Consider the following 114561-nt stretch of genomic DNA (forward strand, 5'->3'; position numbering starts at 1 on the left):
TGCTCGCCGAGGCCAACCCGCGGCTGGTGGTCACCCGGGTCACGGCGTTCGGCCAGGACGGGCCCTACCGGAGCAAACCGGGATTCGGCACGCTCGCCGAGGCGATGAGCGGCTATGCGGCCATGTCCGGTGAGCCGGACGGACCGCCCCTGCTCCCGCCGTTTCCGCTGGGTGACGCCGTCGCCGGCCTGCACGCGGCCTGCGCCACCCTGATCGCACTGCACGCCGCCGACCGGCTGGGCCACGGCCAGACCGCCGACATCGCGATCACCGAGACGCTGATCAGCTCCCTGGGCGCCCAGCTCACCGAGTACGACCAGCTCGGTGTCAAGCCCGCCCGGCTGGGCAACCGCTCCAACAACAACGCCCCGCGGGGTGTCTACCGGTGCCGGGACGGCCGGTGGGTGGCGGTGTCGGCGCCGGCGCTGTCGGTGGCCGAGCGGGTCATGCGGCTGGTGGGGCGGCCCGAGTTGTGCGACGAGCCGTGGTTCGCCCAGAGCGCCGGCCGCGCACGGCACCGGGAGATCATCGACGAGGCGGTCCGGTGCTGGGTCTCGGCGTACGACCGCGACACCGTGCTGGCCGAGTTCGAGCGGGCCGAGGCGGCGGTGGCGCCGATCTACGAGGTCGACGACATCGCGGAGGACCCGCAGTTCAGGGCGCGTTCGCTGCTCGCCCGGGTGCCCGACGCCGACTTGGGCACGGTGACCATGCCGACGGTGCCCTTCCGGCTGTCACGCACGCCCGGCAGCATCCGGTGGGCCGGCCCGCGCCTCGGCGAACACACCGAGGAGTTGCTCGCCCGCTCACGGAAGGAGGCGGGCGCGTGAGCGAATCCCAGGTGGAGTACCCCGTCTACCGGAGCTGTCTGTACGTACCGGGCCACCACCCCGACCGGATCAGGCGGGCGTACGAGTCCGAGGCGGACGCCGTGATCATCGACCTCGAGGACGCCGTTCCGGTGTCGCACAAGCCGCTGGCCCGGGAGACGGCCGCCGCGTTCACCTCGGGGCACACTCCCAAACCGACCTTCGTCCGCCTGAACTCGATGCGTTCGACGCTGTGCGAGCAGGACGTGGCGGAGGTCGCGGGCGTCGGTCTCGCCGGCGTGCGGCTGGCGAAGACCGAGTGGCCCGGGGAGGTCCAGCGGGTGGCGGAGCTGCTGCACCAGGCGGGCAGCCCGGCCGTCATCCATGTGCTCATCGAGACGGCCTGCGGTCTGGAGAACGCCTTCCAGCTCGCCACCGCCTCCCCCTCGGTCGGCATGCTGGGGCTCGGCGAGTCCGATCTGCGGGCCGATCTGTACGCCGACATGGACGGCGCCACCATGGACGCCACCCGGACCCGGGTGATCATCGCCTCCCGGGCCGCCGGCCTGCCGAACCCGCTGCAGAGCGTGTTCCCCGACCCGCGGAACCCGGAGGGACTGCTCACCACGAGCATCCACGGCAAACGGCTCGGCTTCATCGGACGTATGGCCATTCACCCGTCGCAGGTGCCGGTCATCCACCGCGTCTACACCCCGCAACCGCACGAGATCGAGGAGGCGATGGAGATCTGCGCAGCAGCCGCGCTCGCCAAGGAACAGAACCGGTCAATCGTGATCAACAGCAAGGGAAAGATGGTCGGACCGCCCGCGGTCGCCAACGCACAGCAGACCCTTCGGCTGGCCAACGCCCTGGACCTGGTGGGAAACGCGACGTGACACGGATTTCGGATGTGACCGAGGCGGCGGACGCGGCAGGCGAGTCGCGGCGGACCGGCGACCCGCTCCTGGCGGCGGTGGCGGCCGGCGTCGAGACGATCGACCTCGCCCAGCCGCTCGCGGTTGGAATGCCCTGCTCGCCGAACCATCCGGGCTTTCGCATGGTGCTCTCGCGCCGCCACGGGGACATGATCCGCGAGGACGGCGGATCCGCGGCCAACGAGGTGATCGTGACCGGCGGCCACGTCGGCACCCACATCGACGCGCTCGCCCATGTGTCCCAGGACGGCCTGCTGCACGGGGGCCTGGACGCGGCGCAGGCCCAGACCGGCGGCGCCTTCACGGTCCACGGCATCGACGCCCTCCGGCCACGGCTGTGCCACGGCGTTCTCCTGGACGTGGCGAAGCTGCACGGTGTGGAGCGCCTCCCGGGCGGCTACGGGATCACCGCCGAGGACCTGGCCGCGGCCGCGGAACAGTCGGGGACACGCCCGCGGCCGGGCGGGGTCTGCCTGGTCAACACCGGCTGGAGCACGCTCTGGTCGGATCCGCGGCGCTATCTCGGCCATGACTCCGGGGTGCCCGGTGTCACCCCGGACGGGGCCCGCTGGCTGGCCCGGCACGAGATCGTCGCGGCCGGCGCGGACACCTCCGCGTTCGAACAGGTGCATCCGGGCCGCGGCCACGCCACGCTGCCGGTGCACCGGATCCTGCTCGTCGAACACGGCACGCACATCATCGAGCACCTGCGGCTCGGTGAACTCGCCGCCCGCGGCCTGGCGGAGTTCGCCTTCGTCCTGGCACCGCTGAACATCGTCGGCGCGACCGGCTCACCGCTGCGCCCGCTCGCTCTCGTGAGCGGTGACCGATGAGCGGCGACAACCGGGGCCTCATCGAGGAGGTGGCCGACTTCGCCGGGCACGCGGCGCGGCACGGCCTGCCGGCGCAGCGGCGGGAGACGGCCGTGCGCGCCGTGCTCGACACCGTCGGCGTCATGGCGCTGGGCTCGGCGCAGCCCGTCCTCCAGACCGTGCTCGCCGTGACCCGCCAGTGGGGAGCGCTGCCCGAGGCCACCGCGCTCGGCCACCAGGAGCGCCTGCCCGGGGCATCGGCCGCCTTCGTCAACGGCACCCTCGCGCACTGCATGGACTACGACGACACGCATCTGCCGTCGGTGCTGCACCCCAGTGCCTCGGTCGTGCCCACCGCGCTGGCCGTCGCCGAGGCCGCCGGTACCGACGGCCCCCGCCTGCTGGACGCCGTCGCGGTGGGCACCGAGGTGAGCATCCGGCTGGGCATGGCCGGATACGACGAGGACCGACGCAACTCGATCTTCTTCGACCGCGGCCAGCACGCGACGAGCATCTGCGGCGCCGTGGGATCGGCCGTGACGGCGGCGATGGTGCTGTCCGGCGACGCGGCCACGATCGCCGCCGCCGGGAGCATCGCGGCCAGCATGTCCAGCGGGCTGATCGAGGCCAACCGGACCGGTGGCACGGTCAAGCGGATCCAGACCGGATGGGCGGCTCACTGCGGAGTGACCGCGGCCCAGCTTGCGGTCGCCGGACTCACCGGGCCGCCCACCGTGCTCGAAGGACGCTTCGGCTTCTTCCGGGCGTTCTGCGGCGAGCGCGCCCGGCCGGAGCGGGTCACCGCAGGGCTCGGCGACCACTGGCACTCCGACCAGCTGCATGTCAAGCCGTACCCGTGCAACCACTTCACGCACACCGTCATCGACGCCGCGGTCGAGCTGCGGCGCCGGGGCGTACGGCCCGCCGAGGTGCTCAGCGTCGAACTGGGCGTCGCGGAACCGGTGTTGCGGACCATCGCCGAACCCGCCGCCGACAAGGCCGCCCCCACGACCGGGTACGCGGCGGCGTTCTCCGGCCCCTACGCCTTCGCGGCCGCCCTGGTCGGCGGCGGCGGTCTCGGCGCCCATGTCGAGGACTTCACCGACGCCGCGGTCCGCCGTACCGAGGTGCTCGACCTGGCCGGCAAGGTGCGGTGCCACGCCGACCCCGAATGCACCAGGATCTTCCCCGACCAGCTTCCGTCCAGGGTCACCGCGCACCTCGCGGACGGCCGGACGGAACAGGTGTCCTGCCTCAGCAACAGGGGCGGACCGGGCCGGCCGCTGACCGACGCCGAGCTGGACCTGAAGTTCTCGCTCAACGCCCGGACCTGCTACGACCCCGCGACCGCGGCCTCGATCAGTCAGGAGATCCGCCGCCTGATCACGGCCCCGGACGTCCGACCGACCATGAAACTGCTCAGAACGCATCACTCCGGAGGTATCTCGTGACCGGCCTCAGCGCGGACCCGAAATGGGCGGTACTGGACCCCGCCGTCCATCCGACCGACCCCGACGCCTACCTCAAGGCTGCCCTCGAATGGCACTTCGGCGCCGAGACCGGGTCCCCCTTCTGGCTGCGCCGGGCCGAGAAGCTCGACTTCGACCCACTGCGTGACGTGCGCGGATACGCGGATCTGGCGCTGTTCCCCAACGTCGTCGACGAACTGCGGCACGTGGCCGTGGAGGACCTGATCCCTCGCGGGTACGGGCCCAACCCCCCGATGCCGAAGGTCTTCGAGACCGGCGGCACCACCGGCGCGCCGAAGCGGGTCATCCTGATGCCGGACTGGATCGACGCCGCGCTGGACCGGATGCTCACCGGCCCGGTGTTCGCCGGACGGGAACCGGCCAACATCCTGGTGGCAGCGCCGACCGGGCCGCACAAGATCGGCTCTCAGTACGACTGGGTCGTCGCGCGGCAGAACACGGTCAAGTTCGCCATCGACATCGACCCGCGCTGGGTCAAGAAGCTGATCAGCAAGGGCAAGGACGACGAGGTCAAGGCGTACGTCGAGCATGTCCTGGACCAGATCGAGCATGTGCTGGAGAGCCAGCACGTGGGCATGCTGGTGACCACCCCTCCGCTGCTGCGCGCCTGCGCGGGCCGCCCGCGGCTCGTCGAGCTGATCAACTCCAAGATCGAGGTGGTCTTCTGGGGCGGGGCGCACATGACGGTGGACGAGCGGTTCCAGCTCGCCTACGAGCACTTCCCGAACGTCCGGATGATCAGCAGGTACAACAGCGCGCTGATCCTGGAGGGCGCGCGGGAACGCGAAGGGCTCAGCCCCGACACCGACATCACCTACGACCCGCGCAGCCCAGTGGTGACCTTCCGGGTGGTCGACCCGGAGACAGGGCAGCCCGTCGCGTACGGCGAGCGCGGGCAGGTCGTGATGAACCACATCAGCAAGGGCATGTTCCTGCCCAACAACCTGGAACGGGACAGCGCCGTCCGGGTCGAGGGCCGCCCGGGTCAGATCGGTGACTCGGTGGCCGGTCCGAAGCCCGTCGACACATTCGGCGGCGAACGCGTCATCGAGGGCATCTACTGAGCCACGGCCTGCTCCAACGCCCCGTCGGGGCGAAGGCGTTCACGCCCTCGCCCCGACGGGGCCCTCTCACGGCTCGATCCGGTGCACGGTGGGCTGCGCGGGCGACCAGGGCGCCCAGCCCGGCCGCCCGTCCCTCGCCAGCCCCATCAGCGCGGCCTGCTGCTGGGCGCCCACCGCGCGGTCGACCTCGGTGCCCTCCGTGCCCTGCGGGTCGATGAACAGGGTCGGCTGGTCGACCCCGTGCACCGCCTTTCCGGCGAACAGCGGGTTCTGGGCGATCGGCGAGACGGTGGGGCTGTAGTCGTACATCTGCCACCAGCCCGGGCCGCCGGCCTGGTGCGCCGCGGTGAGCAGGCGTTCGGCCGGCTCGTAGTAGAGCTTCTCGGTGAGGAACTCCACCTTCTTGTCGTGGTCCGCGTCGGGATCCGGACCGCGGTGCTGTGCGTACATCGTGTCGACCGTGTCCGGGGAGAAGATGTCGTACGCCCGTGCCTCGTCCGCGGTGACCGACAGCAGCAGGGGCACGTCCGCCATGAGCCCGGCGCCGACGGACTCCAGCGGCGGCCGCGGCACGACCGTACCGTCGACGAACGGCTCGTAGTGCACGCGTCCGTCCTTCTTGAGGAGCTTGCGGTGGATGTGCCGGATCCCCACGTTCGGTACGGCGGCGAGCGCCGACGGAGTACCCGCCAGCGAGCCCGCAGCGTCCATGAACCGCTCCGCCCGGCGCTTCACCTCGTCACCGGTCACCAGGGCTTCGGCGTTTCCGCTGTAGAGGGCCGCCTTGTGGAACAGGCCGCGGGCCGCCGGCGTGCCCAGCAGCGTGCCCACGTCGGAGCCTCCCGAGGACACACCGAAGACGCACACATTGCCCGGATCCCCGCCGAACCGGGCGACGTTCTCCCGGATCCAGCGCAGCAGCAGGATCTGGTCGAGGACGGGCAGGTTGGCACTGTCGGAGAAGTCCGGGTCGAGGTCGCCGAGATACAGCCAACCCCAGGGACCGAGGCGGTAGTTGGCGGTGACAATGACTGCATCATGTCGGGCGGCGTAGACCCAGGCGTCCATGGAGGGCGAGCTGCCGCTGCCGTATACATGGGCACCGGGGTGCAGCCAGACCAGGACCGGCCGGGAGCCTCCGTCGGCGGCCGGTGACCAGATGTTGAGGTTGAGGCAGTCCTCCTGCTCGACCGCGTCGTCGTGCACCACCTGCCACGACATCCCGGAGTAGATGGGCACCTGCCAGCTGATCGGCCCCCACCGGGTCGCCTCCACACGGGAACCGGGCTCGGCCCGGACCGCGGGGCGGAACCGCCGCTCGATCCGTCCGTACGGCACACCGCGCCAGTTCGGCACATCACGGTCCAGGAAACCCCGGACCGGTCCCGACGTCGTCTCAACCACCAAGTCGTTCATCGTCCGGTGCTCCTCAGGATCGACTGTGCCGGCTGGGCACGGCTGCCCGGCAGATGCTCACAGGGCACCCTCGACTCCCGCTCAAGAGCTCACCCCACCGCCGTACGAGCGCTGCCGACAGGGGACGGAAAGCCCGGGTTCACCGCACGGAAACGCTGCTCGGACCGGCTTCCAAGCCGCCGGCCACCAAGCATCCACCTGGCCGCGCACACGAGCGACCGGTTCACGCCATCCTGCCCGGCCCGGCCGTACTGCCCCCGTTGAAGTGTGGACGGACGGCTCCTAAGCTCGTGCTCAGTGCAACACTGACGGGGCTGACGGGGGCATAACGGGTGTTAGGGGTACGTCGCGAGGCAACAGGGTGGCTGTACTGGATCCTCGGCATGGCCACGGTCCAGTGCGGTATCGGGCTCATCGGCCTGTTCGTCATGCTGGACGTCGAGTCGAGACCGCACGTCGTCCCATGGTTCGTGTTCCTGCCCGTGATCGTCGCTCTGCAGACGCTGCACAGCTCGCCCGTCGGCCAGCGGCTCGGGCCTCGCCGGGGCGTGTGGACCATCGGGCTCCAGGCGCTGCTGACCTATCTGCCGCCGCTCGCCTTCGGTGTGCAGTGGCCCGGCATGGCCGGCTTCGTCGCGGCCTGCGCGCTCGTCGTCCTGCGCGGCCCGCTCGGCAACGTTGTCTTCGCCGCCAACGTGGCGGGCGCCTGGGCGCTGGGCCGGGCCAGCGGCCTGTCGTACGGCGAGACCACGTGTGTCACCGCCGTCACCGTGGTCATCGGGCTCGGCGTCGCGGCCCTGATCCGGCTGACCTGGCGGCAGGTCCGGATCAGCCGCATGGAGTCCGGCATCGTACGTGGAGCGGCGCAGGACGAGAGGGTGCGTATCGCGCGCGACCTGCACGACCTCCTGGCCTCTCGCCTCACCACCGTCACCCTCCGCGCGGAGATGGTCGACCGGTACGTCGGTGTGCAGGACGACCGCGCGCGTACCGAGCTGCGGCAGATGATGGGGCTGACCCGCGAAGTGCTCCGCGACGTACGGTCGTTGGCTCATGAGTGCTGGGATCTGAGCCTGAGGGAGGAGCTGGACAACGTCTGCCGCGTCCTGGACGGCGTCGGCATCGAGGTCTCGGTGGTGGGCGACACGGATGTCGCCGACGGCGAGGCCGGGCTCCTGCTGGCGGTGACGCTCCGCGAGGCCATGGCCAACCTGCTACGGCACAGCGAGGCGACCCACTGCCGCATCACCTTCCGCGCCGACGACGAGCGGATCGAGCTCTGCGTCCGCAACGACGGAGTGGGCAAGGCCGCCCGACGCATCGGCAAGGTCAGCGGCCTCGGTCTCGGCAACCTGGCCATCCGCGCCGCCGCGCTGGGCGGTTCGTGCACCGCATCGGTCTCCCGCGACGGTTGGTTCTCGCTCACCGTCGCGTGTCCGACAGATGCGACGCGGAAGCGGACGAGCCCAGCAGCCACCCCGCTTCACGGGCAATGCGGACCGCGTCCAGCCGACCGCGTGCCCCGAGCTTCATGACACAACGGCTCAGGTAGTTGCGGACCGTTCCGTGCGACAGCTGTGTCGCCTCCGCGACGCCGGCGACGTCCATTCCCTCCGAGGCCCGGGCGAGGACCTCGGTCTCCCGCGGCGTGAGCGGGTTGCTGCGGGCCTGCCATGCGGCGAGCAGCAGCTCCGGCGCGATGACCCGCTGTGCCGCCGCCACCCTGCGGATCGCCGTGGCCAGGGCCCCGGGTGGGGCGTCCTTCAGCAGATAGCCGGCGACTCCCTGATCCAGGGCCTGGCGCACCGTGCCCGGATGGTCGAGGCTGGTGAGGAGCAGGGAACGGCACTGCGGAAGGCATTCCTGCAGCCGCCCGGCCACCTCGAGTCCGTTGATGTCGGGCAGGTTGACGTCCAACACCGCCACGTCCGGCCGGTGTTCACGCGCAAGCGCTACCACCTGGTGCCCCTCACCGGTGTCAGCGACGACCTGGATGCCCTTCTCAGCGCTCAGCAGGGAGATGAGAGCTCCCCGTATTAAGTGTTCGTCCTCGGCGATCAGAACGCGTATCACTGTTTCCCCCTTTGCCAGGCCGTTCGTGGATCTCATGAGAACGACTGGTGATGATCCGCGGCGGCGCCAGGATAGTACGGGGGGAATGAGTCACCGGATGATTCCGGCCCCCTCCCGGCAGCGTGCGACGGGTGCGCTCGATGATGCCGACGACGAGTTCGTCCAAGGTGGCACCGGCCAGTGGGTCGGTCCAGATCGTCGGGTATGCCGCATCCGCCACGTCGCGTCACCGCCACTCCAGGGCGCCGGGTGTGTCCCGGCTGCTGCCGGAACTGTGAGCGCGGGAACTGGAGTGCGGCTGGACCAGTACTCGGTGCCCGCTCGCACGTTCGACCGGTTCTGTAGGCCGTGGCTCTACCGTCGGCGCCTTCGACGGTGATGAGAGGGGAGCGAGCGATGAGCCGACTGTCCTGCGGCGCGTTCCGCGCGCCGGCTCTGGCCGTACTCGGCCTGACGACGGCGATGGGCATGACGATACCGGCAGGCGCGGCCGACGCCACCGGGCACTCCTCGCCGGTCGGTGTGTGGGAGGGCACGGTCCGGCACGGCGCGGGGACGGATGACCTGGTGCTGGCGTTCCACGCCGACGGTTCGGTGTGCCTCGCCGTGACCGGCGTACCGGACGGAGGCAGGGCCGGGGGCGAGGGGAGCTGGCGGGCCGCGGGGCCGGACATGTTCTCGTATGTGGTGAAGGAGTGGCTGTACGACGCGACCGGCGCCGTCACGGGCTCCGTCGACATCGACCAGCGCGCCGTCCAGCGCGCCGGGACGTTCGACAGCACGGGGGTCTCGAAGATCTACGACGCGCAGGGCGCCTACGTGGGCTCGACCGAGGCCGAGGTCTCGGCCCGGCGCGGCGGTGCGCAGCCGAAGTGCCCCTGAACCGGCCTCGTCCGGTTCCGCAACGACCAGCCCATGACGACCCCAGGGAGTGTTGTGTCCCGTTGCCTGTGCACCTCGGACTCCGTGACCGAGGGCCACCCCGACAAGATCGCTGACCGGATCGGCCTTACCGTTCCCGCGTTCACCCGGGAGAAGAGGGACCGCGTGGACGTGCTGCGGAAGGCGGCGCGGGCCTGACATGCGCATCGCCGTCACCGGTTCCATCGCCACCGACCACCTGATGACCTTCCCCGGGCGCATCGCCGACCAGCTGCTGGCCGACCGCCTGGACCGCGTCTCGCTGTCCTTTCTGGTCGACACCCTGGACATCCGCAACGGCGGAGTGGCCGCCAACATCGCCTACGGACTGGCCCGCCTGGGACACCGGCCCGTGCTCGTGGGAGCGGTGGGCGCGGACTTCCACGACCACGGCGCCCGGCTGGCAGGCCTCGGCGTCGACACCTGCGGCGTCCATGTCTCCGCAGGCCGCCACACCGCCCGGTTCCTCTGCACGACCGACCCGCACGGCAACCAGCTCGCCTCCTTCTACCCGGGCGCGATGACCGAGGCGTCCGCCATCGACCTCGCGGAGGTCCTCCGTCGCTGCGGCGGGGTCGATCTGGTGCTGGTCGGTGCCGACGACCCCTCGGCGATGCTCCGGCACACCCGGACCTGCCGCGACCGCCGCGTCCCCTTCCTCGCCGACCCGTCCCAGCAACTGGCCCGGCTCGACGGCACGGACATCGGCGAACTGGTCGACGGCGCCGACCACTTGTTCACCAACGAGTACGAACGCGAGCTCCTGCTCAGCAAGACCGGCTGGACCGAGAACGAGGTGCTGCGCCGGACCGGCACCTGGGTGACCACCCTCGGCGAGAAGGGCTGCCGCATCGACCGGGCCGGCTGGCCGACCGTGCGTGTTCCTGCCGTGACGGCGATCCCGGTGGCGGACCCCACCGGGGCGGGAGACGCCTTCCGCGCGGGTTACCTGGCGTCCCTGGCCGAGGGCCGGGACACAGTGCGATGTGCGCAGAACGGCGCGGCCCTGGCCGCGCTCGCCCTGTCGGCCCTCGGCACCCAGACGTACGACGTTGCCCCCGGTGACCTGCCCGCGTTGCTCACGGCGGCCTACGGCCCGGGTGCGGCCACCCCCGCCGGCCCGCTGTCCGAGGCGCGCCGCTCATGAACCGCGCCGCTCATGAACCGCGCCGGAGAAGTGTCTCCGTCGTCGCCTCCAGGCACCGCGCGAACTCCTCCCCGAAGCCCAGCTCGGCGAAGAGGCCCGTCAGGTAGTCGATCCCCGGCACGGCCCGACCATCGGGACGCGTGTGGCATGGAGCTGCGGCCCGGGATGCCGCGTGATCCGGCCGCCTGGACGGGCATCCTGCGTGACGCGTCCGCACCCATCGCCGGCTTACCCTCGCCGCCCGGAGCGACGTCACCTAGGCAGCCGCACAGACCATCACTTCGGCAGTCGGCCCGCCACGTACTCCTCCCGGAGCGTGTTCTTGCGGATCTTGCCGGAGCCCGTCAGCGGGAACCCCTCGACGAACACCCAGGTGCGGGGAGTCTTGTGCGGGGCCAGATGGGCGCGGACGTGGTCGAAGAGGTCCTTCTCCAGCACAGTCTCATCCACCGTCTCGCCCGCCGTGTGGCCCGAGTTGAGGCGGATGAAGGCCGCGACCCGTTCGCCCCAGACCGGGTCGGGGACGCCCACGACCGCGGCCTCGGCGACGGCGGGGTGTTCGGCCAGTACCTGCTCGATCTCGCGCGGGTAGATGTTCTCGCCGCCCCGGATGATCATGTCCTTCAGACGGCCCTCGATACGGCAGTAGCCGCGCTCGTCCATCGAGGCGAGGTCGCCGGTGTGCAGCCAGCCGTCGGTGTCGATGGCGGCGGCGGTCGCGTCCGGGGCGTCGAGGTAGCCGGTCATGACGTGGTAGCCGCGGGTGCAGAGTTCGCCGGTGATGCCTGGCGGTACGACCGTTCCTGTCGCGTCCACGATCTTCACCTCCGCCAGGGGGAGGGGCCTGCCCACCGTGCGGGCGCGGTCGTCCGCGGTGTCGTCGAGGCGGGTGATCGTGATGCCCGGGGACGCCTCGGTCTGGGCGTAGATGATGGCCATCGGGACACCGAAGACCTCCTCGATCCGGCGCACCAGTTCGGGTGGGACCGAGGCGCCGCCGGACAGCATGAACCGTAGGGACGAGAGGTCGGTGCGGGGGAGGGCCGGGTGTTCGAGCATGGCGATCATAATCGTCGGCACGCCTCCCAGCATCACGCAGCGTTCGGACTCGGTGAGTTCGAGCATCAGACCCGGCTCGAAGTGCGGCGGCAGGACATGGGTGCCGAGGCTGGTGATCGAGGCGAGGGTGGCCAGTACGCAGCCCGCCGTGTGGAACAGCGGCATCGGGTTGAGCGCGGCCTCGCCCGGCTGCAGCCCGAAGGTGCGGACGTAGGCCAGCCGCGCGTTGTTGGTGATGCCGCGATGGTGCAGGATCACGCCCTTCGGGATGCCGGTCGTGCCCGAGGTGTACTGGATCTGGGCCGGTGCCGAGGCGTCGACCTCGGGTAGCGCGCGGTCGGTCGAGCCCTCGGCGCAGAATTCCGCCCAGTCCTCGAACAGCACGCTCGTGCGCAGGTCGGGGAGGTCCGCGCGGATGTCGGCCAGGGTGCGGGCCATCGGGTTGCCGCGGTACTCGCGGCGCAGGAAGACGCCGGCCGCGCGGGAATGGCCGAGTACGTGGCGCAACTCCGCCTCGCGCAAGGCCGGGTTGATCGTGACGAGCGTGATCCCTGCGAGAGCGGCGGCGAGTTCGAGGATCACCCACTCCGGGATGTTGTTCGCCCACACCGCCACGCGCTCGCCCGGCGAGAAACGGCCGAGCAGGGCCCTCGCCGCACGCTCGGACTCGTCGAGCAGCTCGGCGTACGTCCACCGGCGGCGCTCGGCGGGATCCGGCACACCCTCGACCAGGGCGGTGGTATCCGGCGCCAGTCGGGCCGCGCGGCGCAGCAGTGATCCGACGGTCTCGTCCAGGATTTCCTCGTCGGACTCGCCCGCCCAGTACGACGTTGCCACCATGCCAGCCCCCCCGGATGCCGTGTGCCGTGCGTGTCGGATACGGCGTCAGTATCCGGACCGGGGCCCGCGGCACGCCACCCCGCCGGCCCCATCCACCTGCCGGACGGCCGAGTTGCGCCCCTGCGCTACGCGGACGGGCCGAGGGAGCGCGCGGTCACCTTCGCCAGGTGCCGGGTGAACACCTCCCGGGTGTCCGGCGTCAGCGTGCGCAGGGCCACGAGAGCCGTGATGACGACATCGCAGAGCTCGCCCTGGACGTCCTCCCAGGTGTGGGTGATCCCCTTGCGCGGGTTCTGGCCGGTCGCGCCGATCACCGCCTCCGCGACCTCGCCGACCTCCTCCGACAGCTTGAGCATGCGCAGGAGCATGCCCTCCTGGCCACCGTGCGGACGGTTCGCGTCGAGCCAGGTCCACAGGTCGTCGACGGCCTGCCAGATGTCGGGGGAGGCCGAGGTCTCGGGAGGCAGGGGCTGATCAGTCATGGGCCCAGCCTGCCCGACCGGGTCACTCCCTGAACAGCGCCTCCTCCTCCGCGAACAGTGCCTCCTGCTCGTCCGGCTGCTTCTTGTCCCGCAGGCGCTTGTTCCGCGCCCCCACGACCAGCGCCGTGGCCGCCGCCGTCACGCCGAGTGCCGTCGGGACCATCCAGCCGCGGTCGAAGACATGGCCGAGCGCGTGGTCCAGGGAGAGACGGCCGGGGCCGGCGACCGCGAGGCCGGTGGCGGCCAGGGCGAGGGTCGCCGCGTACTCGTAGCCGCCCTCCGCGTTGAAGAAGCCGTTCGGGGCGTGCACCGCGGACGCCCCGGCCATCGCGCCGGCCGCCGCCGCACCCGCCGCCGGGGTCGCCAGGCCCAGCGCCAGCAGTGTGCCGCCGCCGGCCTCCGCGAGGCCCGCCGCCGTGGCGCTCGCCTTGCCGGGTGCGTAGCCGACTGACTCCATGAACTGGCCGGTCCCCTCGATGCCGTGTCCGCCGAACCAGCCGAACAGCTTCTGCGCGCCGTGCGCCGCCAGCACGCCGCCGGCACCCAGCCGGAGCAGCAGCAGGCCCAGATCACGCCGGTCGTAAGAGCTCATGATTTCTCCCGGGACAGACAACAGGGACAGACAACGGGGACGGGGACGGACAACGGGGGCGGGGACGAACAACGAGGACGGAGACGGGCAACGGGGGCGGAGACGGACAACGGGGACGGGCAACGGGGACGGGCAACGGGTTCCGGCGAACAGGAACACTCCCCTCCGCGTGTCCACCGTCCCACTCCTCACACCTCGCGGACCCCTCCACGCAGCCGTTCGGGTGGCGGGTCCCGGCGGGCGGTGTGACTCTGCTGGCATGACGATTCAGCCAGCCAAACTCAGCGACCCGGCCGTCCGCGCGTTCGTCACCGCCGTCAACGCCCACGACCGGGACGCCTTCATGGCCCTCCTCACGGAGGACGCGACCATGGCGGACGACGGCTCCGACCGGGACCTCGCCGACTGGATCGACCGGGAGATCTTCTCCTCCAACGGTCACCTGGACGTCGACAACGAGTCCCAGGGCGGCCGCGCCCTCCTCGCCCACTACCGCAACGACGCCTGGGGCGAGATGCGCACCCGCTGGAACTTCACCATCGAGGACGACGGCCGGATCTCCCGCTTCGAGACCGGGCAGGCGTAAGTCACACGGACACACGCACGTACACGCGTACGACCCCTTGCCTTCGTGCGCGCTCCAACTCCTACCGTTCTCGGTCATGGAGACGAACAGGACCCTCGGTCGCAGCGGCATCGAAGTAAGCGCTCTCGGCTTCGGCTGCTGGGCCATCGGAGGCGAGTGGCACAACGCCGAGGGACAGCCGCTCGGCTGGGGCAAGGTCGACGACGACGAGTCCGTACGGGCGATCCGCCGCGCCCTCGACCTCGGCGTGACCTTCTTCGACACCGCGGACACCTACGGCACCGGACACAGCGAGCGCATCCTCGGCCGGGCGCTGGGCAAGCGCCGAGCCGACGTCGTCCTCGCCACCAAGTGGGGCAACGTCTTCGACGAGGAGACCCGCACCCTCATCGGCCGCGACGACTCCCGGCGCACGCCCGCCGTGCGCTGACCGCGTCGCTGAAGCGGCTGGGGACCGACTACGTCGACCTCTACCAGCTGCACATCTCCGACGCCGACCCCGAGCGTGCCGCCGAACTCCGGGACCTGTGCGAGGAGTTCGTACAGGAAGGGCTGATCCGCGCCTACGCCTGGAGCACCGACGACCCCGCCCGCGCCGCCGTGTTCGCCGAGGGGGAGCACTGCGCGGCCGTGCAGCATGCGGCCAACGTGCTGCAGGACGCGCCCGAGATGTTCGCGCTGTGCGAGGAGTCGGGGCTCGCGAGCATCAACCGCAGCCCGCTGGCCATGGGGCTGCTGGCGGGCAGGCGTCAAGGCGCCCTGGAGGCGGGCGACATCCGCAGCAGGCCGCCGGCCTGGCTCGAGGGCTTCAGCGAGGGCTCCGGAGCCGACGCGGACTGGGTCGCCCGGATCGACGCGCTCCGCGAGATCCTCACCAGCGGCGGCCGTACCCTCGCCCAGGGCGCCCTCGCCTGGCTGTGGGCGCGCAGTCCCCGCGCTGTCCCGATCCCCGGCTTCCGTTCGGTCGCGCAGGCCGAGCAGAACGCCGGCGCGATCGCGAAGGGGCCGCTCACCGACCGGCAGCTGGCCGAGGTCGACCGGACCCTCGGACGGTGAGCGGCGGCCCTGTCAGGAGCGCAGGCCCCGTTCCGTCTGCGTGATCCGCCCCGCCTTCTTGAGACAGATGCCAAAACACCCCGTTCCTCGAAGGTTCTTGGAGCCCACTGTGTGCGCTGCCACAAGCCAGGGAGAAACCTTTGAGCCGGACCGAGTAAAAGATGTGTCAGGCCGAGAAAGTCGGATGCCGGGTCAGAATTCCGTAAGACAGGCAATTCCTATGCCGTAGACGGCGTACTGGCAGGAAACTGCTGTTGAGTGGGTGTTACGGTCCCGGGATGCACGGTTCTTCTCCGCTGTCCCGGCGTGCCGCTCTCGGCCTTGCCGCAGCCGCCATTCCGCTTGCCTCGGCGACTCCCGCATCCGCTGCCGGCACCGTCGTCGGCGGTGAGCGACTCGCCCGTGACGGAATTCAGGTGAGCGGCGCCACAGGTCTGCCCGGGAAAATCACCGCAAGTGCCTGGATCGTCGCCGACTGCGAGAGCGGGGAGGTGCTCGCCTCGTTCGCCGCGCACCGGCGCCTGCCGCCCGCGTCCACACTGAAGATGCTGTTCGCCGACACCGTCCTGAAGAAGTTCCAGCGCGGTCAGCGGTACAAGGTGACCGACGCCGACCTGGCCGACATCCCGGCCGGTTCCAGCCTGGTCGGGGTCAAGCCCGGGATCACGTACACCGTCGAGCAGCTGTGGCAGGGCGTCTTCCTTCGCTCCGGCAACGACGCCGTGCATGTGCTCGCCCATATGAACGGGGGAGTGGCCAAGACGGTCGCCGAGATGCAGGCCAAGGCCGAGGACCTGCAGGCCCTGGACACCCATGTGGTGAGCCCCGACGGCTTCGACCACAAGGGGCAGCTGTCCTCCGCCTACGACCTCACCCTGTTCGCCCGGCACGGACTGAAGAACGCCGACTTCCGCGAGTACTGCCACACCAAGATCGCCGACTTCCCGGCCGGCGGCAAGAAGACCTTCCAGATCCAGAACACCGACCGTCTGCTCACGGGCGCGTGGGGCTTGAAGACGTACGACGGGCTGATCGGCGTCAAGAACGGTTACACCAGCCACGCCGGCAACACCTTCACCGGTGCCGCCACTCGCGGCGGCAGGACCCTGCTGGCCACCGTGATGCACCCCAAGGCCGGCTCCAACGCCGTCTACGAGGAGACGGCCGCGCTGCTCGACTGGGGCTTCACGCACGGTGGTTCGGCCCAGCCGGTGGGCACACTGGTCGAGCCGCTCAGCGAGGGCGGGGCCAGGGCCACGCCCACCCGCAAGACGGCCCAGGCGGCGGCAGGCGCCCCGGGCGCGGGGTCCGGGGACCCTTCGACCTGGCGGCTGCTGGAGGGCGCGGGTGGCACGATCGCCCTGCTCGCGGGCGGTGTCTGGGCGCTGCGCAGACGCGGCAAGAGCGGCGGCAGACACGCCAACTGACGTATGTGGCAGCCGTTCCACGCACCGGTGCGTACCTCGCGGTCCCACGCGAGATCCACCCCCACCCGGTGCGGTGGAACGGCTGCCATCCCCCCTCGGCATGGACTGTCGGCCTACGGAACCTCACTCCCTCAAGTGTGAAGTTCTTGTGTAGGAGATTTGAGCATAGGTCCACGACCGGCCGCAATGGTGCGGATGCTCAAATTCCGGTTGTGCAAGTTGATGAGTTGAGGACCTGCCGCGGCGGTCAACCGCGGCCCACGTACGGCATCGCGGTCGCCAGAACCGTCGCGAACTGCACGTTCGCCTCCAGTGGCAGCTCGGCCATGTGCCGCACCGTGCGCGCCACATCGGCGACATCCATCACCGGCTCGGGCGCGATCTCGCCGTTGGCCTGCAGCGCGCCGGTCTGCATCCGGGCCGTCATGTCGGTGGCCGCGTTGCCGATGTCGATCTGCCCGACCGCGATGTTGTACGGCCGCCCGTCCAGCGAGAGCGACTTGGTGAGGCCGGTCAGCGCGTGCTTGGTCGCCGTGTAGGCGACGGAGTGCGGTCGAGGCGTATGGGCGGAGATCGAACCGTTGTTGATGATCCGCCCGCCCTGCGGGTCCTGCTGCTTCATCTGCCGGTACGCCGCCTGGGCGCACAGGAACGCCCCGTTGAGGTTGGTGTCCACCACATGCCGCCAGGCCTCGTACTCCAGCTCCTCGACCGGCACCCCGCCGGGACCGAACGTCCCCGCGTTGTTGAACAGCAGATCCACCCGCCCGAACCGCTCGACCGCGGCGGCGAACAGTCCGGCCACGTCGTCGGGCCGCGAGACGTCGGTCCGTACGGTGAGACATACGCTGCCCGGCACCAGCGCCGCCGTCTCCTCCAGCGTCCCGGGGCGCCGCCCGGCCAGCGCCACCGACCAGCCCGCACGCAGCAGCTCCACGGCAACCGCCCGCCCGATGCCGGAGCCGGCACCGGTCACCACCGCGATCCTCGACTGCCCGCTGGTCCCCTGCTTCTCCGTCTCCATGGCATTCATGGGCCCGCAGCGTAGGCGAGGGTCCGGCATACGGGACGAGACCGTCCGCCATCCGGGTCAGGGCGGCCCGACGGGCACGTGACATTCGGCACTGTGTGCGAGCTGAGACCATAGGGGGCGCATCACTCGGAGAATCCGGAGAGATTCGGAGAGGGAGGGGCACATGCCCGAGCAGGGGGCGTCGACACCGCGCGTGTCGACACCGCACATACCGCAGACGGCCGGACCGGATACGGAACCGGCCGTCGCCCGTACCGTTCCCCGCACCGGACTGCTCGTCACCCTGATCCTCGGCGGCCTCACCGCGACGCCCCCGCTGGCGATGGACATGTATCTCCCCTCGCTCCCGGAGGTCACGAACTCCCTGCACGCCCCCGCGGCCACCGTCCAGCTCACGCTCACCGCCTGCCTGCTCGGGATGGCGCTGGGACAACTGGTGGCCGGCCCGATGAGCGACCGGTGGGGCCGTCGGCGCCCCCTGCTGACCGGCATGGTCGCCTACGTCGTCTCGACCGTCCTGTGCGCCGTCGCGCCGACCGTCGAGTCGCTGGTCGCGTTCCGCCTCGCGCAGGGGCTGGCGGGCGCGGCGGGAATCGTCATCGCGCGCGCCGTGGTCCGCGACCTGTACGACGGCGAGGCGATGGCCCGCTTCTTCTCCACCCTCATGCTGATCGGCGGGGTCGCCCCGATCGTCGCGCCACTGATCGGCGGGCAGATCCTGCGGGTGACGGACTGGCGGGGCGTGTTCGTGGTGCTCACGGTGGTGGGCACGGTGCTGACCGCCTTCGTCTGGACGAAACTGCCCGAGACCCTCCCCGTAGCCGAGCGGCACGGCGGGGGAGTCGGCGAGGCCCTGCACTCGATGCGCCGCCTCCTCGCCGACCTGCCCTTCACCGGTTTCATGCTCGCGGGCGGGTTCGCCTTCGCCGCGCTCTTCGCCTACGTATCGGCCTCGCCGTACGTGATCCAGGAGATCTACGGCGCCTCCCCGCAGACGTTCAGCCTGCTGTTCGGCCTGAACTCGGTGGGGCTGGTGGCCGTCGGTCAGATCAATGGAAAGCTGCTGGTCGGAAGGGTCCGCCTGGACCGGGCGCTCGGCGCGGGTCTGCTCGTCGTCATCGCCGCCGCGACCGCACTCCTCCTCATGTCCACCGGAGTCCTCGGCAAGGTCGGCCTGGCGCCCGTGGCCGCGGCCCTCTTCGTGCTGATGTCCGCGATGGGGGTGACCCTGCCCAACGCCCAGGCGCTCGCCCTGATGCGCACCAAGCACGCGGCCGGGTCGGCGTCCGCACTGCTCGGCACCTCCTCGTTCCTCATCGGCGCCGTCGCCTCCCCGCTCGTCGGGATCGCCGGAGAGCACACCGCCGTCCCGATGGCCGTCGTCCAACTGGCCGCGGCGCTGGTGGCACTGGGCTGCTTCGTGGGAATGTGCCGATCCCACAGCGGCCGTACGAGCGTGGAAGGAGCGGGGAGCTGAGCGCACCGAGACTGCGCAGGGACAGTCCCGAGCGGGCCGGACTCGACCCCGGCGAACTCCGCCACCTCGTCCAGGAGGTCCACGACCTCACGACCGGGGACCACCCCTGGGCCGCGGGCACCGTCGTCGTCGCCGGGCGCGGGCCGGTGATCGCCGTCGAGGAGGCGGCGGGCTGGGCCGTCAGATACTCGGCCTACGACCCCGACACGGACCGCGGCGTCGAACTCCCGCCCTCGGACCGGGTCCCGATGACCGTCGACACGCCCGTCGACCTGGCCTCTCTCACCAAGCTGTTCACCGCGGTCGCCGCCGTGCAGCAGATCGAGCGGGGCACGCTCGGGATCGATGCGCGGGTCGGCGCGTATCTGCCCGAGTTCCGTGCGGCGGTCCGGCACGGGATCACCGTGCGGGAGCTGCTCACTCACACCTCCGGGCTGCGGCCCGAACTTCCGCTGTACGACTGTGCCGACGACGCGGAGCGGCTGGAGAGGCTGCGGGCGGAGGTGCCGATCGGGGTGCCCGGGACGTACACGTACTCCGACCTCAACTTCCTCCTGCTGCAGTTCGTTCTGGAACGGGTTTCCGGGCGGACCCTGGACGTCCTGATCCATGACGGGATCACCCGTCCGCTGGGGATGCTGTCGACCGATTTCGGGCCCTGTCCGGGGGCGGCGGCGACGGAGGATCAGCGGCGGCCGTGGGCCAAGGCCGACCGGGGCATGGTGCGCGGTGTCGTACACGACGAGAACGCATGGGCGCTGGGCGGCATCGCGGGCCATGCGGGACTCTTCTCGACGGGGCGTGACCTGGCTGTCTTCTGCCGGACTCTTCTGGCGGGGGGTTCCTACGGGCCCGCCCGCATCCTCGGCACCGACTTCGTGGAACTGCTGCTGGCCCCGCCGGGGCTCGGCTTCGCCGTCGACCAGGCGTGGTTCATGGGGGAGCTGGCAGGGCGGGGAGCGGCGGGGCACACGGGGTTCACGGGGACGTCGGTGGTGCTGGATCCGGCGACGGACACGTTCTTGGTGCTGCTGGCGAATGCGGTGCATCCGCGGCGGCGGGGGCCCGACAGCCGCCCCCGCGCGGCAGCGGCGACCCGCCTGGCACGGGCGGTGTATCGCAGCCCGTCCAGGGCCTGATTCCTTTGTCGCCGGCCGGGGCTTGATCTTTCAGCCCGTCCGGCGTTTGAGGACGAGGCCGTTCAGGCCGAAAGCGGGGGGCTGGGGGCGCAGCCCTCAGGGACGGGACGGGTAGGGGCGGCGGGGGCGAAATAGAATCGGCGGGTGAACGACCCCGTAGCCCCGGCCGAAGTCCTGCGCCGCAGTCTTGCCGGCCTCCTCGGCGGGCTCCCGCCCAAGCAGGCCGCCCAGGCCGTCGACCGCCTCATCGCCAACTACCGCGGAGCCACCCCCACCGACGCCCCCATCCTCCGCGACCGCGCAGACGTGGCCGCCTACGCCGCCTACCGCATGCCCGCGACCTTCGAGGCGGTGCACGCCGCGCTGGAGGCGTTCGCCGACGCCGTGCCGGACTTCACACCCGGCAGCCACACCGACCTCGGCGGCGGCACCGGCGCCGCCACCTGGGCCGTCACCGCCACCTGGGACGGCACCCGTCCCGTCACCGTCCTCGACTGGTCGGAACCCGCCCTCGCCCTCGGTGAGGAAATCGCCGCCGCCAACCCCGCCCTGGGACAGGCCAGTTGGCGACGCGCCCGCATCGGCGCCGCCCTCACCCTCGACGACACGGACCTCCTCACCGTCTCCTACGTCCTCAACGAACTCTCCGAACCCGACCGCACCGCCCTCGTCGACGCCGCCGCGGCCGCCGCCCGGGCCGTCGTGATCGTCGAGGCCGGCACCCCCGCGGGGTACACCCGCGTCATCGAGGCCCGCGACCGCCTGATCGCCGCCGGGTTCCATGTCGCTGCACCCTGCCCGCACAGCGCCGGCTGCCCGATCGTCCCCGGCGAGGACTGGTGCCACTTCGCGGCCCGGGTCAGCCGTTCCTCCCTGCACCGCCAGGTCAAGGGCGGCTCCCTGCCGTACGAGGACGAGAAGTTCAGCTATGTCGCCGCCGCCCGCTTCCCCGTGGCCCCCGCGCCCAACCGTGTCGTACGCAAGCCCCAGATCCGCAAGGGCCAGGTGCTCCTGGACCTGTGCGAGACCGAACCGTCCCTCGGCCGCACCACGGTCACCAAACGCCACGGCGACCTCTACAAGGCGGCCCGGGACGCGGACTGGGGCGACCCCTGGCCGCCGTACCTCCAGGAGTCGTAGAACCACAAGCCGTAGCAGCATGAGCCAGTACCGTCGGTCCATGGTCAAGAGGCCCGCCCCCGACGCCGCCCGCCGCAGTGAGAGGTCCCGTCGCGCGATCTAGGACGCCGCTCTCGCGCTGGTCGGTGAGATCGGCTACCCCGAGGACGACCATCGAGGGCATCGCAGCCCGGGCCGGCGTCGGCAAGCAGACGATCTACCGCTGGTGAGGGTCGAAGGCCGACGTCCTGCTGGAGGCCTTCCTCGACCTCAGCGCGCCGGCGGCGCGGGACGCGGGCCAGGAGCCGTACGTCATCCCGGACACTGGCGACCTCGCCGCCGACCTCAAGGCCGTGCTCCGGGTCACCGTCGACCAGCTGAAGGACCCCCGGTTCGAGGCGCCCTCCCGGGCGCTGGCCGCCGAGGGCCTCGTCAACGAGGAACTCGGCCGGGAGTTCGTGACCAAGCTCCTCGAACCCTCGCTCCAGCTGTACGTCGACCGGCTGCGTTCCGCGCAGGAAGCCGGTCAGGTCCGCCCCGAGATCGACCCGCGCATCGCCCTGGAACTGTTCGTCTCACCCCTCGCCCAGCGCTGGCTGCAGCACACGGGACCGATCTCGTACGCCTACACGGACACACTCGTCGAGTACGCCCTGCACGGTCTTGCCCCTCGTACCCCGGATGTCCCTTCTGGCACCCCGGAGCACGGCCCGGTGGGACCATAGGGCATGCTGTTGCGCACGACAGCGAGGCGAGGGTGATAGATGAGCGCGGAGTTGGGCGGCCGGACCGGCCGGCAGGGCAAACTCTCCCAGTGGCTGCGTGGCCGCCGCCCGAAGGAGACCGGCGCCGACGACGCCGGACGTGAGGCCCTGCTGCTCGCCGCCGCCTCAGCGGGTCTGCCGCTCGCCCCCGCCGCGTATCCCGCCCCCGGCTACCGCTGTTCCTGCGACCGCGTGGGCTGTCCCACGCCGGCCCGGCACCCGGTGTCGTTCGCCTGGCAGACGCAGTCCACCACCGACCGCGCCCAGATCGAGCGCTGGGCCCGCCACCAGCCGCAGGCCAACTTCATCACAGCGACCGGCATGGTGCACGACGTCCTCGACCTGCCCCTGGAGGCCGGCCGGGAAGCCTTGGAGCGGCTGCTCGCCTCCGGCATCGAGGTCGGGCCCGTCGCCGAGAGCGACGACGGACGCCTGCTGTTCTTCACCCTCACCAGGGGCACCCCCGAGGACGAGGACGAGTGGTGGCCGTGCGAGCTGGACTGCCATCCGGAGACGATGGACGAGCATCCGGGGCTGCGGTGGCACTGCCGTGGCTCGTACGTCCTCGTGCCGCCGGCAAGGCTGCCCGGTGAGCAGAGTGTGCACTGGGTACGGGGGCTTGAGCATCCGCTGCCGGATCCTCTGAGCCTGCTGGAGATCCTCACGGATGCCTGCGCCCGCTATGCGGGTGAGGAGCCCGACCACGCGGGTGCGGGCTGGCCCCTCCGGCACTAGGCGCCACCTGAACCGCAGCTGCCTACGACCCCTGCGCCGACGTCAGTCCCTCCAGCCGGGACAGGACCGACACCTGCCCGCCGCCGGCGCCCTGCTGCGGGTCCAGAGCCACCCCGTTCGACATGTACTCCAGCGTCAGTGACTGCTTGACCTCGCCGGTGGTCAGGGCCTTCACGCTCGCCGTCTGTGCGGGGATCGAGGTGCCCTCGGCGGCGGTCTGCTTCTCGTAGCGGCGGTTGGTGAAGAACACCAGCGCACCGCCGTCCGCCGTGCGCAGCGCCAGGGGGGCGTAGCTGCCGCTGATGAGCGGCTCGTCGATGAACTGCGTGACCAGGCCCGGCTTCTTGGACAGCTTCTTGCGCTGGGCGCGCCACTGGTCGGTGTGCGGACCCGGGGCGAAGACCTTCCCGCCGTTCTTCAGGTAGGTCGCGTAGTCCTTGCTCAAGTCCCCGGGCGGGACGGCGAATTCGGTCGAGTTCACCGGTACGGTCTCGGCCCAGCCGGCCGCGTCCTTCTTCACCTTCGGCAGCGTGCCCGGGCGGATGAGCGTCAGATACGCCACCTTCCACGGCCGGCCGAGACCATCGCGGTGGAACACCAGCAGCCAGTGCAGATTGCCGCCCTTGTTGCCCTGGGCCTCCGCGACGAACCAGCGGGGCCAGCCCGCCTTCTTCGGGATCGTGTACGTCACGTCGGTCAGCTGCAGCGGTGTGTGCGCCGGATTGCCGGACGGGCTGAGCGTGTGACCGGCCTTGAGGCGGGCCGCGTCGATGTCGCCCAGGGCGCCGGTGACATGGTCGGCGTCGAGCGAACTGTCGTACGCCTTGTCCGCCTTGTTGTACGCGGACGTGAACTGTTCGAGCGCCTTGGCCGCCTCGGCGCGGGTGGAGGAGGGGAGCACCTCGCGCTCCCCGTGCACCACCACACAACCGCTCGCCGTCAACGACAAAGCGGTCGCCGAGGCCGCAATCAGTGCGCTTCGCTCAAGCCTGCGGAGCCTTCGAGGGCCGCGATCCCTGCTCATCAGGTGTCTTCACCTTCCCCTTCCCGGAGGCGAACCCTACCGGGGCGAAGAACAGCGCGAGCGTCGGGATCAGGTACAGCAGCCACACCGTGACCTGAAGGACGGTCGGGTCCGGCTGGAAGTTGAAGACGCCCTTGAGGAGGGTGCCGTACCAGCTGTCCGGCGGGATGGTGTCGCTTATGTCGAACGCCAGGTGCGTCAGGCCCGGGATCCAGTCGGCCTCCTGAAGGTCGTGGAAGCCGTACGCGAGCACGCCCGCGGCCACGACGACCAGCATGCCGCCGGTCCAGGTGAAGAACTTCGCGAGGTTGATCTTCAGGGCGCCGCGGTAGAACAGCCAGCCCAGGAAGACCGCGGTCGCCAGGCCCAGCGCCACGCCGATCAGGGGGCGCGGCGTGCCGTCGCTGGCCGCGTGGACCGAGGCCCACACGAACAGGGCGGTCTCCAGGCCCTCCCGGCCCACGGCGAGGAACGCGGTGGCGACCAGGGCGCCCGTGCCCATGGCGAGGGCCGCGTCCAGCTTGCCGTGCAGCTCGGACTTCAGGTGCCGGGCGGTGCGCCGCATCCAGAACACCATCCAGGTCACCAGGCCGACGGCGACGACGGAGAGGGAGCCGCCGAGCGCCTCCTGTGCCTCGAACGTCAGCTCCTGGGAACCGAATTCGAGGACGCAGCCGAAGCCCATCGCGATCAGGACGGCGATGGAGATGCCGATCCAGATGGGCCGGATGGCGTCCCGGCGGCCCGTCTTGACCAGGTAGGCGATCAGGATGCAGACGACCAGGCTGGCTTCGAGCCCCTCGCGCAGACCGATCAGATAGTTGGAGAACACGGCTCACGCCTCCTTGGAGAACAGCGTGCTGCCCCACCAGTCGTCCTTGTCGCGGACGCCGGGCGGAACGGCGAACACCGCCGAACCCACGTGCTGGATGTACTCGTTGAGGGCGTCGGTCGCCGACAGCCTGCGCTGAAGCGGGATGAACCCGTTGCGCACGTCCCGCTGGTAGGCCAGGAAGAACAGGCCCGCGTCCAGCCGGCCCAGGCCGTCGGTGCCGTCGGTGAAGGAGTAGCCGCGGCGCAGGATCGTGATCCCGTTGTTGGAGTCGGGGTGCGCGAGCCGCACGTGCGCGGTGGGCTTCATGGCCTTCAGGAACGGCTTGTCGTGCTCCTTGGCCTTGCCGACCGGGGCGCCCTCGCCCTTGTCCCGGCCGAAGACGTCCTCCTGCTCCTGCAGCGAGGTGCGGTCCCAGGTCTCGATGTGCATCCGGATGCGCCGCGCGACGAGATACGAGCCGCCGGTCATCCAGTCGGGGCCGTCCTTCTCGCCGACCCACACGAACTTCTTCAGACGGTCCGTCTCCGTGCCCGCGATGTTGCGGGTGCCGTCCTTGAAGCCCATCAGGTTGCGCGGGGTCTGCGCGTCCGGGGTCGTCGAGGAGGTCTTGCCGAAGCCGAGCTGCGACCAGCGGATGTTGACCTTGCCGAAGCCGATGCGGGCCAGGTTGCGGATCGCGTGCACGGCGACCTGGGGGTCGTCCGCGCAGGCCTGGATGCACAGGTCGCCGCCGGTGCGGTTCCTGTCGAGGTTCTCGCCGGGGAACTGCGGCAGGTCCACCAGCGCCTCGGGCCGGTGGTCCTTCAGCCCGAACTTGTCGAACAGCGAAGGGCCGAAGCCGATCGTCAGCGTCAGCCGCGAAGGCTTGAGGCCCAGCGCCTCACCGGTGTCGTCCGGCGGCGCCTCGGCGAGACCGCCGTACGCGCCCTCCCCGACGGTCTTCCCGCCGGTCATCCGGCGCGCTGCCGCCGTCCAGTCCTTCAGCATCTGCACGAACTCGGCGCGGTCGTCCGTCTGCACGTCGAACGCGGCGAAGTGCAGCCTGTCCTGTACGGGCGTGGCGATGCCGGCCTGGTGGGCGCCGTGGAAGGCGACCGCGGCTCCGGCCTCGGCGGCCGTCGGGTCCGCGTCGCTGCCGGCGCGGGTCATCGCGACCGCACCGCCGGCCGCGGCGGCACCGAGCGCGAGCCCCGCCCCGCCCCAGCCGATCAGCGAACGCCGGGAGGGGGTCTTGGAGGTGCCGGCCTCGGTGGTGGCGGCTTCCTGGGTGTCCGTCATGGTGTTGTCGGTCCCCTACTTGACGACGGCGGCGGCGAGCTTGGACAGCGGCTCCGCGAGCGCGTTCACCGCGTCCGAGAGCTCCTTGCGCTGGTCCTCGGTGACCTTGTCGTACGACACGAAGCCGTCGGAGGTCTTGTCCGTGCGGTACTTGTCGAGCAGCGTGTTCAGCGCGGCGAACTGCTTGTCGAGCTCGGTGGTCAGCGCCTTGTCGTTGGTCTGCGCGACCGGCTTGAGCAGCTCGTACGCCTGCTGCGCGCCCTCGACGTTGGCCTTGAAGTCGCTCAGGTCGGTGTGCGAGTAGCGGTCCTCCTCGCCGGTGACCTTGCCGGTGGCGACCTCGTCGAGGAGTTCCTTGGCGCCGTTGGCCATGGAGGTCGGGGTGATCACGGCCTTGCCGACCCGCTGCTGCCAGTCCTTCAGATCGGTGACCAGCTGGTCGGCGAGGGTCTTCTGCTCGGCGCCGATCTTCTTGTCCTGCCACAGCGCCTTCTCCAGCGCGTGCCAGCCGGTCCACTTCTGGCCCTTCTCCAGGCCGTCGGCGCGGGTGTCGGTCTTCGGGTCGATGTCGCCGAAGGACTCGGCGATCGGCTCCGTGCGCTCCCAGCCGACGCGGGAGGGGGCGTAGGCGTCCTGGGCGGCCTTGAGGTCGCCGGCCTTGATGGCCTTGGCGAAGACCTCCACCTTCGGGAGGGTCGCGTCGGCCTGCTCCTGCGCCCACTCGCGGTAGTCGGCAACGGCCTTGTCCAGCTTGGGGTTCCGCTTGGCGGCGGCGCCGGACCCGGTGACGGTCAGCTTCTGCCGGACGCCGTGGCCCTTCATGCCGGGCCGGCAGGCGATCTCGTACTCGCCCGCCTTCACCTCGGCGGTCAGCGTGTACTTCGTACCGGACCCGATGTTCTCCTTCTCGGAGACGATCCGGTCGTCCGGGAAGAGGATCTCGACCTCGGTCGCCTGGGAGCCCTTGTTCTCGATCTTCAGCGTGACCTGACCGGCCGGCACCGACTTGGTGGAGGTGTCGCACTTGGAGTCGGCCGCGGTCACCTGGATCGCGGCGTCACCGTCGCCCTTGCTCTTCTCCGTGCACCCGGTCACGGCGGTCAGCGCCGCCGCGGTGGCGACGGCGGTGACGACGGAGAGTCTGGCGGCTCGCATGCAGGCTCCTGAGGCTGGCGAAAAATCGCGTGTCGAGGCCCACCCAGGGATGGTGAGGCTCGCCTAACTTATCTAAGGCTTGCCTGGGTAGTGCCCACTCATGCGGTGATTCAGCTCTCATGGACGCCGTATGGGCACGGTGCGATCACGGTGACTCAAAACACAACCCAAGGAATAGTCAAAGAAAGGTCAAGGGATCTGCTTCGGTGCCTGCTCAGCGCAGCCCCTCGGTCGGCCGAGGGGCTGCCGCGACACGAGCGGCGCACGGAATCGCGCTCCGGTGCGCACCGGCGCAACCGAGCCCCGGACCGTGCAACGCAGCCGCGAGTGCATCCTGTTGACACGCTCAGTGTTTCAATTCCCCCGTGACCGACTACGACGTGCTGCGCGTCTTCTGCGCCCCGAACGGCGGCTACGGCAACGAACTCGGTGTCGTCCGCGAGGGATCCGTCATGCCCGACCGGGCGGAGCGGCAGGCGTTCGCCGCGAAGCTCGGGTTCAGCGAGACCGTGTTCGTCGACGACCCCGAGCGCGGAGTCATCGACATCTACACCCCGACCCTGCGCCTGCCCTTCGCCGGCCATCCCTGCGTCGGCGCCGCCTGGCTCCTCGACGTGGACGAGCTGGTCACCCCGGCCGGGCCGGTCGGGGCGCGCCAGGACGGGGAGTTCAGCTGGATCGAGGCCCGCGCGGAGTGGGCCCCGCCGCGCACATTGCTCCAGTACGCCACGGCCGCCGAGGTCGACGACCTGCCCGTCCCGCCGAAGGGGGAGTGGATCTACGCCTGGGCCTGGGAGGACGAGCCGGCGGGGCGGGTCCGCGCGCGTGGTTTCCCCGGCCGGGACGACGGCATCGACGAGGACGAGGCCACCGGGGCGGCCGCCCTGCTGCTCACCGACCAGCTCGGCCGGGCGCTCAACATCACCCAAGGGGCCGGGTCGCAGATCCTCACGGCTCCGCAGCCGTACGGGTGGGTCGAGATCGGCGGGCGTGTGTATCTGGAACGCCAGCCCGAACGCTAGGGCCCGGTCCTTATGCGCTCAGCGGGAACTCCTCGCCCAGTGCCCGGAACACCGCCGTGTTCAAGGCGAACGCCCGCTTGCACTCCGCGACGATCCGCTGCTTCTCCAGGTCGTCCGCCCGGATCTCGTCCAGCAGTTCCCGGTACGCGCGCTTGAAGGCGGCCGGGTTGCCGACCCCCTCGAACACGTAGAACCGCACCCCGTCACCCTTCCGGGCGAACCCCCATGTCTTCTCCGCCTTGTCCCGGATGATCTGTCCGCCGGAGAGGTCACCGAGGTAGCGGGTGTAGTGGTGGGCGATGTAGCCGCCGGGCCACTGTTCGGCGCACTCGCGTACCCGCGCCGCGTACGCCCCCGTCGCCGGCAGTGCGCGCAGTCCCGCGCGCCATTCGGGGCCCCGCAGATGTGCCAGGTCCCGCTCCAGCGCCGCCAGCCGGAACAGCTCCGGCCGGATGAAGGGCCCCGCCACCGGGTCGGAAGCCAGCCGGTCCGCTCCGGTTTCCAGGGCCTCGTAGACGAACCACAACTGCTCGGTGTAGCGCGCGTACGCCTCCACGCCCAGCCGCCCGCCCAGCAGGTCGCTCATGAACGTCGAGGTCTCCGCCTCCGTGTGCTGCTCGTGGGACGCGGTGCGGATGACGGTCGAGAAGGAGTCCATGGGCCCCGTCTTCCAAGGTTGCCGACATGTTGTCGGTAAAAGCGTACAAGAAAAGACCCACCCCGGCAGCAGGGCGGGTCTTCGAAGAGGCCGGCTACGAGGGGTCGCTACGGCAGGGTGAGGATCTCCGCCCCCGACTCCGTCACCACCAGCGTGTGCTCGAACTGGGCGGTCCGCTTGCGGTCCTTCGTGACGACCGTCCAGCCGTCGTCCCACATGTCGTACTCGTGTGTCCCGAGGGTCAGCATCGGCTCGATCGTGAACGTCATGCCGGGCTGGATGACGGTCGTCGCGTGCGGGCTGTCGTAGTGCGGGATGATCAGGCCGGAGTGGAAGGACGAGTTGATGCCGTGGCCGGTGAAGTCGCGGACCACCCCGTAGCCGAACCGCTTGGCGTACGACTCGATGACCCGGCCGATGATGTTGATCTGGCGGCCCGGCTTGACCGCCTTGATCGCGCGGTTCAACGACTCCCGGGTCCGCTCCACCAGCAGCCGCGACTCCTCGTCGACGTCCCCGACCAGGTAGGTCGCGTTGTTGTCGCCGTGCACACCGCCGATGTACGCCGTCACGTCGAGGTTGACGATGTCGCCGTCGCGCAGCACCGTCGAGTCCGGAATGCCGTGACAGATCACCTCGTTGACCGAGGTGCACAGGGACTTGGGGAAGCCGCGGTAGCCGAGCGTCGACGGGTAGGCGCCGTGGTCGCACATGTAGTCGTGCGCCACCTTGTCCAGTTCGTCGGTGGTGACACCCGGCGCGATGAGCTTCGCCGCTTCCTCCATCGCCTGCGCGGCGATCCGGCCGGCGACCCGCATCGCCTCGATCGTCTCGGGCGTCTGCACCTCCGGCCCGGTGTACGGCGTCGGAGCGGGCTTGCCGACGTACTCGGGACGGCGGATGTTTCCGGGTACGGAACGGGTGGGGGACAGTTCCCCTGGTACGAGCAGCGACTGGCCAGACATGCCAGTGAGTCTAACGAGCGGGCGTGCGGGAACATGTTCGTGGCGAGAGGAGCAGGTCATGCCCTTGTTCAAGAAGCGCACGGTCGGCAAGCCGGGCGAGTGGTACTACTGCCTGGAGCACAAGAAGGTCGAGGAGGGGCCGGAGTGCCCCGCCAAGGACCGATTCGGGCCGTACGCCTCCCGTCAGGAGGCCGAGCACGCGATGCAGACGGCGCGCGAGCGCAACCTCGAGTGGGAGAACGACCCCAAGTGGCACGACGCCCCTGCCGGAACCCCTGACGACGACTGATCAGGCCTGCGCCGCAGCCTGAGCCGGTGCGGCTGCCGTCCGCTGGTCGCGCAGCCGCAGCGCGTGCTCGTTCGTACGCACGTCGTATGTCATCAGCTTCGGCAGGCACAGGGCGAGCAGCCCCACCGCGCCCGCGCACAGCAGCCCGCCCGACCAGACGGACGTCCGCACGCCCCACCACGCGGCGAAACCGCCGGAGCGGACCTGGCCGACGGTCGGCCCGACCGAGTACGACAGCAGCTCGATCCCGGCGAGCCGGCCGCGCAGCTCGTCCGGGATCGTCTGGTTCCACATGGCCCCGCGGAAGATCCCGCTGACCATGTCGCAGCCGCCGGCCACGGTCAGGAACAGCAGCACCAGCCATACGTTGCCGACGACGCCGGCGGCCGCGATCGCCAGGCCCCACAGCGCGGCCGACAGCACCACCATCCGCCCGTGCCGGTGCACCCGTGACGTCCAGCCGCCGGTCAGCCCCACCAGCATCGACCCGAACGGGACCGCCGCGTACATCAGGCCGAGCGCCCAGTTCGCGTCCAACTCGTCGGCGAGGAAGGGCAGTACGGCGAGGGGCATCGCGAGGAACATCGCGGCGAGGTCGACGGCGTAGGTGCCGAGGAGTTCCTTGCGGCTCCAGGCGTAGCGGGCGCCCTCCGCGATCGCCCTGAGCGACGGCTTCGCGGCCTCGTGGGCGGCGGGGGAGGCGGCGATGCGGACGATGAGGACCACGGAGACGACGAAGGTCGCGAGGTCCGCGCCGTACGCCCAGCCGAGCCCGGCGTACGCCACGACCACGCCCGCCAGGGCCGGGCCGGCGACGCCGCCGACCGTCCAGCGCAGGGAGTTCAGGGCCGAGGCGGCGGGCATGTGCTCGTGGGCCACGATGCGGGGCCAGAGCGAGTCGATGGCAGGTCGCTGTACGGAGACGAGGGCGGAGGACAGGGCGGCGACGACGTAGAGCGGCCAGACGGCGGGGTGCGGGAGCAGGGCGTTGGCGAGCAGCGCCGCGCTGAGCAGGCCCTGGCCGGCCTCGGCCCACACGATCAGCTTCCGCTTGTCGAGGGCGTCGGCGAGGGCGCCTCCGTACAGGCCGAACACGAGCAGCGGCAGCAGCTCTACGGCTCCGATCGCGCCGACCGCTGCCGCGGACCCGGTGAGCTCCTTGAGTTGCACCGGCAGTGCGACGAACGTCAGGAAGCTCCCGAAGTTCGAGATCGTTCCCGAGACCCACAGCCGCCGGAAGTCGCGGGAGTTCCGCCAGGGGGTGAGGTCGGGGAGGAGCGCGCGCAGGCCGTCGGTGGTCACGAAGGGCCATGCTCGGCGGGGCCGCCACCCCAGGCAACCGCTTTTCGCCCCCGCCGCCCCTACCCGTCCCGTCCCTGGGGGCTGCGCCCCCAGACCCCCGCTTTCGGCCTGAACGGCCTCGTCCTCAAACGCCGGACGGGCTGAAATCAGCCCCTCCGGCGTTTGAGGAGCGGGGGTTCGGGGGCTGGCCCCCGGGTCGGGACGGGAAGGGGCGGCGGGGGCGAAATCCTCGGGCGCGGTCACCAGCGGGCCGGTGGCGGAGCCGTCAGTTGTTCCGCCAAGCGGTACAGGCGGTCCCGAAGGCGGCGGTTGCCCCGCGGCGCCGGCAGCGCGTTCTCACCGGCCGCCGCACTCACCAGGTGCTGCACCGTGTCCAGGTCCAGCTCGGAACCCTCCGGCACAGCCAGCGACTCGTGAGCCAGAGAGGCAAGTTCACCCTCCCCCGCCCCGAGCGCCAACACCGTCGCCCCGGCCCGCCGCACGTCAGACACCCGCTCCAGCAGCGAACCCTCCGGCCCGGCGGCCGAAACCACCAGCAGCGTCTCCCCCCGCCGAGCAGCCGCCAACCGACCGAGCCCCACCGCCAGATGCGCCGGATCCGACGGACGCGCCCGGTGCCGTACGAGCGTCGGCGTCAGCTCAGGCGTCCCCGACCACGCGGCCTCGTCCACCAGATGCGCCGCCAGATGCCACGGCTCGTACTCCTCGGTGCCCACCAGCAGCAGCCCCCCGCCGTGCGACACCACCGACCCGCGCAGCACCCCCGCGAACCGCCGCGCGGCCCCCAGCCACTCGGTCCCGGCCAGCACTTCACGCAGCAACGCGACACGTACGGCGTCCATGCCTGCGCATCCTGCACCAGTCGGCGACCCGTGACCGGGCGTTCACCCCGAATTCGCCCGACCTGGCGACAGGGCGCCGACGCCCGCGTCTCGACGAGTGCGACGGCTGCCCGTGACGCGGCTCACCTGACCGGCAGGGCCGGTCGGGGCGGACGTAAAGTCGGCCCATGACCTCTACCGACAGTGCTGCACAGACTCCCGCGAAGGCCCCCGCCAAGGACCCCTGGGACCTGCCCGACGTCTCCGGGCTCGTCGTCGGCGTCCTCGGCGGGACCGGGCCGCAGGGCAAGGGCCTCGCCTACCGGCTGGCCAGGGCCGGCCAGAAGGTGATCATCGGCTCGCGTGCGTCGGAGCGTGCGCAGGCCGCTGCCGACGAGCTCGGGCACGGCGTCGAGGGCGCGGACAACGCCGAGACCGCGCGGCGCAGCGACATCGTGATCGTCGCCGTGCCCTGGGACGGCCACGGCAAGACCCTGGAGTCGCTGCGCGAGGAACTGGCCGGCAAGCTCGTCGTCGACTGCGTCAACCCGCTCGGCTTCGACAAGAAGGGCGCCTACGCGATCAAGCCGGAGGAGGGCAGCGCGGCCGAACAGGCCGCCGCCCTGCTGCCGGACTCCCGGGTCACCGCCGCCTTCCACCACCTGTCGGCGGTCCTCCTCCAGGACCCCGAGATCGCCGAGATCGACACCGATGTGATGGTGCTGGGGGAGGAGCGGGCCGACGTCGAGATCGTGCAGGCGCTGGCCGGACGCATCCCGGGCATGCGCGGCATCTTCGCCGGCCGGCTGCGCAACGCCCACCAGGTCGAGTCGTTGGTCGCCAACCTGATCTCCGTGAACCGCCGCTACAAGGCGCACGCCGGGCTCCGCGTCACGGACGTATGAGGCGATGGGGGACACTGGACGCCGTAACGGTGTCCCCCCAGCCCGCCCACAGGAGTCGAACGACATGCCCCGCCTTGGCCTCTATGCCCTGATCGTCTTTGTGCTCGCCGTGGCCGCGGCCGTGGTCTCCTTCGCGCAGGGCAGCTGGCTGGGGATCGTGTGGATCCTGCTCGCGGGGCTGTCCAGCAACATGTGCTGGTACTACTGGAAGCGGGGCCGGGCCGGGCGCCGGTCCTCCGTCACTGGCTGACCGAGCAGAACTCGTTCGTGCCCTGCCAGAAGCGGTAGAGCTCCTGGCCGCAGTACGTGCCGAAGTCGCTGATCCCGAGGCTGCGCAGGATCGAGTCGATCACGTCGAAGAACGCGGTGTTGATCGACGGCACCCACAGCAGCGCGAACACGAACAGCAGGCCGAACGGCGCGAAGGGCTCCACCTGCCGCTTGATCTTGTACGACAGCCAGGGTTCGATGACGCCGTAGCCGTCCAGGCCGGGCACCGGCAGGAAGTTCAGGATGGCGGCCGTGACCTGGAGCAGGGCGAGGAAGGCCAGCGCGAACTGGAAGTCGCGCGGCACGCCGTCCAGCGCGTGCAGCCAGAACGGAGCGGTGCACACGGCCGCGAACAGGACGTTCGTCAGCGGTCCTGCCGCCGAGATGAGGCTGTGCCGCCAGCGGCCGCGGATGCGGTTGCGCTCAATGAAGACGGCACCACCGGGCAGACCGATCCCGCCCATGATCACAAAGAGGACCGGGAGCACGATGCTCAGCAGCGCATGCGTGTACTTCATCGGGTTCAGCGTGAGATAGCCTTTCGCGCCGACCGAGATGTCACCGCTGTGCAGGGCGGTACGCGCGTGTGCGTACTCGTGCAGACACAGGGAGACGATCCAGGCCGCCGTCACGAACAGGAACACGGCCACGCCCGGCTGCTCGGCGAACCCGGTCCAGGTGGCCCAGCCCGTGACCGCCGTGACGGCCGCGATCCCCACGAAGACGGGGCTGATCCGGCGGTCGCTGCGGCTGGTGGTGGCGGTGGTCATGGGACTCCCTGGACTGTGCGTGCACGCGGTGGGACTGCCCGACGGTACCGGGCGTAGGTGAAAACGTCTCGCGGTGGGCCGGGGGTTCCGTGGAAGGGTGGGGACATGGGGGGATCGGCATGTGTTCTGCGCGGGTCGGCAGAGAGCACGGTTGCGCTGCCCCCGTGACCGCGCCGCCCACCCGAACCGCATGACCGCCCCCGACGTCAACGGAGACAATGGACCCCGTGCGCTATCGCATCCTCGGCACCACTCAGGCGCTCCGCCCCGACGGCACCCTTGTCCCGGTCGGCGGAGCGCGGCTGCGTGCTCTGTTGACCGTGCTGGCCCTGCGCACCGGGCGTACCGTGCCGGCGGGCGTCCTGGTCGACGAGGTGTGGGGCGGTGCCCCGCCCGCCGACGCGACGGGTGCGCTGCAGGCGCTGGTCGGCCGGCTGCGGCGGGCGCTCGGCGCGGACGCCGTCGCCTCCGCGGAGGGCGGCTACCGGCTCGCCGCCCGGCCCGACGACATCGACCTGCACCGTTTCGAGCGGCTGACCGGCGAGGGCACCCGTGCGCTCGCCGACGGCGACCCCGCCAAGGCGGCCGTGGTCCTTGACGACGCCCTCGGCCTGTGGCGCGGGCCCGCCCTGGCCGACCTCCCCGACCGCACCGCCGAGGCGGCCCGCTGGGACACCCGCCGCCTCGATGCCCTACGCACCCGCCACACCGCCGCCCTCGCCCTCGGCCACGCCGAGCAGTCCCTGCCCGAACTGACCGCGCTGTGCGACACCCACCCCCTCGACGAACCCCTCCAGGCCCTGCGCCTGCGCGCCTTGCGCGACGCGGGCCGCACTGCGGAGGCCCTGGCCGCCTTCGAGGACGTACGACGCCTCCTGGCAGACCGCTTGGGAGCGGACCCGGGCAGCGAACTGAGGGCGCTGTACGGGGAGTTGCTGCGGCCGGATGAGCGGGAGCGCGGGCCTGGTGCCGACGCTGCGTCGGGTGGACCCGGGCGGAACTCCGGCAAGGAGTCGGGGGCGCGGGAGCCTGGTGGCGCCGGTGCCGGTGCCTCGTGGGGCGGCCCCGGGCGGAATGCCGGTGGGGGGTCGCAGGAGTGGCCGTCAGCGGAGGATCCGGACCCGTGGGCGCGCGGCCGCGCAACCGGCGCTCCGGCGGGTGGTCCCGGGCGGGAGGTCGGTGAGGGGCCAGGGGAGTGGTCGCGGTCGGAGGCACCGTATACGCGGGTGCGTGGCCGCGGTGCCGGTGCGTCGTCCGGTGGTGTGGGGCGGGACGGCGGTGAGCGGTCGCAGGAGGGGGATTCCCGGGCGCGGGGGTTTGGTGCCGACGCTGGATCCGGTGGTTCCGGGCGAGAGGTCGGTGAGGGGCCAGGGGAGTGGTCGCGGTCGGAGGCGCCGGAGGCGCGGGTGCGCGGGCATGGTGTCGGCGCACCGGCTGGTTCCGGGCGGGACGGTCGTGAGCGGTCGGAAGAGCGGGACGCGCGGGGGCGCGGGAGTGTCACCGGCGACCGGTCGGACGGCCACGGGGGGAACAGCGGTGGGCCGGCGGCCGGTTGGCCGGGTGCTGTCGGCGGAGGTCCGGAGGGTGCGGGGGCCGGGCCCGCGGTCGGCGGTCTCCTGGGGCAAGGGCCCGTCGCCCACGGGGCGGCGGCTGCCGCCCCCGCAGCCGATGCCCCCCGGCCCCCCGGCAACCTCCGCGCCCGCCTCACCTCCTTCGTCGGCCGGGAGGCCGACATCGAGGCCATCCGGGGCGACCTCGCGGCGGCCCGGCTCGTCACGTTGCTCGGGCCCGGTGGGGCGGGCAAGACGCGGCTGTCGCAGGAGGCCGCCGAGGCCGTGCGGTATGCGGCGCGGGACGGGGTGTGGCTGGCCGAGCTGGCGCCCGTCGACGACCCGGACGCCGTACCGGAGGCCGTGCTGACCGCCGTCGGCGCCCGCGAGACCGTGCTGTACGGCGCCGGTGCCGAGGCGATGCGGGCAGCAGGGGCCGAGCGGCATGACGACCCCGTCGAGCGGCTCGCCGAGCACTGTGGCCGGCGGAGCATGCTGATCGTCCTCGACAACTGCGAGCATGTCGTCGAGGCCGCCGCCCGGCTGGTGGAGGAGCTGCTCCAACGGTGCCCGCAGCTGACGGTGCTCGCCACCAGCCGTGAACCCCTGGGCGTACCGGGGGAGTTGCTGCGGCCCGTGGAGCCGTTGCCCGAGCCGGTCGCGCTGCGGCTGCTCGCCGACCGGGGCGCGGCCGCCAGGCCCGGCTTCCGCGTCGACGAGGACCCGGAGGCATGCGCCGAGATCTGCCGGCGGCTCGACGGGCTGCCCCTGGCCATCGAGCTGGCCGCCGCCCGGCTCCGCATGTTGACGCCACGTCAGATCGCCGACCGGCTCGACGACCGCTTCCGGCTGCTCACCTCCGGCAGCCGCACCGTCCTGCCCCGCCAGCAGACCCTGCGGGCGGTCGTCGACTGGTCCTGGGACCTGCTCGACGAGGAGGAGAAGGAGGTGCTGCGGCGGCTCTCCGTCTTCGCGGGCGGCTGCGATCTCGCCGCCGCCGAGGCCGTCTGCGGACCCGCGGCGCTGGGAGCCCTCGGGTCGCTCGTCGACAAGTCCCTCGTCGTGGCCGCCCCTTCGGGTGACGGAGGCATGCGCTACCGGCTCCTTGAGACCGTCGCCGAGTACGCCGGCGAGCGCCTGGACGAGGCCGGGCGGCGCCCGGAGACCGAGCGCGCGCATCTGACGTACTATCGCGAACTCGCCCGCACCACCGACCCGTTGCTGCGCGGCCCCGGCCAGCTCGCCGCCATCCAGTTGCTGGAGCGCGAGTACGAGAACCTGCGCACCGCCCTGCGCCACGCCGTCACCGAGCGCGACGAACAGGAAGCCCTCTGCCTCATCCTGTCGCTGTCCTGGTACTGGCAGATGCGTGACGCCCGCATCGAGGCCCGCAACTGGTGCGCCGAGGTCATGGCACTCGGCCCCGACCCCTTCACCGCCCCCGCCCAGCCCGCCGAACCGGTCTGGGAGCGCTGCACCGACGTCCCGCCCCCGCTGTCGGGCGAACTCCTCGCCGAGGCCCGGCGTGGCGTCCACCTCGCCCATCTCGCCTGCATGGACACCGAGTTGGAGGCCTGGGAGTCACCGCAGGCGAAGGAGAAGCTGCGCACCATAACCGAGGTCTACCGGCCCGGCCTCCCACAGAACTGCCGTACCCCCGGCATCCTCTGGTTCTACGCCGTGATGCTGACCGGCAACGTGGAGCGGCTGCCGGGCATCCTCGACGCGAGCGTCGACACCTGCCGCGCCACCCCTGGCATGGAGTGGGAACTCGCCGCCACCCTGCAGATGCGCGCCAACCTCCTCGCCAACCGCAGCGACTGGGTGGGTAACGCGCGGCGCGACGCCGACGAGTCGCTGGAGATCTACCGCCGGATCGGTGACCTGTGGGGCACCGCGGAGGCGTTGTCCGCTCGTGGCGAGGCGCATGAACGCATCGGTGAGTACGCGGCGGCCGCCGCCGACTACGAGGCGGCGATGGAACAGGCCGAACGCCTCGGCGCCCGCGCCCAGATGGCCGTGCTGGGCGCCCGGCTCGGCAGCGCGCTGCTGGAGGCGGGCGACATGGAGCGGGGCGAACAACTGCTGCGCGAGGTGATCGAACGCAAGGACGGCGCGGTCAACGAGGCCATGCCCGCCGCCCGGATGTTCCTCGCCGGGCGGCTCGCCATGACCGGCCGGATGCCGGAGGCGCGCGAGCAACTGCGGCTGCTGCGTGAGGAGTTCAGGATCGCCCACTTCATCGTCTTCGACGCGTTCATCCTCGGCTCGGAGGCCTTCGTGGAGGCGGTCGACGGCAACTACGAACTCTCCCTGGACAAGGCACGGGAGGCACTGCAACGGGCCCGCGACCCGCTGTCCGAGGCCATCGCCCCGCACATGCACCCCCTGCACCTGGCCCTCGCCGCGATCGGCCTCGCGGGTGTCGACGGCGGCAGCCGAGCCCGGGACGCCGCCCGCTGCGTCGGGGCCGCACGGACACTGCTGCCGGCCGGCCATGTCGCCACCTCCATGGAGCGCGAGGTGTACGCCCGAGCCGAACGGATCGCCCGCGCGGCCCTCGGCGACGAGGCCTACGAGGCCGCCCACGCGGAGGGCGGCGGCCTCTCCGCGGAGGAGGCCGCCGCCCTGGTCTGACGCGGACCGAGGTGCCGTGAGGCCGACGTCAGCTCTTGGTGCGGAACTTGTGGATCGCGTACGGCGCCGCCACCGCGGTGATCGCCACGGACCAGCCGAGCGTCACCCACAGGTCGTGCGCGACCGGGCCGCCCACCATCAGTCCGCGCGCCGCGTCGGCGAGCGTGGACAGCGGGTTGTAGTCGGTGAAGGCCCGCAGCCAGCCCGGCATCGTCTTCGTCGGCGCGAAGATCGACGAGCCGAACTGCAGCGGGAAGAGCACCAGGAACCCCATCGCCTGCACGGACTGCGCGTTCTTCAGGATCACGCCCAGGGTGAGGAACACCCACATGATCGACGAGGCGAACACCGTGGCGAGTCCGACGGCCGCGAACAGCCCGACCCAGTTGTTGATGTCGAACCCGACCAGCACGGCCACGATCATCAGCACGGTCGTGGCGAACAGCATCCGCGCCACCTCGACCGCGATCTTCGCGAACAGCACCGAGCCGCGCCCGATCGGCAGGGACCGGAAGCGGTCCATGACACCGGAGTTGAAGTCCTGGCTGAAGCCGGTGCCGACGCCCTGGGACAGCGACATGCTCATCATCGCGATCATGCCGGGGATGACGTACTGCACGTACCCGTGCTGACCGCCGCCCAGCGCCTGCCCGATCGAGCCACCGAAGACGTACACGAACAGCAGGGTGAAGATGACCGGCATCAGCAGCGCGTCGAACATCGACTCGGGGTCCTGCTTGATCCACAGCAGGTTCCGGCGGATCAGGGCGCCGGTGTGGCGCAGATGGCCGCGCAGCGGGATGTGCGCATCGGTGGCCGGAGCGGTGGCGGTTGCCGCGCTCATACGGCGACCTCCTCGAGGGTGTCGGTGGGTACGGCGTCCTGCGGGGCACTGGCGCGGTGGCCGGTGAGGGACAGGAACACCTCGTCCAGGCTGGGCAGTTCGGTGGTGATGGAGCTGATCGTGATGCCCTCCGCGAGGACCACGCCGGCCACCGCGGTCAGCTGTTCGTCGCTGAGGATCGGGACGAGCACCGAACCGCTCTCGGTGTCGACGGTCGTGGTGGCGAGCCCGGTGATGCCGAGGCCGTCGAGGGTGGCGGCGAGCGGCCGCAGCTGCTGCGGATCGGCGGGCCGCACCCGCAGCGTCCGTCCGCCCACCTTGGCCTTCAGCTCGTCGATCGCACCGCCCGCGATGACCTTGCCGCGGTCCACGACGGTCAGCTCGGTGGCGAGCTGCTCGGCCTCCTCCATGTACTGGGTGGTGAGCAGCACGGTCACGCCCTCGCCGACCATGGTCTTGACCTCGTCCCACACCTCGTTGCGGGTGCGCGGGTCGAGCCCGGTGGTCGGCTCGTCGAGGAACAGCACCTCGGGCCGCCCGATCATCGAGGCCGCGAGGTCGAGGCGCCGCCGCATACCGCCGGAGTAGGTGCTCGCGGGCCGCCTGGCGGCCTCGGTCAGCGAGAACCGCTCCAGCAGCTCGTCAGCACGCGCACGTGCCTCCTTGCGGGGCAGGTCGAGCAGCCGCCCGATCATGTAGAGGTTCTCCCAGCCGGGCAGCTTCTCGTCGACCGAGGCGTACTGTCCGGTCAGGCCTATCACCCGGCGCAGCTGCCGGGGCTGGCGCAGCACGTCGTATCCGGCGACGGTCGCCTGCCCCGAGGTGGGGGCGAGCAGGGTGGAGAGGATCCGCACGAGGGTGGTCTTGCCGGCGCCGTTCGGCCCGAGCACACCCATCACGGTGCCCTCGCGTACATCCAGGTCCACGCCGTCCAGCGCCTTGGTCTCGCCGTAGTGCTTGACCAGCCCCCGCACGGTGACGGCGGCGTTTCCGCCGCTGGGGTTGTTGTCGATTCGCGTCATGACAACGAAGGTGACAGGGCCGACCGACAAACGACCGACAGGTCACCGACACGACCTCGTCGGCACCTACAGACCGCCGACACTCCAGCCCACCCGGCACCTTTCAGCCCGTCCGGCGTTTGAGGACGAGGCCGTTCAGGCCGAAAGCGGGGGTCTGGGGGCGCAGCCCCCGGGGACGGGACGGGTAGGGGCGGCGGGGGCGAGAAAAAAACGGCAGCCCGTCGACGGGGGAAGATCGACGGGCTGCCTCTGTGCCGCTGTGGCTCTAGTGGACGGAGTTCTCCTCCGACGGGAACACCCCGCCGACCACGTCCTCCGCGAACTCCTTCACCGCGTTCCCCATGACCTCACGCAGGTCGGCGTACTTCTTGACGAACTTCGGCACCCGACCGGAGGTCAGCCCCAGCATGTCCGTCCACACCAGCACCTGCGCATCCGTCTCGGGCCCGGCCCCGATCCCGACCGTCGGAATGTGCAGCACCCGCGTCACCTCGGCCGCCAGCTCCGCCGGCACCAGCTCCAGCACCACCGCGAACGCACCCGCGTCCTGCACGGCCTTCGCGTCCCGCAGCAGCTGCTGCGCCGCCTCCTCGCCGCGCCCCTGCACCCGGTAGCCCATCGCGTTCACGGACTGCGGGGTCAGCCCGATGTGGGCCATGACCGGGATACCGGACTCGACCAGCAGCCGGATCTGTTCGTGCGACCGCTCCCCGCCCTCCAGCTTCACGGCACCCACCCCGGCGTCCTTGACCAGCCGGGTCGCCGAGCGCAGCGCCTGCACCGGACCCTCCTGGTAGGAGCCGAAGGGGAGGTCGCCGACGATCAGGGCGCGCTGCGTACCGCGTACGACCGCGGCCGACAGCATGGTCATCTCGTCCATGGTGACGGGCACGGTCGTCTCGTACCCGAGGTGGCAGTTGCCCGCCGAGTCGCCGACGAGGATCACCGGAATGCCGGCCTCGTCGAAGACGGACGCGGTCATCGCGTCGTAGGCGGTGAGCATGGGCCACTTCTCGCCGCGTTCCTTGGCGAGGGCGATGTCGCGAACGGTGATACGGCGTGTGCCCTTGCCCCCGTACAGCGCCTTACTGCCGTCGGAAGGCCTGTTCTGGACAGTCTGGGCAGCCGAAAGCTGCGTCATTGCAACGGCTCCTTCAGTCATCTCGAGGCGCCCTGACGGCGTCCCCGGATCACCCCCATGGTGGCACTTCGTGCCAGCCAGGGCCAGAGGGAACTCCGTCACGTCACGTGGGCACGGAGGCACGGATGCCGCACGCGGGGGCGGGCGTAAGGTCCAGGTAAAAGATTTACGATACGGCACCGTCTCGTATCGGAATTCGCCTAGCCTGGACGGCATGACGACTCCACCCGTTCCCGCACCCCGGATACCCGAGGCGGTGCACCGGCGCCGCTGGGCCATCCTCGGCGTCCTGATGCTCAGCCTGCTGATCGTCGTGCTCGACAACTCGATCCTGAACGTCGCCATCAAGACGATCTCCACCCCGGCCCCGACCGGGCTGGGCGCCACGCAGAGCGAGCTGGAGTGGGCGATCAACGCCTACACGCTCGTCTTCGCGGGGCTGCTGTTCACCTCGGGCCTCATCGGTGACCGGGTGGGCCGCAAGAAGGTGCTGCTCGGCGGTCTCGTCGTGTTCGGCGTCGGCTCCGCGCTCGCCGCCGAGTCCGGCTCGCCCGGCCAGCTGATCGCCTACCGCGCCCTGATGGCCCTCGGCGCGGCCTTCGTCATGCCGGCCACCCTCGCCGTCCTCATGAACGTCTTCGAGCGCGAGGAGCAGCCCAAGGCCATCGGGATCTGGGCCGGCGGCGTCGGCCTCGCCATCGCCATCGGCCCGATCACCGGCGGTGTGCTCCTCGACCACTTCTGGTGGGGCTCGGTCTTCCTGATCAACGTGCCGATCGTGCTCCTCGCGCTCGCCCTGATGATCTGGCTCGTCCCCGACTCCCGCGACCCGCGCCCCGGCCGGCTCGACCCCATCGGCGTCGTGCTGTCCGTCGTGGGCCTGGTCCTGCTCGTCTACGGCATCATCAAGGGCGGCCAGCTCGCCGACTTCACGGACGCCCAGGTGCTGTCGACCATCGCCGCCGGTCTCGCCGTACTCACCGCGTTCGTCGTCTTCGAGAAGCGCAGCGACCACCCCTCGCTCGACGTGACGTACTTCAAGAACAAGGTGTTCTCGGCCGCCATGGCCGCCATCGCGCTGGTCTTCTTCGCGCTGATGGGCGTCACGTTCTTCGCCGTGTTCTACACCCAGAGCGTGCGCGGCTACTCGCCGCTCCAGTCCGGTCTGCTGATGCTGCCGCTGGCCGCCGCGCAGATGATCTTCGCGCCGCGGGCCCGGCTGATCGTCGACCGGTTCGGCTACAAGGTCACCACCGGGGTCGGACTGCTGCTGCTCGCCGGGATGCTCGCCGCGTTCGCGGGCTTCGAGGCGGACACCCCGATCTGGGTCCTGGAGGTCGTGTTCTTCCTCATGGGCACCGGCATGGCCCACGTCATGACCCCGACCAGCGTCGTCATCATGCAGTCCCTGCCGCGCGAGAAGGCCGGCTCCGCGTCCGCGCTGAGCAACACCTTCCGCCAGGTCGGCGGTGCCCTCGGCATCGCGGTCCTCGGCTCGGTGCTGTCGACGGCGTACCGCACCGGCATCGAGGGCAAGCTCGGGCACCTTCCGGCCGGGCTGCGGGAGACGGCCGGCGAGTCCATCGAGGCCACCCTGGGCGTCGCGGCGAAGCTCGGCCCGCAGGGCAGGGCCCTGGTCGCCCCGGCCAACGACGCCTTCCTGCACGCCATGCACGTCACCGCGCTGTGCGGCACGGTCGTCGCGATCCTCGGCGCGCTCGTGGCCTTCGTGTTCCTGCCCGGGAAGCCGTCGGCCCGTCAGGAAGGCGAGGAGGAGCAGCAGTTGGTGGCAGCGGCGGACTAGCGTCTTCCACCGCACTGGGGGGCAACGGGGAGAATTGCTCCAGCTCAACGAAGGGACGCAGAAGTGAGCCTCGCCGACAGTCCGGCCCCTCCCGGGGTGCCCGCACGGGGACGCCCCCGCAGCGAGGCGGTCGAACGCGCCGTCATAGAGGGCGTGCTGAAGCTCCTGGAGGACGGCGTTCCGCTCGCCGAACTCTCCATCGAGCGCATCGCCCGCACGGCGGGCGTCGGCAAGGCCACCATCTACCGGCGCTGGACCGGCAAGGAGGAGCTCTTCGTCGACGTCGTACGCGCCGCCGAGCCCCCGGACCCCGAACTCCCCGGCACGTCGATGCGCGACGACCTGGTGGCCCTCCTGGAGCACTTGCGGCAGCGCGGCGTCATGACCCGCACCTCGGTGCTCCTGCACAACGTGTTCGCCCAGATGAAGAGCAGCCCGAAGGTCTGGGCCGCCTACCACGCCTCCGTCGTCCGGCCGCGGCGCATACAGCAGATCGAGATCCTGCGCCGCGGTCAGGAGAACGGCGAACTCCGCGAGGACGTCGACATCGAGCTGGTGAACGACCTGTTCGTCGGCCCGATGCTGGTGCGCACCGTCATGCGTCCTGAGGTGGACGCGGAGATCGATCTCTCCGAGGGCCTGTCGGAACGGATCGTGGACACGCTCCTCGAAGGGCTACGACCCGTCAAATCCTCAACCACCTAGCCCGAATGTGCGCGTTGCGTCACAGAGGGCGCTTTCCGGGGCGGCGGACGGAACTCCCCGCACCGGGTTCACCGTCCTCGTGCCCGTACGGCCGTCATGCGACGGCAGGGACGGGCTCGGTCATCCCCTAGGGTTTCAGATACGGGGGACGGACGGGTTGCACGGCAGGCAGTGAGGCGACGCGGTATGGCGCAGCAGGCGTATGTGACGGAGACGGACAACGGCGGCTCGGGGCCCGAGCACCGGGGAGACCGGTTCCGGCGCCTGCTCAACCGCCTGGTCTCCGGATGGCGGGGCGACCCGAGAATCTGGCGCCGTGGCATCGTTGTCGCCGCGCTCGCGGTGGCCCTCGCCCTGGTGATGCTGCTGCACGCACGCATCCCCAACCGCATCGGCAACCTGGGCAGCCTCACCGAAACCTTCCTGCCCTGGCTGGGTCTCCTGGTCCCGCTGCTGCTCCTGCTCGCGCTGGTGCGCAGGTCGGCGACCGCACTGATCGCGGTGGTGCTGCCCGCGGCCGTATGGCTGAATCTCTTCGGCGGGCTGCTGACGGACAAGACCGTCGGCGGCGGCGACCTGACCGTCGCCACGCACAACGTCAACGCCGACAACCCCGACCCCTCGGGCACGGCCCGTGAAGTGGCCGCGTCCGGCGCGGACGTACTGGCCCTGGAGGAGCTGAACGCCTCGGCGGTGCCGGTGTACGAGAAGGCGCTGGCGTCGACGTACAAGTACCACTCGGTGCAGGGCACCGTCGGACTGTGGAGCAAGTACCCCATGACCGGGGTCAGGGCCGTCGACATCAAGCTGGGCTGGACGCGCGCCATGCGTGCCACCGTGACCACGCCCGAGGGGCAGGTCGCGTTCTACGTCGCCCACCTGCCGTCCGTGCGGGTGAAACTGGAGGCCGGGTTCACGGCCCGGCAGCGCGACAAGAGCGCCAACGCGCTGGGTGAGGCCATCGCCCAGGAGCCGCTGAAGCGGAAGGTGCTGCTCGGCGACCTGAACGGCACGATGAACGACCGCTCCCTCAACGGCGTGACCGCCCAGATGCGCTCCACCCAGGGCGCGGCGGGCAGCGGGTTCGGGTTCAGCTGGCCGGCCTCGTTCCCGATGGCGCGGATCGACCAGATCATGGTCCAGGGCATCGAGCCGGTGACCTCGTGGACGCTGCCCAGGACCGGGAGCGACCACCTCCCGATCGCGGCCCGTGTGAGCCTCGCCACCGGCTCGTAACCTCCCGGAATACTGGGCCCGAGAGACTTTGTTCCGTAACTGAACTTAAACTTGGTACGGACTCCGCTCTCCCTTTGACCTTGAAAGGAACAGGCCCCTTCATGCCCCTGGCCCTGCTCGCTCTGGCCGTCGGCGCTTTCGGAATAGGCACCACCGAGTTCGTGATGATGGGCCTGCTGCCCGACGTCGCGGACGACCTGCACATCTCCGTCCCCACCGCCGGGCACCTGGTCTCGGCGTACGCGCTGGGCGTCGTCATCGGCGCCCCGCTGCTGGCCGCGGTCACCGCGCGGATGTCCCGCCGCACGGTGCTGATCGGCCTGATGGCCCTGTTCGTGGCGGGCAACGCGCTGTCGGCGTTCGCCCCCGGCTACGACTCGCTCCTGGCCGCCCGCTTCCTGAGCGGTCTGCCGCACGGCGCCTTCTTCGGCGTCGGCGCGGTCGTCGCCACGAACCTGGTCGCCCCCGAACGCAAGGCCCGCTCCGTCTCGCTGATGTTCCTCGGCCTGACGGTCGCCAACGTCGCGGGCGTGCCGGTCGCCACGCTGATGGGCCAGCACCTGGGCTGGCGGGCCACGTTCCTCGGCGTCAGCACGATCGGCCTCGCGGCGATCGCCTCCCTGGGGGCGCTGATCCCGCACGACCACACCCACGCGGCCCCGGCGACGGGCCTGCGCGGCGAACTGGCGGCCCTGCGCTCCGTGCCGGTCTGGCTGGCGCTCGGCACGACGGTCGCCGGCTTCGCCGCACTCTTCGCCGCGTACAGCTACATCACGCCGATGCTGACGGACTCCGCCGGGTACGGCGAGTCCAGCGTGACACTGCTGCTGGCGCTGTTCGGCGTCGGCGCGACGGTGGGCAACCTGGCGGGCGGCCGCCTGGCGGACCACTCGCTGCGGGGGACGCTGTTCGGCGGCCTGGTCTCCCTGGCGGGCGTCCTGGCCCTGTTCCCGCTGTTGATGTCGACGCAGTGGACGGCGCCCCTGGCGGTGGTCCTGCTGGGCGCGGCGGCCTTCATCACCGGGTCGCCGCTCCAGCTGATGGTGATGGAGAAGGCGTCGGCGGCTCCGTCGCTGGCGTCCTCGGCGAACCAGGCGGCGTTCAATCTGGCGAACGCCGGGGGAGCGTGGATCGGGGGGTTGGCGCTGGCGGCGGGCTTCGGGGTTACGTCGCCTGCGGTTGCCGGGGCGGCACTGGCTTCGCTCGGCCTGGCGGTGGCGGGGCTGGCGTACACGGTGGACCGGCGCCGGGTCCCTGTGGCGGGACGTCAGCGCGTGGTTGCCTCCCACGTCCCGCAGGAGGCGGGGGCGCTGCGCCACTGAGGGCGGCGCCCGGCGTAGACGGGTCGCGGCCGATGGTCGGATCTCTTGGACGGCTGGTCGCCGCTCAGTCGCCGTCCTGGATCTCAGTGGCTGGGGCCTGCAGCGCGGTGACCACCCCTGTCCCCCGACCGCTGAGCGAGGCGTCGAAGGTCTCCTGGGCTGGGCGCCTCGCCTCGGCGTACTTCGGCTCAGACATTCGCTACCAGACCAGGTCTGGTGCGATGTGCTCGACCCGGCTCATCACTCACCAATGGGATGCAGAGGCCTCCGGCGTACACACCCAGTGCGAAATCGACCACCGGCGGTCCCGGCGTGCGCAGGCAGAGAGTCACCCCGTGGTCGACGAAGCGCAGGTCCGCCTTGAATAAGTCGATGGAGAAGTCCGCGCCGGTCAGTTCCGGGTGCTCCGGCCGATCAGCGCGGCCTCGATCGCTTCACCGGTCATGTCGATCAGTACGGCTTCTTGTCGCATGTCCGCGGGAAGGTGCGCATGTGCTTCGGAGCCGCAGAAGAACGTCCCCTGGCTCGGATCGAAGATCACCGCTGTCAGCCGTGCCGTGAGTTCCGCCACGATGGCGAACACACCGGGACCGGAGTGCGGACGCTCCACCAGGATGCCGGTCCGGTCGACGAAGATCTCGGCCTCACTGCCGTCCGCGGCCCGGACCCAGTACTGCAGACGTCCGTCGTCCAGCACGGTGAGGTCCGGGTCGCCCACGTCGTAGGGGCTGAGGACGGCTTGGACCACGCGCATGTCCAAGGGGACGGGCTCGTCACTGCCTTCCACGAATTTGTAGATCGAAGGGCTGTAGCTCACACAAAATCGCTTTCGTCACTGAGGTGATAGCCCTGGGGGCCGACTCGGTAGATGACCATGATGCCCTTGATGTCGTTGTCGATCATCGCGTGCTACGTCGCTGGTCTGAGGGTGAAGTGTGCAGAGGCCGAGGGGATCCGCACAGTCGGTGTGCGGACCCCTGTCCAGGTTGGCTCGTGACGGAGGATCAGCCCAGCTTCTGACGGCACTCGGCGAGCGTGAACTCTCCGAAATTATCCGAGACCTTCTCCGTGAGCCCGCCCTCCAGAACCCCGGGGTTCCACGCGTAAACCGGGTACTCGCCTGCCTGGTCCGGCTGCGAGGTATCGAGGACGACAACTTCCCAGACGTCGTCATGCATGACGACCAAGAAGTGGTGCGGCAGTCCCAGTACCTCGCGGTCCTCCACGGTGTACGCAGGAGAGCCCAACAACTTCTCTCCCAGGGGCGGAGTTTTATATACGCCAGGGAACTCGGTGGGGGGAATCTCCCACGTTCCGAACTCTTCGATCAAGCGCCGGTATGAGGGAGGGAAAACAAGACCCATCTCAGCCTCGGCTCTGGCGATCACCTCTGCTGGGCAGCCGTCACCATGTTGCACAATATCCTCGTGGGCACGCAACAGCCTGATCGCCTGTTCGGCTGCCTGTAGACCGCTCGTCATCCGAAATCCTTCGCTCTGTTCTGCCAGTACGCTTTCTGTCACTTCTCGAACTCGGTCCGGTCGATTCCGCTGGGAATCTTGGTGCCCGACTTCCAGTGAAGTTTGCCCTAGTTGTCGAAGTACATGGCAGCCGTCGCCTCGGCGATCGGCCAGGCAGAGTTCGTCGGGAAGTTCCAGCAGCGACTCGTTTGCCTCCCTTGTGCGCCATGTCCTGGCTGCGCATAGCTTCGGCGAGCCTACGGACGCACGCGCCGACCTGGTTGGGCGGCGAGGGTGTTGAGGCGTCATGTTGGGGGAGCCCCCCGTGCACGGGCGGATGCTGCGGCCCCATCGGTGTTCGTCCAGTGGCAGGGGGGCGTCGTCGAGTGGTCCGACTGACAGGTGCCCTGGACGGTGAAGCCCGCCCTCCGGCATTTCACTTTGAAGTCGGGCGGTACGACGCCGAGGTAGCCCAAGCGTCGGCCGATCGGTCTTGGCGTGTCGCCACGGAATGATGAGGCTGACCGACTCTCACAGGCCCGAGTGCCTGGTCGCTGACGACGACAGCTGTGGCAGAGCTGCCGGTCGTCACGGGGCCACCGCCTGCGGTTCGCGCCGGGTGGCTCCTTCGCGGTCTGCTCGAGTCAAGCATCTTCCCTGTCGGCTGCATCGGCGTGAACGTACACATCACCCTCGGCGATGTCGTCGACTTCCTCGGCTCGCACGACGGAGAAGCCGGCCAGCCGCAGGATCCCGATCAATGCCGTCTGCATGAGTAGAACGACCTCGGCGTAGCGCCTCCACTCCGGCGCCGCCGGGTCCTGTTGTTCTGCCACTGCCCGCATTCCGTCCTCTGCCAGTTCTGGGGCGCTCCAGCGGACGTAGAGGCCTCCGGCGTACTCACCCTGGCTGTTGACTTCCACCCAGACGCCGGGCTGTTTCGACGCTCCCGGACGCTCGACATACGCGGGAAGACCGGCCCGGTGGAGTTCTCGGCAGACCCGGTCTGCCAGGCTGTAAGCAGCGGCGATGCGTTCCTCCGAAGCATACGGGTGACCCTCTGCCTTAGCCTGGGCTCGACTCTCGGGGTCTATGTACGTCACTGGGTATCTCCTGGGTGAGGTCATCTCTGATGATACGGCTGTCGGAGGTAACAGTTCCTCCGGTCGGTCATGAACGTAGTTCCCTGGCCGACAGCGATGCGTTTTCGTACGGATAAAGGGGGGCGCCGCCAAGGTTCAGCTCTCCGGCGCCCCCTTCGTGTGTCACTCAGACAGATCTCGTTGATTGGAGCGCGCAAATCTTCCACGCTCGAACGTGTCGAGCATGTACTTGATCATTTGGGCTGAGCCAGGTCCGTCGGGAGTTGAGTAGGTTACGGGGATGCCTTCCATAAGAGGAGAGCACTTGTCCTGGCAGGGGCTGCGTTCGCTGTAGAGTTCGGAGATCTGGTTCTTGTTGAATCCCTTTTCTTCCAGCTTTTGTATGATCAATTCCTCGGAGTGAAGCCCCAGGGGGATATTCGCAAATGTGACGAAGTCGTCCTTTGCGCCGGTGGCCTTAGCCCATCCTGGAACCCTTGCAACGGCGATGTTCCGTCCGAACTTGTACCTGAGTCCGCTAGATACCCGGAACTTATAGGCAACGACGGCCAACTCCGAACCGGCGTACGGGATAATCTTCGCGCACGCGCCGCCTGCAGAGCTTGCGAATGCCGCCTTGCTGCGCTTCGTGCACGTCTCGTAGAACAGTTTGAGGGCCCTGGCGCCGATTCCTTCCTTTGCCAGCGGCGACAGACCGTCCAGGCTGCGTAGTGCCTTGAAGGCGTCGTCGAAGGCAATGCCTGTCCTGGCGGCGGCGTCCAGAGCCTTGGTCGCATCGGCGATCGCGGCTAGAGGCTTCTCAAGCGGGAGGTATACGGCGATGCTCCAGGCGCAGGCGGTCTTGTTGCCGTGCCAGCAGTCCATCAGGTCTTCGGCGAAGAAGGAGAAGAGGATCGCTCCGGGCACATCGCCGAAGAGGCTCTGCCATCCGGCGCGGACGATGTCCTTGCCGGAGAAGTGGTGCTGCCAGTTGTCGATCTTGACGTCCTTCAGCGTCGTCCGCTGAAGGAACTGCCACGCCGACTTCGGGCATCCGTCGGCCGTGGCCTGGGCCTGGTCGTCGGTGCACAGGTAAAAGTCAGCCTCGTAGGTGACGACCAGGTCGTATGTCGCGTTGCAGCCCTGGAAGGCGGCTTCCGGCATGCCCGGGCAGGTGCCGATCTGCTTGGAGCTGACGATCTGGACGGTGGACTCGTCCGGGACGGCGAAGACACCGGGGATTCCGGTAGCGGACCCCTTGGACGCCTCCGTGTTGGCCTCCTCTCTTTCCGTCCTGTCGGCCGCGTCTTGGGCTTCCTTGGCGTATTTGGCGGCTTCCTTGGCGGCCTGTTCGGCTTCGGTGGCGGCTGCGTCGGCGCGGTCGGCTGCTGCGCGGGCGTCTTTGGCGTCCTGTTCGGCCTGGCTGGCTGCGGTGCGGGCGGCTTCGGCGTCGAGTGCGGCGGCGTCGGCTGAGTCGCGGGCGTCCTTGGCGTAGCCCTCGGCGTTGCCGGCGGCGGTGTCGGCTGCTGCCGCGTCGTCGGCGGCCTGTTTGTCGTAGTCGATGGTGCGGGCCAGGGAGGCCTGCGCCGCTGCTGCGGCCGTAGCGGCGTCGGCCGCGTAGCCCAGGGCTTCCTTGGAGTAGGTGCGGGCGTCGGCGGCGTACTGGGCGGCGTTGGCCGCGTGCTGGTAGGCCTCCTTGGCGTCGCCCTTGGCCTGGTCGGCGAGGTTCTTGGCGGCCTGGGCCTCGGCGGCGGCGTTCTTGGCGTGCGCGTCGGCGACGGCCTGCTGCTGGTCGGCGATGGACTTGGATGCCTGTCCGGTCAGGACGACCAGGCCGGCGGCCGAGTCGGTGTCGACGTAGGCCGAACCGAGTTGGATGGCGTCGTTGGCCGGGTTGGCGACCTGCTGGGCCGCCTTGCCCGCGTCCACGGCGGCCTGAGCGGTGACATGCGCATACCCGGCGGCCTTGGCGGAGGCTTCTAGTGCCTTGCCGGCCTCCGTGTTGGCCGCGTCGGCCTGGGTTTTGGCGTCCTTGGCGTGCTGTTCGGCCTCGTCGGCGAGCTTGACCGCGGTCTTGGCCTCGGTGGCTGCGTCCTGGGATGCCTTGATGGCGTCGGCTGCGGCGCTGGTGGCGGTTTTCACCGCCGCGTCGGCCTTCAGCTTGTCGGCCTGGGCGGCGTCCGCGTCGGAGCGGGCGCGTTTGGCGGCCGCCTCGGCGCGGGTGGCCGCTGCGTCGGCGTCGGCGGCTGCCTGGGTGGCTGCGTCGGCGTCCGCGCGGGCGCTCTTCGCGGCGGTCTCGGCGTCGTCGGCGGCCTTGTCGGCGTCGTTGGCGGCGGCGCGAGCGGCGGTCGCGTCGTCCCCTGCGTCGAGGGAGTCGGCGTAGGCGTCCTTGGCATCGGCCTTGGCCCGGGCGGCCGCAGCTTTCTGCTCGGCGTCCCAGGCGTCGTCGCGTTTGGCCTTGGCGTTGTCGCGGGCCGTGTTCGCGTCGTCGCGCTTGCCTTCGGCGGTCTTCTCGGCGGCGTCGGCCTTGTCCTTGGCGTCCTTGGCCGCCGTTGCCTGATTCTGTGCGGCGGTCTTGTCGGCCGCGGCCTCGGCCTGTTTGGCCGCGGCGGTCTCCTTCTCCGCCTTGGCGGTCTTCTCCTGGGCCTCGGCGTCGAGCCGCTTGGCGTGGGCGTCGGCGGCGGCCGCCTTCGCATCACCCTCGGCCTTCAGTGCGACACCGAGCTTGGCCTCGGCCGTTTCCTTGTCGGCCTTGGCGTTGTCACGGTGGACCTTGGCGGCGTCGGCGGCGGCCTTGGCCTGCTCCTCGGCGGCCTTGGCGGCCTCCTTGCGGAACTCCGCCTTGGCCTGCGCGGCCTGGGCGAGCGCCCGCTGGGCGATGGTCGCGCTGTCACCGGCCGAGGCGCGGGTGGCGGCCTCAGCGGTCTCGCCGGCCTTCTCCATCGCCTGGAGGGCTGCCACCGCGCCCCGGGTCACCTGTGTCTTCTGCTGGCCCACCAGCAGACCACGGCCGCGCGGCGCACCAGCCGCGTCCGCGATGCCGTAGGCGGCCTGAAGCGCGGTGTCCGAGGTGGTACCGGCCTTCTGCGCAGCCGCCAACTGCGCCTGGAGCACGGCGAGCTGCTTCTTCGCGCCCGTCTGGGCGGCCGAGATGCCGGCGGTGGCCTTGGTGAACTGGGCCTTGTCGGGGTAGTCGAGCTTCTCGGTGCCGTCGTGTCCCTTGGGAACGATGCGGATCTTCTGCGCGTCGGTGCCGTTGCACGTGTACAGCTTGGCGTCGTTGCCGTTGGTGAAGGTGTGCAGGTCCAGGCACTTGTCGGTGGCGGCGTTGCGCAGTTCACCGGCGGCGCGGACGTCGAACTGCCACTGCTGCGGCGCGCTGCCGTTGCAGGTCCAGAGCCGGATCTTCGTGCCGTTGGCGGCGTTGCCGTTCTGTACGTCCAGGCACTTGCGCGCGTTGGTGTTGTACAGGGAGTAGCCGCCGTCGTACAGGCCCCCGAACTTCCACTCCTGGGCGGCGCTGTTGTTGCAGGTGTAGATCTGCACCGGGGTGCCGTTGGCCGTCCCGCTGCCCTGGACGTCCAGGCACTTGCCCTGGGCCGCCTCGACCCGCATGACCAGGGAGGAGTCGCCGATCCAGCCGATGCCGCCCGGGGACCAGTAGTCCTGCCAGCGGGTGAGGTGGTCGGCGACCCAGGAGTGCCCCAGCATGTCGCTCAGCGCCTTCGCACCCTTGGCCAGGGCGTCGACGGCACTCTTGTTGGCGTCCAGGATCTGGTTGCGCTGGGTGGCCTGGGAGGAGACCTCCTGCTGCCACTCGCCGGCCGCGGTGGAGGTGATGTCGCCCAGCACGTTGTCCGGGTCGAGGGGGTCACGCCAGCCACAGGCCGCGAACCGGGACTTCACGTCCTCGACCGCGATGCGGTACTCCGGCGTGCCGGGCTGCGGGGCGGTATGCGGGAAGCCACCCGAGGACAGGAAGATACGCGCGTCGTCGGCGCCCGCGTTCGTGGCCGGGCCGCCATGCATCCACTGGAAGGCGCTGTGCTCGGCCAGCGCCCGGTTCCACTCCTGCTGGGTCGTCCCGGCCGGGTCCGGGTCCTTGCCGTAGAGCGGGTTGCCGACGGCGTCGACGGCCTTGAGGGTCGCGTCGTCGGCCTTTGGAGTGTCGTCCTCGTAGAAGTCGGAGTCGTTCATCCAGAACCGGTCGGCGACCCACTTGCCCAGACCCGTCTGGTTGTCAAAGCTCTGCTCGCCGTCGGGCGGCCAGTGGAACGCGGCGTCCGTGAACCCGCCGGGGGTCACCAGGCCGTCGAGAGGCTTCTTCCAGCCATCCCGCTGAGCAGCCAGATCGTCCATCTGCTTGCTCGCCGCGTCCCGGTCCTTCTGGTAGGCCACGGCCAGCGGCGTCTTGTCCCAGTGCTCGCGGTTCGCCAGGACATGCAGCTTGTCGGCGGGCTGGTTCAGGCCGTCCTGCGCGGTCGCGGCCATCGACGGCCCGCCCAGCCTCAGCACGTGCGACATCAGGCACTGGTCCTGCCGCAACTGCTCGGCGGAGGTGTCCTGATACCAGGGGTAGGAATCGCCCGCTGGTTCGGCGTGCAGGCCGGCCAGGCCGGGCTGAACCGCCACACCCGCCAGAACGGCCAGCGCGGCTACGGACGTGACAGCGGACGTGAGTTTTCGTGATCTTCGAGTTCCGGGCAGCCGGAACCAGGGTCTGGGGTGCAAGGAAGCATTCCGTTCTGCGTTCAGCCAGGGGTGCAGGCCGGAAAGGCGTATGACGGCATGGCGACGCGACCCCTCCCCGTGAGCGACGGCGTTCCCCCGGTCGCTGACTGATGTGCGCCTACGGAGTGGTCAGGCTCCGCCGATGCGCGGCATCACTGTAGACATACACAGAAGTGTTCGTACAGGTGATTCTTTGTGGTTTCTGTGTGCGGACGGCTGACCGACTACCGCCCCGGTGTGGCCAGCTCGCACCAGACCGTCTTGCGGTCCCTTCCCTGGTCAACGCCCCAACACCTGGCGAGTATGTCGACCAGGGCCAGGCCCCGGCCCGACTCGGCCGTGCCGGTGGCGGACAGGAGGACCGGCAGGGCGCGCGGGTCGGGATCGGTGACCTCGATGCGGGTGTGGCCGCCGGGTGTGCCGGTGACACGGATCGTCACCGGGGTGCCCTCGCCGAGGTGGTCGATCACGTTCGTCAGCAACTCCGTTACGCACAGGCGGACTTCGAAGTCGTGGCTGCGGAGGTGGTGGCGCAACTCCGGTACGGCCTTCGGGGTGGCGAGCAGGTCGATTTCGAACGTCACTGCTCGACTGCCGTCTTCCGGAGAGCGGTAGCCAGTGCGTGGGCCGTTGCGGTGTTGCAGTTCCCGAGTGCGATGAGGGCGGCGGGCGGTGTGTGCGTACCGGCGAAGCTCGGGAGATCCACGCGCAGGGAGGGCAACGTGATGCCGTGCAGGGCGAGCGCGGCGCGGAGTTCCTCCACGCAGAGGGTCACGTCGTAGGCCGAGGCCGTGGGGGAGTGGTCGGGCATGGGGGGCCTTCCTCTTCCTGTGCGTTGTGTGACGAACTCCTCACAGAGTGTCGCTGAGATCGCTACCGTGAAAGGGGTTTCGCGTTCGCGAGCGGGACGGCGGAAGGTGAACGATGGCACGACGCAAGGACATTGACGGCTCGATGAGCGTCCCGACGTTCTACGGCAAGGAGTTGCGGTGGAAGAGGGAGGCGGCGGGGCTGTCGTTGGAGGCGTTCCTTGGGGGCAGCTTCTACGGCAAGACGTACTTGAGCGACATCGAGCACGGGGAACGGCGGATGCCGATCGATCTGGCCCGGCATGCGGATCGGATGCTGGGAACTGACGGGTTTTTCGAACGGCATTGCGAGGATGTGCGGAGGGCGCGCAAGGGGGCCCACGCCGAGTACTTCGTCGACGTCGTGGAGATGGAGAAGCGTGCGCAGGAGATTGAGGAGTGGGACCCATCCCTGATCCCCGGGCCCCTCCAACTGGAGCCGTATATCAGGGCCGTTGTCCTGGCAGCCCACCCCACGCACTCAGAGGAGGAGGTGGCAGCAAAGGTCGCGGCTCGACGTGAGCGAGCATGGCTCTTCGAGGACCAGCGGGCGCCGGAGACTTGGCTCGTGCTGCACGAGTCGCTTCTGCGGAACCCGATCATTCCGCCCGGCGATATGGCCGACCAGCTTGCCCACATCGCGGACGTCGCGCGCAGGCGCAGGTCATTTCCGCAGATCCTTCCGCGGAACTCGGGCGCGTACCCCTTCATGATGGGCACCGCAAGGTTCATGACCTTTGCTGATGCCCCGCCGGTCATGTACACCGAGGGCATGTACAGCGGTCAACTGATCGATGACCCCGGTCTCGTGAGGCAGTATGCGAAGGCGTATGGACGGCTCAGGGCTGCCGCGCTGCCGCCCGAGGCATCCCTGAAGCTCATCGAGCAAGCGGCAGAGGACTATCGAAATGGCAAGCAACCTGAGTGACTTGAGCCCTGCGACGTGGCGTAAGAGCAGCTACAGCAACGGCGACGGCGGACACTGTCTCGAAGTTGCCGAGGGCTTTCCGGGCGCCGCCCTCTGGCGCAAGTCGAGCTACAGCAACGAAGACGGCGGCAACTGCGTCGAAGTCGCCCACAACATCCCCGGACTCGTCCCCGTCCGAGACTCCAAGACCCCCCACGGCCCCGCCCTCATCCTCACCGCCGCCGCCTGGGCGCCCTTCGTCGCCTCGCTCAAGGGGTGAACTGGGCCCGGGGGGCAATATTCAGCCCGTCCGGCGTCTGAGGACGAGGCCGAAGGCCAATGGGGGTCTGGGGGCGCAGCCCCGGCGCCGACCGATCACGCAGCCGCAGCCGACGTGCCCAGGTAAGGAGCGAACTGCTCGGCGACCGCTGCCGCCACCGCCGCCACGTCGAGCGTGCCGTCGACCTCGATGACGCGGATGCCGAGCCGGAGGGCGTTCCGTACCGCGTCCTCAGCGACCAGACGGTCACGGGCGATGCGGTTGGCCTGGGCGCGGGCAGGGTCGCTGACAGGTGCGTGGAGAGCGCCCGCGCGCGGGACGGTGCGGAGCTGGTGTTGCCGGAAGTCCTCGGTGGGTACGAGGACGACCATCCGCCGGGGTGAGTCGATCAGCGGTGCGACCAGTTCCGGTCGCAGCCCCCACCCCTCGGCGATCGCCGGCCGACCGGTGAACAGGGCGCGCAGGTCGTCCAACGCCCACTCGAAGCGGATCGGGAAGCCGGCCAGCGTCTCGGCGGCCATCTCCTCCGGGCTCCGGTCCACCCAGACCTGGTCGGGGGTCGGGTCAGCCATCGGCTCGCGCAGGGCGATCCGACGCGCGATCCGGCGATCCTGGTGGCCGCGTGCGTCGTGGTAGTCGTAGTGATAGACGGTCAGTCCGTGCTGCTCGGCAATGGCTTCGGCCACGGTCGTCTTCCCGGACCACTGCGCGCCGCCGATCCACAGCATGCGGCGCAGGCTGCCGTGCGGATCCCAGATGTCTGGCATGAAGGTCCTCTCCCTTGGAGAGCAGAGCAGGTCATCGCGCCAAGTAATTGTCTGGGTTGGACCGTAAAAATTGCAGTCTTGTCTTCACCGGTTGATTGACAGAGAGTGGAAGAAAGGGGGGCCGGAAGTACTACTGGTCGAACCGCGAAAGATCCCGCAGCCAAACCGTCGCCGAACTGTCCGACGGCGCCCGCCAATCCCCCCGCGGCGACAGCGAACCCCCCGCCGACACCTTCGGCCCGTTCGGCATCGCCGAGCGCTTGAACTGGGCGAACGCGAAGAACCGGCGGCAGAAGACCTCCAGCCAGCGCCGGATCTCCGGCAGGTCGTACGCCACCCGCTTGGCCTCGGGGAACCCCGGAGGCCAGGCACCGCTCTCCACGTCCTGCCAGGCATGCCACGCCAGGAAGGCGATCTTCGACGGCCGGAAGCCGTATCGCAGCACGTGGAAGAGCGTGAAGTCGTGCAGCGCGTACGGCCCGATCTTCGACTCCGTCGACTGCATCTCCTCACCCGGCACCAGCTCCGGGCTGATCTCGGTGTCGAGGATCGCGGCCAGGATCTTCCCCGTCTCCTCGTCGAACTGCTCGCTGCTGATGACCCATCGGATCAGGTGCTGGATCAGCGTCTTCGGCACGCCGGAGTTGACGTTGTAGTGGCTCATCTGGTCGCCCACGCCGTACGTGGACCAGCCGAGCGCCAGCTCCGACAGATCGCCCGTGCCCAGCACGATGCCGCCGCGCTGGTTGGCCAGCCGGAACAGGTAGTCCGTCCGCAGCCCCGCCTGCACGTTCTCGAAGGTGACGTCGTACACCGGCTCACCCGAGGCGAAGGGATGCCCCATCTCCTGCAGCATCAGCCGTGCCGTCGGAGTGATGTCCAACTCGGCCGCGGTGACACCGAGCGAGCGCATCAGCGCGTGCGCGTTGTCCTTGGTGTGGTCGCTGGTGGCGAAACCGGGCAGCGTCCAGGCGAGGATGTCGCTGCGTGGCCGCCCCGCCCGGTCCATCGCCCGGGCGGCGACGATCAGCGCATGCGTGGAGTCGAGGCCGCCGGACACCCCGATGACCACCTTCGGGCCGCCGATCGAAGCCAGCCGCTGCTGAAGGCCTTCGACCTGGATGTTGTACGCCTCGAAGCAGTCCAGGGCGAGCCGATCGGCGTCCGCCGGCACGAACGGGAAGCGCTCCAGCCGACGGCGCAGCCCCAGGTCGGTCAGAGGCGGGTCCAGCTCGAATCCGACCGTGCGGAAGTCGCTCGTCCGCGCCCGGTGCGTACGCCGGTTGTCGTCGAAGGTGCCCATCCGCGCCCGCTCCTGCCGCAGCAGGTCGAGGTCCACGTCGGCCACCGCGTACTCGTCGCCGAGCGGGAAGCGCTCGGTCTCCGCCAGCAGCGCGCCGTTCTCGTAGACCATGGCCTGGCCGTCCCAGGACAGGTCGGTGGTCGACTCGCCGAGGCCGGCGGCCGCGTAGACGTACGCGGCGAGGCAGCGGGAGGACGCCGAGCGGCACAGCAGCTTGCGGTCCTCGGCCCGCCCGACCGTGATCGGGCTGCCCGACAGATTCACCAAAAGAGTCGCGCCTGCCAGTGCCGCCTCCGCGCTGGGCGGCACCGGCACCCACATGTCCTCGCAGATCTCCGCGTGCAGCACGAGCCCGGGGACGTCCTCCGCCGCGAACAGCAGATCCACGCCGAACGGGACCGTCTCGCCGCCGACCCGGATCGAACCGCCGCGCTCGTCGGCCCCGTCGGCGATCTGCCGACGCTCGTAGAACTCACGGTAGTTCGGCGGGTACGACTTCGGTACGACACCGAGGACGCGGCCGCGGTGCACGAGTACCGCGCAGTTGTAGATCCGGTTGCGGTGCCGCAGCGGGGCGCCGACGACCAGCACCGGCAGCAGATCCGCCGAGCCGGCCACCACCTCACCGAGCGCCTCCGCGACCTGGTCGAGCAGGGCGTCCTGCAGCAGCAGGTCCTCGATGGAGTAGCCGCAGAGCACCATCTCCGGGAAGACGGCGACGGCGACCCCCTCCTCGGCGCACCGGCGGGCATGGCGCAGGACCGCTTCGGCATTGGCATGCGGGTCCGCGATGACGGTGTGGCCCGTACACGCGGCGACGCGTGCGAAGCCGTGCTGATAGATCGACCAGAAGTTCAAGGCAGGCACGAGCGCCAGTGTAATCGTCAGAGCGACGCGATGGGTGGTGCGGGGGGTGATGGGCGCCCCGGACACGCCCCCGGCACGCCCCAGGCGCGCTCCAGATGGGCCCCAGGTACGCCGAAGGGGCGCGGGATGAACAACATCCCGCGCCCCTCAGGTGCCGTTACCGGCGGTGCGGTGCCTCAGTGGCCCTTGTACGACTCCACGTAGCCGGTCGAGGGCGAGCCCACGCCGGTGACGTCGTCGTAGCCCTTGACCGCGGACAGCGAGCTGTCCTTGCCGAGGCTGCGGACCGAGGTGGCCAGGCCACCGGTGGCGTCATGGCCGTTGACGAAGTCGACGCGCGCGACGGCAAGGTCCTTGCCCGTCGGCTTGTCGACGACGTCGTGGTAGACACCCTTGCCGTACCGGGCGTAGATCTCCGGGTTGGCGAAGCCGAGGGCCTTGCCGCCGTGTGCCTCCTGGGCCAGTGCCTGGACGGCCGCGATGACCGGAGCGGCGAGCGAGGTGCCGCCGATGCGGTACTCGTCGTACGCCTGGGTCTTCCCGTCCGGCAGGGTCTGGGTCTGGCCGACCAGGAAGCCGGTGTTCGGGTCGGCGATCGCCGAGATGTCCGGAACGACGCGGTTGCCGTCGGCGCTGTTGGCCGTGGCGAGCGCGTTCGGGACGATGCCCTGCTGGTAGTACGGCTCGGCGACCGTCTTGCTCGTGCCGCCGCCCGCACCGGAGGTGAACGCGCCGGGGAAGTTGGTCCAGCTCTTGCCGTCCGCGGACAGCAGAGCCTTCTCGGTGCCCCAGCCGGTCTCCCACTGGTACGTGTCGTTCTTGCCGACCGCCAGCGAGGTACCGCCGACCGCCGTCACCCACGCCGAGTTGGCCGGGGTGTCGACCTGCTTCGTACCGGTGTTGGCGACCTCGTCGCCGTTGTCACCGGAGGAGAAGTAGAAGCCGATGCCCTCGACCGCGCCGAACTGGAACACCTGGTCGTACGCGGCGGCGAGGTCCGGGGTCTGGTTGGCCTCGATGTCGCCCCACGAGTTGGACACGATGTCGGCGAGGTGGTTGTCGACCACCTTGCTCAGCGAGTCCAGCAGATCGTTGTCCAGGCAGGACGCGGAGCCCACGTACGTGACGTCCGCGGCCGGCGCGACCGCGTGCACGGCCTCGACGTCCAGGGTCTCCTCGCCGTACCAGCCGGCGGCGGAGCAGTCCTTGACGTTCGTGTACTTCTTCGGCAGGACCTGGTGCAGCTGCCCGGTCGACCACTTGGCGTCGCCGTGCTTGCCGGCGTACGTCTGCGCGTCGAAGGCGATCGACGGCGAGGCGTACGCGTCCGTGATGGCGACCTTGACGCCCTTGCCGGTGTAGCTGCCCGCACCGTAGGCGGCGCGCAGCTGCTTGCCGGTGTAGCCCTGGATCGCGTACGGGATCTTCGAACCGTAGGCGTCGGGCAGCGTGCTCGCGATGTTCGAGCCGAAGTACGAGGAGAACGGCCCGGAGTTGCGGAACACGGTCTCCGGCGGCGGCAGCTGGTCGTCGTGGGTCGCCTTGTGCGGCGCGTTGTCCAGGCCGGTGACGGTCAGGACGGCGCCCTTGAGACTGTCCGGGACGGTGGCGGCCTTGGCCGGCGCCCGGTAGGTCTTCGAACCCTTGGTGAAGTTGTGCAGCTCGGTGCCGAACGCCTTCTCGGCGGCGGCCACGTCACCGGTGACGGAGACGTAGTGCTGCGTGACGCCCGTGACCTTCAGGCCCGCGGACTTCAGCCAGGACTTGACCGCGGCCACCTGGGCCTTGGTCGCGCCGTAGCGGGCCTTGGCCTGCTTGGCGCTGAGGTACTTGCCGTACGAGGCCGAGCTCGGGTCGGACACGGCCTTCGCGTACTTGGCGAGGCCGGCGGCGTCCTTGCCGGCGAGGTACACCCGGAGGTTGACCTGTGCGCCGTTCGAGGTGTCGCCCTTGTCCGCCCTGGCCGTCGCCCACGCGGGCTTGGTGCCCGCGAGTGCGTCCCGGCCGGGGTTGTCCGCGGCATGCGCCGCGGGTATGCCGAGCGCCAGCGCACCCGCGACCATGGGCAGAGTTGCTGCCATGCTCACGGCGCGCAGTTTGGCGCGGTTGGATCTCATAGAACCCCCTGCGATGCGGTTCTTCGCATGTGTGGTCGGTCGTCGCTGTGATCCGCGTAGACAACCCGCTCCGCGGCGGAGGCGCGGGCATTGGATCAAGCGATGGGGGCCACTCTTTCGATGAACCGTTCATGCCAGGGGAATGCTAAAGCCAAGAGAAACCCAAGGAACCGTCATCTAGGGCGATTTGGGGCTTTCGTTCCCGCTGGAGGGTTATGAACGCGCTTTCGCCCCGCGCTCCTTGAGCATGTCCGCCATCAGCTTGATCTCCGACTGCTGAGCGTCGACCATGCCCTGCGCGAGACTCTTCTCCACTCCGACTTTGCACTTGGCCACACAGCCCTCGGCCATGTGGATACCGCCCTTGTGGTGGTCCGTCATGAGCTGCAGATAGAAGACCTCGGCCTGCTTGCCGTTGAGCGTGCCGAGCTTCTTCAGCTCCGTGTCCGTCGCCATCCCGGGCATCAGCGAGCCGTCGCCGCGCTCGGGCATGTCGCCCATGCCCATCCACGACATCGGCGGCTTCGCCGACACCTTCGGCAGCCCCCACAGATCCAGCCAGCCCAGCAGCATGCCGCGCTGGTTGGCCTGGGTCTGCGCGATGTCGTAGGCGAGCCGCCGCACCTCCGCGTTCTTCGTACGGTCGCGCACGATGTACGACATCTCGACGGCCTGCTGGTGATGCACCGCCATGTCCCGCGCGAACCCCGCGTCCGCGGAGTCGGCGGTGGGCGTGCTCGCGCCCGTGTCCGGCCCGACGTCCTCGGCGACCGCGTAGGTGATCGCGCCCGCGGCGACGAGCGCGGCCGCCGCCGTCCCCGCGATCCAGCCGATGTGCTTCTTCACGTCACATCGTCCCGCCGGTGCAGGAGGCACCCGGCTCCGGGGTCTGCTTGCCCTGCACATACGTCTCGAAGAACTTGGCGACCTTCGGGTCGTCGGCGCTCGTCACGCTCAGCTGGTGCCCCCACGCCGACAGCTCGATCGGGGAGCTCTGGTTGGTGTACGGGCTCATCAGCGAGTACGGCGTCTGCTTCACCTTCGCCGCCAGCTTGTCCACGTCGGACTTCTTCGCCTTGTCGGTGTACGTCACCCAGACCGCGCCGTGCTCCAGGGCGTGCACGGCGTTCTCGTCGTGCACGGCCTTGGTGTAGACGTCGCCGTTGCAGTTGAGCCACACCTGGTTGTGGTTGCCGCCGACCGGCGGGTGCATCGGGTAGTTGACGGTCCCCGCGACGTGGTTGCGGGCGAGCTTGCCCGTCCAGGTCCGCACCCCGTCCGCGCCGGTGACGAAGTGCCCCTTGCCGTCGCCCGAGGACGTCGTGTCGCTCGCCGTGTCGTTCTTCTTGCCGTCCTGCGACTTCACGATGAAGACACCGCCGACCACCAGAGCGGCGACGACCAGCACGCTCGCGCCGATCGTCAGGATCCGGTTGCGCCGCTCGCGGGCCTGCTCGGCGCGCCGCATCTCCTCTATTCGCGCCTTGCGTGCCGCGCTGCTGCTCTTCTTGGCGGTGGCCATCGCAGTGTCCTTCTGGGGGATTCGGGTGGGGAGTGCAAAAAAATGTCGGTCGGGTCGCCTGATCGTAGTGGGAGACCGGTGATGTTTTGCAGACGGGGCAAGGGAAAGCCGGGTCCCGCAGAGGCGCTCGTTACCTTCTGCCGGGCCTCCCATTACGGATGTCGGTCCGAGCAGGCAAGATGGGCGGTGAGCAGTACACCCGCCGTTGGTGAGGCGTTCAGCCCGCGGCCAGCCGGCCGATCATGGTCGGCAACGCGGACGAAATGCTGTTGTGGTGTGATGCTCAGGTGCCCGACCGCCTCCTCTGGGACAAGGAGACAGGCGGCCTGACCAGCAAGGATGGGGAAGCGGAAGATGGACAAGCAGCAGGAGTTCGTGCTCCGGACACTGGAGGAGCGCGACATCCGGTTCGTACGGCTGTGGTTCACGGACGTGCTGGGCTTCCTCAAGTCCGTCGCCGTGGCCCCCGCCGAGCTCGAGCAGGCCTTCGACGAGGGCATCGGCTTCGACGGCTCGGCCATCGAGGGCTTCGCCCGGGTCTACGAGTCCGACATGATCGCCAAGCCGGACCCGTCGACCTTCCAGATCCTGCCCTGGCGGGCCGAGGCCCCCGGCACCGCCCGCATGTTCTGCGACATCCTCATGCCGGACGGCTCGCCGTCCTTCGCCGACCCGCGCTACGTCCTCAAGCGCGCCCTGACGCGCGGCTCCGACCTGGGCTTCACCTTCTACACCCACCCGGAGATCGAGTTCTTCCTGCTGAAGGACCGCCCGCTGGACGGCACGCGCCCGACGCCCGCCGACAACTCCGGATACTTCGACCACACCCCGCAGAACATCGGCATGGACTTCCGCCGCCAGGCGATCACCATGCTGGAGTCGATGGGCATCTCCGTCGAGTTCTCCCACCACGAGGGCGCCCCCGGCCAGCAGGAGATCGACCTGCGCTACGCCGACGCGCTCTCCACGGCGGACAACATCATGACGTTCCGCCTGGTCATGAAGCAGGTGGCGCTGGAGCAGGGGGTCCAGGCGACCTTCATGCCGAAGCCGTTCTCGGAGCACCCGGGCTCCGGCATGCACACGCACCTCTCCCTCTTCGAGGGCGACCGGAACGCGTTCTACGAGTCCGGCTCGGAGTACCAGCTCTCCAAGGTCGGCCGCTCCTTCATCGCGGGCCTGCTCAAGCACGCGGCGGAGATCTCCGCGGTCACCAACCAGTGGGTGAACTCCTACAAGCGCATCTGGGGCGGCTCGGAGCGCACCGCCGGCGCCGGCGGCGAGGCCCCCTCCTACATCTGCTGGGGCCACAACAACCGCTCGGCCCTGGTCCGCGTCCCGATGTACAAGCCCGGCAAGACGGGCTCCGCGCGCGTGGAGGTCCGCTCCCTCGACTCCGGCGCCAACCCGTACCTGGCGTACGCGGTCCTCCTGGCGGCCGGCCTGAAGGGCATCGAGGAGGGCTACGAGCTCCCGCCGGGCGCCGAGGACGACGTCTGGGCCCTCTCGGACGCCGAGCGCCGCGCGATGGGCATCGAGCCGCTCCCGCAGAACCTCGGCGAGGCGCTGACGCTGATGGAGCGCAGCGACCTGGTCGCCGAGACCCTGGGCGAGCACGTCTTCGACTTCTTCCTGCGCAACAAGCGCCAGGAGTGGGAGGAGTACCGCTCCGAGGTCACGGCGTTCGAGCTGCGGAAGAACCTGCCGGTGCTGTAGGCGCAGGTCAGAACCTTCGATTCATCGATCAAGTGCCCGCGCGAGCGCGGGCCGGCCCTGGGACCCGACCCCTCTGCGCCTTGGGCGCCGGGGCCGGCCCCTGGGGCCGCAGCGAGCCACGGCCCATGAGCAGAGACGTGGACCCGGAGCGCCTCGGTCAGGACATGCCTCCGGCGGGGGCGCTCAGGCTCCGCGATGACGGGGGCGCCGTTCGCGAGTGCCGACCGAGTGTGACGTGCGCAGGGTGCTCCCATCCCGTTCGCCGTCGATCCAGGCAGAGCCGAGCAGACGCGGCCCCCGGCGGCTGCGGATGTGGCCCGCAGGGACACGGCGTAATGTGGGCCGTACATCCGGACCGCGCCCGCTGGGCGTGAAGTCCCGCGTGCCCCCCACCCGTTGCTCCGTGGCTGGGGTGCGGCTGGACGAGCGGAGGACCTGCGATGGGCACAGTCACGACCGACGACGGCACCACGATCTTCTACAAGGACTGGGGTCCTCGGGATGGGGAGCCGATCGTCTTCCACCACGGGTGGCCGCTGAGCGCCGACGACTGGGACAACCAGATGTTGTTCTTCCTGGCGCAGGGCTACCGGGTCATCGCCCACGACCGCCGTGGCCACGGACGCTCCACACAGACCGCGACCGGCCACGACATGGACACCTACGCCGCGGACGTGACCACCCTGACCGACGCACTCGACCTGCGGGGCGCCGTGCACATCGGCCACTCCACCGGCGGTGGCGAGGTCGCCCGCTACGTCGCCCGCGCCAAGCCCGGCCGGGTCTCAAAGGCGGTCCTGGTGGGCGCGGTGCCACCGCTGATGCTGAAGACGGAGGCCAACCCGGGCGGCTTGCCGATGGAGGTCTTCGACGGCTTCCGCGAGGGCGTTGCCGGCAACCGGGCTCAGTCGTTCATTGACATTCCCTCGGGGCCGTTCTACGGCTTCAACCGTCCCGGAGCGCAGGTGTCGCAGGGGTTGATCTACAACTGGTGGCGCCAGGGCATGATGGGCGCGGCGAACGCGCACTATGAGTGCGTTGCGGCGTTCTCCGAGACCGACTTCACCGAGGACCTGCAGCAGATCGAGGTGCCCGTCCTCGTCGCGCACGGAACCGACGACCAGGTCGTCCCCTGCGACGACTCGGCACCCCTGACGGTCAAGCTTCTGAAGAACGGGACCCTCAAGTCCTACGAGGGCTATCCGCACGGGATGCTGTCGACGCACCCGGAGGTCCTCAACCCGGACATCCTCGCGTTCATCCGTTCCTGACCCCGGATGCAGGCCTCCTCAGAGCTATGGGTAGTGACTCAGCGACTTGATGTTCTCGCCGGCGTCCAGCCCTGTTCTCGACAGCGGGCTCGTCCCACAGCTCGTCCTCGCCTCGTGACGCAGGCGCGCACGGCGTCACCAGGCGAGCGCGCCGCTTCCTTCCGCAGCCACCGGCGGCGCCGCCCGGCCAGGTGGGCCGGACGGCTGTCCGCCGTGTACGTCTCAGGAGGCCCAGATCCCCGTGATGTCCGACGCGGAGGCCGCGTTGCCGGCGTGGCTCGTCAGGCCCTGCGAGTCCTCCAGGGTGCGGAGCAGGTCGTAGTGGTTGTACTTGGTGGAGCTGGTGGAGCCCGCCGTGACCGGCTGGCCGTACAGGACCGTCGGGATGCGGTTGCCGGACAGTCGGTTGTCCTCGTCGAAGGTGATCACGAGGAGGCTGTTGTGGGTGGACGCCCAGGTGGCGTAGGCGCCGAGGTTGTCCTTGATCCAGGTGTCACCGGTCGACACCGAGCAGTCGTGCATGTCGCTGCACAGGTTCGGGGTGACGAAGGAGACGGCGGGGAGGGTCGAGTAGTCGCTCGGGAAGTCGTCGAAGGTCTTCGCGGACGAGGTCGGTACGTTGCTGAAGCCGAACCACGGGTTGTGCTTCTGGGCGTAGTCGCCGTCGCTGCAGGTGGTGTCGCCCTCGCCGGGCAGCGACTCGTTGTAGCTGGCCCAGGTCCGGCCGGCGTCGATCAGCTCGGAGGCGAGGTTGTCGGCCGAGGAGAAGCCCGGGGTGACACAGCTGTCGTCGGTGACGCCCTGGGTGGAGCCCGAGAACAGCGCGTAGTAGTTGGGCTGGCTCGGGTGGGTCTCGGCGTAGGACTGGGTGAGGTTCGCGCCGCCGGACCTGAGCGAGTTGATGTACGGCGCGCTCGACGAGCCGATCACCTGGCTGTACGCGTGGTTCTCCATGACCACGACGACCACGTGGTCCGGGGACGGCACGCCGGACGCTGCGGACGAGGAGCCACTGAGGCCGGTCCAGAGACCGACAGCCGCGGCCGTGAAGGCGAGCGCGGACGCCAAGGCCGTACCGCTGCGGCGAAACGGCGAAGGGACGGAACGAACGGCACGGGCAGAACTGCTGCCGGGCACATCAACCTCCGGTGGGGGAAGGACGGGGGCGGCGGTGCACACAGAGCATGCTCACGTCAAAATGCCCGCGTCCCACCGTGCCCAACCCGGAGGGTGAAGATCGGGTGAACTACTGCCCGGCGGCCAGGTCGGCCAGCACCTTGTGCAGCGGCTCCGTGGCCCGGCGCCGGTACTCCTGGATCGCCCAGCCGTTGCCGTCCGGGTCCTTGAAGTACATGAAGGTGGCGCCGTCCTGGGGGGCGAACTGGACGGGTTCGCTGATGTCCAGGCCTCGGGCGGTGAGCTCCTCGTGGGCGGCCTTCGCGTCCGTCACGCACAGCTGCATCCCGTGGTAGGTCCCCGGCTGCGGCGTCCCCGTGGGCACCTGAAGCCCGTCGACCAGCGCGATCGAACACCCCGACCCGGGCGGGGTGAGCTGCACGATCCGCACCCCCTCCATCACCTCGCCGTCGAGATCCACATGGAAGCCGACCTTGTCCCGGTAGAACTCCTTGGCCCGGTCCACGTCCGAGACCGGCAGCAGGATCACTTCGAGGCTCATGTCCATGGCGTGACTCCCTCGTCGACGTCACAAGCGCGTCCGGCTGGACGGCTGTCCCTTACCGAAGCCGAAAACCGCGCGCGGCGCCACCGCATTGACGACCGCGGGTCCCGGGCCGCGGCCGACCGCGTCCGCGGGGGAACTCATCGGCCGTTCCGCCCCGGCGCTTGTGTCAGAGTCTCCGGTTAGGCTCGGGCCAGTACGACCTTGATCCGACAGGAGGACGGGGATGACGGTGCCCGGGCGCAGGAGCAGTACCTTCACGCGGCTGCTGCGGCACGGATTCACCGATCCCTCCGCCGCCGAGCGGCTGCTGGACAGCGTGGAGCTCATGCCCGTGCGGGACGACCCGGTGCTGCTCGACGCGCTGGGCGCCACCGCCGACCCGGACCTGGCGCTGCTCGGTCTGGTACGGCTCCTGGAGGCACAGCCGGGGCCCACCGCGCGCCGCGAGCTGCTCGACACGCTGATAGCGGCCAAGCCGCTGCGTGACCGGCTGCTCGGCGTGCTCGGGGCGTCCGCCGCGCTCGCCGACCATCTGGCGCGGCACCCGCGCGACTGGGAGGCGCTGGTCACCTACGAGCCGCGGGACCTGCACCCCGGGGTGGAGGAGTTCGAGCGGGGCCTCGCGGAGGCCACCGACCCCGTCTCGCTGCGCGTCGCCTACCGCCGCTGCCTGCTGTCCATCGCCGCCCGCGACGTGTGCGGCACCACCGACCTCGCCGAGACCGCCGCCGAACTCGCCGACCTGGCCACCGCCACCCTGCGCGCCGCCCTCGCCATCGCCCGCGCCGCGGCACCCGAGGACGCCGCGCTGTGCCGGCTCGCGGTCATCGCGATGGGCAAGTGCGGCGGCCATGAGCTCAACTACGTCTCCGACGTAGATGTGATCTTCGTGGGCGAGGCCGTCGACGGGGCCGACGAGGGCAAGGCCCTGCGCTCCGCCACCAAGCTCGCCTCGCACATGATGCGGATCTGCTCGGAGACGACGGTGGAAGGGTCGATCTGGCCGGTCGACGCCAATCTGCGGCCCGAGGGCCGGAACGGCCCGTTGGTCCGCACCCTCTCCAGCCACCTCGCCTACTACCAGCGCTGGGCCAAGACCTGGGAGTTCCAGGCCCTGCTCAAGGCTCGACCGGTGGCCGGCGACATCGAGCTCGGTGAGGAGTACGTCGCCGCCCTCGAACCCCTCGTCTGGAAGGCGGCCGAGCGGGAGAACTTCGTCGCCGACGTCCAGAAGATGCGCCGCCGGGTCGTCGAGAACATCCCCGCCGCCGAGATCGACCGTGAGCTGAAGCTGGGTCCCGGAGGCCTGAGGGACGTCGAATTCGCCGTACAGCTGCTGCAGTTGGTGCACGGACGGGCGGACGCGGCGCTGCGCAGCGGCACCACCCTGGACGCGCTGCAGGCGCTGGCGGCGGGCGGGTACGTGGGGCGCGCCGACGCCGTGCAGCTCGACGAGGCGTATCGGTTCCTGCGGTCCATGGAGCATCGGATCCAGCTGTACCGGCTGCGGCGCACGCATCTCGTCCCGGAGGACGAGGCCGACCAGCGGCGGATCGGACGCTCGCTCGGCCTGCGCGTCGACCCGGTCGCCGAGCTCAACCGGGAATGGCGGCGGCACGCGGCCGTCGTCCGCCGGCTGCACGAGAAGCTCTTCTACCGCCCACTGCTCGACGCGGTCGCCCAACTCGCGCCCGGGGAAACCCGGTTGAGCCCCGAGGCGGCCCGGGAGCGGCTGGTCGCGCTCGGATACGGCGACCCGGCCGCCGCCCTGCGCCACCTGGAGGCGCTGGCCTCCGGGGTGACCAGAAAGGCTGCCATCCAGCGGACCCTGCTGCCCGTGCTGCTCGGCTGGTTCGCGGACTCCGCCGACCCGGACGCGGGCCTGCTCAACTTCCGCAAGGTCTCCGACGCGCTCGGCAAGACCCCCTGGTACCTGCGGCTGCTGCGGGACGAGGGCGCGGCCGCCGAGAACCTCGCCCGCGTGCTGTCCGCCGGGCGCCTCGCCCCCGACCTGCTGATGCGCGCCCCGGAGGCGGTGGCCCTGCTCGGCGACGGCGACGGCGGGGGGCTGGAGTCACGGGAGCGGGCCCACCTGGAGCAGGAGATCCTCGCCGCCGTCGGCCGCGCGGAGAACGCGCAGCAGGCGGTCACCGCAGCCCGCGGCGTCCGCCGCCGCGAACTGTTCCGCACGGCCGCCGCCGACATCGTCGGCTCCTACGGCACCGAGACCCAGCCCGCCGAGGCCGACCAGGGCGCGCTGGTGGACCTGGTGGGCGGCGCCGTGTCCGACCTGACGGCGGCGACGCTCGCCGGGACCCTGCGCGCGGTGGTGCGCGACGGCTGGGGCGACACCCTGCCGACCCGGTTCGCCGTGATCGGCATGGGCCGCTTCGGCGGCCACGAGCTGGGCTACGGCTCCGACGCGGACGTGATCTTCGTACACGAACCGTGGGAGGGCGTGCCCGAGCACGAGGCCTCGCAGGCGGCGAACCGCGTCGTCTCGGAGATGCGGCGACTGCTGCAGATCCCGAGCGCGGACCCGCCGCTGCTGATCGACGCGGACCTGCGGCCCGAGGGCAAGTCGGGCCCGCTGGTACGGACGCTGAAGTCGTACGAGGCCTACTACCGCCGCTGGTCACTGGTCTGGGAGTCGCAGGCGCTGCTGCGGGCCGAGCCGGTCGCCGGGGACGAGGAGCTGGGGCGGTCCTTCATCGAGCTGATCGATCCGCTGCGGTATCCGGCCGAGGGGCTCGGGGACGACGCCATACGGGAGATCCGCCGCCTGAAGGCCCGCATGGAGTCCGAGCGGCTGCCCCGCGGCGCCGACCCCAAGCTGCACACCAAGCTCGGGCCCGGCGGCCTGTCCGACGTCGAATGGACCGTGCAGCTGCTGCAGCTGCAGCACGGCTGGTGCGAGCCGGGCCTGCGCACGACCCGTACCCGGCAGGCGCTGGCGGCGGCGGCCGCGGCCGGGCTGATCTCGGCGGAGGACGCGTCGATACTGGACGAGGCGTGGGTCCTGGCCACTCGCGTGCGCAACGCCGTGATGCTGGTGCGCGGCCGCGCGGGAGACACCTTCCCCTCGGGCGGGCGCGAACTGGCAGCCGTGGGGCGGTACTTGGGCTATGGGGACGGGCATGTGGGGGACATGCTGGACGCGTACCGGCGTACGGCACGGCGGGCGAGAGCCGTGGTGGAGGTGCTGTTCTACGGGGCGTAGGAGCCGAACCGCTCTCGTCCTCAATCGCCGGTCGGCTTGAGCAGCAACGCCCGCGCGTGACGGATCCACCCCTCAAGTCCCACGTCGAACGCCCGGTCCGCCCGCCCCTCGCCCACCGCCGCCAGGGCCTCGGCCAGCCGTGGGGTCGGAGTCGACTCCGTCAGCACCCACATCGTCTCGGGCGCCGCGAGGTCGAGCGCAGACCCCAGGACCAGGTTCTCCAGGGCGATGATCAGCGGCATCACCTCACCCGGTGCGAAGCCGGTGTCGAGCAGCAGTGTCACCGCCCGCTCGTAGTGCTCCAGCACCCGGGGCGCTCGTACGGGTGATGTCATCAGCAGCGGGATCGCCTTCGGATGCGCGGCGAACGCCGCCCGGTACGAGCGCGCCCACGCCTCCAGTGCCGCGTCCCACGGCGTGACATCCAGCGTCCCCGGATCGATCGCGGCGGCGATCCGCTCCCGTAGCAGCTCCACGATCCCGTCCCGGCCGTCCACATGGTGATACACGGAGCCGGTCTGCGCCCCGAGCCGCTTGGCGATCTGCGGCACGCTGAAGTCGCCCTGCTCGTCGACGAGTTGCAGTGCCGTCGTGGTGATGCGCTCACGGTCGAGGAGCGGTGTGCGCGGCCGTCCCATGCGTGTGGTCCCCCTGAAGGTGCGAGTGAAGGTGCGAAACAGGTCTTCCCGAATGCCCAGGAGGAGGCTACATTGCCGAAACCGAAAGCCTTTAGATTTACGGGCCCGGGGCACCGCGTCACCACCACGTGCACCCGGGAACGCCGGCCTCCCGCACGCCCGGAACCCTCCCCGTCCGCCGCGCTCGAAGGGCTTCGCCCATGTCCGTCACCACCCCCGATGCCTCCGAGGAGAGCACGCCGCCCGGCACCGCGACCCTCCGCTCCGGCTCTCTCGGCACCGCCGACATCGCCTTCTTCGTGGTGTCCGCCGCCGCCCCGCTCACCGTCATGGCCGGCGTCGCCCCGCTCGCGATCCTGCTCGGCGGCGTCGGTGCCCCTGCCGGCTATCTGATCGCCGGCATCACCCTCGCCGTCTTCGCCGTCGGCTTCACCACGATGAGCCGCCATGTGAAGAGCGGCGGCGCGTTCTACGCGTACATCACCCGCGGCCTCGGCCGCCCCGTCGGCATCGGTGCCGCCCTGCTCGCCCTGGTCGGCTACAACGGCATGGAGATCGGTGTCTACGGCCTCCTCGCCTCCGCCACCAAGGACACCCTGCACGCCCTGTTCGGCGCCGACGTCCCCTGGCTGCCGATCTCCCTCGCGGGCCTCCTGCTCATCGGCTACGGCGGCTTCCGCTCGATCGACTTCGGCGCCAAGGTGCTCGGCGTCCTGCTCGTCGCCGAAACCGGCATCCTCGCGCTCCTCGCGGGCGGGGTACTGGTCAAGGGCGGTGCGCACGGGCTGTCCGGCGCCCCCTTCGCCCCGAGCCACGTCCTCGTCTCCGGCACGGCCGTCGTCCTGGCCTTCGCCTTCGCCGCGTTCACCGGCTTCGAGTCGACCGTCATCTACCGCCGCGAGGCCCGCAGCCCGGAGCGCACGATCCCGCGTGCGACCTACCTGGCCATCGGGTTCCTCGGCCTCTTCTACGCCTTCATGGTGTGGATCGTCATCCAGGCCTTCGGCAACGGCGAGGTCATCGCGGCGGCTGCCAAGGACCCCGGCGGCCTGTTCTTCTCGGCCATCACCACCTATGTCGGCGGCTGGGCGGCCGACCTGATGCACATCTTCATCGTCACCAGCGTCATCGCCTCCCTCCTCGCCTTCCACAACGCGATCAACCGCTACGTCCTCGCGCTCGCCGAAGAAGGCGTCCTGCCGAAGACGTGGGGCCGTATCCACCCCCGCCACCGCTCTCCGTACGTCGCCGGAATCGCCCAGACCGCCCTCGGGGCGGCCGTCGTCCTCGCCTTCTGGGCGGCCGGCGCCGACCCGTACGGACAACTGCTCCTGTGGGTCAACACCCCGGGAATGATCGGCCTGTTCACCCTCCAGCTGCTCGCCGCGATCGCCGTGCCCTGCTACTTCCGGCGGGTACGGCACCAGGAGGGAGCCCTGCGCACGATCGTCGCGCCGATCACCGCCGCCGTGCTCCTCGCGACCGCGATAGCGCTGGTCATCACCCACATCGACCTGTTCACCGGCGCCTCGTCCACCGTCAACACCGTCCTGATCGTGACCGCGCCCGCCGTCTTCGTCACAGGCCTGGGTCTTGCCTGGTGGCTGCGGCGCGAACGGCCGCAGGTGTACGCGGACTTCGCCGCAGAGCCCGCCGAATAGCCGAACAGCTTTGTCCGACAAGGGAGTTCACCCACCCATGCCCACCCCTGCCCTGATCCTCACCGGCGCCAAGGTCCGCACCCTCGACCCCGCCCGGCCGTACGCCACCGCCGTCGCCGTGCGCGACGGGCTGATCGCCGCGGTCGGCGACGAGGGCGACGTACGCGACTGGCGGGGGCCGGGCACGGAGGTCGTGTCCCTGGAGGGGGCGCACGTCGTGCCCGGTCTCGTCGACGCGCACAGCCACCCGGTGTGGGGGCTGGACCTGGCGACCGGGGCCGATCTCTCGGGGGTGACGGACCTGGCAGGGCTCAGAGCGAGCCTCGCCACCGCCGAGCGGATCGACGGCTGGGTGATCGGACACGGCCTCGACCACAACGCCTTCGAGGGCCGCCCCGTCGACCGCGCCCTCGTCGAGGACGTGCTCGCCGGAGCACCCGCCTTCCTGCGCCTCTACGACGGCCACTCCGCCCTTGCGACCGGCGCCGCGCTCGCCGCGGCGGGCGTGACGGGGCCGCGGGAGTTCGCCCAGCGCTCGGAGGTCGTCTGCGACGACGAGGGACGGCCGACAGGGCACCTCGTCGAGCACGCGGCCATGGACCTGCTCACGGAGGTCATGCCCCGCCCGTCCTACGCGGCCCGCCGCACCCGCCTGGTGGAACTGCTCTCGGCGATGGCGGCGACCGGCCTGACCGGCGCGCATGTCATGGACGCCGGGGACGCTGAGCTGGTCGGCTCCCTGGCCCGCGAGACGGTGCTGCCGGTACGGCTGCGGTTCGCCCCGTGGTGCATGCCGGGGGTCGATGAGGCGGGCCTGGCGGAGCTGATCGCCCTCCAGGGCAGCGGAGGCCGGCACTGGCAGGTCGGCGGGGTCAAGTTCTTCATGGACGGCACCGTGGAGGGCGGCACGGCCTGGCTGGAGCGCGCCGACTGCCACGGCCAGGGCACCGAGGCGTTCTGGCCGGACCCCGAGGCGTACGTCGCCGCCGTACGGCACCTGCACACATCCGGCGTCCGCACGGCCACACACGCCATCGGGGACGCGGCGGTACGGCACGCCCTGGACGTGGTGGCCGGCCTCGGCCCGACCGGCAGGAACCGCCACCGCATCGAACACATCGAGACCGCCCCGGACGACCTGCTCCCGCGCTTTTCCCAGCTCGGGGTGGCGGCCTCGATGCAACCACCGCACACCGCCTACACCCGCGCCGACGGCACCGACGAGTGGTCCCGCCGCCTGGGCAGCACCCGAGCCGCGCACGCCTGGCGCCTGCGCGACCTCCGCGACGCGGGCGCGACGGTCGCCCTGGGCTCGGACTGGCCGATCGCCCACTACGACGCCCGAGCCGTCCTGGCGACGGCGCGAGCACCCCGGGGCGCGGCCTCGGCAAGGGCAGGCCTGACCGGCCTGGAGGCCCTGGAAGGCTGCACGACCCATGCGGCGCGAGCGGCGGGTGAAGAGGAGGTGACGGGCCGTATCGCCGTCGGCTGCCGCGCCGACCTCACGGCCTTCGCCCTGGACCCGGTGGAAGCCCCGGCGGACGAGGTGGCCCAGGCGCCCGTGCGCCTGACGGTGACCGGGGGGTACGTCATGCACCGCGGCGACTGAAGCGCCCCGTCAGGACGCGGGGCCGTATATCAATGTGCGGCTCCGCCGCGTGGGCGCGACCAGCCACGACGAAGCCGCACAGGATCGACGGCCTGAGCCGGCACTGCCCGCGGAGCGCCACGCGGCAACGCATACGGCAACGTCCCGTACCAGACCCGAGCCACCGTGAACCCGAACGCCAGGCACATCAGACCGCCCACCGCGTCCAGCCAGAAGTGATTGGCGGTGGCCACAATCACCGTCAGCGTCAGCGCGGGGTACAAAAGACCGAGAACCCGCACCCATGGCACCCTGGCCAGCGCGAAGATCGTCAGCCCGCACCACACCGACCACCCGATGTGCATGGACGGCATCGCCGCGTACTGGTTCGACATGTGCTTCAGGTCCCCGGAGGCCATCGACCCCCAGGTCTGATGGAGCAGGACCGTGTCGATGAAGGTGCTGCCGTTCATGAGACGAGGCGGCGCGAGCGGATACAGGTAGTAACCGACCAGGGCCACACCCGTCGTCGCGAAGAGCACCAGGCGCGTCGCCGCGTACCGGCCCGGGTGACTGCGGTAGAGCCAGACCAGCACACCCAGCGTCACCACGAAGTGCAGCGTCGCGTAGTAGTAGTTCATGCCGACGATCAGCCAAGTCACCGAGTTGACGGCGTGGTTGACCGACTCCTCGACGGCGATGCCGAGATGGTGCTCCATCTGCCACAGCCAGTCGGCATTGCGCAGCGCCTGGTCGCGCTGTTCCGGAACCGCGTTGCGGATCAGTGAGTACGTCCAGTAACTCACCGCGATCAGAACGATCTCGAACCAGAGGCGGGGGCGGCGCGGGGTGCGCAGCCGGCGCAGGAACTGCGGGCCGTTCGCGGCCGCGAGGGAGTCGGGAGCGGCCGTCTGTTCACGGTCGTCCAGACTGGTCACGGTCGAGTCACCCATGGGCACAAAGTCTGCCAGAAACGCCTTCTGCGACCGATCATCCCGCGGTCGGGTTCGGGCCGCATGTTCTACAACAGACGGACGTGCGCGCCTACTCCCGACGCACTGCACGAACTCGAAGACTCTCCGCCCTAGGGACGATTCCGGTCCCCAGGCGCCGAAGCGGTCGAACCGCGCACCACCAGCTCCGGCATGAACACGAACTCACTGTGGGGCGCAGGCGTGCCGCCGATCTCCTCCAGCAACGTACGCACCGCCGCCTGCCCCATCGCCGGGACCGGCTTGCGGATCGTGGTCAGCGGCGGGTCGGTGAAGGCGATCAGGGGGGAGTCGTCGAAGCCCACCACCGAGACGTCCCGCGGTACTTCGAGGCCGAGCTGCCGCGCCGCCCGTATCGCGCCGAGCGCCATCATGTCGCTCGCGCACACCACCGCCGTGCAGTCACGGCCGATCAGCGCGGTGGCCGCGGCCTGACCGCCCTCCAGGGTGTACAGCGAGTGCTGGACGAGTTCCGTCTCGATCGTCTGCGCACTCAGGCCGGTCTGGTCCTGCATCGAGCGGACGAAGCCCTCGATCTTGCGCTGCACCGGCACGAAGCGCTTGGGGCCGAGGGCGAGACCGATCCGCACATGTCCCAGCGACACCAGGTGCGTGACCGCCAGCGTCATCGCCGCGCGGTCGTCGGGGGAGATGAACGGCGCCTGCACCTTCGGCGAGAAGCCGTCCACCAGCACATACGGCACTCCCTGCGCGCGCAGCCGCTCGTAGCGCTCCATGTCGGCGGTGGTGTCGGCGTGCAGTCCGGAGACGTAGATGATGCCGGCCACCCCGCGGTCGACGAGCATCTCCGTCAGCTCGTCCTCGGTGGATCCGCCGGGCGTCTGGGTGGCGAGCACCGGGGTGTAGCCCTGCCGGGTCAGGGCCTGGCCGATCACCTGGGCGAGCGCCGGGAAGATCGGGTTCTCCAGTTCCGGGGTTATCAGGCCCACCAGGCCCTCGCTGCGCTGCCGCAGCCGTACCGGGCGCTCGTAGCCCAGCACGTCGAGTGCGGCGAGCACGGACTGGCGGGTGGTGGCGGCGACGCCCGGCTTGCCGTTGAGGACGCGGCTGACGGTCGCTTCGCTCACCCCCGCCTGAGCAGCGATGTCGGCAAGCCGTGTGGTCACAGGGGTGGACTGTACCGGCCGACCGTCACTTTGCACACCAATCGGGCGCCGGGCGCGAGCTGTTGCACGGCCCCGAGCGGGTTGCTGCGTCATCGCGGTCCCTCATGTTCTGGTGGGCGCCTGGTTCGGCAAGAGCTTGCAGAGTCTTGCACAACACTCCCACGGGCCGCTCAACGGCTTCAATACCCGGTTGCGCGGGGGTCGAGAAGAGGTCACAGGCCGGTAACCTTCGCGCCTCCTTGCAATTTTTTGCTGCAAGACCTTTCGCGCAGCTTTCAACGCTGTTACGTTCACGTCGCCCGGCGGCGGCAACGGCGCAGTCGGCAAGACGGCAGGAACGGCAGACGGGGCCGCACCTGCATCACACGGGCTTTCACCCTCAAGGAGAACTCATGCGGCGTGGCATAGCGGCCACCGCGCTGGTGGCGTCCCTCGCCCTGGCGGCGACGGCGTGCGGCGGAAGTGGCAGCGGCAGCGACAAGAGCAGCGGCCCGGTGACCATCACCTGGTGGGACACCTCCAACGCCACCAATGAGGCACCGACGTACCAGGCCCTGGTCAAGCAGTTCGAGGCCGCCAACAAGGACATCAAGGTCAAGTACGTCAACGTCCCCTTCGACCAGGCGCAGAACAAGTTCGACACCGCCGCCGGCGCCTCGGGCGCCCCGGACGTGCTGCGTTCCGAGGTCGGCTGGACCCCCGCCTTCGCCAAGAAGGGCTATCTCCTGCCGCTGGACGGCACCGAGGCTCTCAAGGACCAGAGCCAGTTCCGCTCCAACCTGATCGAGCAGGCCAAGTACGAGGGCAAGACCTACGGCGTCCCGCTGGTCACCGACACCCTCGCCCTCGTCTACAACAAGGCCCTCTTCAAGAAGGCCGGCATCACCGAGGCCCCCAAGACCTGGGACGAGCTGAAGGCCGACGCCGCCAAGATCGACTCCAAGGCCAAGGTCTACGGCTACTGGGGCTCCACCCAGTCCTACTACGCGCAGACCTTCCTCTACGGCGAGGGCACCGACACCGTCGACGCCACTGCCAAGAAGATCACCGTGAACTCAGCCCCCGCGCAGAAGGCCTACGGCACCTGGCTGAGCCTCTTCAAGGGACAGGGCCTGCACAAGGCCGACACCACCGCCGACGCCTACGCCCACATCCAGGACGCCTTCGTCAACGGCAAGGTCGCCTCGATCATCCAGGGCCCCTGGGAGATCACGAACTTCTACAAGGGCTCCGCCTTCAAGGACAAGTCCAACCTCGGCATCGCCACCGTCCCGGCCGGCTCCACCGGCAAGGCGGGCGCCCCGACCGGCGGCCACAACCTGTCCGTCTACGCCGGTTCGGACTCCGCCCACCAGAAGGCGGCCCTCAAGTTCGTCAACTTCATGACCTCCGCGAAGTCCCAGACGGAGATCGCCCTGAAGAACTCCACGCTGCCGACCCGCGACGACGCCTACACCGCCGAGGTCAAGGCCGACCCGGGCATCGCCGGCTACCAGACGGTCCTGCCCTCCGCCCAGCCGCGTCCCGCGCTGCCCGAGTACAGCTCCCTGTGGGGCCCGCTGGACACCGAGCTGCCGAAGATCGCCGACGGCAAGGAGTCCCTGGACAAGGGTCTGAGCAACGCCGAACTGGCCATCGCCAAGCTGGTGCCGGACTTCAGCAAGTAAGCCCCGAGTGACCGTCGGGTCCGCCATCCATGGGGGGACGGACCCGGCGGTCACCGGCCTGTGCAAAGGCCGCCCAGCCACTTCTCACTGCCGTAGAACTTCCCAGGCTGTAGAACTCCCCAGAAGGTGTCGAACATGACAGTCGCCATCGACCGCGCCACCGGCAAACGCCACGGTGACCGCGCGCCACGGCCCGGGTTGGGCGGGCGCATCAGGCGCAGCTACCAGAAGTACTGGTACGCGTACGCGATGATCACTCCGGTGGCCGTCGTGCTCGGCGTCCTCGTGCTGTACCCCCTGGTGTACGGCCTCTACCTCACCCTCACCGACGCCAACAGCCTGAACACCGCGCGCACGATCGGCGTCAACCACATCGACGCCACCTACAAATTCATCGGCCTGGGCAACTACAAGGACATCCTGTTCGGCCCGCTGTCGTACGACCGCTTCTGGTCGCACTTCATCTGGACGGTCGTCTGGACGGCCCTGTGCGTCGCCCTGCACTACACGATCGGGCTCGGCCTCGCGCTGCTGCTCAACCAGAAGATGCGCGGACGCACGCTCTACCGGCTGCTGCTCATCGTGCCCTGGGCCGTGCCCACCTTCGTCACCGTCTTCGGCTGGCGCATCATGCTCTCCGACGGCGGCATCCTCAACAGCTTCCTCCACACACTGCACCTGCCGACGCCCGACTGGCTGGAGGACACCTTCTGGCAGCGGTTCGCGGCGATCATGGTCAACACCTGGTGCGGTGTGCCGTTCATGATGATCTCCCTGCTCGGTGGACTGCAGTCCATCGACGCCTCCCTCTACGAGGCCGCCGAGATGGACGGCGCGAGCGCCTGGCAGCGATTCAGGTACGTCACCCTGCCGGGCCTGAGGTCCGTCAGCTCCACCGTCGTACTCCTCGGCATCATCTGGACCTTCAACCAGTTCGCCGTGATCTTCCTGCTGTTCGGCCCGACCGGCGCCCCGGACGCCCAGATCCTCGTCACCTGGGCCTACTACCTCGGCTTCGGACAGCAGCCGCGCGACTTCGCGCAGTCGGCCGCCTACGGCATCCTGCTGTTGGCCATCCTGATCGTCTTCACCTCGTTCTACCGCCGCTGGCTGAACCGCAACGAGCAGCAGCTCGCGGTCTGAGGCAGGAGTTCCCATGAGTACGACCACTGTCGAAACCTCCGCCGCGGTGACCAAGGACGGCTCGGCGCAGGGCCCTCACAAGGTCCGGAACCGCGGCGAGCGCAGCCTCGCGGCGTCCCTCGCCTCCCACGGCATCCTGATCGCCGGCAGCGTCATCGCGCTCTTCCCGATCGCCTGGCTCGTCTTCCTCTCCCTCGGCCCGGACAAGGACGACTACCTCCACCCGGGCGGCATCTGGAAGAAGATGACGTTCGACAACTACTCGTTCGTCCTGCAGCACACGAGCTTCTTCGACTGGCTGAAGAGCTCGCTGATCGTCTCCCTCGGCACCACCGTGCTCGGCGTCCTCGTCGCCGCGACCACCGGCTACGCCGTCTCGCGGATGCGTTTCCCGGGCTACCGGAAGTTCATGTGGGTGCTCCTGGTCACGCAGATGTTCCCGGTGGCCGTACTCATGGTGCCGATGTACCAGATCCTCTCGGACCTCGGGCTCATCGACAGCTACCTCGGGCTGATCCTCGTCTACTGCTCGACCGCGGTGCCGTACTGCGCCTGGCTGCTCAAGGGCTACTTCGACACCATCCCGTTCGAGATCGACGAGGCGGGGCGTGTCGACGGGCTGACCCCCTTCGGCACGTTCGCACGGCTGATCCTGCCGCTCGCCAAGCCGGGCCTCGCGGTCGCCGCCTTCTACAGCTTCATCACGGCCTTCGGCGAGGTCGCCTTCGCCACCACGTTCATGCTGGACGACCAGAAGTACACCCTCGCCGTGGGCCTTCAGACCTTCGTCAGCCAACACGACGCCCAGCGCAACCTGATGGCCGCCACCGCGGTGCTGATCGCGATACCCGTCTCCGCGTTCTTCTACCTCGTGCAGAAGAACCTGGTGACCGGGCTCACCGCGGGCGGCACCAAGGGCTAGAACGCCGGTTCGGTAGCGCCCCTTTAGGGGCGCGGGGAACTGCGCGACCAGCCACGACGGCGCCGCACCCAGATCCCGAGGCGGCCGCGGTCTCCATCCGACCCCGCTGTGACCGCGGCCGCCTCGTCACCCCAGTCGCCGTACGAACCCAACTGACCCAATGACTCCGTTACGTATCAAGGACGCCATGAGCCAGCAGCACTCCCTCATCGACCCCGCCGAAGCCAAGCGCAGCGACCGGCGCAGCGACTGGTGGCGGGACGCGGTGATCTACCAGGTCTATCCGCGCAGCTTCGCCGACAGCAACGGTGACGGCATGGGCGATCTGGAAGGCGTACGCTCCCGCCTGACGTATCTGCGCGACCTCGGCGTGGACGCCGTGTGGCTCAGCCCCTTCTACGCCTCCCCGCAGGCCGACGCCGGCTACGACGTCGCCGACTACCGGGCCGTGGACGCCATGTTCGGCAACCTCCTCGACGCCGACGCGCTGATCCGCGACGCCCACGAGCTGAGCCTGAGGATCATCGTCGACCTCGTCCCGAACCACTCCTCGGACCAGCACGAGTGGTTCAAGCGGGCGCTGCGGGAGGGCCCCGGATCGCCGCTGCGCGAGCGCTACCACTTCCGCCCCGGCAAGGGGAAGAACGGCGAACTCCCGCCCAACGACTGGGAGTCCATCTTCGGCGGTCCGGCGTGGACACGCGTCACCGAGCCGGACGGCACGCCGGGGGAGTGGTACCTGCACCTCTTCGCCCCCGAGCAGCCAGACTTCAACTGGGAGCACCCGGCGGTCGGCGACGAGTTCCGCTCGATCCTGCGCTTCTGGCTCGACATGGGCGTCGACGGCTTCCGCATCGACGTGGCCCACGGCCTGGTCAAGGCGGAGGGCCTGCCCGACCTCGGCTCCCACGAGCAGCTGAAGCTGCTGGGCAACGATGTCATGCCGTTCTTCGACCAGGACGGCGTGCACGAGATCTACCGCCAGTGGCGCACCATCCTCGACGAGTACTCGGGTGAGCGCATCTTCGTGGCGGAAGCCTGGACGCCGACCGTCGAGCGCACGGCGAACTACGTCCGCCCCGACGAGCTCCACCAGGCCTTCAACTTCCAGTACCTGTCGACCGATTGGGACGCCGACGAGCTCCGCAAGGTGGTCGACCGCACCCTGGAGGCGATGCGTCCGGTGGGCGCCCCCGCCACCTGGGTGCTCTCCAACCACGACGTCACCCGCCACGCCACCCGCTTCGCCAACGCGCCCGGCCTCGGCACCCAGATCCGCCTGGCCGGCGACCGCGCGCTGGGGCTCAGGCGCGCCAGGGCCGCCACCCTGCTGATGCTGGCGCTGCCCGGATCCGCGTACGTCTTCCAGGGCGAGGAACTCGGCCTCCCGGACGTCGTCGACCTCCCGGACGAGGTGCGCCAGGACCCGGCGTACTTCCGCGGTGCCGGCCAGGACGGCTTCCGCGACGGCTGCCGGGTGCCGATCCCGTGGACGCGCACGGGATCCTCGTACGGCTTCGGCGACGGCGGCAGCTGGCTCCCGCAGCCCGAGGGCTGGGGCGAGCTGAGCGTCGAGGCGCAGACCGGCGTCCCCGGCTCGACCCTGGAGCTGTACCGCTCCGCCCTCGCCGTCCGTCGCGAGCAGCCCGACCTGGGCGCGGGCGACGCGGTCGAGTGGCTGCGCGCCCCCGAGGGCGTACTCGCCTTCCGGCGCGGGGAGTTCGTGTGCGTCGCGAACACCGGCGGCGAATCGGTGACGACCCCGGCGTACGGCCGCGTCCTGCTCACCAGCGGCGAGGTCACCGAGGCGGACGGCGAGACGAAGGTTCCGGCGGACACGACGGTGTGGTTCACGACGGCCTGATCCCGCCACCTTCCAGAGGCCTGCCGCCCGACCGTGCGGCAGGCCTCTGCGATGCTCACCGTCATGTCCGACACACCCGGCTTCCCCCGATGGCCCGCGTCCCTCACGACACCACGTCTGCTCCTGCGCCCCGTTGAGCCACCGGACGTCCCGGCCCACGCCCGCCTGTGGACCGACCCCGATGTGCGTCGCCACCTGGGCGGCCCGGCCGACGAGGGCGTGGTACGTGCCCGCGAGCAGCGGTGCGTGGGCGCTCCGGGGCTCCTCAGTGTCGTACGGAGGGCGGACGGCCTCGTCATCGGCTCCGTGCTGGTGGAGCCGGGGGCGCGGGACGGCCGAACGGAGCTCTCCTGTCAACTGCTGCCCGAGCATTGGGGTCTCGGGTACGCGCGCGAGGCCGTGGCGGCCGCCGCTGACTGGGCTCTGGCCATACGGCCGGGAGCGGACCTCGTCGCCGTCACCCAGGAGGCCAACACGCGCTCCCGGAGGCTCCTCGACGCCCTGGGCGCCACACTCACCGAGCGGTTCGTCGAGTTCGGGCAGCCGCAGGTCCTCTATCGGCTGCCGGTCCCCACGTCATGAAAGTTCTTGCATCAACTTCACACAGCCCGCTGCCTTTTCAGGCAGCGGGCCTTTAACATCTCCGTCACCGCAAGTTTGCGGGAAAGTTTCTGCAAGAGCCTTCAACGGTGAAGGAGCCCCGCATGGCCCGCAGAACCCTCGCGGCGACCGTCGCCCTCACGGCGGCCGCCTTTGTCATGACCCCGACTGCCGCGGACGCGAGCCCGCCCGGCACCAAGGACGTCACCGCCGTCCTCTTCGAGTGGAACTTCGCCTCCGTCGCCAAGGAGTGCACCAATACCCTCGGCCCCGCCGGCTATGGATACGTCCAGGTCAGCCCGCCCGCCGAGCATATACAGGGCTCGCAGTGGTGGACCTCGTACCAGCCGGTGAGCTACAAGATCGCGGGTCGGCTCGGAGACGCGACCGCCTTCAAGAACATGATCGACACCTGTCACGCGGCCGGGGTGAAGGTGGTCGTCGACACGGTCATCAACCACATGACGGCCGGCAGCGGCACCGGCACCGGCGGCTCGTCGTACACGAAGTACAACTACCCGGGCCTGTACTCCTCGTACGACATGGACGACTGCACCTCCACGGTCAGCGACTACACCAACCGCGCCAACGTCCAGAACTGCGAACTCGTCGGCCTCGCCGACCTGGACACCGGCGAGGAGTACGTCCGCGCCACCATCGCCGGCTATATGAACAGCCTCCTCGGCTACGGCGCCGACGGCTTCCGCATCGACGCCGCCAAGCACATCCCGGCCACCGACCTCGCCAACATCAAGTCCCGGCTGAGCAACCCGTCGGTGTACTGGAAGCAGGAGGTCATCTACGGCGCCGGAGAGGCCGTCCAGCCCACCGAGTACACGGGCAACGGCGACGTCCAGGAGTTCCGCTACGCCTACGACCTCAAGCGGGTCTTCAACAACGAGAAGCTCGCCTACCTCACCAACTACGGCGAGGGCTGGGGTTACATGAACAGCTCGGTGGCGGGTGTCTTCGTCGACAACCACGACACCGAGCGCAACGGCTCGACCCTGAACTACAAGGACGGGGCGAACTACACCCTCGCCAATGTCTTCATGCTCGCCTACCCGTACGGCGCCCCCGACATCAACTCCGGCTACGAATGGTCCGACAAGGACGCAGGACCGCCCAACAACGGTCAGGTCAACGCCTGCTGGCAGGACGGCTGGAAGTGCCAGCACGCCTGGCCCGAGATCATCCGCATGGTCGCCTTCCGCAACGCCACCCGCGGCCAGTCGGTGACCGACTGGTGGGACGACGGCAACAACGCCATCGCCTTCGGCCGCGGCAGCAAGGGGTACGTCGCCATCAACCACGAGTCCGGCAGCCTGACCCGCACGTACCAGACCTCACTGCCCGCGGGGACGTACTGCAACGTCCAGAACAACACCAGCGTGACGGTCGACTCCAACGGCCGGTTCAGCGCCACCCTCGGCTCCAACACGGCCCTCGCGATCTACGCGGGCAAGACGAGCTGCTGAGCGGAGAGCAAAGCAGCGGATCCACAGCAGCCGAAGGGGAACGTGGGATTGACGCTCACCGAGTGTCGTCCTACGTTCCCTGATGTCTGTGGGAGCGCTCCCAGGCGGCGTTCCCGTGAAGGGAGCATCATGCAGCGCGGGCTCAGAAAGTGGGCGTTGACGTCCTTGGCGGCTCTGCTGACGGCCGCCGCCACCACCGCGGCCGCCCTGCCGCAGCCGGCGGCCGCCACCACGGCGACCGTCAACGGCTCGACCACGTTCCAGCCGATCGACGGCTTCGGCTTCTCCGAGCACTTCGGACGGGCCGCCATCATGAACGGCTCGCAGGGCTTATCCGCCCAGCACCAGAAGGAGATCCTCGACCTGCTGCTCGACCGCAGCACCGGCGCGGGGCTCAGCATCCTGCGCCTGGGCATCGACTCCGGCATCCAGCCCACCGATCCGGGCGGCCCGAACGCGACCCCGAAGTACGTGTGGGACGGCATCGACAAGGGCCAGGTGTGGCTCGCCAAGCAGGCCAGGGCCTACGGCGTGAACCGCTTCTACGCCGACGCCTGGACGGCCCCCGGCTACATGAAGACGAACGGCACGGACGCAGGCGGCGGCACCCTGTGCGGTCTGTCCGGTGCGACGTGCGCGAGCGGCGACTGGAGGAAGGCGTACGCCGACTTCCTGGTCCAGTACGCCAGGTTCTACCGCCAGGAGGGCATCCGCATCACCGACCTCGGGTTCACCAACGAGCCCGACTGGACGGCGACGTACGACTCCATGCGGCTCACCCCCGCCCAGGCCGTCGAGTTCCTCAGGACCTTCGGCCCGATCGCACGCGCGGCCGGGTACAAGGTCGCCTGCTGCGACTCCTTCGGCTGGGACGAGGAGAAGGCCTACAGCAGCGCGATCGAGGCGGACGCCAAGGCGCGGGGTGACGTCACCACCCACACCGGCCACACCTACGCCAGCAAGGTCGACGGCCCCCTGCCGACGCACAAACGCACCTGGATGTCGGAGTGGTCCCCCGACGGCACCACCTGGAACGAGAACTGGGACGACGGCAGCGGCTACGACGGCTTCACCGTCGCCTCCGCCATCCACGACGCCCTCACCAAGGGCAACACCAGCGGCTATGTGTACTGGTACGGCGCCTCGCTGGGCGCCACCCGAGGCCTGATCCAGATGGACGGCGACAACTACCACGTCTCCAAGCGGCTGTGGGCGCTGGCCAGCTACAGCCGCTTCATCCGCCCGGGAGCCACCCGCATCGGCGCCACGACCTCGGACGCCGACCTCAAGCTGTCGGCCTTCCGCAACACCGACAAGACGGTGACCGTCGTAGCGCTGAACGCCTCCACCAGTGCCACTCCGGTGACCTTCGACCTGGAGCACACAGGGATCGGCAAAGGCACGGCAACCCCGTACCTGACCGACGCCACACACAGCACGGCACAGCAGCAGACCGTGGCGGTCAGAGGAAGTTCACTGACCACCACGGTTCCGGCCCGGGCGCTGGTCACCTACACCATCAGGCGATAGAGCCCGCTCACTTCCAAGGTGCCACTCAGCTTGCTTGTGAAACTCCTTGCTGTGACTTTCAAGCCTCTTGCTGTAAACCTTGCGTCAGCGATACGGTCGCGCGGGGTCGGACCCAACAGAGCCGTCATCGCAAGGAGTTTCGCCTGTGATACCGAGAGCGAGACGGGTCGCGGCCGTCACCGTCGTGGCCGTTGCCGCCGCCCTGATCCAGCCATTGGCCGCGCAGGCGGCCTCCCCGCCCCCGCCGCCCTCCGACGCGAAGCTCGCCGCCGCGCCCGCCCGGCACGACGACACCCGCGAGCAGTTCTACTTCGTCATGCCGGACCGTTTCGCCAACGGGGATGCCGGCAATGACAGAGGCGGTCTGACGGGTTCGCGGCTCAGCACCGGGTACGACCCCACCGACAAGGGCTTCTACCAGGGCGGCGACCTCAAGGGCCTGACCAAGAAGCTCGACTACATCAAGGGCCTGGGCACCACCGCCATCTGGATGGCCCCGATCTTCAAGAACCGTCCCGTACAGGGGACGGGGAGCAACGCCTCCGCCGGCTACCACGGCTACTGGATCACCGACTTCACCCAGGTCGACCCGCACTTCGGCACCAACAAGGACCTCGAGAACCTCATCTCCAAGGCGCACGCCAAGGGCATGAAGGTCTTCTTCGACGTCATCACCAACCACACCGCCGACGTCGTCGACTACAAGGAGAAGTCCTACGACTACCTCTCCAAGGGCGCCTTCCCGTATCTGACCAAGGACGGCCGCCCCTTCGACGACGCCGACTACGCGGACGGCAGCAGGAAGTTCCCCGCCGTCGACGCCGGTTCCTTCCCGCGCACGCCCACCGTCGCCGCCGCGGACAAGAACGCCAAGGTCCCGGCCTGGCTCAACGACCCGACGATGTACCACAACCGCGGTGACTCCACCTTCGCCGGTGAGAGCGCCACCTACGGGGACTTCAGCGGCCTCGACGACCTGTGGACCGAGCGTCCCGAGGTCGTACAGGGCATGGAGAAGATCTACGAGCGCTGGGTGCGCGACTTCGGCATCGACGGCTTCCGGATCGACACGGTCAAGCACGTCGACATGGACTTCTGGACCCAGTGGGCGACCGCCCTCGACGCCTACGCGGCCAGGCAGGGGCGCAGGAACTTCTTCATGTTCGGCGAGGTCTACTCCGCCGACACCTCGATCACCTCGCCGTACGTCACCCAGGGCCGCCTCGACGCCACCCTCGACTTCCCCTTCCAGGACGCGGCCCGCAGCTACGCCTCCCAGGGCGGCAGCGCGCAGAAGCTCGCCGCGCTCTTCGGCGACGACTACAAGTACACGACCGACAAGGCCAACGCGTACGAGCAGGTCACCTTCCTCGGCAACCACGACATGGGCCGCATCGGGTACTTCCTGAAGCAGGACAACCCGAAGGCCACCGATGCCGAGATCCTCAAGAAGGACGAGCTCGCCAACGAGGTGATGTTCCTCAGCCGCGGCAACCCGGTCGTCTACTACGGCGACGAGCAGGGCTTCACGGGCTCCGGCGGCGACAAGGACGCCCGCCAGACGATGTTCGCCTCGAAGGTCGCCGACTACCTCGACGACGACGAGATCGGCACCGACCGCACCCACGCGAGCGATTCGTACGACACGAGCGCGCCGCTGTACAAGCAGATCGCCGCGCTGAGCAAGCTGCGCAAGGACAATCCGGCCCTCACGGACGGCGTCCAGACACAGCGGTACGCGGCCGACGGCTCCGGTGTCTACGCGTTCTCCCGTACGGACGCCAGGACCGGCCAGGAGTACGTCGTCGCCCTCAACAACGCCGACGAGGCGAAGACGGCCACCTTCGCCACCGGCTCGGCGGGCATGAAGTTCCGTGGGATCCACGGGACTTCGGACGAGGTCACCTCCGACGCCGACAAGAAGATCACGGTCACCGTCCCGGCCGGCTCGGCGATCGTCCTCAAGGCGGCGGGCAGGCTCGCCGAGCCCACCACCGCACCGTCCCTCACCCTCAAGGCCCCGGACGCCGGCGCCACCGGCACCGTGGAACTCTCCGCGGCTGTCGACGGCGGACAGCTCAACCGCGTCGTCTTCGCTGCCCAGGTCGGCGACGGCACGTGGCAGGTCCTGGGCTCCGCCGACCACGCCCCGTACCAGGTCACCCAGACCATCGGCAAGGACGTCCCGGCCGGAACGGCCCTGCGTTACAAGGCAGTTGTCATCGACACCGCCGGGCACACGGCGAGCGCCACCGCCGCCTCCACCACCGGCACCCCGCCCGTCGCGCAGCCCCCCACCGCCTCCTCCCGCGACTACGCGATCGTCCACTACAAGCGCACCGACGGCGACTACGACAAGTGGGGTCTGTACGCCTGGGGCGACCTCGCCGACGGCGAGTCGACCACCTGGCCCGCCGGGCACCCCTTCGTCGGGCGTGACGCGTACGGCGCCTTCGCCTACGTCAAGCTGAAGCCGGGCGCCGTCGGCGTCGGATTCCTGGTCGTCGACAAGGACGGCACCAAGGACGTCTCCACCGACCGCACCATCGACGTCACCAAGACCGGCGAGGTCTGGATCGAGCAGGGCAAGGAGGCCGTACAGACGACACGGCCCGACTACCCGGCGCAGGACAGGACCAAGGCGGTCATCCACTACCACCGCGCCGACGGGAACTACGACGGCTGGGGACTGCACGTCTGGACCGGTGCCGCGAACCCCACGGACTGGTCGAGCCCGCTGAAGCCGGTGAGGACCGACGCCTATGGCGCGGTCTTCGAGGTGCCGCTCAGCGACGGCGCCACCAGCCTCAGTTACATCATCCACAAGGGCGACGAGAAGGACCTCCCGGCCGACCAGTCGCTGGATCTCAAGTCCAACGGCTATGAGGTGTGGCTGTTGAACGGCCAGGAGAAGTACCTGCTGCCGCAGCCCGCGGGCTCCGCCGCCGCGCTCGACCTGAGCACCTCCAAGGCGATCTGGATCGACCGGAACACGGTCGCCTGGAACGGCTCCGACGCCGCCGTCTCCACCCAGCTGCTGTACTCCCACGACGGCTCGATCTCCGTGAAGGACGGCACGCTGACCAGCGACGACGAGCGCTGGCTGCGGCTTGCGAAGACCACGCTCACCGATGCCCAGAAGGCCAGGTTCCCGTATCTGAAGAACTACACGGCGTGGTCCGTCGACCCGCGCGACCAGGGCCGGGTGCGCGAGGCACTCGACGGACAGATCGTCGCCTCCCAGCGGGCCGCCAACGGCGCCGTGCTGGCGGCGACCGGCGTCCAGATCGCCGGCGTGCTCGACGACGTGTACGCGGACGCCACCAGGGCAGAGCTGGGGCCGACGTTCCACAAGGGCCGCCCCACACTCTCCGTGTGGGCGCCGACCGCGCAGAGCGTGGCACTGGAGCTCGACGGCTCGCTCAAGAAGATGAAGCGCGACGAATCCACCGGCGTCTGGTCCGTCACCGGCCCGGAGTCCTGGAAGAACAAGCCCTACCGGTACGTCGTCAAGGTGTGGGCGCCCAGCGTCCGCAAGGTCGTCACCAACAAGGTCACCGACCCGTACTCGGTCGCCCTCACCGCGAACTCCGAGCGCAGCCTCGTCGTCGACCTGGACGACAGGTCCCTTGCCCCGAGCGGCTGGTCGAGCCTCGCCAAGCCCAAGGCCGTACCGCTGAAGGACGCCCAGATCCAGGAGCTGCACATCCGGGACTTCTCCGTCGCGGACAAGACCGTACCGGCCAAGGACCAGGGCACCTACCTCGCCTTCACCGACCGGAACAGCGACGGCTCGAAGCACCTGCGCGAGCTGGCGAAGTCGGGCACGTCGTACGTCCATCTGCTGCCCGCCTTCGACTTCGCGACCGTCCCGGAGAAGAAGGCGGACCAGGCGACGACGGACTGCGCTCTCGCCTCCTACGCCGCCGACTCCGACAAGCAGCAGGAGTGCGTGGCGAAGGCCGCCGCGAAGGACGCCTACAACTGGGGCTACGACCCGTTCCACTACACGGTCCCCGAGGGCTCGTACGCGACCGACCCGGACGGGACCGGCCGTACCGTCGAGTTCCGCAAGATGGTGAAGGGGCTCAACCAGGACGGGCTGCGGGTCGTCATGGACGTCGTCTACAACCACACGGCGGCCGCCGGTCAGGCAGACACCAGCGTCCTCGACAAGGTGGTGCCCGGCTACTACCAGCGCCTCCTCGCCGACGGCTCGGTCGCCAACAGCACCTGCTGCGCCAATACGGCCACCGAGAACGCCATGATGGGCAAGCTGGTCGTCGACTCGGTCGTCACCTGGGCCAAGGAGTACAAGGTCGACGGCTTCCGCTTCGACCTGATGGGACACCAGCCGAAGGCCAATATCCTCGCCGTGCGCAAGGCGCTCGACGCGCTGACCCTCGCCAAGGACGGCGTCGACGGCAAGAAGATCATCATGTACGGCGAGGGCTGGAACTTCGGCGAGGTCGCCGACGACGCCCGCTTCGTGCAGGCCACCCAGAAGAACATGGCCGGTACGGGCATCGCGACCTTCTCCGACCGCGCCCGTGACGCCGTGCGCGGCGGCAGCCCCTTCGACTCCGACCCCGGAATCCAGGGCTTCGCCTCCGGCCTGTACACCGACCCCAACTCGTCCACCGCCAACGGCACTTCGGCCGAGCAGAAGGCCCGCCTCCTGCACTACCAGGACCTGATCAAGGTCGGTCTGTCCGGAAACCTCGCCACGTACCGCTTCACCGACACCGACGGCAAGGCGGTCTCCGGCGCCGAGGTGGACTACAACGGCCAGCCGGCCGGTTACGCGGACGCGCCCGGTGACGCCGTCGCCTACGCCGACGCGCACGACAACGAGTCCCTCTTCGACGCCCTCGCCTACAAGCTGCCCGCCTCGACGAGCGCCGCCGACCGGGCCAGGATGCAGGTCCTCGCGATGGCGACGGCCACCCTCTCGCAGGGCCCGTCCCTCTCGCAGGCGGGCTCCGACCTGCTGCGTTCCAAGTCCCTGGACCGCAACTCGTTCGACAGCGGCGACTGGTTCAACGCCATCCACTGGAACTGCGCGGACGGCAACGGCTTCGGCCGGGGGCTGCCGATGGCGGCCGACAACCAGTCCAAGTGGCCGTACGCGAAGCCGCTGCTGAGCTCGGTGCGGGTCGGCTGCCCGCAGATCGAGGGCGCCTCGGCCGCCTACCAGGACCTGCTGAAGATCCGTTCGACCGAGAAGGTGTTCTCCCTCGGCACCACCGACCAAGTGCAGTCGAAGCTGTCCTTCCCGCTGTCCGGGAAGGACGAGACGCCCGGCGTGATCACCATGCGACTCGGTGACCTGGTCGTCGTCTTCAACGCCACCCCGCAGAAGCAGGAGCAGCGGATCGACGCCCTGGCCGGAACCGGCTACCGGCTGCACCCGGTGCAGACGGCAGGCGCCGACCCTATCGTCAAGACCTCTTCCTATGAGCGGGAATCGGGCACGTTCGCCGTTCCGGGGCGCAGTGTCGCAATATTCTCCCGGATCTCCTGAAAGGGGCATTACTTTGGTGGGGCAGGCCGAACCCCGGTCTGCCCCACCGGCGTTGTCCAAGGGCTGAAAGATGGACCTCAACGGGAAGCTGACAGACACGACCGTGCTGGTCGTGGACGACGTCGCGGCCAGCAGGTACGCGATGGGCACCGTGCTGCGCCGGGCCGGACACCAGGTCGTACCGGTCGCCACCGGCAACCAGGCCCTCGTCGAACTCGACGTACGGCTGCGCAAGGGCGCCCTGCCCGACGTGGCCCTAGTCGACGTCGACCTGCCGGACATGAGCGGCTTCGAACTGTGCCGGCGGCTCAAGGAGCGGCCGCACATGGCGGGCCTGCCCGTCGTGCACTTCTCGGCCGCCGCGGTCGCCCCGGGAGGCCGCTGCCAGGGGCTGGACACGGGCGCCGAGATCTATCTGACGGTGCCCGCCGAGCCCGAGGAGATCGAGGCGGTGGTCCGCTCCGCGGTGCGCACCGCCCGGCTGCGGGCCGACGACCAGGCGCTGGTACGGCGGCTGACGCTGCTGTCCCAGGCGATCGTCACCATCCAGTCGGCGCGCTCCCTGCAGGAACTCGCCGACGCCGCGGCCGACGGCACCGCACGGCTCATCGGCTCTCCCGCCGCCGTCTTCGTCCTCGGCCCGGACGACGAGCTGTACTGCGGCATCTCCCGGGACCGCACCTCCCTCGCCCTGCCGGACGCGGGCGCCCACCGCACCGTGGCCGGTCTGCTGCGGCGGCTGACCCGCGGACAGGCCGGGGTGCAGATCACCACCGTGCCCGCGCCGCTCTGGCCCGCCGGGTTCTTCCGGCCCGGCGTACAGCACGACGCCCGGCTGGCGCTGGTCCTCACCCAGGACGGCCAGGCCCCCGTGTGCCTGGCCACGCCCACCCGCGGGGTGCGCCGGGTGAACCCCGAGGAGGAGGCGCTGGTCGCCCAGCTGGCGCAGGCCGCCGCGCTCGCCGCCGAGCCGCTGCTCATGTACCAGGTCGAGCGGCATGTCGCCCTCACCCTCCAGCACAGCTTCCTGCCCCAGCCGCACCGGCTGCCCGAACTGCCCGGCATCGACGTCGGCGTCCGCTACGTACCGGCGTCCCGGGAGACCGAGATCGGCGGCGACTTCTACGCGGCCCTGCGCACCGACGAGGGCGTGCTCACCGCGGTCGGCGACGTCGTCGGGCACTCGCTGGAGGCGGCCACCGTCATGGTCGAGATACGCCATGCGCTGCGCGCCTACTGCGTCGAGGAGAGCGACCCGGCCGTGCTCGCCGAGCGCCTCGACCGGATGCTGCAGCACTACCACCCGGACGTTACCGCCACCGTCTGTCTCGTCCTGATCGACCCCGAGACCGGGCGCACCCGGATCGCCAACGCCGGCCACATCCCGCCGCTGATCCTGCGGAACGATTCAGACGCGGAGTACGCCAAGGCCGACGGCCCGCTGCTCGGCCTGGGCCTGCCGCACCCGCCGCCCGCCGAGCTGTTCCTGGAGCCCGGCGACCGGCTCCTCATGGTCACCGACGGCCTGATCGAGACCCGGGGCACGGACCTGAGCCTGTCGATGGAGCAGCTCCGCTCGGCGGCCGTCGGCGCGCTGCCCGGCCTGGACGCCCTGTGCGACACCCTTCTGGCCTGCTTCGGGCACGACCGCGAGGACGACATCGCGATGCTCGCGCTCCAGCTGAGGAATTAGGCTGCTCCCGTCGCCGCCGTTCTGGAACAGGAGTGCCCATGCCGCAGATCACCGTCGACCACTCGAAGTCGATCCACTTCGACCGGGAGGGCTTCGCCCACGACCTGCACACCGCGCTCGTCGAGATCGCGGCCGCCAAGCCGGAGGCCTGCAAGACGCAGTTCCGCGCGTCCGAGGTCACCGCGTTCGGCTACGAGGACCCCCTGGACCATGGGCACGCCGTGGTGCACGTCATGATCGGACTGCTCGCGGGCCGCACCGAGGAGACGAAGGCGAAGCTCACCGAGACCGTCCTCGAGCTGCTGAAGAAGCATGTGGAGGACGACGGCCACGCGGTCCTGCACGCCTCCGCCGAGGTCCGCGACCTCGACCCGTCGTACCGGAAGTTCGAGCGTTAGACAGTCCTACGACGCCAGTGAGAGCAACCGGGCGACCAGGTCCGCGAACGGGCCGTCCGGTGGTTCGTCCTTGATCATGCGGCGCAGCAGCGCGCCCATCTCCTCGTCGTAGGCGGCGCTCACCGCGGCCAAGGCGGCGAAGTCATGGACGAGTTGGGACTCCAGTTCGGCGCGGGGAATGCGGCGGCCGTCCAGCCAGATCAGGGCCGTCGACTCGGCCAGGGAGATCCAGGAGCGTACGACCAGTTCCAGTCGGGCGGGCGGGTCCTGGACGTCCAGATGCGACAGGATCTGTTCGTATGCGGCCTGGCGTACGGAGTCGATGAGGGCGTTGGTGGCCGAGGAGCCAACGGCCGGGCCGCCGCGCATCAGTGCGGAGAAACCGGGGCCGTGGTCGTCCACGAAGTCGAAGAAGCGGCGCATCGCCCGCAGCAGCCGCGCCCCCAGCGGGCCCTCCTGGGGCTCCTTGAAGCGGCCCGCCAGATCCTCCGCCGCACGCCTCAACGCGGCCTCGTACAGGCTGAGTTTGCCCGGGAAGTAGTGGTACACCAGCGGGCGTGAGATGCCCGCGGCGGCGGCTATCTCGTCGATGGAGACGTCGTCGGGAGAGCGTTGGCTGAACAGTTCGAGGGCGACGCCGATCAACTGCTGCCGCCGCTCCTCGACTCCCATTCTGCGGCGTACCCCGGTAGTCATGCGAACACCTTACCGATCGGATCCGGCCCGGAACGGTCCGGTCCGGCCACCGGTGTTCACATATCCAGCACGAGACGCTCACTTCGTGCCCGCGAAACGCAGATCAGCATCGAGTCGGCACGCTCGGCGTCCGTCAGCAGTTCGTCGCGGTGCTCCACCTCGCCCTCCAGGACCCGCTGCTCGCAGGTTCCGCAGAACCCCTGCTCACAGGAGTAGGGCGTGTTCGGCAGCGCGGCGCGCACGGCGGCCAGCACGGTCGAGTCGGCCGGCACGGTCAACGTCCGTCCGCTGCGCCGGAGTTCGACCTCGAAGGCGGCGTTGCCGTCGGCCGACGTGCGGGGTGTGAACCGTTCGAGGCGCACCTGCGGGAACCGCTCCTGCATCGCGGCGATGAGCCCCTCCGGGCCGCAGCAGTACACGGCGGCGTCCTCGGCCGCGCCCGCCAACAGGCCGTCGAGATCGGGCAGTCCGTCCTCGTCCTCGGCGACGACGGTCGCCCGGTCACCGCCCAGCTTCTCGAGCTCCTCCAGGAACGGCATCGACGCCCGCGTCCGCCCGCCGTACACCAGCCGCCACTCCGCGCCGTCCCCGAGCGCCCGCAGCATTGGCAGCACGGGAGTGATCCCGATGCCGCCGACGACGAAGACGTACGACGGCGCCCCGACGAGCGGGAAGCGGTTCCGCGGCCCGCGCACCTCCAGCTCCATCCCCTCGGTGACCTGCTCGTGCACCTCGCGCGAGCCACCGCGCCCGTCCGCGATCAGCCGGGTGGCGACCGTGTACGACGAGGTGTCCTCCGGGTCGCCGCACAACGAGTACTGCCGCACCAGCCCCGAAGGCAGGACGAGGTCGAGATGCGCGCCGGGTTCCCAGCGCGGCAAGTCCCTCCCCTCCAGGCGCAGTTGTACGACGCCGTCGGCGATCGTCGTGCGCGAGGCGACCAGCAGCCTCAGTGCCCTTGACCGCGGGCGCCCGGAGGTCGGGTTCTCCAGGGCGGGCATGGGCCACAGCGGCGAGGTCCGGATGCGGCGCCGCATCGCCCGCCTGACCAGCATGGCCGTGCCGGCGGCGACCACGACCGCGCGCAGCTTCGGCATCACAGGGCTCCCCGCTCCGCCGCGAGGGCCGCGACCGCCGCGGGGGAGGAGGCGAGATAGGCGACGGCCTGCTCGGTGGAGCACTCCTGGGAGGGGTGGTAGGCCCGGCTGAGGTACCGCGGGATGGACCTGAGCATGTCGCCGGTCGCGGGCAGCGTGCCCCGTCTGCCCCGCACGTAGAACTCCTTGAAGCTCGCGTGGCCGTCGACCAGCGTCGGGTCGTTCTCCATGAAGAAGCGCGCCCCGCGCTGCCACAGGAACACGAGCGCCGCGAACGCGGTGGCCCAGGTGCGCACCCGTCGCCGGTAGCCGCCGTCGACGTGCATGAACAGGTCGAAGGCGACGGACCGGTGCTCGACCTCCTCCGCGCCGTGCCAGCGCAGCAGATCCAGCATGGTCGGGTCGGCACCCCGCCGGTCCAGCTCCTCGGCGTTGAGGACCCAGTTGCCGAGGAACGCGGTGTAGTGCTCGATCGCCGCGATGATCGCGACCCGCTCCATCAGCCACCACCTGCGCGCCCTGCCGGGAGGCAGCGTGCGGTCGCCGAGCAGCTTCTCGAAGAACCAGTCGACCTGCGCGGTGTACGGCGTCGGATCGAGTCCGAGCTCCCTCAGGTGCGGCAGGACCTCGTCGTGGGCCTGTGAGTGCATCGCCTCCTGCCCGATGAACCCGATGACGTCCTCACGCAGCCGCTCGTCCCGGATGTAGGGCAGCACCTGCTTGTAGACGTGCACGAACCACCGCTCACCGGCGGGCAGCAGCAGATGCAGCACATTGATGGTGTGCGTGGTGAAGGGATCCCCAGGCACCCAGTGCAGCGGGGTCTCCTCCCACGAGAAGGACACCTTCCGCGCCTTGAGGGCGACCCACTCCGAGGCCTGCTTGTTGGACATGGCGTCAATGTACTGACGGGTAAGTCCGAGGGGAACCCTTCGGCGGGGACTTGTTGACGACACTGTCAGCAAGCGGGTGGAGGGTCGAGCGGCGCTGAGCGGCCTCGGTGAAGTCCGCCGCGGTTCGGCAGCGCCCCAAAGGGGCGCGGGGCTGTATCCATGTGCGGCTCCGCCGCGGGGCGCGACCAGCCACGACCATGCCGCGGACGGTCGACGGCCCATCGCCGCACATCCCGCGGAGCGCTTAGTGCAGTCCGCTGATCTGCCGGCCGTCCTCCAGGGTCCCCGCCAGCTCGGCCCGTACGCCCTGCTTGGCCCGTACGGCCAGCAGGCTGCCCGGAGCGGAGGCGCTGACCCCTCCCGTCGTACTGATCGACGACGTCCCCGGGGCGCCGGCCGCGAGGAGGTACCAGTTCTTCGCCTCCGACTTCCACAACACCCCGGCGAGCACATGCGGGTCCTTCACCCCGCACGCCGGTACGTTCTCCGCCTTCGCCGCGACCGCCCCGTACACCCCGCCCGGCGTGTGGAACTGCGCCAGCACCCGCGTCCCGCCGCCGCGCCAGGTGTCGGCCCGGGTGCACACCCAGTCCGCCGCACCGCTCGCGTCGGGCAGCGGCTGCCGGCCGTACTCCCAGGCGTTGACCGCGCGCACCCCCGCCGAGCGCATCGAGGCCAGCGAGCAGGCGTACGGCGCCCAGGTGTGCAGGGCCGGGGCGCCGGTGACCTCGTGGGCGGCGCCGGGCCGTCCGGTGGTGAGGTGGGCGGGGACGAGCTCGCCGAGGTCGGTGCTGAGGCGGGTGCCGGTGGCGTCGGTGAGCTGGAGCACCTTCCACGACCTGCAGTCGCCGCTCTCGGCGGCGGGGCTGGCCAGCGGTGCCGTGACGCCGCCGGTCAGGGCGAGGGCCGTCGTGCCGGTGGCCGGCTTGAGGAGGTCCCGCTCGGCGGCCTGCTTCACCCAGGGGGCCGTCAGATAGCGGACGTTGCCGTCCGCCCGGTTCAGGACCAGCGCGTTCGCCTCGGAGCGGTCGGCGCCGTCGACCCGCGCGAAGTCGAGGGCGGCGCCCTTCGTGCCGCTCCTCGGCTCGGCGTACCGGGCGATGCGCAGACCGTCGTAGAGCATCACCACCCGTGCGCTGTCGACGGTCCCGGCGTACAGCAGCTGGGGCGGTCCGGAGGGGCCGCCCGAGGGGGTGCCGGGGGTCGCGGAGACCTGCACGCTCTCGCCGGGGCGGGCCCAGACGGCGAGGGCGCGGCGCAGCAGCGCCTTGTCGCCGGTGAGGTCGCCGCGGGCCGGCCAGACGGAGAAGTCGGTGCGCGCGGAGGTCGTCCAGGCGGTGGGGGCGACCCGTAGCAGCTTCGCCGGGTCCAGGGCGGCCTCGGCGGCCGGGTTCTGCGCGTACACGGGGGCCGCGGCGCCGTCGGGGGCCCAGCCGTCCCCGGGCAGACCGAGCAGCACCCCGCACACGGCGACGGCCGCCGCGGCGGCGAGCGCGGCCCTGGTGTGCTGTCTGCGGCGCATCAGATCGGTGGGCCGGGCGTGCAGTGAGCAGGGGTCGAACTCGGGGGAGTCGAGCAGGGCGTACTGCTCCGGGACGTCGTCGGCCTCCCGGAGCGCGTCCTGCGGGTCCTCGCAGCCGGCGGCGGTCAGCACCTCGACCACGTCACCGTCGGGGAGTTCCTCCAGGCCGCGCAGGACATAGGCGGCACGGGCGGGGCCGGACAGGGCGGACAGCCGCTGGTCCAGGGCGAGTTCGTCGGCACCGCCCGAACGCGGGAACAGGCGCAGGCCCCACACCTGGGGGAGCAGCGGCGGCAGCTGGGAGCGCTTGGGGAGCGCCGTGCGCTTCAGCGGCAGGCCCGCCTCCAGTGCCGTACGCAGCACCTGGAGGCGGACGAAGGCGTACCCGGGATCGCCGTTGCGCCCGGTCGAGCGGGCCGGGATCGCGGGCGCCTGCGCCCGGCCGCGGGGCAGGGCGCGCTGGGTGAGGGCGTGCGCGGTCACCACGCGCCGGTTGCGGCCGAGGCTCGGCGGCAGCACCAGGTAGGCGAGCCGGACCAGCCGCGGGTAGTGCTCGACGAGCGCGGCCTCGGCCTGTTCGACGTCGACGGCCAGGTCGGAAGGGGACGGTGCGGGGCGCGGGGCGACATCCTGTGACTGCACGTTCAGCAAAACGAGCGAATCGTGGGATAGTCACCGCCGCCCGGGTGACTTACCCCTCGGGCTCGACGAGTGCCCGCGCGTAGTTCGCCATCGATCGCTGGTAGCGGGGGAGATGGGGCGCCAGGGCGCCGAGCACCAGGGAGAGACCTTCGCGGTCCCGGCCGAGACTGGACAGGCACAGCGCCAGACAGGCCCGTACCGCGTCGTCCAACTCGTCGGAGGGCGCGTCCAGTTCGGGTGTCAGCAGCTTGACGCCCTCCTCGGGCTGCCCGGTGTTCCTGAGCGAACTGGACAACTGGATCTTGGCCCTGCGCCCCTTGTACCGGCTGACCTCGCTCAGCCCGCGCGCCAGCGCCTCCCGGTACAGCGGCACGGCCTTGTCGGAGTGCCCGGTGGAGTCCCAGGCGGAGGCCTGCTCGAAGAGACCGAGCGGGCTGCCGTCCGGCAGTTCGGCGGCGAGGGCGTCGATCACGGCCCGGAAGTCGACGGCCCGCTCTTCCGGATACTCGTCGAGGGTGGCCCAGGCGGCGGTCACGCGATCTTCCCAGTCTTGGTTCACCGGAGCACCTTCGCACACGCGTGCACGACAGACAGTCGTATTTTTGAGCGCGTCAGCTGTCCTAGCCGTATCGAAGGGGACGGGCCCAAGGGCCAGCAGAGCGACCCGGAGGAACAGATGAGGTTGACCCGACCGATGCTCGCCGTGGCCACAGCCGCGGGCGTCCTGGCGCTGGCGGGCTGCGGAACCGGAAACAGCGACGCGGCCGCCAAGGTGCCGACCGCCGCCACCGGCAGTCTGGAGAGCCTGGCCGCCAAGGTGAAGTGCAAGCCGGACATGCAGATCGACGCCGACGAGGTCCGCCAGGCCATCTGCACGACCTCCGACGGCAAGTACGTCTTCGCCACCTTCGCCACCGACCGCGGCCAGCGCGAGTGGATCAACGACGCGAAGGACTACGGCGGTTTCTACCTCGTCGGCCGCAAGTGGGTCGCCGTGGGCGAGGACAAGGTGGTCAAGGCGCTGCAGCACACGCTCGGCGGCGACGAGGAGATCGGCACCAACCACAGCGCGCACGCCGGCCACCACGGCTGAGCTTCGCGGCACATACGAAAAGCGGGCGGTGGGAGATTCCCACCGCCCGCTTTCCTAGGGCCTCGTCACTGGCAACGCTGCCCGCTGTTGATGCAGTTGGCGATCTTGTTCGCCAGGTTGTTCTTGAAGACCGCGATGAAGTCGTCGTGGTCGGTGGCCGCCTTGTGCAGCTGCTCGGGGAAGCCGTCCACCGCGTAGGCGTTCTTCACCTGGCCGTTCTGCAGGACAGGCGGGTTGATCTTGTACACCAGACGCATCGTCAGCTGCGGGATCGCCTTGAAGCCGTTCTGGCAGTTGCCGTTGGCGTCGGCGAAGGCGACGTGCGTGCGGTGGTTGGCGCTGTCGATGTTCTTGCCGTCCCAGCAGGACTGGAAGGCGAAGGTGCGCACCACGTTGCTGCCCTGCGGGCAGATCGGGTACTGCGTCGTCAGCTGGACCTTGTTCTCGAAGCCGGTGCAGCTCCAGTGCGCGTTGGCGTTCGCCAGGCCGTTGGTCGTGGTCTTGGCGTCACCGGTGATGATGCGCAGGAACTGCGGCATCGCCGTGACCTTGCTGGTCGGGCTGCCGACGTACTTGATCTGCGCCTGGACCGGCGTCAGGATCTTGCCGACGTTGCCTTCCTTGCCACCGCCGAGGGCGTTCTGGTCGAAGTCCTGCGTGCCGTCCTGGATACGCACCACCGGCCAGTAGTAGGCCGACAGGTCGCCCTGGTTCTGGCAGCTGGTCTGGTCCGCGATCAGCGTGTTGTTGTTCGCGAACGCGTTGACCTTCTGGTTGCCGACGTAGTCGTGCAGGTGGTGCGCGCCGTTGGTCACGCCAGGGGCCACGATCACGTTGTCCGTGTTGTGGTTCTTGTTGGCGTTCACACCGCACTTGGTGATGAAGACGCCCTTCGAGGCGTTGCCGTTGGCCTGCGGTTTCGCGGCGACGTTCGGCTGGACCTTGGTGATGTCCACGAAGTCGGCCGCGACCGGGCCGTTGCCGGCCTGACCGCCGATGTTCTGAGCGGCACCGGCCTGGCCGTTGCCCTGCTGCTGGCCACCGTTCTGCTGCTGGCCGCCATTTTGCTGCTGCTGGCCGCCGTTCTGCTGGCCGCCGTTCTGCCCACCGGCTGCGGTGGTCTGGTTGGCGGTCTGCGTCGTGCAGGCGGCGAGGGCCTGCAGCCCGGCCGCGTCGACCTGGCCGCCCACGCGCTGGATGTCGATCCGGATCCGGTTGAGGGTCGCGGCTCGCTTGTCCTTGAGGGGGCCGACGATCGCGTTCTGTACGAAGTTCGCGTCGCCCGCCTGCGCCTGCCGGGTGGAGGCGAGCCGGGTGTAGGCCTCGGTGACCTGCTTGTCGAGGTTCGCCAACTCCGTGGCCACACCCTGCTGGGCCTGCGCCGGCACGTTCGTCAGCTTCTGCTGCACGTCGGGGCAGGCGATCGTGGCGACCTGACCGGCGGCGGCCTTGGTCTGGTTCTGCCCCGAGTTGTTGGACTCGTGCGCCGAGGCGTAGAAGTTCGCCCAGATCAGCCCGCCCCCACCGAGCGCTAGGGCCGCCGATGCGGCTATGGCCTTGGTGGCCAGCGGCGTACGGCGTTTTCGTGTGTTGCGTCCCATGGAACTCCTCTGACTTCCTTGCGGGCTTGGCGGGGCATCGAGGCGCCCGACAGGAGTGAAGCGGCGCCCTCTCATACGCAGGTGGTCCCAGGGGTGTTCAGCAGCCCCACAAACAAATCAGAGGTTTACCGGGCCTTTGCGACCCAACCGCCGCCTGAGCAGCGAAAGTTACGGAGAATCAGCAACCGCTTACTGGTCCCGGTCCAGATAGGCGAGTACCGCCAGGACACGACGGTTGTCGTCGTCCGATACCTCCAGGTCCAGTTTGGCGAAGATGTTGGAGGTGTGTTTGGCAATGGCCCGTTCTGTGACCACCAGCTGCCCGGCGATCGCCGCGTTCGAGCGGCCCTGCGCCATGAGTTCCAGCACCTCCCGCTCACGGGGCGTCAGCCGCGCGAGCGGCCGGTCGTCGGCGGCCCGCCGCGAGAGCAGCTGCTGGATCACCTGCGGGTCCATGGCCGTACCACCGGCCGCGACCCGCCGTACGGCGTCCACGAACTGGTCCGCCTCGAACACCCGGTCCTTCAGCAGATATCCGACCCCGCCGCTCCCGTCGGCGAGCAGCTCGCGCGCGTACAGCTGCTCCACGTGCTGCGAGAGCACCAGCACGGGAAGCCCGGGTCTGTCCCGGCGGGCCCGCAGCGCGCACTGCAGCCCCTCGTCGGTGTGCGTGGGCGGCAGACGTACGTCGACCACGGCGACGTCCGGCTCCAGCTCGGCCAGCGCCCGGGCGAGCTCGGGGCCGGACTCGACGGCCGCGGCGATCTCGAAGTCGTAGGCCTCCAGAAGCCGGACCAGACCGTCGCGCAGCAGGAAGAGGTCTTCGGCTAGGACAACACGCAAGGGATCTCCATGGTGACCATGGTGGGACCGCCCGCGGGAGAGCTGACGGCCAGGACGCCGTCGAATGTACCCAGGCGCCGCTCGACCCCGGCCAGGCCCGAACCGGCCCCGATCGCCGCGCCGCCCTTGCCGTTGTCGGTGACGGTGATCCGCAGCTTGTCCTCGCCGTGATGCAGGTCGATCCAGATGCGGTCGGCGCCGGAGTGCTTGACCGCGTTGGTGAGCACCTCACTGACCGCGAAGTACGCGGCCGACTCCACCGGAGCGTCCGCGCGCCCCTCCAGCTCGACGTTCACCTCGGTGGGCAGCGGCAGCCGCAGCGCCAACGCCCTCACGGCGTCGCCCAGTCCTCGTTCGGCCAGCACCGGCGGGTGGATGCCGCGCACCAGGTCGCGCAGTTCGGCGAGCGCGTCCACGGAGGACTGCCGGGTCTGGGCGAGCAGCTGCTTGGCCTTCGCCGGGTCCTTGTCGAGGAGCATCTCGATGGTGCCCAGGTCCATGCCCATGGCCACCAGCCGCGCCTGCGCCCCGTCGTGCAGATCCCGCTCGATACGGCGCAGTTCGGCGGCGGAGGTGTCGACGGCGTCCTTCCGGGTCTCGGTCAACACCTGCACCCGCTCGGCAAGTTCGGCCTGACTCGCGCCGAGCACGGACCGGGTGAGCCGGAAGTGGGCGGTCAGCAGGGAGGGGGCGTAGCGGTAACCGAGGGGGAGGAGCACGAGGGCCAGGGCGCCGGCACCGAACGCGGAGGCCTGGTCGGTGACGTGGACGAAGCCGTACCAGTAGCCGCCGGCCTCCGACAGGGGCCGCCACAGCCCGGCCGCCACCGCCAGGCCCTCCAGGGGGTAGAAGACGAGCAGCGCAGGCAACAGCGCGGTGACGAACCCCGCCGTCATGTCCACCTGCAGCCAGCGCACATCCCGCCAGACAGCCGGGTCGCGCAGCATGGCGTAGGTGCGCGCCCAGGGGTTGGCCCCCTCGGGGACCGGCCGGTACGCCGACGGTATCCGCACCCCGCACCACTGAGCTGCGAGCTCCCGCCGCTTGTCCGCGAGGGTTCGCACCGCGTCCAGGATCGGTGGGGTCGTGACGACGCCGACGCCGATCGGTATGAGCGCGACGGAGACGAGCGTCAGGACGAACAGCAGCACCGACAAGGGCAGCACGGCCACGGCCAGTGCGAGCCCCCGTACGGCAGCCAGTAGTACCTCGCGGGCCCGCCCCCGGGCACGGTGCGTGTCGATGTTCATGGCAGAAGTCTGGCCGAGCGGGGGCGGGGGGTCACGGGGCCAGGCCCCCGGGCTGGGGGGTGGTGCTGAGTACACCCCGGGGGCAAGCGCCCTGTTTTCAAGGGGCGCGGGACCGTGTCGATCTGCGGCTCCGCCGCGATGGCGGGAGCGACAAGCCCCCACCGGCCTGCAGATCGCTCACTACCCGCCCAACACCTTCGCCTCCACCTCCGGGTCCAGCCCGACCGGCGGCCGGTCCGGACGTTGCGGCGCCCTGCCACCGATCCCTTGGAGCCACCGCCAGGTGTCGGCGACGGTCTCGTCCACGGGGCGGCAGACCAGCCCCGAAGCCAGCGCACGGGAGACGTCCGCGCTGTGCAAGGCGTCGTGCCCTTCACTCCCCGGCGGTGTCCACACGGGCAGATCGGTCCACGGCTCGATGCCCGCCTCCAGGATCACCCCGGGGTCGATCCACCGCAGCTCCGCGTCCGAGCCGGTGACGGCGACGCACGCGTCGAGCAACTCGCCCATCGTGGCGTGCCCCTGGGGGCTGATCATGTTGAACGGTCCGCTCAGCTCCTGCTCCGCAGCCCCGAGGATCCACTCGGCCATGTCCCGCGCATCGACGTACTGGAGCGGAAGATCCCGCGGCCCCGGGGCGAGGACCGGCCCGCCCCGCGCGATCCGCCCCAGCCACCACGGCAGCCGGCCGATGTTCTCGTACGGGCCGAGGATCAGCCCAGCCCGTACGAGAACGGAGCGGTCCGCCCCGAACGCCTCGACGGCGGCGATCTCCGCGCCACGCTTGTCCCGTGCGTAGTCCGTCTGCTCCGCGTCGGGCTCGGCACCTTCGACCACCGGGGCGCTCTCGTCGTACCCGGCCGGTGCGGGCCATGCGTACACCGAGCAGCTCGACACATACACATACCGCCCGGCACGACCCCGCAGCAGCCGTGCCGCGCTGTGTACCGCCCGGGGCGCCGCCGACCAGGTGTCGACGACGGCGTCCCACTCGCCCTCCGCGAGGGCGGCGAGCCCGTCGGGCGCGGTGCGGTCGCCCCGCAACGCGCGTACGCCGTCCGGGAGCCGGTGCCGTCCCCGGTTGAGGACGGTCACCTCCCAGCCGCGCCCCAGGGCCGCCTGCACGACGGCCCGTCCCGCGAACTCCGTTCCACCCAGCACCAGAAGTCTCATGCCGGTGAGCCTGCCCGGTCGGCCCGCGGGACGGAACGGCAATCTGCCGTCAGCAGAGGAGAAACGGCCGGTGGACGGTCAACGTCCGGTCGGCGGCGTGTACTTGTACCCGACCCGCCGCACCGTCTGGATCGTCCCGCGGTGCTCGGCGCCCAGCTTGCGGCGCAGACGCGCGATGTGGACGTCGACGGTGCGGCCGTCGCCCACATGGCCGTACCCCCACACCGTGGTGACCAGCTGGTCGCGGGTGTGCACCCGGTGCGGATGCGCGACGAGATGCGCGAGCAGCTCGAACTCCAGGTAGGTGAGGTCGAGTTCCCGTCCGTCCACCTCGGCGGTGCGCTGCACGGAGTCGATCAGCACGAGCGGGTTGCCGCTGCCTCGCTCCTCAGCGGTGGGGTCGGGCACCGCCACGGGAAGGAACGGCGGCTGCTGGTCGGCCGGGACGAGCACCAGGTAGCCGATCATCGGCGGCTGGCCCGGCAGGGTGGGAAGGGTGTGCTGCGGAGCGGGCAGCCAGGTGGCGCCCGGCGGCAGGAAGTCCGTCACGTCCACGACCTCGTCCCGGTCGACGGCCCGCAGCCGGTGCCGGGCGCCGTTCTGGGCGGGGGAGGTGAGGGTGGCGGTGGAGAGAGAACGAGTGGTCGCCATGAGAGGTCAGCTCTTTCGCGCGAGGAGTTCGTCTGGGAGGACGGCGGCCGCGATTCGTGGTCGGGCTCGCCGGGACGTACGTCGTGTCGCGCTGGCCGAAGGCCGGGGGTGTACGGCTTTAGAGGGCCGGCGCGTTCATCGCGCGGCAACACACCCGGTCGAAGTCGTGGTGCTGACGGGAAGGCCAGAACGGCTCGAGGTCATGGCGACCCGTCGCGGTGTGGTTCTGGAAGCTGGCCATGACCTAATTGAAGCAGACGCCGGCCCCGCCGAGGACCCTTCTCTCACTACTTGGACGGCAAAGGGGCGCCCACCGCGAACGGTGGACGCCCCTTTTGCGGACATCCGGGATCAGACCTGGCCGGCCTTCTCCAGCGCCGAGCAGCAGGTGTCGACGAGCAGCCGCGTCACGACGTACGGGTCGACGTTGGCGTTCGGACGGCGGTCCTCGATGTAGCCCTTGCCGTCCTTCTCGACCTGCCACGGGATACGGACCGAGGCGCCGCGGTTGGAGACGCCGTAGGAGTACTCGTTCCACGGGGCGGTCTCGTGCAGACCGGTCAGGCGGTCGTCGATGCCGGCGCCGTAGTTCTTGACGTGGTCGAGCGGCTTGGAGCCCTCGCCCAGCGACTCCGCGGCGGTGATGATCGCGTCGTAGCTCTCGCGCATCGCCTTGGTGGAGAAGTTGGTGTGCGCGCCGGCGCCGTTCCAGTCGCCCTTCACCGGCTTCGGGTCCAGCGTCGCGGCGACGCCGAAGTCCTCGGCGGTGCGGTAGAGCAGCCAGCGGGCCACCCACAGGTGGTCGGAGACCTCCAGCGGGGAGACCGGGCCGACCTGGAACTCCCACTGGCCGGGCATGACCTCGGCGTTGATGCCGGAGATGGCGAGGCCCGCGGCGAGGCAGTTCTCCAGGTGGGCCTCGACGATCTCGCGGCCGAAGATCTCGTCGGCGCCGACACCGCAGTAGTAGCCGCCCTGCGGGGCCGGGAAGCCGCCCTTGGGGAAGCCGAGCGGGTAGCCGTCCTGGAAGAAGGTGTACTCCTGCTCGATGCCGAAGATCGGCTCCTGCGCGGCGAACTTCTCGGCGACCTCGGTCAGCGCGGCACGGGTGTTGGACTCGTGCGGCGTGAAGTCGATGTTGAGGACCTCGCACAGGACGAGGACGTCGTCGCCGCCGCGGATCGGGTCCGGGCAGGTGAAGACCGGCTTGAGGACACGGTCCGAGGAGTGCCCCTCGGCCTGGTTCGTGGAGGACCCGTCGAAGCCCCAGATCGGCAGCGCGTCCAGACCGGCGGGCTCGCCCGCGATGATCTTCGTCTTGGAACGGAGCTTGGCGGTCGGCTGGGTGCCGTCGATCCAGATGTACTCAGCCTTGAAGGTCACGGGCCACTTCCTTCGGGGATGTGTCTACGCACTTGCGGGTGCTGCGGCGCTGCGGCACTGAGGCGCCGCGGTGGATGCCCGCGAGCCTGTCAACAGGCGATTTCCCGGCCATTGCTCAAGTGTGAACCCCGTGTTACCTGGCGGTGGTGTGGCGCGATTCACGGTGTGAGGGTGGCTACGGCACAGCGAGTCGACAGGTCGACCCGGTCGGCGCGCGCGTACGGGCCGTCGTACGGCGGCTCGTATGCGATGGGGTTGTGCGGGGACCGCAGGGTCAGCCACCGGCCGCGGCGGCGTCCCGCACCCCGGCGAGGAACCCCTTGATCGCGGCCAGCTCCCGCTCGTCGTATCCCCGCAGCAGCTCCACCGTCTGCTCGATCAGCGGTCCGAAGAAGGCCCATCCGAGCTCCACGGCCCGCTCGTCCACCTCGATGACGACCTTGCGCCGGTCCCGTGGGTCACGGACGCGCCGCACATGACCGGCCCGCTCCAGCCGGTCCACCAGCGCGGTGGTCCCCGCCGAGTTCAGCCCGAGCGCGGCCCCGAGCCGCCCCGCCGTCATCTCCTCTCCCGCGCGGGAGGCGTCCATGAGGGCGATCAGGGCGCGTACGTCCGTGGGGTGCATGCCGTTGCGGGACGCGAAACGGGCGCTGTGCAGGGCGAGTTCGACGGTCGCGGCACGCAGCAGGTGCACGACCTCCAGCTGTGGGCCCCGGGGGTTCGGCACGGGCTGCCTCCGTCTATTATCTCGTTCGTCGAGTATCTCGCTCAACGAGATAATAAGGGGGTTACGGTGTCTGCTCGCAGCGCCTACGACATGGACGGCTTCCTCGCCGCGTACGACAAGGTCATGGCCAAGTGGCCCGCCGAGCGCGAGGCGGTGACCGTCCCCACGCCCTTCGGGACGACGTGGGTCAACATGTGCGGCCCTCTCCACGCGCCCGCGGTCGTCCTGCTCCCCGGCGGCGGGGGAGCGACCTCCGCCGGCTGGTACGCGCAGGCCGCCGATCTGGCGCCCACCCACCGCGTGTTCGCCGTCGACCTCCCCGGCTGCGCGGGCCGCGGCACCGAGGCCGGCGACCGTCACCCCCGTACGGTCGCCGACCTGGTGGTCTGGCTGGACGCGGTCCTGGACGGCCTCGGCCTGGCGGAGACGGACCTGGGCGGGCACTCGTACGGCGGCTGGATCGCCCTGCACTACGCGCTGCGCGCACCCGCACGCGTGCGCCGCCTCTTCCTCCTGGACCCCACCCAGTGCTTCGCCGGTTACCGGCCCGCGTACCTCCTGCACGCCCTGCCGCTGGTGCTGCGTCCCTCGGCCCGCCGGGTCCGCGCCCTGCTGGAATGGGAGACCGGGGGAGTGCCCCTCGACCCCGACTGGCTCCGCCTCCAGGAGGCGGCCGCCGGCTTCCCCTCCGTCGCGAAGCCGGTGACCGGTCCGCGCCCTGCGCCGGACGCGCTGCGCGGGCTGGACATGCCGGTCCTGCTGCTCCTGGCCGGGAACAGCAGGACCTGTGACACGTACGAGGTGGCGGAGAAGGCGGGTGCGCTGCTGCCGCGCGCGGAGACGGTCGTGGTCCCCGATGTCTCCCATCACGCGCTGCCGCAGTCCGCACCCGCCGAACTCGGCCGCCGCCTCACGGAGTTCCTGAGTCCTTGAGCCTCACCCCACCTTCTCGATCAGCGCATGGCGGATCAGGAACTTGCCGGGCTCCCGGACCTGTTCGAAGGCCGCGTTGTTGAGCAGGGCGCAACTGCCGGAGACCGAGGTGACCTTCACCGTCGTGGACTTGTTGTTGTCCAGGTTGGTGACCTTCAGGGTCGTCCCCGCGGGGAACTGGTTGCTGGAGGCCGCGGGTGCGCCGCCCTCGCCGGACAGGGTGACGGTGGAGCCGTTGCACACCTGCTGACCCGAGGCGGCAGCGCCGCCACCCGCGTTCCCGTTCGCGTTTCCCGCGGGCGCCGAGGCCGCCTGCGAGGGCTGCGCGGACTGCTGTGCGCCTCCCGCCTGCTGGCCCCCCGCCTGCTGTCCCGCACCGTTCTGCGCCGACTGCGTCGCCTGGGAGCCCTGAGCCGACTCCCCAACGGTGCAACCGGACGCCTTCTGCTGGACCTTGATCTGCGCGATGACCGCCTCGCGGTTGGCGATCCGGGCCGCGGACTGGGCGTCGGGGTTGGCCTTCTGCCCGTCGATGAACTTCTGGTTGTTGCCGAGGGCGGTGGCGAGCCCCTGGCAGACGTTCGAGTCCGCGGCCGACAGGGTCTTGGCCTGGGGGCTCTGTGCGGCGTTCGAGGTGCTCGCCATGACGAAGGCGCCACCTCCCGCCACCGCCGCCGCGCTCACCAGCAGCGCGATCTTCTTCTTCGTACCGAGACTTCTCCTACGCGACATGCGCGCCTCCTGAGAGGTAGGGGAGCGTACGCCGCTATGTACGAGATACCGAACGAAGTTACTCAGTGGTTACAGGAGTCACTGACGTAACGTACGTCACAGGGAAGTTGAGGCCGGGTTTCTGAGGCCGGGTTCCTATCGGGACAGGGCGTCCCGTACGGCCTCGTCGGTGCGGCCGACCACCGCGGTGCCGTCGTCGGCGGTGATGATCGGACGCTGGATCAGCCTGGGGTGCTCGGCGAGCGCCTTGACCCACCGTGCGCGCGACGAGTCGTCCCGCGGCCACTCCTTCAGTCCGAGCTCCTTGGCCTCGGCCTCCTGGGTGCGGGTGATGTCCCACGGTTCGAGACCGAGACGGTCGAGGACGTCCCTGATCTCGTCCTCGCTCGGTACGTCCTCCAGGTAGCGGCGAACGGTGTAGTCGGCGCCCTCGGCGTCGAGCAGGCTGATGGCGCTGCGGCACTTGGAACAGGCTGGGTTGATCCAGATCTCCATGGGGTCAAAGGTACCCCTGAGGTGCCCTCAAAGCCGCTGTGGCCAGGGCCTTTTGTCAGTGCCGGGCGGTACACTAGAAGAAGTGTTCGAGGGTGTGGGGGGTGCCGAAACCCCCGTTCATTCCCACACCCTCACCGCGACAGGAGGATGCCTGTGCCCGCTGCCGCACTGAAGCCGAAGCCGACCCAGTCCACCGCCAAGCACCCCGTCCTGCTCGACCTGCCCTACGCCCCCGTGGAGAAGCGCCCGCTGCCGCCGGGCCGTCCGCGCGAGTGGTACGTCACGCACAACCGCCGCCTCAAGGCGATGCGGCTCGCCATCGCCCTGCTCGACAGGGGGGTGTACGTACCCAACCAGGCCCGCAACGAGACGATTCGGAGCACGGCCGAACTGATCGGCGTCCACCCGCCGTCGGACACGACGTGCCACATGGTGCGGGCGCTGATGCGGTACTCGCGGTAGGCGTGGTGCCGGGTGCCCCGCGCCTGCGGGGTGCCCGGCACGTGCGTGGCAGCGGGGGGCCCACGACGGGCTGGAGATGCGCGACCGGCGCTCAGAGCCGTCCCGCCAACTCCTTCTCCAGCGGCGTCCGGAACCGTGGGGTCACCTTTGTCGCCCCCACCCACCCCCGCAGCCGCTCCGCCTCCACGGCGATCGCCTCCTCGGCCTCGCGCCCCACCCCGTCCGTGTCGAGCAGCCGCCAGACGATCTCACCGTCGGGACGCTGAGCCCAGCCGCCCACCACTCGGCCGTTCCACCACACCGTCGGCCCCACATTGCCGCTGTAGTCGAACAACGACGGCCGCAGCTCCGGTGCCAGATACCAGTCCCGCTCCCGCCACCCCATCGCCGTCGGATCCAGCGCGGGCAGCAGCGCCGCCCACGACCGGTCGGGGCCCGCCACCGGCTCGACGTCACCGTCGACGACGTACCCCGTGCCCTCGTCGAGAGACACCTCCTGCGCGCCGATCGCCGCCAGCGCACGCCGGACGTCCGTGACCTTCCAGCCCGTCCACCACTTCAGATCGGCCTCCGTGGCGGGCCCGCATGCCGCGAGCCAGCGGCCGAGCAGCACCGACTGCGCCTCGGCCACGTCGAGTTCGGGGTGCGGCGGGGCCACGGCCCAGCGGAACTGGCTGGACGTCCAGGAGCCGAGCGGCCGTCCCCGTACGACCTTGCCCTCCACGCCCAGCACCCGCAGCAGCCGGGTCGAGACGGTGTGCACACCCTCGTAGCTCTTCCCGGCCGCGTACACGAACTGCTCTCTCAACCGCGGCTCGTCCTCGGCGAGTTCGGCCGCGGTCGCCTGCCCGCGCCGGGCCAGGGCCGCCAACGCCGACTCCTCGACGTCCTTCAGCCACGCCGCGTCCGGCGCCCCGGCCTTCGCCATGTCCTTGAGCAGCGAGGCCCGCTCCCGCCCGGCGACCGTGAGTCCCGTCGAGGCGTGCACGACGGCGGTGAGGTCCGTCGGGAACACGAACACCGTGTGCCGCATGCCGTGCATCCGCACCAGTGAGCGGTCCGTGTACAGCGCCCGCTCGGTCTCCGCCACGGTCCCCGCCGGGTCCGCGAGCCGCGCGCCCACGGCCAGATGCACCGTCGCCGGGTCCGACCCGTGCAGCGCCACCAGCGTGCCGGCGACCTCCTCCGGGCTGCCCGCCCGAGCCACCGGAGCCAGCCGCTGCCGCAACGCAAGCCGCGCCCGCCGCTCCGCCACCCCGACGTACCGCCCACCGCCACCCATCCAGGCCTCCCCGCCACACCATCCGTGCCCTCATCCTGCAACAGACCACTGACAACGAAGGGTCCCGCTTGATCTTTTCAGCCCGTCGTGGGGGTCCCCCCCCGCTCGAGCGAAGCCGAGAGCGGGGGAGTTTGAGGACGAGGGATCCTGTACCGCGCGCTGCCGCAAACCCCCGTCACCCGATCGCCGCCCCCGGCATGCGCCCGCCCCCGCCCCCGCTTTCACTGCGAGCAGGAGGCGATGGCAGGCGACCGCACCGGAGGCGTGATGGGCAGGGGCGGTGAACCGCGGTGGGTGGCGTGAGTTCGTCCGTCGTCCGCGCCGAGCGGGGGAAGGCCGCCCGTCGGCGGGTGGCGCGTTCCGCTCATGCCGGGTGGGTTCCGCCCGTCGACCGGCCCGACCCCGTTGCCGTACTGGAGCGGCAGGGACGTGACCGGCTGTCCGAGCTGCTGCCGATCCGGTACGGGCGGATGGCCGCGTCGCCGTTCGCGTTCCTGCGCGGTTCGGCCGCCGTGATGGCCGCCGACCTCGCCTCCCGCCCGCACACCGGGCTGACCGTGCAGCTGTGCGGCGACGCACACCTGCTGAACTTCGGTCTGCACACCTCCCCGGAGCGGGCGCTTGTCTTCGACCTGAACGACTTCGACGAGACGTTTCCCGGCCCCTTCGAGTGGGACGTCGAGCGGCTCGCCGCCTCCGTCGCCGTGGCGGGGCGGGCGAACGGGCACGCCGAGGCCAAGGTGCGCCGCGCGACGCTGGAGGCGGTGGCCGCGTACCGGACCGCCATGCGGCGGCTGGCCGGGCGGGGCGAGCTCTCCGTCTGGTACGAGCGCATCGACGCCGACAGCCTGCTGCCCCTCGTCCGTTCCGCCGGCCGGCGGAACGGACAGGTCGCCTCCAGCCTGACCCGGGCCCGCCGCCGCACCAGCCTGCAGGCCCTCGGCAAGCTCACCGAGGTCGTCGACGGACGCCGCCGGATCATCCACGACCCGCCGCTCCTCGAACCCGCCGGCGCCTCCGACATGGCCTCCCTGCGCAAGATCTTCAGCGACTACCGTTCCACCCTCACCGAGGAGCGCCGCCTGCTCCTGGACCGCTACCGCTTCGCGGACGCCGCCCGCAAGGCCGTCGGCGTCGGCAGCGTCGGCCTGCGCTGCTTCGTCGTACTCCTGACGGGACGGGATCAGGGCGACCCCCTGTTCCTGCAGATCAAGGAGGCACGGAAGTCCGTATGGGAGGAACATCTGCCGCACGGGCCCTACGTCCATCCCGGGCATCGCGTCGTCGCAGGTCAGCGGCTGCTGCAGGCGGCCAGTGACATCTTCCTGGGGTGGATGAGCGGGCCGGAGGGGCGCGCCTTCTACTGGCGGCAGCTGCGCGACACGAAGGGCTCCGCGGACGTGGCCGGCATGAGCCCGGCCGACCTGCTCGGCTACGCCCGCCTCTGCGGCACCGCCCTGGCCCGCGCCCACGCCCGCTCCGGCGACCGCATCGCCATCGCCGCCTACCTCGGCGGCGCCGACACCTTCGAGCAGGCCGTCGCCGACTTCGCCCTCGCCTACGCCGACCAGACCGCCGCGGACCACGCAACCCTGGGCGCGGCGATCGCGGCAGGCGTGGTCGCGGCCTCCCCCGAGGCGTGATCACACCCCAGAACCTGCCTCACCCCGCCCAGGAGACCTACGCTGACCGAGTGCAGCTATCCGAGCCCCCGACCGACGGTTTCGAGGTCGTCGCCGTAGCCTCCTCGGCCGGCGGTATCAACGGCCTGGCCACCCTGCTCGGTGCTTTCGACGCCGGGCTCCCGGTGCCGGTCCTGGTCGTGCAGCACCTGGACCCCCGCCACCGCACGGTCATCGCGGAGGTCCTGGACCGCCGTACGGAGCTTGATGTGAAGCTCGCCGAGGACCACGAGCGGACCCGGCCCGGCACGGTCTACATCGCCCCGCCCGACCGGCACCTGCTCGTCGGCCCCGGCGGCCTGCTCACCCTCACCGACAGCGAGCTGGTCCACTTCGTCCGGCCCTCCGCGGACCTGCTGTTCGAGTCGGTCGCGGGTGCGTACGGGTCGCGGGCCATCGCCTGCGTGCTGACCGGGACCGGGCGGGACGGTGCGATGGGTGTGGACGCGGTCAAGTCGCGCGGTGGCACCGTGATCGCCCAGGATCCGGCGACGGCGGAGTTCAGGGGCATGCCGGAGGCGGCCGTGGGTACTGGCACAGTGGACTTCGTGCTACCTCTGGAGGAGATCGCCGCGGTGATCCGCGGGTTGGTCGAGACCAAGAGGCAGTAGCAGAGAAGTGGGCGACAGCGATGGTTGACGGACAACCGGACGTGGAGACGGACGAGGAACTGGAGCAGCTCCTCGGCTTCCTCAGGGACGCCCGCGGTTTCGACTTCACCGGTTACAAGCGGTCCTCACTGGGCCGCCGCATCCGCAAACGGATGGCGGACACGCAGATCACGTCGTACACCGACTACCGCGACCGCCTGGAGACCAATGCGGATGAATTCAACGCCCTGTTCAACACCATCCTGATCAACGTCACCTCCTTCTTCCGCGACCCCGAGGCCTGGACCTTCCTCCAGCGCGAGGTGATGCCCGAGCTGATCGCGCAGAGCGGGAGCGAGGACGAGATCCGGGTGTGGAGCGCGGGCTGCTCCAGCGGTGAGGAGGCCTACTCCCTGGCGATCATGTTCGCCGAGACCCTGGGCCTTCAGGAGACCCTGGAGCGGGTCAAGATCTACGGCACGGACGTCGACGACGAGGCACTGCGCGACGCCCGCTCCGGTCTGTACTCGGCCAAGGGCCTCGAACCACTCTCGGCCGAGTTGCGCGACAAGTACTTCGAGCAGAACGGGGCCCGGTTCAGTTTCCGCCCCGACCTGCGCCGCAAGGTGATCTTCGGTCGGCACGACATCACGCGCGACGCCCCGATCTCCCGCCTCGACCTGCTCGTCTGCCGCAACACGCTGATGTACTTCAACGTCGAGGCGCAGACGCAGATCGTCGACCGCTTCCACTTCGCGTTGCGCGAGGGCGGCTGCCTCTTCCTCGGCAAGGCCGAAATGCTGCTCAACGACGCGGACCGGTTCGAGGTGATGAGCATGCGCCAGCGCGTCTTCCGGCGCCGTCCCGGCGAGGCCACGCCGCCCTACCAGCCGGCACCCGTGAAGATCAGGGCGGGCATGGGCGGCGAGTTGCAGAGCATGGCCCGGCACCGGCAGCTGCGCGACCTCATCCTCGACGCGACCCCCAGCGCCGCCCTGGCCGTCGACTCCGAAGGCGTGGTCATCCTCATCAACAGCCACGCGCGCGTGCAGTTCGGACTCACGGCGACCGACATCGGGCGCCCCTTCCAGGACCTGGAGATCTCCTACCGCCCCGTCGAACTGCGCTCCCTGATCGAACAGGCCACCCACGAGCGGCGCACCCTGCGGGTCAACGGCGCCGAACGCCGGGTCGCCGACGACGTCCAGTACTTCGACATCCTCGTCCAGCCCGTGACCGGCACCGACGGCCTGTCGGTCGCCATCCACATCACCTTCAACGACGTCACGGTCGCCACACAGCTCAAGTCCGAGATCAAGCGCGTCCGAGAGGACCTCGAGACGGCCTACGAGGAACTCCAGTCCACGAACGAGGAGTTGGAGACGACGAACGAGGAACTCCAGTCGAGCATCGAGGAACTGGAGACGACCAATGAGGAACTCCAGTCCACCAACGAGGAGTTGGAGACCACCAATGAGGAACTCCAGTCCGGGAACGAGGAACTGGAGACCACGAACGAGGAGATGCGGGTCCGCACCGAGGAGCTGGACGAGGCCCGCACCTTCCTGGAGGCCGTGCTCACCTCCATCGCCGCCGGGGTCGTCGTCCTCGACCAGGGCCTGAAGGTCAAGAGCTGGAACCGCGGCGCCGTCGATCTGTGGGGTCTGCGCCCCGAGGAGGTCC

Annotated in this window: 96 protein-coding genes and 3 pseudogenes (2 of these 99 only partly in view); 48 read left to right on the top strand and 51 right to left on the bottom strand. The window is 70.2% G+C overall.

What is annotated here, in order from left to right; genetic code table 11:
* The 5 genes in view from ACFY1U_RS02475 to ACFY1U_RS02495 are tightly spaced (each overlapping or abutting the next) and all read left to right on the top strand, a layout consistent with a single transcriptional unit that may run on beyond the window.
* Window positions 1-830, top strand: partial view of a CaiB/BaiF CoA transferase family protein gene (locus tag ACFY1U_RS02475; protein ID WP_390692282.1) — the 3' portion only. It extends 313 nt beyond the left edge of the window; only the last 830 of its 1143 coding nucleotides appear in the window; its start codon lies off the left edge, out of view; it ends in the stop codon at window positions 828-830.
* A complete protein-coding gene (locus tag ACFY1U_RS02480) occupies window positions 827-1705 on the top strand; it encodes an HpcH/HpaI aldolase/citrate lyase family protein (RefSeq protein WP_390692283.1) in 879 nt (292 codons plus the stop codon). The genes ACFY1U_RS02475 and ACFY1U_RS02480 overlap by 4 nt, the downstream gene beginning before the upstream one ends.
* On the top strand, window positions 1702-2577 hold the full coding sequence (locus ACFY1U_RS02485; RefSeq protein WP_390692284.1) for a cyclase family protein: 876 nt from the start codon (window positions 1702-1704) through the stop codon (window positions 2575-2577). Before ACFY1U_RS02480 ends, ACFY1U_RS02485 begins: the two co-directional genes overlap by 4 nt.
* Entirely contained in the window at window positions 2574-4007 is a 1434-nt protein-coding gene (locus tag ACFY1U_RS02490; protein WP_390692285.1) for an MmgE/PrpD family protein, read from the top strand. The genes ACFY1U_RS02485 and ACFY1U_RS02490 overlap by 4 nt, the downstream gene beginning before the upstream one ends.
* Window positions 4004-5110 carry a phenazine antibiotic biosynthesis protein gene (locus ACFY1U_RS02495; RefSeq protein ID WP_390692286.1) on the top strand — a complete coding sequence of 369 codons (1107 nt, stop codon included), beginning with the start codon at window positions 4004-4006 and terminating at the stop codon, window positions 5108-5110. The genes ACFY1U_RS02490 and ACFY1U_RS02495 overlap by 4 nt, the downstream gene beginning before the upstream one ends.
* A 66-nt stretch (window positions 5111-5176) precedes the next feature.
* On the opposite strand, the gene ACFY1U_RS02500 is transcribed toward ACFY1U_RS02495, so the two are convergent.
* Window positions 5177-6526 carry a carboxylesterase family protein gene (locus tag ACFY1U_RS02500; protein ID WP_390692287.1) on the bottom strand — a complete coding sequence of 450 codons (1350 nt, stop codon included), beginning with the start codon at window positions 6524-6526 and terminating at the stop codon, window positions 5177-5179.
* 383 nt (window positions 6527-6909) lie between these two features.
* Between ACFY1U_RS02500 and ACFY1U_RS02505 the strand changes: the two genes are divergently transcribed.
* Complete coding sequence (locus tag ACFY1U_RS02505) at window positions 6910-8061, top strand: sensor histidine kinase (protein WP_390692288.1); 1152 nt, start codon at window positions 6910-6912, stop codon at window positions 8059-8061.
* On the opposite strand, the gene ACFY1U_RS02510 is transcribed toward ACFY1U_RS02505, so the two are convergent.
* Window positions 7949-8599 (bottom strand): DNA-binding response regulator, encoded by a 651-nt coding sequence (locus tag ACFY1U_RS02510; RefSeq protein WP_390692289.1) that lies wholly within the window; start codon window positions 8597-8599, stop codon window positions 7949-7951. The genes ACFY1U_RS02505 and ACFY1U_RS02510 overlap by 113 nt on opposite strands.
* Before the next feature lie 396 nt (window positions 8600-8995).
* On the opposite strand from ACFY1U_RS02510, the gene ACFY1U_RS02515 reads away from it, so the two are divergent.
* Window positions 8996-9481: a hypothetical protein gene (locus ACFY1U_RS02515; protein ID WP_390692290.1), complete on the top strand. Its 486-nt coding sequence runs from the start codon at window positions 8996-8998 to the stop codon at window positions 9479-9481.
* Window positions 9482-9680: 199 nt separating this feature from the next.
* The gene (locus tag ACFY1U_RS02520) at window positions 9681-10667 is read left to right on the top strand and encodes a carbohydrate kinase family protein (protein ID WP_390692291.1); all 987 of its coding nucleotides are present in this window, start codon (window positions 9681-9683) and stop codon (window positions 10665-10667) included.
* Window positions 10668-10943: 276 nt separating this feature from the next.
* Here ACFY1U_RS02520 and ACFY1U_RS02525 read toward each other — a convergent pair whose 3' ends face one another.
* The 3 genes from ACFY1U_RS02525 to ACFY1U_RS02535 form a co-directional block, all read right to left on the bottom strand.
* A complete protein-coding gene (locus tag ACFY1U_RS02525; protein WP_390692292.1) occupies window positions 10944-12566 on the bottom strand; it encodes an AMP-binding protein in 1623 nt (540 codons plus the stop codon).
* A gap of 125 nt (window positions 12567-12691) precedes the next feature.
* Window positions 12692-13048, bottom strand: a complete 357-nt coding sequence (locus ACFY1U_RS02530) for a MazG-like family protein (RefSeq protein ID WP_390692293.1) — start codon at window positions 13046-13048, stop codon at window positions 12692-12694.
* A gap of 22 nt (window positions 13049-13070) precedes the next feature.
* Complete coding sequence (locus ACFY1U_RS02535) at window positions 13071-13640, bottom strand: DoxX family membrane protein (protein ID WP_390692294.1); 570 nt, start codon at window positions 13638-13640, stop codon at window positions 13071-13073.
* Window positions 13641-13899: 259 nt separating this feature from the next.
* On the opposite strand from ACFY1U_RS02535, the gene ACFY1U_RS02540 reads away from it, so the two are divergent.
* From ACFY1U_RS02540 to ACFY1U_RS02550, 3 genes and pseudogenes are all read left to right on the top strand, one after another.
* Window positions 13900-14226, top strand: coding sequence for a nuclear transport factor 2 family protein (locus ACFY1U_RS02540; RefSeq protein ID WP_390692295.1), 327 nt, complete (start codon window positions 13900-13902; stop codon window positions 14224-14226).
* A 76-nt stretch (window positions 14227-14302) separates the two neighbouring features.
* Window positions 14303-15282: pseudogene (locus ACFY1U_RS02545) on the top strand (aldo/keto reductase).
* A 278-nt stretch (window positions 15283-15560) separates the two neighbouring features.
* A complete protein-coding gene (locus ACFY1U_RS02550) occupies window positions 15561-16709 on the top strand; it encodes a D-alanyl-D-alanine carboxypeptidase family protein (RefSeq protein WP_390692296.1) in 1149 nt (382 codons plus the stop codon).
* Window positions 16710-16956: 247 nt separating this feature from the next.
* Here the strand turns inward: ACFY1U_RS02550 and ACFY1U_RS02555 are convergent, their stop codons facing one another.
* Window positions 16957-17742 (bottom strand): SDR family oxidoreductase, encoded by a 786-nt coding sequence (locus tag ACFY1U_RS02555; RefSeq protein ID WP_390692297.1) that lies wholly within the window; start codon window positions 17740-17742, stop codon window positions 16957-16959.
* Window positions 17743-17905: 163 nt separating this feature from the next.
* Here ACFY1U_RS02555 and ACFY1U_RS02560 point away from each other — a divergent pair, with 163 nt between their 5' ends.
* From ACFY1U_RS02560 to ACFY1U_RS02580, 5 genes and pseudogenes are all read left to right on the top strand, one after another.
* A complete protein-coding gene (locus tag ACFY1U_RS02560) occupies window positions 17906-19219 on the top strand; it encodes a multidrug effflux MFS transporter (RefSeq protein ID WP_390692298.1) in 1314 nt (437 codons plus the stop codon).
* The gene (locus ACFY1U_RS02565) at window positions 19171-20358 is read left to right on the top strand and encodes a serine hydrolase domain-containing protein (RefSeq protein WP_390692299.1); all 1188 of its coding nucleotides are present in this window, start codon (window positions 19171-19173) and stop codon (window positions 20356-20358) included. Before ACFY1U_RS02560 ends, ACFY1U_RS02565 begins: the two co-directional genes overlap by 49 nt.
* A gap of 144 nt (window positions 20359-20502) precedes the next feature.
* Window positions 20503-21498 (top strand): small ribosomal subunit Rsm22 family protein, encoded by a 996-nt coding sequence (locus ACFY1U_RS02570; RefSeq protein WP_390692300.1) that lies wholly within the window; start codon window positions 20503-20505, stop codon window positions 21496-21498.
* 40 nt (window positions 21499-21538) lie between these two features.
* Window positions 21539-22202, top strand: a pseudogene (locus ACFY1U_RS02575) (TetR/AcrR family transcriptional regulator).
* Between the two features lie 39 nt (window positions 22203-22241).
* Window positions 22242-22976: a bifunctional DNA primase/polymerase gene (locus ACFY1U_RS02580; protein WP_390692301.1), complete on the top strand. Its 735-nt coding sequence runs from the start codon at window positions 22242-22244 to the stop codon at window positions 22974-22976.
* Between the two features lie 22 nt (window positions 22977-22998).
* On the opposite strand, the gene ACFY1U_RS02585 is transcribed toward ACFY1U_RS02580, so the two are convergent.
* Genes ACFY1U_RS02585 through efeO form a run of 4 tightly spaced genes read right to left on the bottom strand, consistent with a single transcriptional unit; the run spans window position 22999 to window position 27268 of the window.
* Window positions 22999-24000, bottom strand: a complete 1002-nt coding sequence (locus ACFY1U_RS02585) for a hypothetical protein (RefSeq protein WP_390692303.1) — start codon at window positions 23998-24000, stop codon at window positions 22999-23001.
* Window positions 23960-24832 carry an iron uptake transporter permease EfeU gene (gene efeU, locus ACFY1U_RS02590; protein WP_390692304.1) on the bottom strand — a complete coding sequence of 291 codons (873 nt, stop codon included), beginning with the start codon at window positions 24830-24832 and terminating at the stop codon, window positions 23960-23962. Before efeU ends, ACFY1U_RS02585 begins: the two co-directional genes overlap by 41 nt.
* A 3-nt stretch (window positions 24833-24835) precedes the next feature.
* On the bottom strand, window positions 24836-26113 hold the full coding sequence (gene efeB / locus ACFY1U_RS02595; RefSeq protein WP_390692305.1) for an iron uptake transporter deferrochelatase/peroxidase subunit: 1278 nt from the start codon (window positions 26111-26113) through the stop codon (window positions 24836-24838).
* A gap of 15 nt (window positions 26114-26128) precedes the next feature.
* Window positions 26129-27268, bottom strand: coding sequence for an iron uptake system protein EfeO (efeO, locus tag ACFY1U_RS02600; RefSeq protein ID WP_390692306.1), 1140 nt, complete (start codon window positions 27266-27268; stop codon window positions 26129-26131).
* 365 nt (window positions 27269-27633) lie between these two features.
* Here efeO and ACFY1U_RS02605 point away from each other — a divergent pair, with 365 nt between their 5' ends.
* Complete coding sequence (locus ACFY1U_RS02605; protein ID WP_390692307.1) at window positions 27634-28290, top strand: PhzF family phenazine biosynthesis protein; 657 nt, start codon at window positions 27634-27636, stop codon at window positions 28288-28290.
* Window positions 28291-28300: 10 nt separating this feature from the next.
* Here ACFY1U_RS02605 and ACFY1U_RS02610 read toward each other — a convergent pair whose 3' ends face one another.
* The gene (locus ACFY1U_RS02610) at window positions 28301-28948 is read right to left on the bottom strand and encodes a heme oxygenase (biliverdin-producing) (protein WP_390692308.1); all 648 of its coding nucleotides are present in this window, start codon (window positions 28946-28948) and stop codon (window positions 28301-28303) included.
* A gap of 107 nt (window positions 28949-29055) precedes the next feature.
* Entirely contained in the window at window positions 29056-29913 is an 858-nt protein-coding gene (map, locus tag ACFY1U_RS02615) for a type I methionyl aminopeptidase (RefSeq protein WP_390692309.1), read from the bottom strand.
* 58 nt (window positions 29914-29971) lie between these two features.
* On the opposite strand from map, the gene ACFY1U_RS02620 reads away from it, so the two are divergent.
* Window positions 29972-30202 carry a hypothetical protein gene (locus tag ACFY1U_RS02620; protein ID WP_266954613.1) on the top strand — a complete coding sequence of 77 codons (231 nt, stop codon included), beginning with the start codon at window positions 29972-29974 and terminating at the stop codon, window positions 30200-30202.
* Here the strand turns inward: ACFY1U_RS02620 and ACFY1U_RS02625 are convergent, their stop codons facing one another.
* Window positions 30203-31504, bottom strand: coding sequence for an MFS transporter (locus ACFY1U_RS02625; RefSeq protein WP_390692310.1), 1302 nt, complete (start codon window positions 31502-31504; stop codon window positions 30203-30205).
* 239 nt (window positions 31505-31743) lie between these two features.
* The gene (locus ACFY1U_RS02630) at window positions 31744-32346 is read right to left on the bottom strand and encodes a hypothetical protein (RefSeq protein ID WP_390692311.1); all 603 of its coding nucleotides are present in this window, start codon (window positions 32344-32346) and stop codon (window positions 31744-31746) included.
* 167 nt (window positions 32347-32513) lie between these two features.
* Between ACFY1U_RS02630 and npdG the strand changes: the two genes are divergently transcribed.
* Both npdG and ACFY1U_RS02640 read left to right on the top strand, forming a co-directional pair.
* Window positions 32514-33230 (top strand): NADPH-dependent F420 reductase, encoded by a 717-nt coding sequence (npdG, locus tag ACFY1U_RS02635; protein ID WP_390692312.1) that lies wholly within the window; start codon window positions 32514-32516, stop codon window positions 33228-33230.
* A 64-nt stretch (window positions 33231-33294) separates the two neighbouring features.
* Window positions 33295-33480: a hypothetical protein gene (locus ACFY1U_RS02640; protein ID WP_390692313.1), complete on the top strand. Its 186-nt coding sequence runs from the start codon at window positions 33295-33297 to the stop codon at window positions 33478-33480.
* Here ACFY1U_RS02640 and ACFY1U_RS02645 read toward each other — a convergent pair.
* Window positions 33470-34270 (bottom strand): site-2 protease family protein, encoded by an 801-nt coding sequence (locus ACFY1U_RS02645; protein WP_390692314.1) that lies wholly within the window; start codon window positions 34268-34270, stop codon window positions 33470-33472. The two genes, ACFY1U_RS02640 and ACFY1U_RS02645, sit on opposite strands and share 11 nt — an antisense overlap.
* A gap of 218 nt (window positions 34271-34488) precedes the next feature.
* On the opposite strand from ACFY1U_RS02645, the gene ACFY1U_RS02650 reads away from it, so the two are divergent.
* Window positions 34489-38457: a BTAD domain-containing putative transcriptional regulator gene (locus ACFY1U_RS02650; RefSeq protein WP_390692315.1), complete on the top strand. Its 3969-nt coding sequence runs from the start codon at window positions 34489-34491 to the stop codon at window positions 38455-38457.
* Window positions 38458-38485: 28 nt separating this feature from the next.
* Here ACFY1U_RS02650 and ACFY1U_RS02655 read toward each other — a convergent pair whose 3' ends face one another.
* From ACFY1U_RS02655 to panB, 3 genes are all read right to left on the bottom strand, one after another.
* Entirely contained in the window at window positions 38486-39301 is an 816-nt protein-coding gene (locus ACFY1U_RS02655; RefSeq protein ID WP_390692316.1) for an ABC transporter permease, read from the bottom strand.
* Window positions 39298-40323 (bottom strand): ATP-binding cassette domain-containing protein, encoded by a 1026-nt coding sequence (locus tag ACFY1U_RS02660; protein WP_390692317.1) that lies wholly within the window; start codon window positions 40321-40323, stop codon window positions 39298-39300. The genes ACFY1U_RS02655 and ACFY1U_RS02660 overlap by 4 nt, the downstream gene beginning before the upstream one ends.
* Before the next feature lie 265 nt (window positions 40324-40588).
* Entirely contained in the window at window positions 40589-41464 is an 876-nt protein-coding gene (panB, locus tag ACFY1U_RS02665) for a 3-methyl-2-oxobutanoate hydroxymethyltransferase (RefSeq protein ID WP_390692318.1), read from the bottom strand.
* A gap of 214 nt (window positions 41465-41678) precedes the next feature.
* On the opposite strand from panB, the gene ACFY1U_RS02670 reads away from it, so the two are divergent.
* The 4 genes from ACFY1U_RS02670 (at window position 41679) to ACFY1U_RS02685 (ending at window position 46531) form a co-directional block, all read left to right on the top strand.
* The gene (locus ACFY1U_RS02670; protein WP_390692319.1) at window positions 41679-43268 is read left to right on the top strand and encodes an MFS transporter; all 1590 of its coding nucleotides are present in this window, start codon (window positions 41679-41681) and stop codon (window positions 43266-43268) included.
* 63 nt (window positions 43269-43331) lie between these two features.
* A complete protein-coding gene (locus ACFY1U_RS02675) occupies window positions 43332-43973 on the top strand; it encodes a TetR/AcrR family transcriptional regulator (protein ID WP_390692320.1) in 642 nt (213 codons plus the stop codon).
* Between the two features lie 186 nt (window positions 43974-44159).
* Window positions 44160-45209, top strand: a complete 1050-nt coding sequence (locus ACFY1U_RS02680; RefSeq protein ID WP_390692321.1) for an endonuclease/exonuclease/phosphatase family protein — start codon at window positions 44160-44162, stop codon at window positions 45207-45209.
* 101 nt (window positions 45210-45310) lie between these two features.
* Window positions 45311-46531, top strand: a complete 1221-nt coding sequence (locus tag ACFY1U_RS02685) for an MFS transporter (protein ID WP_390692322.1) — start codon at window positions 45311-45313, stop codon at window positions 46529-46531.
* Between the two features lie 64 nt (window positions 46532-46595).
* On the opposite strand, the gene ACFY1U_RS02690 is transcribed toward ACFY1U_RS02685, so the two are convergent.
* From ACFY1U_RS02690 to ACFY1U_RS02720, 7 genes are all read right to left on the bottom strand, one after another.
* Window positions 46596-46727, bottom strand: coding sequence for a hypothetical protein (locus ACFY1U_RS02690; RefSeq protein WP_390692323.1), 132 nt, complete (start codon window positions 46725-46727; stop codon window positions 46596-46598).
* 195 nt (window positions 46728-46922) lie between these two features.
* Window positions 46923-47348: a hypothetical protein gene (locus tag ACFY1U_RS02695; RefSeq protein WP_390692324.1), complete on the bottom strand. Its 426-nt coding sequence runs from the start codon at window positions 47346-47348 to the stop codon at window positions 46923-46925.
* Between the two features lie 187 nt (window positions 47349-47535).
* Window positions 47536-48012 (bottom strand): SMI1/KNR4 family protein, encoded by a 477-nt coding sequence (locus tag ACFY1U_RS02700; protein ID WP_390692325.1) that lies wholly within the window; start codon window positions 48010-48012, stop codon window positions 47536-47538.
* 623 nt (window positions 48013-48635) lie between these two features.
* On the bottom strand, window positions 48636-49094 hold the full coding sequence (locus tag ACFY1U_RS02705) for a hypothetical protein (protein ID WP_390692326.1): 459 nt from the start codon (window positions 49092-49094) through the stop codon (window positions 48636-48638).
* A 162-nt stretch (window positions 49095-49256) separates the two neighbouring features.
* Complete coding sequence (locus ACFY1U_RS02710; protein WP_390692832.1) at window positions 49257-53597, bottom strand: RICIN domain-containing protein; 4341 nt, start codon at window positions 53595-53597, stop codon at window positions 49257-49259.
* A 431-nt stretch (window positions 53598-54028) separates the two neighbouring features.
* Window positions 54029-54388, bottom strand: a complete 360-nt coding sequence (locus ACFY1U_RS02715; RefSeq protein ID WP_390692327.1) for an ATP-binding protein — start codon at window positions 54386-54388, stop codon at window positions 54029-54031.
* Window positions 54385-54615: a hypothetical protein gene (locus tag ACFY1U_RS02720; RefSeq protein WP_390692328.1), complete on the bottom strand. Its 231-nt coding sequence runs from the start codon at window positions 54613-54615 to the stop codon at window positions 54385-54387. The genes ACFY1U_RS02715 and ACFY1U_RS02720 overlap by 4 nt, the downstream gene beginning before the upstream one ends.
* 113 nt (window positions 54616-54728) lie before the next feature.
* Here ACFY1U_RS02720 and ACFY1U_RS02725 point away from each other — a divergent pair, with 113 nt between their 5' ends.
* Together ACFY1U_RS02725 and ACFY1U_RS02730 are read left to right on the top strand one after the other, a co-directional pair.
* Entirely contained in the window at window positions 54729-55580 is an 852-nt protein-coding gene (locus ACFY1U_RS02725; protein WP_390692329.1) for a Scr1 family TA system antitoxin-like transcriptional regulator, read from the top strand.
* Window positions 55561-55839, top strand: a complete 279-nt coding sequence (locus tag ACFY1U_RS02730) for a DUF397 domain-containing protein (protein WP_390692330.1) — start codon at window positions 55561-55563, stop codon at window positions 55837-55839. Before ACFY1U_RS02725 ends, ACFY1U_RS02730 begins: the two co-directional genes overlap by 20 nt.
* Window positions 55840-55934: 95 nt before the next feature.
* Here the strand turns inward: ACFY1U_RS02730 and ACFY1U_RS02735 are convergent, their stop codons facing one another.
* The 5 genes from ACFY1U_RS02735 to ACFY1U_RS02755 all read right to left on the bottom strand — a co-directional run bounded on the left by ACFY1U_RS02735 (window position 55935) and on the right by ACFY1U_RS02755 (window position 62415).
* The gene (locus ACFY1U_RS02735) at window positions 55935-56606 is read right to left on the bottom strand and encodes a hypothetical protein (RefSeq protein ID WP_390692331.1); all 672 of its coding nucleotides are present in this window, start codon (window positions 56604-56606) and stop codon (window positions 55935-55937) included.
* A gap of 130 nt (window positions 56607-56736) precedes the next feature.
* Complete coding sequence (locus ACFY1U_RS02740; protein WP_390692332.1) at window positions 56737-58776, bottom strand: NAD(+) synthase; 2040 nt, start codon at window positions 58774-58776, stop codon at window positions 56737-56739.
* A gap of 176 nt (window positions 58777-58952) precedes the next feature.
* Window positions 58953-60893, bottom strand: a complete 1941-nt coding sequence (locus ACFY1U_RS02745) for a protease pro-enzyme activation domain-containing protein (RefSeq protein ID WP_390692333.1) — start codon at window positions 60891-60893, stop codon at window positions 58953-58955.
* A 213-nt stretch (window positions 60894-61106) separates the two neighbouring features.
* Window positions 61107-61739, bottom strand: a complete 633-nt coding sequence (locus ACFY1U_RS02750; RefSeq protein ID WP_390692334.1) for a DUF305 domain-containing protein — start codon at window positions 61737-61739, stop codon at window positions 61107-61109.
* 1 nt (window position 61740) lies between these two features.
* A complete protein-coding gene (locus ACFY1U_RS02755) occupies window positions 61741-62415 on the bottom strand; it encodes a DUF3105 domain-containing protein (protein WP_390692335.1) in 675 nt (224 codons plus the stop codon).
* A 354-nt stretch (window positions 62416-62769) separates the two neighbouring features.
* Here ACFY1U_RS02755 and ACFY1U_RS02760 point away from each other — a divergent pair, with 354 nt between their 5' ends.
* On the top strand, window positions 62770-64131 hold the full coding sequence (locus ACFY1U_RS02760) for a glutamine synthetase family protein (RefSeq protein WP_099934097.1): 1362 nt from the start codon (window positions 62770-62772) through the stop codon (window positions 64129-64131).
* Window positions 64132-64571: 440 nt separating this feature from the next.
* Window positions 64572-65402, top strand: coding sequence for an alpha/beta fold hydrolase (locus tag ACFY1U_RS02765; protein WP_390692336.1), 831 nt, complete (start codon window positions 64572-64574; stop codon window positions 65400-65402).
* Between the two features lie 222 nt (window positions 65403-65624).
* Here ACFY1U_RS02765 and ACFY1U_RS02770 read toward each other — a convergent pair whose 3' ends face one another.
* The 3 genes and pseudogenes from ACFY1U_RS02770 to ACFY1U_RS02780 form a co-directional block, all read right to left on the bottom strand.
* A complete protein-coding gene (locus tag ACFY1U_RS02770; RefSeq protein ID WP_390692337.1) occupies window positions 65625-66470 on the bottom strand; it encodes an alkaline phosphatase family protein in 846 nt (281 codons plus the stop codon).
* A gap of 178 nt (window positions 66471-66648) precedes the next feature.
* The gene (locus ACFY1U_RS02775; protein WP_390692338.1) at window positions 66649-67086 is read right to left on the bottom strand and encodes a VOC family protein; all 438 of its coding nucleotides are present in this window, start codon (window positions 67084-67086) and stop codon (window positions 66649-66651) included.
* 21 nt (window positions 67087-67107) lie between these two features.
* Window positions 67108-67197: pseudogene (locus tag ACFY1U_RS02780) on the bottom strand (pyridoxamine 5'-phosphate oxidase family protein); the annotation flags it as partial.
* A 112-nt stretch (window positions 67198-67309) separates the two neighbouring features.
* On the opposite strand from ACFY1U_RS02780, the gene ACFY1U_RS02785 reads away from it, so the two are divergent.
* A complete protein-coding gene (locus ACFY1U_RS02785) occupies window positions 67310-70306 on the top strand; it encodes a bifunctional [glutamine synthetase] adenylyltransferase/[glutamine synthetase]-adenylyl-L-tyrosine phosphorylase (protein ID WP_390692339.1) in 2997 nt (998 codons plus the stop codon).
* A 20-nt stretch (window positions 70307-70326) separates the two neighbouring features.
* Here ACFY1U_RS02785 and ACFY1U_RS02790 read toward each other — a convergent pair whose 3' ends face one another.
* Window positions 70327-70944 (bottom strand): TetR/AcrR family transcriptional regulator, encoded by a 618-nt coding sequence (locus ACFY1U_RS02790; RefSeq protein ID WP_390692340.1) that lies wholly within the window; start codon window positions 70942-70944, stop codon window positions 70327-70329.
* A 200-nt stretch (window positions 70945-71144) separates the two neighbouring features.
* On the opposite strand from ACFY1U_RS02790, the gene ACFY1U_RS02795 reads away from it, so the two are divergent.
* Window positions 71145-72605, top strand: a complete 1461-nt coding sequence (locus ACFY1U_RS02795; RefSeq protein ID WP_390692341.1) for an APC family permease — start codon at window positions 71145-71147, stop codon at window positions 72603-72605.
* A 37-nt stretch (window positions 72606-72642) separates the two neighbouring features.
* On the top strand, window positions 72643-74214 hold the full coding sequence (locus ACFY1U_RS02800) for an amidohydrolase (RefSeq protein ID WP_390692342.1): 1572 nt from the start codon (window positions 72643-72645) through the stop codon (window positions 74212-74214).
* A gap of 29 nt (window positions 74215-74243) precedes the next feature.
* On the opposite strand, the gene ACFY1U_RS02805 is transcribed toward ACFY1U_RS02800, so the two are convergent.
* A complete protein-coding gene (locus tag ACFY1U_RS02805; protein ID WP_390692343.1) occupies window positions 74244-75146 on the bottom strand; it encodes a phosphatase PAP2 family protein in 903 nt (300 codons plus the stop codon).
* 131 nt (window positions 75147-75277) lie between these two features.
* On the bottom strand, window positions 75278-76312 hold the full coding sequence (locus ACFY1U_RS02810; protein WP_344406372.1) for a LacI family DNA-binding transcriptional regulator: 1035 nt from the start codon (window positions 76310-76312) through the stop codon (window positions 75278-75280).
* A gap of 392 nt (window positions 76313-76704) precedes the next feature.
* Here ACFY1U_RS02810 and ACFY1U_RS02815 point away from each other — a divergent pair, with 392 nt between their 5' ends.
* From ACFY1U_RS02815 to ACFY1U_RS02860, 10 genes are all read left to right on the top strand, one after another.
* On the top strand, window positions 76705-77979 hold the full coding sequence (locus ACFY1U_RS02815; protein ID WP_390692344.1) for an extracellular solute-binding protein: 1275 nt from the start codon (window positions 76705-76707) through the stop codon (window positions 77977-77979).
* 135 nt (window positions 77980-78114) lie between these two features.
* Entirely contained in the window at window positions 78115-79122 is a 1008-nt protein-coding gene (locus ACFY1U_RS02820) for a carbohydrate ABC transporter permease (protein ID WP_390692345.1), read from the top strand.
* A 13-nt stretch (window positions 79123-79135) separates the two neighbouring features.
* A complete protein-coding gene (locus tag ACFY1U_RS02825) occupies window positions 79136-80044 on the top strand; it encodes a sugar ABC transporter permease (protein ID WP_390692346.1) in 909 nt (302 codons plus the stop codon).
* 187 nt (window positions 80045-80231) lie between these two features.
* Entirely contained in the window at window positions 80232-81908 is a 1677-nt protein-coding gene (locus ACFY1U_RS02830; protein WP_390692347.1) for a glycoside hydrolase family 13 protein, read from the top strand.
* A gap of 63 nt (window positions 81909-81971) precedes the next feature.
* Window positions 81972-82490: a GNAT family N-acetyltransferase gene (locus ACFY1U_RS02835; RefSeq protein ID WP_390692348.1), complete on the top strand. Its 519-nt coding sequence runs from the start codon at window positions 81972-81974 to the stop codon at window positions 82488-82490.
* Window positions 82491-82612: 122 nt separating this feature from the next.
* Window positions 82613-83986: an alpha-amylase family protein gene (locus tag ACFY1U_RS02840; protein ID WP_390692349.1), complete on the top strand. Its 1374-nt coding sequence runs from the start codon at window positions 82613-82615 to the stop codon at window positions 83984-83986.
* A gap of 129 nt (window positions 83987-84115) precedes the next feature.
* Entirely contained in the window at window positions 84116-85516 is a 1401-nt protein-coding gene (locus ACFY1U_RS02845; protein ID WP_390692350.1) for a glycoside hydrolase family 30 beta sandwich domain-containing protein, read from the top strand.
* Between the two features lie 145 nt (window positions 85517-85661).
* On the top strand, window positions 85662-91040 hold the full coding sequence (gene pulA, locus ACFY1U_RS02850) for a pullulanase-type alpha-1,6-glucosidase (protein WP_390692351.1): 5379 nt from the start codon (window positions 85662-85664) through the stop codon (window positions 91038-91040).
* A gap of 70 nt (window positions 91041-91110) precedes the next feature.
* Entirely contained in the window at window positions 91111-92733 is a 1623-nt protein-coding gene (locus tag ACFY1U_RS02855) for a SpoIIE family protein phosphatase (protein WP_390692352.1), read from the top strand.
* A gap of 38 nt (window positions 92734-92771) precedes the next feature.
* On the top strand, window positions 92772-93131 hold the full coding sequence (locus ACFY1U_RS02860) for a 5-carboxymethyl-2-hydroxymuconate Delta-isomerase (protein ID WP_390692353.1): 360 nt from the start codon (window positions 92772-92774) through the stop codon (window positions 93129-93131).
* 6 nt (window positions 93132-93137) lie between these two features.
* On the opposite strand, the gene ACFY1U_RS02865 is transcribed toward ACFY1U_RS02860, so the two are convergent.
* The 5 genes from ACFY1U_RS02865 to ACFY1U_RS02885 all read right to left on the bottom strand — a co-directional run bounded on the left by ACFY1U_RS02865 (window position 93138) and on the right by ACFY1U_RS02885 (window position 98558).
* The gene (locus ACFY1U_RS02865; protein WP_390692354.1) at window positions 93138-93827 is read right to left on the bottom strand and encodes a TetR/AcrR family transcriptional regulator; all 690 of its coding nucleotides are present in this window, start codon (window positions 93825-93827) and stop codon (window positions 93138-93140) included.
* 56 nt (window positions 93828-93883) lie between these two features.
* The gene (locus ACFY1U_RS02870; RefSeq protein WP_390692355.1) at window positions 93884-94924 is read right to left on the bottom strand and encodes a PDR/VanB family oxidoreductase; all 1041 of its coding nucleotides are present in this window, start codon (window positions 94922-94924) and stop codon (window positions 93884-93886) included.
* A complete protein-coding gene (locus tag ACFY1U_RS02875; RefSeq protein ID WP_390692356.1) occupies window positions 94924-95817 on the bottom strand; it encodes a metal-dependent hydrolase in 894 nt (297 codons plus the stop codon). The genes ACFY1U_RS02870 and ACFY1U_RS02875 overlap by 1 nt, the downstream gene beginning before the upstream one ends.
* Window positions 95818-96061: 244 nt before the next feature.
* Window positions 96062-97981, bottom strand: coding sequence for a hypothetical protein (locus ACFY1U_RS02880; RefSeq protein ID WP_390692357.1), 1920 nt, complete (start codon window positions 97979-97981; stop codon window positions 96062-96064).
* Window positions 97982-98030: 49 nt separating this feature from the next.
* Entirely contained in the window at window positions 98031-98558 is a 528-nt protein-coding gene (locus ACFY1U_RS02885) for a tetratricopeptide repeat protein (protein WP_390692358.1), read from the bottom strand.
* A 99-nt stretch (window positions 98559-98657) separates the two neighbouring features.
* Here ACFY1U_RS02885 and ACFY1U_RS02890 point away from each other — a divergent pair, with 99 nt between their 5' ends.
* The gene (locus ACFY1U_RS02890; protein ID WP_390692359.1) at window positions 98658-99074 is read left to right on the top strand and encodes a hypothetical protein; all 417 of its coding nucleotides are present in this window, start codon (window positions 98658-98660) and stop codon (window positions 99072-99074) included.
* A gap of 65 nt (window positions 99075-99139) precedes the next feature.
* Here ACFY1U_RS02890 and ACFY1U_RS02895 read toward each other — a convergent pair whose 3' ends face one another.
* The 7 genes from ACFY1U_RS02895 to ACFY1U_RS02925 all read right to left on the bottom strand — a co-directional run bounded on the left by ACFY1U_RS02895 (window position 99140) and on the right by ACFY1U_RS02925 (window position 106702).
* Window positions 99140-100675 carry a DUF1996 domain-containing protein gene (locus tag ACFY1U_RS02895; RefSeq protein ID WP_390692360.1) on the bottom strand — a complete coding sequence of 512 codons (1536 nt, stop codon included), beginning with the start codon at window positions 100673-100675 and terminating at the stop codon, window positions 99140-99142.
* Window positions 100676-100864: 189 nt separating this feature from the next.
* Window positions 100865-101518: a LuxR C-terminal-related transcriptional regulator gene (locus ACFY1U_RS02900; RefSeq protein ID WP_390692361.1), complete on the bottom strand. Its 654-nt coding sequence runs from the start codon at window positions 101516-101518 to the stop codon at window positions 100865-100867.
* Window positions 101503-102768 (bottom strand): sensor histidine kinase, encoded by a 1266-nt coding sequence (locus tag ACFY1U_RS02905; protein WP_390692362.1) that lies wholly within the window; start codon window positions 102766-102768, stop codon window positions 101503-101505. The genes ACFY1U_RS02900 and ACFY1U_RS02905 overlap by 16 nt, the downstream gene beginning before the upstream one ends.
* 180 nt (window positions 102769-102948) lie before the next feature.
* Entirely contained in the window at window positions 102949-103941 is a 993-nt protein-coding gene (locus ACFY1U_RS02910; protein WP_390692363.1) for an SDR family oxidoreductase, read from the bottom strand.
* Window positions 103942-104019: 78 nt separating this feature from the next.
* On the bottom strand, window positions 104020-104592 hold the full coding sequence (locus ACFY1U_RS02915) for a winged helix-turn-helix domain-containing protein (RefSeq protein ID WP_390692364.1): 573 nt from the start codon (window positions 104590-104592) through the stop codon (window positions 104020-104022).
* Window positions 104593-104943: 351 nt separating this feature from the next.
* Window positions 104944-105975, bottom strand: a complete 1032-nt coding sequence (gene glnII, locus ACFY1U_RS02920; RefSeq protein ID WP_390692365.1) for a glutamine synthetase — start codon at window positions 105973-105975, stop codon at window positions 104944-104946.
* Window positions 105976-106249: 274 nt separating this feature from the next.
* On the bottom strand, window positions 106250-106702 hold the full coding sequence (locus tag ACFY1U_RS02925; RefSeq protein WP_390692366.1) for a MarR family winged helix-turn-helix transcriptional regulator: 453 nt from the start codon (window positions 106700-106702) through the stop codon (window positions 106250-106252).
* A 66-nt stretch (window positions 106703-106768) separates the two neighbouring features.
* On the opposite strand from ACFY1U_RS02925, the gene ACFY1U_RS02930 reads away from it, so the two are divergent.
* Window positions 106769-107635 carry an alpha/beta fold hydrolase gene (locus tag ACFY1U_RS02930; protein WP_390692367.1) on the top strand — a complete coding sequence of 289 codons (867 nt, stop codon included), beginning with the start codon at window positions 106769-106771 and terminating at the stop codon, window positions 107633-107635.
* Between the two features lie 3 nt (window positions 107636-107638).
* Here the strand turns inward: ACFY1U_RS02930 and ACFY1U_RS02935 are convergent, their stop codons facing one another.
* Both ACFY1U_RS02935 and ACFY1U_RS02940 read right to left on the bottom strand, forming a co-directional pair.
* A complete protein-coding gene (locus ACFY1U_RS02935) occupies window positions 107639-108367 on the bottom strand; it encodes a hypothetical protein (RefSeq protein WP_390692368.1) in 729 nt (242 codons plus the stop codon).
* A 135-nt stretch (window positions 108368-108502) separates the two neighbouring features.
* The gene (locus ACFY1U_RS02940) at window positions 108503-108862 is read right to left on the bottom strand and encodes an arsenate reductase family protein (RefSeq protein WP_390692369.1); all 360 of its coding nucleotides are present in this window, start codon (window positions 108860-108862) and stop codon (window positions 108503-108505) included.
* Window positions 108863-109015: 153 nt separating this feature from the next.
* On the opposite strand from ACFY1U_RS02940, the gene ACFY1U_RS02945 reads away from it, so the two are divergent.
* On the top strand, window positions 109016-109324 hold the full coding sequence (locus ACFY1U_RS02945; protein WP_099928355.1) for a hypothetical protein: 309 nt from the start codon (window positions 109016-109018) through the stop codon (window positions 109322-109324).
* Window positions 109325-109415: 91 nt separating this feature from the next.
* Here ACFY1U_RS02945 and ACFY1U_RS02950 read toward each other — a convergent pair whose 3' ends face one another.
* Complete coding sequence (locus tag ACFY1U_RS02950) at window positions 109416-110606, bottom strand: winged helix DNA-binding domain-containing protein (RefSeq protein WP_390692370.1); 1191 nt, start codon at window positions 110604-110606, stop codon at window positions 109416-109418.
* Window positions 110607-110905: 299 nt separating this feature from the next.
* On the opposite strand from ACFY1U_RS02950, the gene ACFY1U_RS02955 reads away from it, so the two are divergent.
* The 3 genes in view from ACFY1U_RS02955 to ACFY1U_RS02965 are tightly spaced (at most 50 nt apart) and all read left to right on the top strand, a layout consistent with a single transcriptional unit that may run on beyond the window.
* Entirely contained in the window at window positions 110906-112249 is a 1344-nt protein-coding gene (locus ACFY1U_RS02955) for a DUF2252 domain-containing protein (RefSeq protein WP_390692371.1), read from the top strand.
* Between the two features lie 50 nt (window positions 112250-112299).
* Window positions 112300-112899, top strand: coding sequence for a chemotaxis protein CheB (locus ACFY1U_RS02960; RefSeq protein ID WP_390692372.1), 600 nt, complete (start codon window positions 112300-112302; stop codon window positions 112897-112899).
* Between the two features lie 20 nt (window positions 112900-112919).
* Window positions 112920-114561 carry the 5' portion of a CheR family methyltransferase gene (locus ACFY1U_RS02965; protein ID WP_390692373.1) on the top strand. 227 nt of this gene lie beyond the right edge of the window, so only the first 1642 of its 1869 coding nucleotides appear in the window; its start codon is at window positions 112920-112922; its stop codon lies off the right edge, out of view.

Origin of the sequence: Streptomyces sp. NPDC001351, assembly GCF_042896045.1 — a bacterium.
Taxonomy (GTDB): Bacteria; Actinomycetota; Actinomycetes; order Streptomycetales; family Streptomycetaceae; genus Streptomyces.

Coding starts and splice junctions, on each gene's coding strand:
- ACFY1U_RS02825 (WP_390692346.1), top strand. CDS start 79,136: ATGAGTACGACCACTGTCGAAACCTCCGCCGCGGTGACCAAGGACGGC.
- ACFY1U_RS02710 (WP_390692832.1), bottom strand. CDS start 53,597: ATGTCGCACGTGCTGAGGCTGGGCGGGCCGTCGATGGCCGCGACCGCG.
- ACFY1U_RS02755 (WP_390692335.1), bottom strand. CDS start 62,415: ATGGCCACCGCCAAGAAGAGCAGCAGCGCGGCACGCAAGGCGCGAATA.
- panB (WP_390692318.1), bottom strand. CDS start 41,464: ATGACGCAGCTTTCGGCTGCCCAGACTGTCCAGAACAGGCCTTCCGAC.
- ACFY1U_RS02820 (WP_390692345.1), top strand. CDS start 78,115: ATGACAGTCGCCATCGACCGCGCCACCGGCAAACGCCACGGTGACCGC.
- ACFY1U_RS02735 (WP_390692331.1), bottom strand. CDS start 56,606: ATGCCAGACATCTGGGATCCGCACGGCAGCCTGCGCCGCATGCTGTGG.
- ACFY1U_RS02775 (WP_390692338.1), bottom strand. CDS start 67,086: ATGGACATGAGCCTCGAAGTGATCCTGCTGCCGGTCTCGGACGTGGAC.
- ACFY1U_RS02915 (WP_390692364.1), bottom strand. CDS start 104,592: ATGGCGACCACTCGTTCTCTCTCCACCGCCACCCTCACCTCCCCCGCC.
- ACFY1U_RS02855 (WP_390692352.1), top strand. CDS start 91,111: ATGGACCTCAACGGGAAGCTGACAGACACGACCGTGCTGGTCGTGGAC.
- ACFY1U_RS02555 (WP_390692297.1), bottom strand. CDS start 17,742: ATGAATGCCATGGAGACGGAGAAGCAGGGGACCAGCGGGCAGTCGAGG.
- ACFY1U_RS02830 (WP_390692347.1), top strand. CDS start 80,232: ATGAGCCAGCAGCACTCCCTCATCGACCCCGCCGAAGCCAAGCGCAGC.
- ACFY1U_RS02890 (WP_390692359.1), top strand. CDS start 98,658: ATGAGGTTGACCCGACCGATGCTCGCCGTGGCCACAGCCGCGGGCGTC.
- ACFY1U_RS02610 (WP_390692308.1), bottom strand. CDS start 28,948: ATGGACTCCTTCTCGACCGTCATCCGCACCGCGTCCCACGAGCAGCAC.
- ACFY1U_RS02800 (WP_390692342.1), top strand. CDS start 72,643: ATGCCCACCCCTGCCCTGATCCTCACCGGCGCCAAGGTCCGCACCCTC.
- ACFY1U_RS02835 (WP_390692348.1), top strand. CDS start 81,972: ATGTCCGACACACCCGGCTTCCCCCGATGGCCCGCGTCCCTCACGACA.
- ACFY1U_RS02535 (WP_390692294.1), bottom strand. CDS start 13,640: ATGAGCTCTTACGACCGGCGTGATCTGGGCCTGCTGCTGCTCCGGCTG.
- ACFY1U_RS02760 (WP_099934097.1), top strand. CDS start 62,770: ATGGACAAGCAGCAGGAGTTCGTGCTCCGGACACTGGAGGAGCGCGAC.
- ACFY1U_RS02525 (WP_390692292.1), bottom strand. CDS start 12,566: ATGGTGGCAACGTCGTACTGGGCGGGCGAGTCCGACGAGGAAATCCTG.
- ACFY1U_RS02785 (WP_390692339.1), top strand. CDS start 67,310: ATGACGGTGCCCGGGCGCAGGAGCAGTACCTTCACGCGGCTGCTGCGG.
- ACFY1U_RS02895 (WP_390692360.1), bottom strand. CDS start 100,675: ATGGGACGCAACACACGAAAACGCCGTACGCCGCTGGCCACCAAGGCC.
- ACFY1U_RS02795 (WP_390692341.1), top strand. CDS start 71,145: ATGTCCGTCACCACCCCCGATGCCTCCGAGGAGAGCACGCCGCCCGGC.
- efeO (WP_390692306.1), bottom strand. CDS start 27,268: ATGCGAGCCGCCAGACTCTCCGTCGTCACCGCCGTCGCCACCGCGGCG.
- ACFY1U_RS02670 (WP_390692319.1), top strand. CDS start 41,679: ATGACGACTCCACCCGTTCCCGCACCCCGGATACCCGAGGCGGTGCAC.
- map (WP_390692309.1), bottom strand. CDS start 29,913: ATGTCTGGCCAGTCGCTGCTCGTACCAGGGGAACTGTCCCCCACCCGT.
- ACFY1U_RS02650 (WP_390692315.1), top strand. CDS start 34,489: ATGGACCCCGTGCGCTATCGCATCCTCGGCACCACTCAGGCGCTCCGC.
- efeB (WP_390692305.1), bottom strand. CDS start 26,113: ATGACGGACACCCAGGAAGCCGCCACCACCGAGGCCGGCACCTCCAAG.
- ACFY1U_RS02520 (WP_390692291.1), top strand. CDS start 9,681: ATGCGCATCGCCGTCACCGGTTCCATCGCCACCGACCACCTGATGACC.
- ACFY1U_RS02580 (WP_390692301.1), top strand. CDS start 22,242: ATGAGCGCGGAGTTGGGCGGCCGGACCGGCCGGCAGGGCAAACTCTCC.
- ACFY1U_RS02630 (WP_390692311.1), bottom strand. CDS start 32,346: ATGGACGCCGTACGTGTCGCGTTGCTGCGTGAAGTGCTGGCCGGGACC.
- ACFY1U_RS02870 (WP_390692355.1), bottom strand. CDS start 94,924: ATGCCGAAGCTGCGCGCGGTCGTGGTCGCCGCCGGCACGGCCATGCTG.
- ACFY1U_RS02645 (WP_390692314.1), bottom strand. CDS start 34,270: ATGACCACCGCCACCACCAGCCGCAGCGACCGCCGGATCAGCCCCGTC.
- ACFY1U_RS02720 (WP_390692328.1), bottom strand. CDS start 54,615: ATGCCCGACCACTCCCCCACGGCCTCGGCCTACGACGTGACCCTCTGC.
- ACFY1U_RS02660 (WP_390692317.1), bottom strand. CDS start 40,323: ATGACGCGAATCGACAACAACCCCAGCGGCGGAAACGCCGCCGTCACC.
- ACFY1U_RS02515 (WP_390692290.1), top strand. CDS start 8,996: ATGAGCCGACTGTCCTGCGGCGCGTTCCGCGCGCCGGCTCTGGCCGTA.
- ACFY1U_RS02875 (WP_390692356.1), bottom strand. CDS start 95,817: ATGTCCAACAAGCAGGCCTCGGAGTGGGTCGCCCTCAAGGCGCGGAAG.
- ACFY1U_RS02940 (WP_390692369.1), bottom strand. CDS start 108,862: ATGGAGATCTGGATCAACCCAGCCTGTTCCAAGTGCCGCAGCGCCATC.
- ACFY1U_RS02620 (WP_266954613.1), top strand. CDS start 29,972: ATGCCCTTGTTCAAGAAGCGCACGGTCGGCAAGCCGGGCGAGTGGTAC.
- ACFY1U_RS02685 (WP_390692322.1), top strand. CDS start 45,311: ATGCCCCTGGCCCTGCTCGCTCTGGCCGTCGGCGCTTTCGGAATAGGC.
- ACFY1U_RS02500 (WP_390692287.1), bottom strand. CDS start 6,526: ATGAACGACTTGGTGGTTGAGACGACGTCGGGACCGGTCCGGGGTTTC.
- ACFY1U_RS02680 (WP_390692321.1), top strand. CDS start 44,160: ATGGCGCAGCAGGCGTATGTGACGGAGACGGACAACGGCGGCTCGGGG.
- ACFY1U_RS02725 (WP_390692329.1), top strand. CDS start 54,729: ATGGCACGACGCAAGGACATTGACGGCTCGATGAGCGTCCCGACGTTC.
- ACFY1U_RS02745 (WP_390692333.1), bottom strand. CDS start 60,893: ATGAGATCCAACCGCGCCAAACTGCGCGCCGTGAGCATGGCAGCAACT.
- ACFY1U_RS02910 (WP_390692363.1), bottom strand. CDS start 103,941: ATGAGACTTCTGGTGCTGGGTGGAACGGAGTTCGCGGGACGGGCCGTC.
- ACFY1U_RS02540 (WP_390692295.1), top strand. CDS start 13,900: ATGACGATTCAGCCAGCCAAACTCAGCGACCCGGCCGTCCGCGCGTTC.
- ACFY1U_RS02765 (WP_390692336.1), top strand. CDS start 64,572: ATGGGCACAGTCACGACCGACGACGGCACCACGATCTTCTACAAGGAC.
- ACFY1U_RS02585 (WP_390692303.1), bottom strand. CDS start 24,000: ATGAGCAGGGATCGCGGCCCTCGAAGGCTCCGCAGGCTTGAGCGAAGC.
- ACFY1U_RS02840 (WP_390692349.1), top strand. CDS start 82,613: ATGGCCCGCAGAACCCTCGCGGCGACCGTCGCCCTCACGGCGGCCGCC.
- npdG (WP_390692312.1), top strand. CDS start 32,514: ATGACCTCTACCGACAGTGCTGCACAGACTCCCGCGAAGGCCCCCGCC.
- ACFY1U_RS02550 (WP_390692296.1), top strand. CDS start 15,561: ATGCACGGTTCTTCTCCGCTGTCCCGGCGTGCCGCTCTCGGCCTTGCC.
- ACFY1U_RS02690 (WP_390692323.1), bottom strand. CDS start 46,727: ATGTCTGAGCCGAAGTACGCCGAGGCGAGGCGCCCAGCCCAGGAGACC.
- ACFY1U_RS02490 (WP_390692285.1), top strand. CDS start 2,574: ATGAGCGGCGACAACCGGGGCCTCATCGAGGAGGTGGCCGACTTCGCC.
- ACFY1U_RS02950 (WP_390692370.1), bottom strand. CDS start 110,606: ATGGGTGGCGGTGGGCGGTACGTCGGGGTGGCGGAGCGGCGGGCGCGG.
- ACFY1U_RS02845 (WP_390692350.1), top strand. CDS start 84,116: ATGCAGCGCGGGCTCAGAAAGTGGGCGTTGACGTCCTTGGCGGCTCTG.
- ACFY1U_RS02935 (WP_390692368.1), bottom strand. CDS start 108,367: ATGTCGCGTAGGAGAAGTCTCGGTACGAAGAAGAAGATCGCGCTGCTG.
- ACFY1U_RS02815 (WP_390692344.1), top strand. CDS start 76,705: ATGCGGCGTGGCATAGCGGCCACCGCGCTGGTGGCGTCCCTCGCCCTG.
- ACFY1U_RS02560 (WP_390692298.1), top strand. CDS start 17,906: ATGCCCGAGCAGGGGGCGTCGACACCGCGCGTGTCGACACCGCACATA.
- ACFY1U_RS02655 (WP_390692316.1), bottom strand. CDS start 39,301: ATGAGCGCGGCAACCGCCACCGCTCCGGCCACCGATGCGCACATCCCG.
- ACFY1U_RS02640 (WP_390692313.1), top strand. CDS start 33,295: ATGCCCCGCCTTGGCCTCTATGCCCTGATCGTCTTTGTGCTCGCCGTG.
- ACFY1U_RS02805 (WP_390692343.1), bottom strand. CDS start 75,146: ATGGGTGACTCGACCGTGACCAGTCTGGACGACCGTGAACAGACGGCC.
- ACFY1U_RS02730 (WP_390692330.1), top strand. CDS start 55,561: ATGGCAAGCAACCTGAGTGACTTGAGCCCTGCGACGTGGCGTAAGAGC.
- ACFY1U_RS02865 (WP_390692354.1), bottom strand. CDS start 93,827: ATGACTACCGGGGTACGCCGCAGAATGGGAGTCGAGGAGCGGCGGCAG.
- ACFY1U_RS02905 (WP_390692362.1), bottom strand. CDS start 102,768: ATGAACATCGACACGCACCGTGCCCGGGGGCGGGCCCGCGAGGTACTA.
- ACFY1U_RS02700 (WP_390692325.1), bottom strand. CDS start 48,012: ATGACGAGCGGTCTACAGGCAGCCGAACAGGCGATCAGGCTGTTGCGT.
- ACFY1U_RS02860 (WP_390692353.1), top strand. CDS start 92,772: ATGCCGCAGATCACCGTCGACCACTCGAAGTCGATCCACTTCGACCGG.
- ACFY1U_RS02530 (WP_390692293.1), bottom strand. CDS start 13,048: ATGACTGATCAGCCCCTGCCTCCCGAGACCTCGGCCTCCCCCGACATC.
- ACFY1U_RS02790 (WP_390692340.1), bottom strand. CDS start 70,944: ATGGGACGGCCGCGCACACCGCTCCTCGACCGTGAGCGCATCACCACG.
- ACFY1U_RS02505 (WP_390692288.1), top strand. CDS start 6,910: ATGGCCACGGTCCAGTGCGGTATCGGGCTCATCGGCCTGTTCGTCATG.